Origin of the sequence: Lysobacter sp. H21R4 (assembly GCF_015277535.1) — a bacterium.
GTDB classification, from domain to species: domain Bacteria; phylum Pseudomonadota; class Gammaproteobacteria; order Xanthomonadales; family Xanthomonadaceae; genus Novilysobacter; species Novilysobacter ciconiae.
This window is the reverse complement of the sequence record NZ_CP063772.1, coordinates 1682275-1795473: the sequence shown is the minus strand read 5'-3', so window position 1 is coordinate 1795473 and position 113199 is coordinate 1682275. Positions and strand designations below refer to the sequence as shown.

At 67.0% G+C, this 113199-nt stretch carries 109 protein-coding genes, 6 tRNA genes and 2 pseudogenes (2 of these 117 cut by a window edge); 92 read left to right on the top strand and 25 right to left on the bottom strand.

Going from position 1 to position 113199, the window contains the following annotated elements; genetic code table 11:
- A pseudogene (locus INQ40_RS08190) lies at positions 1-83 on the top strand (transglycosylase SLT domain-containing protein) (its annotated part extends 1129 nt beyond the left edge of the window); the annotation flags it as partial.
- Positions 84-137: 54 nt separating this feature from the next.
- Here the strand turns inward: INQ40_RS08190 and asd are convergent.
- Entirely contained in the window at positions 138-998 is an 861-nt protein-coding gene (gene asd, locus INQ40_RS08185; RefSeq protein WP_194340041.1) for an archaetidylserine decarboxylase, read from the bottom strand.
- A gap of 7 nt (positions 999-1005) precedes the next feature.
- Positions 1006-1653: an SCO family protein gene (locus INQ40_RS08180; RefSeq protein WP_194340040.1), complete on the bottom strand. Its 648-nt coding sequence runs from the start codon at positions 1651-1653 to the stop codon at positions 1006-1008.
- An 86-nt stretch (positions 1654-1739) separates the two neighbouring features.
- Here INQ40_RS08180 and prmB point away from each other — a divergent pair, with 86 nt between their 5' ends.
- The 36 genes from prmB (at position 1740) to pnp (ending at position 39738) form a co-directional block, all read left to right on the top strand.
- Entirely contained in the window at positions 1740-2687 is a 948-nt protein-coding gene (prmB, locus tag INQ40_RS08175; protein ID WP_194340039.1) for a 50S ribosomal protein L3 N(5)-glutamine methyltransferase, read from the top strand.
- 52 nt (positions 2688-2739) lie between these two features.
- The gene (gene aroC / locus INQ40_RS08170; protein WP_194340038.1) at positions 2740-3843 is read left to right on the top strand and encodes a chorismate synthase; all 1104 of its coding nucleotides are present in this window, start codon (positions 2740-2742) and stop codon (positions 3841-3843) included.
- Between the two features lie 7 nt (positions 3844-3850).
- Positions 3851-4870 carry an aspartate-semialdehyde dehydrogenase gene (locus INQ40_RS08165; protein ID WP_194340037.1) on the top strand — a complete coding sequence of 340 codons (1020 nt, stop codon included), beginning with the start codon at positions 3851-3853 and terminating at the stop codon, positions 4868-4870.
- 67 nt (positions 4871-4937) lie between these two features.
- Positions 4938-6854: a FimV/HubP family polar landmark protein gene (locus INQ40_RS08160; RefSeq protein ID WP_228481964.1), complete on the top strand. Its 1917-nt coding sequence runs from the start codon at positions 4938-4940 to the stop codon at positions 6852-6854.
- A 96-nt stretch (positions 6855-6950) separates the two neighbouring features.
- On the top strand, positions 6951-7733 hold the full coding sequence (gene truA / locus INQ40_RS08155; protein WP_228482189.1) for a tRNA pseudouridine(38-40) synthase TruA: 783 nt from the start codon (positions 6951-6953) through the stop codon (positions 7731-7733).
- A gap of 102 nt (positions 7734-7835) precedes the next feature.
- Positions 7836-8495 carry a phosphoribosylanthranilate isomerase gene (locus INQ40_RS08150; protein WP_194340034.1) on the top strand — a complete coding sequence of 220 codons (660 nt, stop codon included), beginning with the start codon at positions 7836-7838 and terminating at the stop codon, positions 8493-8495.
- Positions 8496-8597: 102 nt separating this feature from the next.
- Positions 8598-9815, top strand: coding sequence for a tryptophan synthase subunit beta (gene trpB, locus INQ40_RS08145; RefSeq protein WP_194342487.1), 1218 nt, complete (start codon positions 8598-8600; stop codon positions 9813-9815).
- Positions 9812-10624: a tryptophan synthase subunit alpha gene (trpA, locus tag INQ40_RS08140; protein WP_194340033.1), complete on the top strand. Its 813-nt coding sequence runs from the start codon at positions 9812-9814 to the stop codon at positions 10622-10624. Before trpB ends, trpA begins: the two co-directional genes overlap by 4 nt.
- A 141-nt stretch (positions 10625-10765) precedes the next feature.
- Positions 10766-11656 (top strand): acetyl-CoA carboxylase, carboxyltransferase subunit beta, encoded by an 891-nt coding sequence (gene accD, locus INQ40_RS08135; RefSeq protein WP_194340032.1) that lies wholly within the window; start codon positions 10766-10768, stop codon positions 11654-11656.
- Positions 11656-13014 (top strand): phosphoglucosamine mutase, encoded by a 1359-nt coding sequence (gene glmM, locus INQ40_RS08130; RefSeq protein ID WP_194340031.1) that lies wholly within the window; start codon positions 11656-11658, stop codon positions 13012-13014. Before accD ends, glmM begins: the two co-directional genes overlap by 1 nt.
- Before the next feature lie 53 nt (positions 13015-13067).
- Positions 13068-14015, top strand: coding sequence for an isopenicillin N synthase family oxygenase (locus tag INQ40_RS08125; protein ID WP_194340030.1), 948 nt, complete (start codon positions 13068-13070; stop codon positions 14013-14015).
- Positions 14016-14077: 62 nt separating this feature from the next.
- Complete coding sequence (gene tpiA, locus INQ40_RS08120; RefSeq protein ID WP_194340029.1) at positions 14078-14827, top strand: triose-phosphate isomerase; 750 nt, start codon at positions 14078-14080, stop codon at positions 14825-14827.
- 44 nt (positions 14828-14871) lie between these two features.
- Positions 14872-15300, top strand: coding sequence for a preprotein translocase subunit SecG (secG, locus tag INQ40_RS08115; RefSeq protein WP_194340028.1), 429 nt, complete (start codon positions 14872-14874; stop codon positions 15298-15300).
- Between the two features lie 126 nt (positions 15301-15426).
- Positions 15427-15511: transfer RNA gene (locus INQ40_RS08110), tRNA-Leu, on the top strand.
- Positions 15512-15613: 102 nt separating this feature from the next.
- A complete protein-coding gene (locus INQ40_RS08105; protein WP_193983602.1) occupies positions 15614-15970 on the top strand; it encodes an NADH-quinone oxidoreductase subunit A in 357 nt (118 codons plus the stop codon).
- Positions 15961-16539 carry an NADH-quinone oxidoreductase subunit B gene (locus tag INQ40_RS08100; protein ID WP_193983599.1) on the top strand — a complete coding sequence of 193 codons (579 nt, stop codon included), beginning with the start codon at positions 15961-15963 and terminating at the stop codon, positions 16537-16539. The genes INQ40_RS08105 and INQ40_RS08100 overlap by 10 nt, the downstream gene beginning before the upstream one ends.
- A complete protein-coding gene (locus tag INQ40_RS08095; RefSeq protein ID WP_194340027.1) occupies positions 16532-17260 on the top strand; it encodes an NADH-quinone oxidoreductase subunit C in 729 nt (242 codons plus the stop codon). Before INQ40_RS08100 ends, INQ40_RS08095 begins: the two co-directional genes overlap by 8 nt.
- 17 nt (positions 17261-17277) lie before the next feature.
- Positions 17278-18582 (top strand): NADH-quinone oxidoreductase subunit D, encoded by a 1305-nt coding sequence (locus INQ40_RS08090; protein WP_194342486.1) that lies wholly within the window; start codon positions 17278-17280, stop codon positions 18580-18582.
- A gap of 27 nt (positions 18583-18609) precedes the next feature.
- Positions 18610-19137, top strand: coding sequence for an NADH-quinone oxidoreductase subunit NuoE (nuoE, locus tag INQ40_RS08085; RefSeq protein WP_193983595.1), 528 nt, complete (start codon positions 18610-18612; stop codon positions 19135-19137).
- An 8-nt stretch (positions 19138-19145) separates the two neighbouring features.
- Positions 19146-20504 carry an NADH-quinone oxidoreductase subunit NuoF gene (nuoF, locus tag INQ40_RS08080; RefSeq protein ID WP_194340026.1) on the top strand — a complete coding sequence of 453 codons (1359 nt, stop codon included), beginning with the start codon at positions 19146-19148 and terminating at the stop codon, positions 20502-20504.
- Entirely contained in the window at positions 20501-22753 is a 2253-nt protein-coding gene (nuoG, locus tag INQ40_RS08075; RefSeq protein WP_194340025.1) for an NADH-quinone oxidoreductase subunit NuoG, read from the top strand. The genes nuoF and nuoG overlap by 4 nt, the downstream gene beginning before the upstream one ends.
- Positions 22753-23814, top strand: a complete 1062-nt coding sequence (nuoH, locus tag INQ40_RS08070) for an NADH-quinone oxidoreductase subunit NuoH (protein ID WP_193987295.1) — start codon at positions 22753-22755, stop codon at positions 23812-23814. Before nuoG ends, nuoH begins: the two co-directional genes overlap by 1 nt.
- Before the next feature lie 9 nt (positions 23815-23823).
- On the top strand, positions 23824-24312 hold the full coding sequence (gene nuoI / locus INQ40_RS08065; RefSeq protein ID WP_193983589.1) for an NADH-quinone oxidoreductase subunit NuoI: 489 nt from the start codon (positions 23824-23826) through the stop codon (positions 24310-24312).
- Between the two features lie 9 nt (positions 24313-24321).
- Positions 24322-24978, top strand: coding sequence for an NADH-quinone oxidoreductase subunit J (locus INQ40_RS08060; protein WP_194340024.1), 657 nt, complete (start codon positions 24322-24324; stop codon positions 24976-24978).
- Between the two features lie 5 nt (positions 24979-24983).
- A complete protein-coding gene (gene nuoK, locus INQ40_RS08055) occupies positions 24984-25301 on the top strand; it encodes an NADH-quinone oxidoreductase subunit NuoK (RefSeq protein WP_193987294.1) in 318 nt (105 codons plus the stop codon).
- Between the two features lie 13 nt (positions 25302-25314).
- Positions 25315-27369, top strand: a complete 2055-nt coding sequence (gene nuoL / locus INQ40_RS08050; RefSeq protein WP_194340023.1) for an NADH-quinone oxidoreductase subunit L — start codon at positions 25315-25317, stop codon at positions 27367-27369.
- A 13-nt stretch (positions 27370-27382) separates the two neighbouring features.
- Positions 27383-28909: an NADH-quinone oxidoreductase subunit M gene (locus INQ40_RS08045; RefSeq protein ID WP_193983583.1), complete on the top strand. Its 1527-nt coding sequence runs from the start codon at positions 27383-27385 to the stop codon at positions 28907-28909.
- Between the two features lie 64 nt (positions 28910-28973).
- A complete protein-coding gene (gene nuoN / locus INQ40_RS08040) occupies positions 28974-30416 on the top strand; it encodes an NADH-quinone oxidoreductase subunit NuoN (protein WP_194340022.1) in 1443 nt (480 codons plus the stop codon).
- A gap of 235 nt (positions 30417-30651) precedes the next feature.
- Positions 30652-30728, top strand: a tRNA-Met gene (locus INQ40_RS08035).
- A gap of 219 nt (positions 30729-30947) precedes the next feature.
- Positions 30948-31562, top strand: coding sequence for a ribosome maturation factor RimP (gene rimP, locus INQ40_RS08030; RefSeq protein WP_194340021.1), 615 nt, complete (start codon positions 30948-30950; stop codon positions 31560-31562).
- Between the two features lie 4 nt (positions 31563-31566).
- Positions 31567-33057: a transcription termination factor NusA gene (nusA, locus tag INQ40_RS08025; protein WP_193983577.1), complete on the top strand. Its 1491-nt coding sequence runs from the start codon at positions 31567-31569 to the stop codon at positions 33055-33057.
- Positions 33058-33153: 96 nt separating this feature from the next.
- Positions 33154-35721 (top strand): translation initiation factor IF-2, encoded by a 2568-nt coding sequence (gene infB / locus INQ40_RS08020; RefSeq protein ID WP_194340020.1) that lies wholly within the window; start codon positions 33154-33156, stop codon positions 35719-35721.
- A 4-nt stretch (positions 35722-35725) separates the two neighbouring features.
- Positions 35726-36100: a 30S ribosome-binding factor RbfA gene (gene rbfA, locus INQ40_RS08015; protein ID WP_194340019.1), complete on the top strand. Its 375-nt coding sequence runs from the start codon at positions 35726-35728 to the stop codon at positions 36098-36100.
- Positions 36097-37044: a tRNA pseudouridine(55) synthase TruB gene (gene truB / locus INQ40_RS08010; RefSeq protein WP_194340018.1), complete on the top strand. Its 948-nt coding sequence runs from the start codon at positions 36097-36099 to the stop codon at positions 37042-37044. The genes rbfA and truB overlap by 4 nt, the downstream gene beginning before the upstream one ends.
- Before the next feature lie 176 nt (positions 37045-37220).
- The gene (rpsO, locus tag INQ40_RS08005) at positions 37221-37481 is read left to right on the top strand and encodes a 30S ribosomal protein S15 (RefSeq protein ID WP_043957234.1); all 261 of its coding nucleotides are present in this window, start codon (positions 37221-37223) and stop codon (positions 37479-37481) included.
- 148 nt (positions 37482-37629) lie between these two features.
- A complete protein-coding gene (pnp, locus tag INQ40_RS08000) occupies positions 37630-39738 on the top strand; it encodes a polyribonucleotide nucleotidyltransferase (protein WP_194340017.1) in 2109 nt (702 codons plus the stop codon).
- Positions 39739-39792: 54 nt separating this feature from the next.
- On the opposite strand, the gene INQ40_RS07995 is transcribed toward pnp, so the two are convergent.
- Genes INQ40_RS07995 through INQ40_RS07985 form a run of 3 tightly spaced genes read right to left on the bottom strand, consistent with a single transcriptional unit; the run spans position 39793 to position 41722 of the window.
- Positions 39793-40629 (bottom strand): SDR family NAD(P)-dependent oxidoreductase, encoded by an 837-nt coding sequence (locus INQ40_RS07995; protein ID WP_194340016.1) that lies wholly within the window; start codon positions 40627-40629, stop codon positions 39793-39795.
- A gap of 53 nt (positions 40630-40682) precedes the next feature.
- A complete protein-coding gene (locus INQ40_RS07990; RefSeq protein ID WP_194342485.1) occupies positions 40683-41459 on the bottom strand; it encodes a TatD family hydrolase in 777 nt (258 codons plus the stop codon).
- A gap of 44 nt (positions 41460-41503) precedes the next feature.
- Positions 41504-41722 carry a DUF6116 family protein gene (locus INQ40_RS07985; protein ID WP_194340015.1) on the bottom strand — a complete coding sequence of 73 codons (219 nt, stop codon included), beginning with the start codon at positions 41720-41722 and terminating at the stop codon, positions 41504-41506.
- Between the two features lie 173 nt (positions 41723-41895).
- Here INQ40_RS07985 and INQ40_RS07980 point away from each other — a divergent pair, with 173 nt between their 5' ends.
- From INQ40_RS07980 to INQ40_RS07970, 3 genes are all read left to right on the top strand, one after another.
- The gene (locus INQ40_RS07980) at positions 41896-42729 is read left to right on the top strand and encodes a glycine zipper 2TM domain-containing protein (RefSeq protein WP_305058770.1); all 834 of its coding nucleotides are present in this window, start codon (positions 41896-41898) and stop codon (positions 42727-42729) included.
- Positions 42730-42862: 133 nt separating this feature from the next.
- A complete protein-coding gene (locus tag INQ40_RS07975; RefSeq protein WP_194340014.1) occupies positions 42863-44026 on the top strand; it encodes an acyl-CoA dehydrogenase family protein in 1164 nt (387 codons plus the stop codon).
- A 92-nt stretch (positions 44027-44118) separates the two neighbouring features.
- Positions 44119-46437 carry a thiamine pyrophosphate-dependent enzyme gene (locus INQ40_RS07970; protein WP_194342483.1) on the top strand — a complete coding sequence of 773 codons (2319 nt, stop codon included), beginning with the start codon at positions 44119-44121 and terminating at the stop codon, positions 46435-46437.
- An 85-nt stretch (positions 46438-46522) separates the two neighbouring features.
- On the opposite strand, the gene INQ40_RS07965 is transcribed toward INQ40_RS07970, so the two are convergent.
- On the bottom strand, positions 46523-47407 hold the full coding sequence (locus INQ40_RS07965; protein ID WP_194340013.1) for a folate-binding protein YgfZ: 885 nt from the start codon (positions 47405-47407) through the stop codon (positions 46523-46525).
- Positions 47408-47436: 29 nt separating this feature from the next.
- On the opposite strand from INQ40_RS07965, the gene INQ40_RS07960 reads away from it, so the two are divergent.
- From INQ40_RS07960 to kdsB, 15 genes are all read left to right on the top strand, one after another.
- Entirely contained in the window at positions 47437-47613 is a 177-nt protein-coding gene (locus tag INQ40_RS07960; protein ID WP_194340012.1) for a DUF1674 domain-containing protein, read from the top strand.
- Between the two features lie 73 nt (positions 47614-47686).
- Positions 47687-48082, top strand: coding sequence for a succinate dehydrogenase, cytochrome b556 subunit (sdhC, locus tag INQ40_RS07955; protein ID WP_193983558.1), 396 nt, complete (start codon positions 47687-47689; stop codon positions 48080-48082).
- The gene (gene sdhD / locus INQ40_RS07950) at positions 48079-48480 is read left to right on the top strand and encodes a succinate dehydrogenase, hydrophobic membrane anchor protein (protein ID WP_193983556.1); all 402 of its coding nucleotides are present in this window, start codon (positions 48079-48081) and stop codon (positions 48478-48480) included. The genes sdhC and sdhD overlap by 4 nt, the downstream gene beginning before the upstream one ends.
- Positions 48481-48482: 2 nt before the next feature.
- The gene (gene sdhA, locus INQ40_RS07945) at positions 48483-50273 is read left to right on the top strand and encodes a succinate dehydrogenase flavoprotein subunit (protein ID WP_193983554.1); all 1791 of its coding nucleotides are present in this window, start codon (positions 48483-48485) and stop codon (positions 50271-50273) included.
- 79 nt (positions 50274-50352) lie between these two features.
- Positions 50353-51135 carry a succinate dehydrogenase iron-sulfur subunit gene (locus INQ40_RS07940; protein ID WP_194340011.1) on the top strand — a complete coding sequence of 261 codons (783 nt, stop codon included), beginning with the start codon at positions 50353-50355 and terminating at the stop codon, positions 51133-51135.
- 14 nt (positions 51136-51149) lie between these two features.
- Positions 51150-51410 carry a succinate dehydrogenase assembly factor 2 gene (locus INQ40_RS07935; RefSeq protein WP_194340010.1) on the top strand — a complete coding sequence of 87 codons (261 nt, stop codon included), beginning with the start codon at positions 51150-51152 and terminating at the stop codon, positions 51408-51410.
- Positions 51411-51432: 22 nt separating this feature from the next.
- Positions 51433-51807 (top strand): hypothetical protein, encoded by a 375-nt coding sequence (locus INQ40_RS07930; RefSeq protein ID WP_228481963.1) that lies wholly within the window; start codon positions 51433-51435, stop codon positions 51805-51807.
- A gap of 6 nt (positions 51808-51813) precedes the next feature.
- The gene (locus INQ40_RS07925; RefSeq protein WP_194340008.1) at positions 51814-53055 is read left to right on the top strand and encodes a lipoprotein-releasing ABC transporter permease subunit; all 1242 of its coding nucleotides are present in this window, start codon (positions 51814-51816) and stop codon (positions 53053-53055) included.
- A 52-nt stretch (positions 53056-53107) separates the two neighbouring features.
- Positions 53108-53767, top strand: coding sequence for a lipoprotein-releasing ABC transporter ATP-binding protein LolD (lolD, locus tag INQ40_RS07920; protein WP_255524314.1), 660 nt, complete (start codon positions 53108-53110; stop codon positions 53765-53767).
- Positions 53768-53924: 157 nt separating this feature from the next.
- The gene (locus INQ40_RS07915) at positions 53925-56312 is read left to right on the top strand and encodes a DNA internalization-related competence protein ComEC/Rec2 (protein ID WP_228482188.1); all 2388 of its coding nucleotides are present in this window, start codon (positions 53925-53927) and stop codon (positions 56310-56312) included.
- A 26-nt stretch (positions 56313-56338) separates the two neighbouring features.
- Complete coding sequence (locus tag INQ40_RS07910; protein WP_194340005.1) at positions 56339-56995, top strand: MotA/TolQ/ExbB proton channel family protein; 657 nt, start codon at positions 56339-56341, stop codon at positions 56993-56995.
- 6 nt (positions 56996-57001) lie between these two features.
- Positions 57002-57445 (top strand): biopolymer transporter ExbD, encoded by a 444-nt coding sequence (locus INQ40_RS07905; protein WP_194340004.1) that lies wholly within the window; start codon positions 57002-57004, stop codon positions 57443-57445.
- Positions 57442-59190 carry a lipid A export permease/ATP-binding protein MsbA gene (gene msbA, locus INQ40_RS07900; RefSeq protein ID WP_228481962.1) on the top strand — a complete coding sequence of 583 codons (1749 nt, stop codon included), beginning with the start codon at positions 57442-57444 and terminating at the stop codon, positions 59188-59190. Before INQ40_RS07905 ends, msbA begins: the two co-directional genes overlap by 4 nt.
- Positions 59187-60215 carry a tetraacyldisaccharide 4'-kinase gene (lpxK, locus tag INQ40_RS07895; RefSeq protein ID WP_194340003.1) on the top strand — a complete coding sequence of 343 codons (1029 nt, stop codon included), beginning with the start codon at positions 59187-59189 and terminating at the stop codon, positions 60213-60215. Before msbA ends, lpxK begins: the two co-directional genes overlap by 4 nt.
- Positions 60212-61018 (top strand): 3-deoxy-manno-octulosonate cytidylyltransferase, encoded by an 807-nt coding sequence (gene kdsB / locus INQ40_RS07890; RefSeq protein WP_194340002.1) that lies wholly within the window; start codon positions 60212-60214, stop codon positions 61016-61018. Before lpxK ends, kdsB begins: the two co-directional genes overlap by 4 nt.
- On the opposite strand, the gene kch is transcribed toward kdsB, so the two are convergent.
- The gene (kch, locus tag INQ40_RS07885) at positions 61015-62244 is read right to left on the bottom strand and encodes a voltage-gated potassium channel protein (protein WP_228481961.1); all 1230 of its coding nucleotides are present in this window, start codon (positions 62242-62244) and stop codon (positions 61015-61017) included. The two genes, kdsB and kch, sit on opposite strands and share 4 nt — an antisense overlap.
- Entirely contained in the window at positions 62241-63461 is a 1221-nt protein-coding gene (locus INQ40_RS07880) for a DUF445 domain-containing protein (RefSeq protein WP_194340001.1), read from the bottom strand. Before INQ40_RS07880 ends, kch begins: the two co-directional genes overlap by 4 nt.
- Before the next feature lie 315 nt (positions 63462-63776).
- Here INQ40_RS07880 and uvrC point away from each other — a divergent pair, with 315 nt between their 5' ends.
- From uvrC to INQ40_RS07860, 4 genes are all read left to right on the top strand, one after another.
- A complete protein-coding gene (gene uvrC / locus INQ40_RS07875) occupies positions 63777-65654 on the top strand; it encodes an excinuclease ABC subunit UvrC (RefSeq protein ID WP_194340000.1) in 1878 nt (625 codons plus the stop codon).
- On the top strand, positions 65651-66220 hold the full coding sequence (gene pgsA / locus INQ40_RS07870; protein WP_193983532.1) for a CDP-diacylglycerol--glycerol-3-phosphate 3-phosphatidyltransferase: 570 nt from the start codon (positions 65651-65653) through the stop codon (positions 66218-66220). The genes uvrC and pgsA overlap by 4 nt, the downstream gene beginning before the upstream one ends.
- Before the next feature lie 38 nt (positions 66221-66258).
- Positions 66259-66334 (top strand) — tRNA-Gly (locus tag INQ40_RS07865).
- 124 nt (positions 66335-66458) lie between these two features.
- Positions 66459-66532, top strand: a tRNA-Cys gene (locus tag INQ40_RS07860).
- A 53-nt stretch (positions 66533-66585) separates the two neighbouring features.
- Here the strand turns inward: INQ40_RS07860 and INQ40_RS07855 are convergent.
- From INQ40_RS07855 to INQ40_RS07830, 6 genes are all read right to left on the bottom strand, one after another.
- Positions 66586-68838 carry a heavy metal translocating P-type ATPase gene (locus INQ40_RS07855; RefSeq protein WP_255524313.1) on the bottom strand — a complete coding sequence of 751 codons (2253 nt, stop codon included), beginning with the start codon at positions 68836-68838 and terminating at the stop codon, positions 66586-66588.
- 132 nt (positions 68839-68970) lie between these two features.
- Positions 68971-69516 (bottom strand): DUF411 domain-containing protein, encoded by a 546-nt coding sequence (locus tag INQ40_RS07850; RefSeq protein WP_194339998.1) that lies wholly within the window; start codon positions 69514-69516, stop codon positions 68971-68973.
- 13 nt (positions 69517-69529) lie between these two features.
- A complete protein-coding gene (locus INQ40_RS07845) occupies positions 69530-70444 on the bottom strand; it encodes a copper resistance protein B (RefSeq protein ID WP_194339997.1) in 915 nt (304 codons plus the stop codon).
- Positions 70441-72249, bottom strand: a complete 1809-nt coding sequence (locus INQ40_RS07840; RefSeq protein ID WP_194339996.1) for a copper resistance system multicopper oxidase — start codon at positions 72247-72249, stop codon at positions 70441-70443. Before INQ40_RS07840 ends, INQ40_RS07845 begins: the two co-directional genes overlap by 4 nt.
- A 131-nt stretch (positions 72250-72380) precedes the next feature.
- Positions 72381-72773 (bottom strand): CopL family metal-binding regulatory protein, encoded by a 393-nt coding sequence (locus INQ40_RS07835; RefSeq protein ID WP_194339995.1) that lies wholly within the window; start codon positions 72771-72773, stop codon positions 72381-72383.
- A 42-nt stretch (positions 72774-72815) separates the two neighbouring features.
- Positions 72816-73310, bottom strand: coding sequence for a DUF305 domain-containing protein (locus tag INQ40_RS07830; RefSeq protein WP_194339994.1), 495 nt, complete (start codon positions 73308-73310; stop codon positions 72816-72818).
- A gap of 218 nt (positions 73311-73528) precedes the next feature.
- Between INQ40_RS07830 and INQ40_RS07825 the strand changes: the two genes are divergently transcribed.
- The 14 genes from INQ40_RS07825 (at position 73529) to INQ40_RS07760 (ending at position 82938) form a co-directional block, all read left to right on the top strand.
- Positions 73529-73615: transfer RNA gene (locus tag INQ40_RS07825), tRNA-Leu, on the top strand.
- Between the two features lie 85 nt (positions 73616-73700).
- A complete protein-coding gene (locus INQ40_RS07820) occupies positions 73701-74771 on the top strand; it encodes a site-specific integrase (protein WP_194339993.1) in 1071 nt (356 codons plus the stop codon).
- Complete coding sequence (locus tag INQ40_RS07815) at positions 74768-75202, top strand: hypothetical protein (protein ID WP_194339992.1); 435 nt, start codon at positions 74768-74770, stop codon at positions 75200-75202. The genes INQ40_RS07820 and INQ40_RS07815 overlap by 4 nt, the downstream gene beginning before the upstream one ends.
- 79 nt (positions 75203-75281) lie before the next feature.
- Positions 75282-75482, top strand: a complete 201-nt coding sequence (locus INQ40_RS07810) for a DNA-binding protein (protein WP_194339991.1) — start codon at positions 75282-75284, stop codon at positions 75480-75482.
- Positions 75479-75778 (top strand): phage gp6-like head-tail connector protein, encoded by a 300-nt coding sequence (locus tag INQ40_RS07805; protein ID WP_194339990.1) that lies wholly within the window; start codon positions 75479-75481, stop codon positions 75776-75778. The genes INQ40_RS07810 and INQ40_RS07805 overlap by 4 nt, the downstream gene beginning before the upstream one ends.
- The gene (locus tag INQ40_RS07800; protein WP_194339989.1) at positions 75775-76080 is read left to right on the top strand and encodes a hypothetical protein; all 306 of its coding nucleotides are present in this window, start codon (positions 75775-75777) and stop codon (positions 76078-76080) included. Before INQ40_RS07805 ends, INQ40_RS07800 begins: the two co-directional genes overlap by 4 nt.
- A 70-nt stretch (positions 76081-76150) precedes the next feature.
- Positions 76151-77260 (top strand): DUF3631 domain-containing protein, encoded by a 1110-nt coding sequence (locus tag INQ40_RS07795; RefSeq protein WP_228482187.1) that lies wholly within the window; start codon positions 76151-76153, stop codon positions 77258-77260.
- A 177-nt stretch (positions 77261-77437) separates the two neighbouring features.
- A complete protein-coding gene (locus tag INQ40_RS07790) occupies positions 77438-78652 on the top strand; it encodes a phage major capsid protein (RefSeq protein WP_194339987.1) in 1215 nt (404 codons plus the stop codon).
- Positions 78649-79170, top strand: coding sequence for an HK97 family phage prohead protease (locus INQ40_RS07785; protein WP_194339986.1), 522 nt, complete (start codon positions 78649-78651; stop codon positions 79168-79170). Before INQ40_RS07790 ends, INQ40_RS07785 begins: the two co-directional genes overlap by 4 nt.
- On the top strand, positions 79167-80330 hold the full coding sequence (locus INQ40_RS07780; RefSeq protein ID WP_194339985.1) for a phage portal protein: 1164 nt from the start codon (positions 79167-79169) through the stop codon (positions 80328-80330). The genes INQ40_RS07785 and INQ40_RS07780 overlap by 4 nt, the downstream gene beginning before the upstream one ends.
- Positions 80314-80622 (top strand): hypothetical protein, encoded by a 309-nt coding sequence (locus tag INQ40_RS13060; protein ID WP_228481960.1) that lies wholly within the window; start codon positions 80314-80316, stop codon positions 80620-80622. Before INQ40_RS07780 ends, INQ40_RS13060 begins: the two co-directional genes overlap by 17 nt.
- A gap of 70 nt (positions 80623-80692) precedes the next feature.
- Complete coding sequence (locus tag INQ40_RS07770) at positions 80693-81103, top strand: TerS protein (RefSeq protein ID WP_194342480.1); 411 nt, start codon at positions 80693-80695, stop codon at positions 81101-81103.
- Positions 81100-82605, top strand: a complete 1506-nt coding sequence (locus INQ40_RS07765) for a terminase TerL endonuclease subunit (protein WP_194339983.1) — start codon at positions 81100-81102, stop codon at positions 82603-82605. The genes INQ40_RS07770 and INQ40_RS07765 overlap by 4 nt, the downstream gene beginning before the upstream one ends.
- A 9-nt stretch (positions 82606-82614) precedes the next feature.
- Positions 82615-82938 carry a phage head closure protein gene (locus tag INQ40_RS07760; RefSeq protein ID WP_194339982.1) on the top strand — a complete coding sequence of 108 codons (324 nt, stop codon included), beginning with the start codon at positions 82615-82617 and terminating at the stop codon, positions 82936-82938.
- Between the two features lie 227 nt (positions 82939-83165).
- On the opposite strand, the gene INQ40_RS07755 is transcribed toward INQ40_RS07760, so the two are convergent.
- Positions 83166-83426, bottom strand: a complete 261-nt coding sequence (locus tag INQ40_RS07755; protein WP_194339981.1) for a hypothetical protein — start codon at positions 83424-83426, stop codon at positions 83166-83168.
- A gap of 466 nt (positions 83427-83892) precedes the next feature.
- Between INQ40_RS07755 and INQ40_RS07750 the strand changes: the two genes are divergently transcribed.
- Together INQ40_RS07750 and INQ40_RS07745 are read left to right on the top strand one after the other, a co-directional pair.
- Entirely contained in the window at positions 83893-85086 is a 1194-nt protein-coding gene (locus INQ40_RS07750) for a lytic murein transglycosylase (protein ID WP_228482186.1), read from the top strand.
- A gap of 87 nt (positions 85087-85173) precedes the next feature.
- Positions 85174-86799, top strand: coding sequence for an FMN-binding glutamate synthase family protein (locus tag INQ40_RS07745; protein WP_194339979.1), 1626 nt, complete (start codon positions 85174-85176; stop codon positions 86797-86799).
- A gap of 6 nt (positions 86800-86805) precedes the next feature.
- Here INQ40_RS07745 and arsC read toward each other — a convergent pair whose 3' ends face one another.
- On the bottom strand, positions 86806-87156 hold the full coding sequence (gene arsC / locus INQ40_RS07740) for an arsenate reductase (glutaredoxin) (protein ID WP_194339978.1): 351 nt from the start codon (positions 87154-87156) through the stop codon (positions 86806-86808).
- A gap of 158 nt (positions 87157-87314) precedes the next feature.
- A tRNA-Val gene (locus INQ40_RS07735) sits at positions 87315-87389 on the bottom strand.
- A 186-nt stretch (positions 87390-87575) separates the two neighbouring features.
- Between INQ40_RS07735 and INQ40_RS07730 the strand changes: the two genes are divergently transcribed.
- Together INQ40_RS07730 and INQ40_RS07725 are read left to right on the top strand one after the other, a co-directional pair.
- Positions 87576-88349, top strand: coding sequence for a DUF72 domain-containing protein (locus INQ40_RS07730; protein WP_194339977.1), 774 nt, complete (start codon positions 87576-87578; stop codon positions 88347-88349).
- Between the two features lie 12 nt (positions 88350-88361).
- Positions 88362-89084, top strand: a complete 723-nt coding sequence (locus INQ40_RS07725) for a glutathione S-transferase (RefSeq protein ID WP_194339976.1) — start codon at positions 88362-88364, stop codon at positions 89082-89084.
- Between the two features lie 44 nt (positions 89085-89128).
- Here INQ40_RS07725 and INQ40_RS07720 read toward each other — a convergent pair whose 3' ends face one another.
- On the bottom strand, positions 89129-89989 hold the full coding sequence (locus tag INQ40_RS07720; protein WP_194342479.1) for an EamA family transporter: 861 nt from the start codon (positions 89987-89989) through the stop codon (positions 89129-89131).
- Positions 89990-90253: 264 nt separating this feature from the next.
- Between INQ40_RS07720 and INQ40_RS07715 the strand changes: the two genes are divergently transcribed.
- The 5 genes from INQ40_RS07715 to INQ40_RS07695 all read left to right on the top strand — a co-directional run bounded on the left by INQ40_RS07715 (position 90254) and on the right by INQ40_RS07695 (position 94952).
- Positions 90254-91468, top strand: coding sequence for an amino acid aminotransferase (locus INQ40_RS07715; RefSeq protein ID WP_305059681.1), 1215 nt, complete (start codon positions 90254-90256; stop codon positions 91466-91468).
- Positions 91468-92244, top strand: a complete 777-nt coding sequence (speD, locus tag INQ40_RS07710) for an adenosylmethionine decarboxylase (RefSeq protein ID WP_194339974.1) — start codon at positions 91468-91470, stop codon at positions 92242-92244. The genes INQ40_RS07715 and speD overlap by 1 nt, the downstream gene beginning before the upstream one ends.
- Positions 92245-92308: 64 nt before the next feature.
- On the top strand, positions 92309-93793 hold the full coding sequence (locus INQ40_RS07705; protein ID WP_345776516.1) for a cytochrome ubiquinol oxidase subunit I: 1485 nt from the start codon (positions 92309-92311) through the stop codon (positions 93791-93793).
- Entirely contained in the window at positions 93793-94800 is a 1008-nt protein-coding gene (cydB, locus tag INQ40_RS07700) for a cytochrome d ubiquinol oxidase subunit II (protein ID WP_194339973.1), read from the top strand. The genes INQ40_RS07705 and cydB overlap by 1 nt, the downstream gene beginning before the upstream one ends.
- Positions 94800-94952 carry a DUF2474 family protein gene (locus INQ40_RS07695; protein WP_194339972.1) on the top strand — a complete coding sequence of 51 codons (153 nt, stop codon included), beginning with the start codon at positions 94800-94802 and terminating at the stop codon, positions 94950-94952. The genes cydB and INQ40_RS07695 overlap by 1 nt, the downstream gene beginning before the upstream one ends.
- A gap of 25 nt (positions 94953-94977) precedes the next feature.
- Here INQ40_RS07695 and INQ40_RS07690 read toward each other — a convergent pair whose 3' ends face one another.
- Together INQ40_RS07690 and INQ40_RS07685 are read right to left on the bottom strand one after the other, a co-directional pair.
- Positions 94978-95928, bottom strand: coding sequence for a restriction endonuclease (locus tag INQ40_RS07690; RefSeq protein WP_194339971.1), 951 nt, complete (start codon positions 95926-95928; stop codon positions 94978-94980).
- Between the two features lie 64 nt (positions 95929-95992).
- On the bottom strand, positions 95993-96268 hold the full coding sequence (locus INQ40_RS07685) for a polyhydroxyalkanoic acid system family protein (protein WP_194339970.1): 276 nt from the start codon (positions 96266-96268) through the stop codon (positions 95993-95995).
- Positions 96269-96373: 105 nt separating this feature from the next.
- Between INQ40_RS07685 and INQ40_RS07680 the strand changes: the two genes are divergently transcribed.
- The 5 genes from INQ40_RS07680 to INQ40_RS07660 all read left to right on the top strand — a co-directional run bounded on the left by INQ40_RS07680 (position 96374) and on the right by INQ40_RS07660 (position 104279).
- On the top strand, positions 96374-97168 hold the full coding sequence (locus INQ40_RS07680; protein ID WP_194339969.1) for an FHA domain-containing protein: 795 nt from the start codon (positions 96374-96376) through the stop codon (positions 97166-97168).
- Positions 97169-97246: 78 nt separating this feature from the next.
- Entirely contained in the window at positions 97247-98332 is a 1086-nt protein-coding gene (gene serC / locus INQ40_RS07675; protein ID WP_194339968.1) for a 3-phosphoserine/phosphohydroxythreonine transaminase, read from the top strand.
- Complete coding sequence (gene pheA, locus INQ40_RS07670; RefSeq protein WP_194339967.1) at positions 98332-99474, top strand: prephenate dehydratase; 1143 nt, start codon at positions 98332-98334, stop codon at positions 99472-99474. Before serC ends, pheA begins: the two co-directional genes overlap by 1 nt.
- Positions 99471-100805, top strand: coding sequence for a 3-phosphoshikimate 1-carboxyvinyltransferase (aroA, locus tag INQ40_RS07665; protein WP_194339966.1), 1335 nt, complete (start codon positions 99471-99473; stop codon positions 100803-100805). The genes pheA and aroA overlap by 4 nt, the downstream gene beginning before the upstream one ends.
- A 90-nt stretch (positions 100806-100895) precedes the next feature.
- Positions 100896-104279 carry a PAS-domain containing protein gene (locus INQ40_RS07660; protein WP_194339965.1) on the top strand — a complete coding sequence of 1128 codons (3384 nt, stop codon included), beginning with the start codon at positions 100896-100898 and terminating at the stop codon, positions 104277-104279.
- A gap of 11 nt (positions 104280-104290) precedes the next feature.
- Here INQ40_RS07660 and INQ40_RS07655 read toward each other — a convergent pair whose 3' ends face one another.
- Positions 104291-104956 (bottom strand): response regulator transcription factor, encoded by a 666-nt coding sequence (locus tag INQ40_RS07655; protein ID WP_194339964.1) that lies wholly within the window; start codon positions 104954-104956, stop codon positions 104291-104293.
- A 176-nt stretch (positions 104957-105132) separates the two neighbouring features.
- Between INQ40_RS07655 and INQ40_RS07650 the strand changes: the two genes are divergently transcribed.
- Positions 105133-106845 carry a 3-hydroxybutyrate oligomer hydrolase family protein gene (locus INQ40_RS07650; protein WP_194342477.1) on the top strand — a complete coding sequence of 571 codons (1713 nt, stop codon included), beginning with the start codon at positions 105133-105135 and terminating at the stop codon, positions 106843-106845.
- A gap of 19 nt (positions 106846-106864) precedes the next feature.
- Here the strand turns inward: INQ40_RS07650 and INQ40_RS07645 are convergent, their stop codons facing one another.
- Positions 106865-107002, bottom strand: coding sequence for a hypothetical protein (locus INQ40_RS07645; protein WP_194339963.1), 138 nt, complete (start codon positions 107000-107002; stop codon positions 106865-106867).
- Between the two features lie 280 nt (positions 107003-107282).
- Here INQ40_RS07645 and INQ40_RS07640 point away from each other — a divergent pair, with 280 nt between their 5' ends.
- On the top strand, positions 107283-107852 hold the full coding sequence (locus INQ40_RS07640) for a DUF2799 domain-containing protein (protein WP_194339962.1): 570 nt from the start codon (positions 107283-107285) through the stop codon (positions 107850-107852).
- 106 nt (positions 107853-107958) lie between these two features.
- On the opposite strand, the gene INQ40_RS07635 is transcribed toward INQ40_RS07640, so the two are convergent.
- The 3 genes and pseudogenes from INQ40_RS07635 to INQ40_RS07625 all read right to left on the bottom strand — a co-directional run bounded on the left by INQ40_RS07635 (position 107959) and on the right by INQ40_RS07625 (position 111254).
- Complete coding sequence (locus INQ40_RS07635) at positions 107959-109479, bottom strand: pseudouridine synthase (protein ID WP_194339961.1); 1521 nt, start codon at positions 109477-109479, stop codon at positions 107959-107961.
- A 131-nt stretch (positions 109480-109610) separates the two neighbouring features.
- Positions 109611-110255 (bottom strand): annotated as a pseudogene (scpB, locus tag INQ40_RS07630) (SMC-Scp complex subunit ScpB); the annotation flags it as partial.
- 33 nt (positions 110256-110288) lie between these two features.
- Positions 110289-111254 carry a ScpA family protein gene (locus INQ40_RS07625; protein ID WP_194339959.1) on the bottom strand — a complete coding sequence of 322 codons (966 nt, stop codon included), beginning with the start codon at positions 111252-111254 and terminating at the stop codon, positions 110289-110291.
- A 453-nt stretch (positions 111255-111707) separates the two neighbouring features.
- Here INQ40_RS07625 and INQ40_RS07620 point away from each other — a divergent pair, with 453 nt between their 5' ends.
- The 3 genes from INQ40_RS07620 to smc form a co-directional block, all read left to right on the top strand.
- Positions 111708-112007: a YciI family protein gene (locus tag INQ40_RS07620; RefSeq protein WP_194339958.1), complete on the top strand. Its 300-nt coding sequence runs from the start codon at positions 111708-111710 to the stop codon at positions 112005-112007.
- The gene (locus INQ40_RS07615) at positions 112004-112294 is read left to right on the top strand and encodes a BolA family protein (RefSeq protein ID WP_228481958.1); all 291 of its coding nucleotides are present in this window, start codon (positions 112004-112006) and stop codon (positions 112292-112294) included. The genes INQ40_RS07620 and INQ40_RS07615 overlap by 4 nt, the downstream gene beginning before the upstream one ends.
- Before the next feature lie 121 nt (positions 112295-112415).
- Positions 112416-113199, top strand: partial view of a chromosome segregation protein SMC gene (gene smc / locus INQ40_RS07610; protein ID WP_194339957.1) — the beginning only. Its footprint extends 2720 nt past the window's final position; the window shows 784 of its 3504 coding nt (coding positions 1-784); it begins with the start codon at positions 112416-112418; its stop codon lies off the right edge, out of view.

Sequence of the window (113199 nt, the reverse complement as noted above, 5' to 3'; positions counted from 1 at the left end):
CCACGCGGATTGCCGGCCTTTACAAGCGCCAGTGCATTCGCGGGCCGCGCGCGGACATGGCGCGCGAGCTGGTCGCCAGCGAGCCGGGAAGGGCGATCAGGTAAGGCCGCGCAGGCCCGGTTCGCCGGGCCGCACAGTCAGCGTCGCAGGGTGGCCAGGGCCTGACCCAGCTTGACCGGCGCCTCCGGGCCCAGGCTGGGCGCGAGGTCGGCCACGCCCGCGGGCAGCAGCACGATCACGGTCGAGCCGTAGTTGAAGCGGGCCATCTCCTCGAAGCGCTCCACCGTGATGTCATCGCCCCGGTAGTCCTTGACCGTGGTGGTCGTGCCGTAGGCCGGGATTTCCTCGCCGCTCCAGACGGTCTCCACGCCCGAGACCAGCAGCGCGCCGACCATCACCACCGCCATCGGGCCGAAATCGGTATCGAAGTGGCACACCAGGCGCTCGTTGCGGGCAAACAGCCGTGGCACGTGCTGCACGGCCGCCGGGCCGACGCTGAAGAGACGGCCCGGCACATGCACCGTCTCGCGCAGGCGCCCCGTCCAGGGCATGTGCACGCGGTGGTAGTCGCGTGGCGACAGATACACCGTGGCGAAGATTCCTTGGTCGAATGCGCGCGCCGCGTGGGCATCGCCCAGCAGTTCGGCGGTGGTGAACGACTGGCCCTTCGCCTGGAAGATCCGGCCGCTGCCATCGGCATCGGCGGTGATCGCGCCGCATTGGCTGACGCGTCCGTCCGCCGGCATCACCAGCACGCGCGGGTCCGGGTCGGCAACGCGCGCGCCGGGTTTCAGCGCCCGGGTAAAGAAGGCATTGAAGGTCGGGTAGTCGGCCGGATCGGACTTCGCCGCCTCCGACAGGTCAACGCCGAAACGCTGCGTGACCGTGTCGATCAGCCAGGCGCGCAGGCGCGGGTTGTCGGAGTAGGCGAGGCGGCGCGCCATCGACGAGAGCAGCCGGTGCGGCAGCACATAGGTGAGTCGGGTGGTGAGGCTCATGGGACTCTCAGGGCGCGCTGGCGGCGGTCAATGCGGCAAGGTCGGCGGCAAGCGCGGCCGGGTCGAAGGGCTGCTGGACCACGCCGGACATGCGGCCCTGCGGATCCAGCACGGCCATCGTCGCGCTGTGGTCGACCGAATACTGGTCCGCCGGTGCGCCGTCTTCCGGCGGCGCCTTGGCGAACACCAGGCTCAGCGAACGGGCGAACCGCTCCAGCGAGGGAATGTCCGCCGTCGCCGCCAGGGTGTCCTTGTGGAAGGCGTGGGCATACTCCCCGATGCGGTCAGGCGTGTCGCGCTCCGGGTCTACCGAGACGAACAGCACGCGCGGACGCACCGCGTCGGGAATCGATTCCCACTGCTGCTGCGCCTGGGCCATCTGCGAGAGCGTCAGCGGGCAGATGTCGGGGCAGTGGGTGAACCCCAGGAACACCAGCGTCCAGTGCCCGTTGAGCTCGCCCGGGACCAGCTGGGTGCCGTCGGACTGGCGCAGGCTGAAGTCCGGCAACGGCCGCGGCGGGTCGAACAGCTTGACCGCGCTCGTCTGCGGCCACGCCGATGGCGCCGACTGGCCGAAAAAATGCTTCGACGCGAGCAGTCCGAGCCCAGCGGCCAGGGCGATGAACAGGATGACGAGGGTGCTGCGGTTGAACATGGACAGCCTGGTGGTGGAGCGGATCAGCGGCCATGATAGCCGCCCGCTGCCGCTATAATCGCCGGTCTTCCGCAGAGCCTGCCGCCATGACCGTCGACCGCGCCGATTTAGGCTCCGCCCAGTTCGAGCAGATCTCGATCATCGACCTGATCCGTTTCGGCGGCAGCCGCCTGGCCGAGTCCGGCCTGGCCTTCGGCCACAGCTACGACAACGCGCTGGACGAGGCGACCCAGCTGGTCCTGCACGCCCTGTCGATGCCGCATGACCTCAGTCCGGTCTATGGCGCCTCGCGCGTCACCGCCGATGAGAAGCAGCGCGTGATGGGCTTGCTGGAGCGCCGCATCAACGAGCGCATCCCGGCCGCCTACCTGACCGGTGAGGCCTGGTTCGCCGGGCTGAGCTTCAAGTCCGATCCGCGTGCGCTGGTGCCGCGTTCGCCGATCGCCGAGCTGATCGAAGCCGGTTTCGAGCCGTGGCTGGGCGGGCGCGAGGTCAGCCGCGTCCTCGATCTGTGCACCGGCTCGGGCTGCATCGCCATCGCCACAGCCCACTACCACCCGCACTGGCAGGTCGACGGCGTGGACATCGACGACGACGCGCTGGCGCTGGCGGCGGAGAACCAGCAGCGCCTGCTGGCCGACAACGTGCGCCTGCGCAAATCCGACCTGTTCAACGATCTGCAGGGCGAGGTCTACGACCTGATCGTGACCAATCCGCCTTACGTCACCCACGACGAGACCGATGCGCTGCCGGCCGAATACGCCCACGAGCCCGAGCTCGGCCTGCGCGCCGGCGAGGATGGCCTGGACCTGGCCCTGAAGATCCTGCGCGACGCGCCGGAGCACCTGTCGACCGATGGCCTGCTGATCTGCGAGGTTGGCGAGGCGGAACGCGCGCTGGTCGAGCTGCTGCCCGAGCTGCCACTGGCGTGGGTGGAGTTCAAGGTGGGCCAGATGGGGATCTTCGTCGCCGAGCGCGCCGATCTGGTCGCCCATCATGCGAGGATCAAAGACCTGGCCGACGCTCGCGGCTGAATCAGTACCGGGTGCGGCCCCGGCCCGGCCGTCGCCCCGTGGAGGCACCAATTTGGCCAGCAACACGTACGGAAAGCTGTTTGCGGTAACCACCTTCGGCGAGAGCCACGGGCCGGCGATCGGCTGCGTGGTGGATGGCTGTCCTCCGGGCCTGCAGATCGATGCGGCGGACTTCCGCCACGACCTTGAGCGCCGCGCGACCGGCAAGTCGCGGCACACCTCGGCGCGCCACGAGAGCGACGAGGTCGAGATCCTTTCCGGCGTTTACGAGGGCCGCACCACCGGCACTCCGATCGCCCTGCTGATCCGCAATACCGACGCGCGCAGCCGCGACTACGTGAAGATTGCCGAGCAGTTCCGGCCGGGGCACGCCGACTACACCTACTGGCACAAGTACGGCATCCGCGACCCGCGTGGCGGCGGGCGCTCGAGCGCGCGCGAAACCACGATGCGCGTCGCCGCCGGGGTGATCGCCAGGAAGTGGCTGGCGCAGCGCCATGGTATCCGCATCCAGGGCTTCCTCTCCCAGCTCGGCGATATCCGCCCGGCCTCGATCGACCTGTCGGTGGTCGAGGACAACCCGTTCTTCTGGCCCGACGCGGCCCAGGTCCCGCAGCTGGAGGCGTACATGGACGCGCTGCGCAAGTCCGGCGACTCGGTGGGCGCACGCGTGGATGTCTGGGCCGACGGCGTTCCGCCCGGCTGGGGCGAGCCGGTCTACGGCAAGCTGGACGGCGAACTCGCCGGTGCGCTGATGAGCATCAACGCGGTCAAGGGCGTGGAGGTTGGTGCCGGTTTCGGCGCCGTCACCCAGAAGGGCAGCGAGCATCGCGACGGGCTGGGTCCGGATGGTTTCGCGTCCAACCATGCCGGCGGCATCCTGGGCGGCATCAGCAGTGGCCAGCGGGTCACCTGCTCGGTCGCCTTCAAGCCGACCTCCAGCCTGCGCCTGCCGGTCGACAGCCTGGACATCCATGGCAACACCGTTGAAGTGGTCACCACCGGTCGCCACGATCCCTGCGTCGGCATCCGCGCGACGCCGATCTGCGAGGCGATGGTGGCCGCGGTCCTGATGGATCAGGCGCTGCGGCACCGCGCCCAATGCGGTGATGTCGAGGCGCCAGCCCTCCCCACCCCCACAGCAATTCCCGGATAGCCCTGTCATGAGCAAGCCCGTCAACGTCGCGATCGTCGGTGCCACCGGCGCGGTCGGCGAAACCCTTCTGGCGATCCTCGCCGAACGCCAGTTCCCCATCGGAGAACTGCACCTGCTGGCCAGCGAGCGCTCGGCGGGTGAAAAGCTCGAGTACGGCGCGCGCAAGCTCGTGGTGCGCGATATCGCCGGGTTCGATCCCGGCGGCGTGGACATCGCCCTGTTTGCGGCCGGCAGCAGCGTGTCGCGCGAGTACGCTGCAAAATTCGCCGCGGCCGGAGCCGTCGTTATCGACAACTCCTCCGAATTCCGTGGCGATGCGGACGTGCCGCTGGTCGTCGCCGAGGTCAATCCCGAAGCGTTGCGCCAGCGCCCGCGCGGCATCATCGCCAACCCGAACTGCTCCACGATGCAGCTGATGGTGGCGCTGGCGCCGATCCACCGCCGCGCGACCATCGAGCGGATCAACATCGCCACCTACCAGTCCGTATCGGGCACCGGCCGCGCCGCGATGGACGAGCTCGGCAAGCAGACTGCCGACATGCTCAATTTCCGCAGCGTCGAGTCCAACGTCTATCCGGTCCAGATTGCGTTCAACGTGATCCCCCACGGCGGCGACTTCACCGACAACGGCTACACCACCGAGGAGATGAAGCTGGTCTGGGAGACGCGCCGGATCCTTGGCGATGACCGCATCGGGGTGAACGCCACGGTGGTCCGCGTGCCGGTCTTCTACGGCCACTCCGAGGCCGTGCACATCGAGACCAGGGACAAGCTCACCGCCGAAGAAGCACGCGAACTGTTGCGGGCGCAGCCGGGGCTGGAAGTGGTCGATGAGCACATCGATGGCGGCTATCCGACCGCGGTGACCCATGCCTCGGGCAATGACCCGGTCTATGTTGGCCGCATCCGCGAGGACATTTCTCATCCGCGTGGCCTGTCGCTGTGGGTGGTGGCTGACAACATCCGCAAGGGCGCGGCCCTGAACGCGGTACAGCTGGCCGAACTGGTCGTGGCGGAGCTTCAATGACGTTCCCGCGCGCGCATTGCTGCGCGCTGCCTGCGCCGTTAGAGTCCCCGGCAGGGGAATCGAGGGGGTGCCTGTGAATCCATTGATGCGCGCCGCGCTGGCGCTGGTCCTGATGCTTGCCAGTGGGGCCGCGGCGGCGCTGGGACTGGGCCAGATCCAGTTGAAGTCGAAGCTGGGCGAGCCGCTGCTGGCCGAGATCATGATCGTGTCCAGCGATCCCTCCGAGCTGGAAGGCCTGCGCGCCGGCCTCGCTTCGCCGGAGACGTTCGCCCGCATCGGTCTGGATCTTCCGCAGGGCGCGGTTGCGGACCTGCAGTTCACGCCGGCGCTCAACGATGCGGGTCGACCGGTGATACGGGTGACCAGCGTGGCGCCGATTGAACAGCCACTGCTGAGCTTCCTGGTCGAGGTCGACTGGGGCCAGGGCCGGCTGGTTCGCGAATACTCCACGCTGATGGACGCGCCGCGCACGCTGGCTGCGTCGGCGCAGCCGTCCATCCAGGCGCCGACCCAGGCGCCGAGCAATGCGATTGTCCGCGACGCGGTGGTGGAGCAAACCCGGCCGTCCGCGACCGCCGATGTCGATGCCGGCGACGAGCGCCCGGTGGCGGCGAACGATCCGGCGCCCGCCATCCCGACCCCTGCGCAATCGGCGTCACCACCGACCCGCTACGGCGCGGTGCAGAGCGGTGAACACCTGTCGAAGATCGCCGCCGGTCTGGAAATGGACGGCAACCTGCAGCAGCGGATGATCGCCCTGCTGCAGGCGAATCCGGAAGCGTTCATCGGCGGCAACATCCATATGCTCAAGCAGGGCGCGGTCTTGCGGATTCCCGCCGCCGATGAGGTCGCCGCGATCACTGCCGCGCAGGCAGCGGCGCAGGTGCGCGAGCAGACCAGCGCGTGGCGGGTCGCATCGCAGCCGGTTCCGCAGCCGCAGGTGGCGGACGCGGCTGGAGACGCCTCCCAGGATCCGGGCGATACCGTGGCCGCCGCGCCTGCGGTCGCGCCCGCCGACGGTGCGCGACTGGAAATTGTTCCGCCCGGCGCCAGTGATGCGACGCGCGCGGGTACCCAATCAGGCCTCAGTGCCGGAGGCGAGGGCGACATGGTGCGACAGGAATTGCAGACGACCACGGAAACCCTCGCGGCCCGGGATGCGGAGTTGGCCGACCTCAAGAGTCGCATCGATACCCTCGAGCAACTCCAGTCCGACCAGCAGAAGCTGCTCGCGATGAAGGACGCCGAGCTTGCATCCGCGCAGGAGCAATTGGCCCAGGCGCAGTCCGCCCAGTCGACCGTCCAGGCGAACGAGGCAGGTGGCTCCGCGGTGCCATGGCTGGTGGGCGGGACGCTCCTGGTGCTGGCACTCGTGGCTGTCTGGTGGTGGCGCCGACGCGTGGACTCGGTGCCGCGCTTCCGGGCGCCGGTGGCGCCCGCGTCCTCGACCCCGGCGCCGGGTTTTGCTGCCGGTTCCGCTGTCGGCGCTGCTGCGACTGCGGATCCGGAAGCCAATGTGCTGACTCCGAACGTGGCGCATCCGGCGGCGCCGATGGGCAAGCCAGCGGCCGCTGATCTCCCCGACGCAAATCCGGCCGTGGCATCGGGCCGGGAAGCAGCATCCCCATCCTTTGCTGAATCGCCCGTGCCGACGTCGGAGGACGCGGATTTGACCGCGGCCGCTGCTGCTACGGCCCCCGCGTGGCACGGGGCCGCCGCGACTGCGGCCGGCGACGAGCCCCCGCGTTCGGCCTCCGCGGCGATTGCCGATGCATCGCATGACGAGCCTCGCCCGCCGGCAGTCCGGCCGTCAGCGCCCCTCGGTGGCGACGATGCGCCGGGCATGGAACGCCTCGAACTGGCGCGTGCCTACCTCGACCTGGGCGATGAAGACAGCGCCCGGCAGTTGCTGGGCGAGCTGGAGGTCAGCGGCAGTCTGGAGGCGCGACAGCAGGCCACGCGCCTGTTGCGGGAGCTGGGATAAGCGGTGCCAACAGACAACGGCACGTTGCCGAACCCGGTCCCGCACGACCCGCGGGCTGACGCGGACGCGCAGACCCCGCCGGCAGAGCGTCGCTGGGTGCTCGGCGTGGAGTACGACGGCGGCAATTTCTCGGGCTGGCAGCGGCTGAACAGGCGCGACGAGCCGGGGCGACGCAGCGAACCCACCGTGCAGGCAGCGGTGGAGCATGCCGTCAGCATCGTCGCGGGCCGAAGCATTGGCGTGGTGTGCGCCGGTCGCACCGACGCCGGTGTGCATGCCGCGACCCAGGTGGTGCATTTTGATGGCCCGGCGCAGCGTGACCCGCGTGGCTGGGTACTGGGCACCACCAGCAACCTGCCGCCTTCGGTGTGCGTGAAATGGTGCGTGCCCACGACCGACGAGTTCCACGCCCGGTTTTCCGCCCGTGCGCGGCGTTACCGCTACACCATCCTCAATCGCGCGATCCGGCCTGCCCTGCAGCACCAGTACCTGAGCTGGGTGCGCAAACCGCTGGATGCCGACGCGATGCACCAGGCCGCGCAGGATCTGCTCGGCGAACATGATTTTTCCGCGTTCCGGACCGTGCACTGCCAGGCGCCGCACGCGCGCCGGGACTTGCACCACATCGCCGTATCGCGCGAGGGCGACCTGGTCACGGTGGAGGTCCAGGCGAACGCCTTCCTCCACCACATGGTGCGCAATATCGTCGGCAGCCTGCTGCTGGTGGGGCAGGGTGAGCGTACGGCCGGCTGGCTGCGCGAGGTGCTGGACGGGCGCGATCGCAGCCGGGCCGGGCCGACGGCGCCCTCGGCAGGACTGGTGTTCATCGGCCCGCGCTACCCCGCCCACTGGCAGCTGCCCGCTGAAGTCACCCTGTGAGCGGCGCGACGCGCGCATGCTTCCGGACTATATTCATGGGCCCGCCAAGCGCGGAGCGGCCGGAACGTCCGGCCATCAGGAGCAAGTGTTGAGGACGTTGTCTTGAAGCGGACCCTGTTTCGCACCCGGATCAAGTTCTGCGGTTTCACCCGGCCGGGCGACGTGCGGCTTGCCTGCGAGCTGGGCGCCGACGCGATCGGTTTCGTGTTCGCCCACGGCAGCAGCCGCCGGATCGCCCCGGCGGAGGCGCGCGCCATGCGCCAGGCGCTGTCGCCGATGGTGGATTCGGTCGCCCTGTTCAGCGACAACCCCGCCGAGGAAGTCCGCGAAGTGGTGCGCCAGATCCGTCCCAGTCTGCTCCAGTTCCACGGCAGCGAAGATGACGGGTTCTGCCGTGCATTCGGCGTGCCCTACCTCAAGGCGATCGCGATGGGCAGTCCCATTGCCCAGCAGCACCCCGCCGCCCTGCAGCAGCAGTACCCGGGCGCGGCCGGCTTCCTGTTCGACAGCCACGGCGACGGCGCCAGCGGCGGCAGCGGCAAGGTGTTTGACTGGTCGCGCATTCCGGCCGGCGTCCAGAAACCCTTCGTGCTCGCCGGCGGTCTGACCGCGGACAACGTGTTCGATGCGATCATCGCCACGATGCCTTGGGCGGTGGATGTCTCCAGCGGCATTGAAAGTGCGCCGGGGCTGAAGGACGGCGACCGGATGCGCCGTTTCGTCGAACAGGTGCGCCGCGCCGACTGCCACGTCCTGGACTGATACGTCCAACCCACCGCTCTGCCGATACGGCCCCGACACCGCGCGCGGCAACTGCCGCGGTCGCCAAACCTCCCCCGGTGAAACCGAGTCATGACTTCCCCATTGCCATCCGATACCCTCATCGATTACCACGCGTACCCCGATGAAAACGGGCACTTCGGGCGCTTCGGCGGCCGATTTGTTGCCGAGACCCTGGTCGGTCCGTTGCAGGAGCTGGCCGACGCCTATGACGCCGCGCGCGTCGATCCGGCGTTCATCGCCACCTTCGAGGACGACCTGGCCCATTACGTCGGCCGGCCGAGTCCGATCTACCACGCCCGCCGCCTGAGCGAGGAAGTGGGCGGCGCGCGCATCCTGCTCAAGCGCGAGGACCTCAACCACACCGGCGCGCACAAGATCAACAACACCATCGGTCAGGCTTTGCTGGCCAGCCGCATGGGCAAGACCCGGATCATCGCCGAGACCGGCGCCGGCCAGCACGGCGTCGCCAGCGCCACGGTTGCCGCGCGCCTGGGCCTGGAGTGCGTGGTGTACATGGGCGCGACCGACATAGAGCGCCAGAAGATCAACGTCTACCGCATGCAGTTGCTGGGCGCCCGCGTGGTGCCGGTGACCAGCGGCTCGGCCACCCTGAAGGATGCCCTGAACGAGGCGATGCGCGACTGGGTGACGAACATCGCCGACACCTTCTACATCATCGGCACCGTGGCCGGCCCGGACCCGTACCCGCGCATGGTGCGCGACTTCAACGCGGTGGTCGGCCGCGAGGCGCGCGCGCAGATGCTCGCTGAATACGGACGCCTGCCCGATGCGGTGACCGCCTGCGTCGGCGGCGGCAGCAACGCGATCGGCATCTTCCATGCCTTCCTCAATGATCCGGCGGTCCGCATCGTCGGCGCCGAAGCGGCGGGCGAGGGCATGGACAGCGGGCGCCACGCCGCCTCGCTGGCCGCGGGTCGGCCCGGGGTCCTGCACGGCAACCGCACCTACCTGCTGTGCGATGACGATGGCCAGGTCATCGAGACCCATTCGATATCCGCCGGTCTGGACTACCCGGGCGTCGGCCCGGAGCACGCGTTCCTGAAGGACACCGGGCGCGCCGAGTACGCGGGTATCACCGACGAGGAAGCGCTGGCGGCGTTCCACCAGTTGATCCGCACCGAAGGCATCCTGCCGGCGCTGGAGTCCAGCCACGCGGTGGCGCAGGCGGTGAAGCTTGCACGAGGGTTGCCGGCCGATGCGATCGTCCTGTGCAACCTCTCCGGTCGCGGCGACAAGGACGTGCACACGATCGCCCAACGCGAGGGGATGGTGCTGTGAGCCGCATCGCCGCCCGCTTCGCCGCACTGAAAGCACAAGGCCGCAAGGCGCTGGTGCCCTTCATCACCGCCGGTGATCCATCGCTGGAGGCAACGATGCCGGTGATGCACGCCCTGGTCGCCGCCGGCGCGGACGTGATCGAGATTGGCGTGCCGTTCTCGGATCCGATGGCCGATGGCGCCACCATCCAGCACAGCTCCGAGCGCGCGCTCGCCCGCGGCGCCGACATGGACTACGTGTTCGAGACCGTGCGCCAGTTCCGCGAGGACAACCAGGACACCCCGGTGGTGCTGATGGGCTACCTCAATCCGGTCGAGATCCGCGGTCCGGAAGCCTATGCGCAGCAGGCGGTTGCCGCCGGTATCGACGGTGCGCTGCTGGTCGACCTGCCGCCGGAGGAAGCGGTCGAGTACCGCGAGGCCTTCGACCGCCACGGCCTGGCGCTGATCCTGCTCGCCGCGCCGACCACCTCGACCGAGCGCATGCAGCGCCTGCTCGCGCTGGCCAGCGGCTACCTGTACTACGTGACCTACGCCGGGGTGACCGGCGGCGACCATCTGGACACCGGCGCCGCCGGCGAGCGCCTGCGCGCGATCCGCGCGCTCGACAAGGTGCCCGTCGTCGCGGGCTTCGGGATCAAGGACGCCGCCAGCGCCGCGGCCATGGCCGTGCACGCCGACGGGGTGGTGGTCGGCAGCGCGCTGGTCGCTGCCATGGCCGACGCGCTGGATCCCGCCGATGCCGCGCGCAACGCCGCGGCGTTTCTGTTGCCCCTGCGCGAAGCCCTCGACCGCCTGCCCCAGGCCTGAGGCACGGACCGGCGAACGCCTGCGGTAAACTGCCGCGTTCGCCGGCGCTACCGGCGCGGTCCGTTGCCATTGCATGGCCGCGGGCGGACACAGACACTTCCGGATCATTGCACCGGACCAATTACAGGGAATCCGCAACGCATGTCCTGGCTCAAGAAACTCATGCCTTCCGGCATCCGGACCGAGACGCCCGTCGCCAAGCGCCGCAGCGTGCCCGAAGGGCTCTGGGAAAAGTGCGACCGCTGCGGCGCGGTGCTCTACCGTCCCGAGCTCGAGGAAAACCTGGAGGTCTGCCCCAAGTGCAGCCACCACCGCGCCATCCGCGCGCGGGCCCGCCTTACCGCGTTGCTGGACGCCGGCAGCACGACGGAAATCGGCGCCGAGCTCGGTCCCACCGACGTGCTCAAGTTCCGCGACCAGAAGCGCTACTCGGACCGCATCAAGGCCGCGCAGAAAGCCACCGGCGAGCGCGACGCGCTGATCGCCATGAAGGGCGAGTTGAAGCAGCGCCCGCTGGTGGCGTGCGCGTTCGACTTCGCGTTCATGGGCGGATCGATGGGCTCGGTGGTCGGCGAGCGGTTTGCCCTGGCCGCCGAGGCGGCGCTCGAGGCAGGCTGCCCAATGGTGTGCTTCACCGCCACCGGCGGCGCGCGCATGCAGGAAAGCCTGTTCTCGCTGATGCAGATGGCCAAGACCTCCGCCGCGCTGGGCCGCCTGCGCGCCGCGGGCCTGCCCTACATCGCGGTGCTGACCCACCCCACGACCGGCGGCGTATCCGCGTCGCTGGCGATGCTGGGCGACATCAACATCGCCGAGCCCGAGGCGCTTATCGGCTTCGCCGGCCCGCGCGTGATCGAGCAGACCGTGCGCGAGACCTTGCCCGAAGGTTTCCAGCGCAGCGAGTTCCTGTTGGAGCACGGCGCCATCGACCAGATCTGCGACCGCCGCGAGATGCGTGACCGGCTGGCCGACCTGCTCGCCATGATGATGCGCCAGCCGCAACCAGCGGACGACGCCGGGGAGAACGGGTAATGGGACGTCGTTATTTCGGCACTGACGGCATCCGCGGGCGGGTAGGCGAGGGCGCCATTTCCGCGGACTTCCTGCTGCGGCTGGGCAATGCCTACGGCCACGCGCTCACGCGCTCGGTCGAGTCCGGGCGGGCGTGGCGCAAGCCTGTCGTGATCATCGGCAAGGACACGCGGATCTCAAACTACATGTTCGAGGCCGCGCTGGAAGCCGGCCTGGTCGCGGCCGGCGTGGACGTGCAACTGATGGGTCCGATGCCGACTCCGGCGGTCGCCCACCTGACCCGGTCCATGCGCGCCGACGGCGGCATCGTGATCTCCGCCTCGCACAATCCGCACTACGACAACGGCATCAAGTTCTTCTCCGCCGAAGGCGAGAAGCTCGACGACGCCACCGAGCTGGCGATCGAGGCCGCGCTGGACGAACCCTTCAGCACCGTGCCGTCCGCCGAGCTGGGCAAGACCGCGCGCACCCGCGACGCCATCGGCCGCTATGTCGAGGCCTGCAAGACCTCGGTACCCAAGGGCTTTGACCTGGGCGGCATGCACATCGTGCTCGACTGCGCGCACGGCGCGACCTACCAGCTCGGCCCGCTGGTGCTGCGCGAGCTGGGCGCCAGGCTGGACACGATTGGCGTGGATCCCAACGGCCTCAACATCAACGACGGCGTGGGCACGACCCATCCGGAGGCATTGGCCGAGCGCGTGCGCAGCACCGGCGCCGACCTGGGCATCGCCTTTGACGGCGACGGCGACCGGGTGATGTTCGTCGACGCCGACGGAACCGTCCACGACGGCGACGACCTGATCTACGTGCTCGCCAACGACTGGCGCGCGAGCGGTCGGCTGCAGGGCCCGGTGGTCGGCACCCTGATGACCAACTACGGCCTGGAGCGCGCCTTCGAGCAAAGTGGAATCGAATTCCTGCGCGCCAGGGTCGGCGACCGGCACGTGCACCAGAAGCTGGTCGAGCATGGCGGCGTGTTGGGCGGCGAGGCATCCGGCCATCTGCTGTGCGTGGACCGCACCAGCACCGGCGACGGCATCGTCAGTGCGCTGCAGGTGCTGGAAGTGCTGCGCCGCCGCGGCATCAGCCTGAAGCAGGCGCTGGCCGGCCTGGACCGCGTGCCGCAGAAAACCGTGAACGTGCGCTGCAGCGACGGCGTCAAGCCTGCCGAGATGCCCTCCGTGCAGGCCGCCCTGGCTGAAGCCCAGCAGGCCGTCCATGGACGCGGCCGCGCGTTCCTGCGCGCGTCGGGCACCGAGCCGGTGGTCCGCGTCACGGTGGAGGCCGATGACGATGCCCTGATGCAGTCGACCCTGGATCGCCTGGCAGGCGCGGTGCGCGAGACCGCCCAATAGGCCGAAGCCGGCCACGACCGGATCCCGCTACTTTTGATGAGGTTGCAGACGCCATGAGCACGACCCGTATCCCGATCTTCGACATCAGCCGCTTCGACGATCCCGCCCAGCGCGACGCGTTCGTGGCCGAACTGGGCGCCGCCTATCGGCAGTGGGGTTTCGCCGGCGTGCGCGGCCACGGCATCGGGCAGGCCCAGGTCGACCGCAGCTACGACGTCTTCCAGCGCCTGTTCGCCTTGCCCGAGGACGTCAAGCGGAAGTACCACGTCGCCGGCGGCGGCGGCGCCCGCGGTTACACCCCCTTTGGCATCGAGACCGCCAAGGGCGCGCAGCACTTCGATCTGAAGGAATTCTGGCACGTCGGCCGCGAGATCCCGCGCGACTCGCGCTACGCCGACTCCATGCCCCCCAACGTATGGCCCGAGGAACTGCCGGAGTTCCGCGAGGTCGCCTACGGCCTGTATCAGTCGCTGGACCGGCTCGGCGCCAAGGTGCTCAGCGCGCTGGCCCTGCACATCGGCCTGGACGAGCACTGGTTCGACGACAAGATCGACAGCGGCAACTCGATCCTGCGTCCCTTGCACTATCCGCCCATCACCAGCCTTGAAGTGCCCAACGAGCGCGCCGGCGCGCACGAGGACATCAACCTGATCACCCTGCTGGTCGGCGCCAGCGCGGAGGGCCTGGAGGTGCTTTCGCGCTCGGGCGAGTGGGTGCCTTTCACCGCCGACGCCGACACCATCGTGGTCAATATCGGCGACATGCTGCAGCGGCTGACCAACCACGTGTATCCGTCCACGACCCACCGCGTGGTCAATCCGAAGGGTGAGAAGGCGCGCCAGCCGCGTTACTCCACGCCGTTCTTCCTGCATCCAAACCCCGACTTCCTGATCGACGTGCTGCCGGGCACGGTGACCGCCGACAACCCGAGCCGGTACCCCGATCCGATCACCGCGCAGGGATACCTGGAAGAGCGGCTGCGCGAGATCAAGCTCAAATAGCCGTCCGGACCCCTCCCGGGCGCCGTGCGGTAGAATCCCGGCTTTCACACGCGGGGGTAGGCATGGCACGTCGCAGGATTGTCGCTGGTAACTGGAAGTTGCACGGGGATCGCCGATTCTCCGCCGAGCTGCTGGATGCGGTCGCCGCCGAAGCTGCCCCCGGCGTCCAGCGCATCATCATCCCGCCGGCGGTGTACCTGGCCGAGTTGATTGCCCGTTTCGCCGACAAGGGTCTGGAGTTTGGTGCCCAGGACGTCAGCGAGCATGCGAGCGGCGCCTACACCGGCGAGATCTCCGCGCAGATGCTCGCCGATGTTGGCGCTGGCTACTGCCTGGTCGGCCATTCCGAGCGCCGCCAGTACCATCACGAGACCAGCGAACTGGTTGCCGCCAAGTTCCGCGCCGCCAAGGCGGCAGGCATCGTTCCCATCCTGTGCGTGGGCGAAAGCCTGCAGGAGCGCGAGGACGGCCAGACCGAGGCGCGCCTGCAGGAGCAACTGGCGCCATTGCTGGTCGACGGCGCCAAGGCGCTGGACGGGGCCATCGTCGCCTACGAGCCGGTATGGGCGATCGGTACCGGCAAGACCGCCAGCCCCGAGCAGGTGCAGTCGGTGCACGCATTCATCCGTAGCGGAGTCGCTTCGCAGGATGATAGAATCGCTGGCTCGCTTCCGATCCTGTACGGCGGCAGCGTAAAGGCCGACAATGCCGCCGCCCTGTTCTCACAAGCGGATGTCGACGGCGGCCTGGTAGGCGGCGCGTCCCTGGTGGCCGCCGACTTCAACGCCATCGCAGCCGCGCTGGCATCCTGACCTGTTCCGGGCCTGGCCCGGGCAACTGACCAAAGAGTCTTCCGATGCTGTTGTTCCTCAACGTCATCTATGTGCTGATCGCCGCGTCCATGATCGTGCTGATCCTGATGCAGCGCGGTTCCGGCGCGCAAGCCGGCGCGGGCTTTGGCGGCGGCGCCTCCGCGACGGTGTTCGGCGCGCGCGGCGCTTCGAGTTTTCTGTCAAAGGCCACCAAGTGGCTTGCGATCTCCTTCTTCGTGATCGCCATGTTCATGGCCTGGCAGGCGACCCATCTGGCCGTTGGTCCGACGACTGCCGGTCAGGGTCTGGGTGTGATGTCGCAGGTGCCGGTCGATCCGGCGTCCAGCGCGCCGGCCGTCCCCGAAGCGGCTCCGGCGCAGCCAACCGCTCCGGCGGTGGCGCCCGAGGTCCCGGCGGCCCCGGCAGCGCCCGAGGCGACGGATTCGGCACCGTCCGATCCGGTCAAAAACTAGGTCGGTCGCGATAAGATAGTCAGTCACATCCTGCAGGGATGCGCGGGTGTCCGGTCGTCATGACCGGAAGCCGGGTCCACCGCACGCGGTTGGGTCCGGAGCAGGAGGCGTAGCGCTGGAGAATGTGCCCAGGTGGCGGAATTGGTAGACGCACTACCTTGAGGTGGTAGCGGCTTAGGTCGTGGGGGTTCGAGTCCCCCCTTGGGCACCACTCCACAGTTTTACCGACAACGGCATCGGCCGCTGCCCACGGCAGCGATGGTGCCGCCGAGCCAAGGCCACGCGAGAGCGTGGTGTAGCCGAGAGAACAGAAGTGCTGGGCGAATATCTGCCGACCTTGTTGTTTCTTATCGTCGCCAGCGGCATTGGCGTCGCCCTTCTGGTGGTGGGACACCTGCTGGGGCCCAAGCGCCCGAGCCTGGCAAAATTGTCCCCGTACGAATGCGGCTTCGAGGCTTTCGAAGACGCGCGCATGCAGTTCGACGTGCGCTATTACCTCGTGGCCATCCAGTTCATCATCTTTGATCTGGAAATCATCTTCCTCGTGCCCTGGGCAACGGTATTCCGCGACCTGGGCGTGGTCGGGCTGGTCGAGATGGGAATTTTCGTGAGCATGCTGCTGCTCGGCTTCATCTACGTGTGGAAGAAGGGAGCGCTGGAATGGGAGTGAGTGAGACCATCTCGGGCCTGATGCACAACCCGGTGCCGGAAGGGCGCCTGGATGACATCCTGCTTCCCGGCGATGACAACCCGCTGCTGCAGCAGGGCTTTGTGACCACCAGCCTGGACGCGCTGTGGAACTGGGCGCGCACCGGTTCGATGTGGCCGGTCTCGTTCGGCCTGGCCTGTTGCGCGGTGGAAATGATGCACGCCGGCGCGGCACGGCTCGACCTTGACCGCTACGGGGTCATATTCCGCCCCTCGCCGCGCCAGTCCGACGTGATGATCGTGGCCGGAACGCTGGTCAACAAGATGGCGCCCGCGCTGCGCAAGATCTACGACCAGATGCCCGAGCCCAAGTGGGTCATCTCGATGGGCAGCTGCGCCAATGGCGGCGGCTATTACCACTACTCGTATTCCGTGGTGCGCGGCTGCGATCGCATCGTGCCGGTCGACATCTACGTGCCCGGCTGTCCGCCCACGGCCGAGGCGCTGGTGTACGGCATCCTGCAGCTGCAGAAGAAGATCCGCCGCGGCACCAACTTTGGCGACAACAAGACCGGTGTCCGCGATGAGTGAGTCGATCACCGCGTACGCCGATCGCCTGCGCGCGCGCTTCACCGACTGCACGATCACCGTCGCCGAGCCGCGCGGCGAGGTCGGCATCGAGGTCGAGCCCGCGCAGTGGCTCGCCACCGCACGCGCCCTGCGCGACGAGTTCGGCTACGAGCAGTTGACCGACGTCAGCGGCGTCGACTACCTGACCTGGGGCAGCGACGAATGGAACACCGAGCCGTCCTCGGAGGGCTTCTCGCGTGGCGTGGAAGGCGCCGGTCCGGGCCGCTTCGCCTGGGGCCAGCTGCCCAGTGGAGTCGCCGATGCGCCCAGGCGCCGCTTCGCCGCGGTGGCCCACCTGTTGTCCTTCCAGCACAACCAGCGCCTGCGCGTACGCACCTTCGCCGCCGATGACGAGATGCCGATCGTGGACTCGCTCACCTCCGTGTGGGCCGGCGCCAACTGGTTCGAGCGCGAGGCGTTCGACCTGTTCGGCATCGTGTTCGAGGGCCACCCGGACCTGCGCCGCATCCTCACCGACTATGGTTTCATCGGCCACCCGTTCCGCAAGGATTTCCCGTTGATCGGCAACGTCGAAGTGCGATACGACGCCGAGCGCAAGCGCGTGATCTACGAGCCGGTCTCCATCGAGCCGCGGGTGCTGGTCCCGCGCGTGATCCGCGATGACTCGCGTTACCTGACCGCCGCCGATGAAACGGCCACGCGTCTGGGGTTGAAGCCATGAGCACGCCTGCCACCACCATGCCGCTGATCAACGAGACCACCGACAATCCGCACGGCGGCGTCACCGGTTCGGCGGAAATCCGCAACTACACCATGAACTTCGGCCCGCAGCATCCGGCCGCCCATGGCGTGCTGCGCCTGATCATGGAGATGGACGGCGAGGTCGTGCAGCGCGTCGACCCGCATGTCGGCCTGTTGCACCGCGGCACCGAGAAGCTCGCCGAATCCAAGCCGTTCAACCAGTCCATCGGTTACATGGACCGCCTCGATTACGTCTCGATGATGTGCAACGAGCACGCCTACGTGCGCGCCATCGAGAACCTGATGGGGCTGGAGGTGCCGGAGCGTGCGCAGTACATCCGCACCATGTTCGACGAGATCACCCGGCTGCTGAACCACCTGATGTGGCTGGGCTCCAACGCCCTCGATCTGGGCGCGATGGCGGTGATGCTGTACGCGTTCCGCGAGCGCGAAGAGTTGATGGACGTCTACGAGGCGGTGTCGGGCGCGCGCATGCACGCGACCTACTACCGTCCCGGCGGCGTCTACCGCGACCTGCCCGACGTCATGCCGCGTTACAAGGAGTCGCCGTGGCGCAAGGGCGGCAAGCTCAAGCGCTTCAACGCCTGGCGCGAAGGCTCGATGCTGGACTACCTGGACTCCTTCTGCGACGACTTCCCGCACCGCGTCGACGAGTACGAGACCCTGCTCACCGACAACCGGATCTGGAAGCAGCGCACCGTCGGCATCGGCGTGGTCAGCCCGGAACTGGCCAAGGCCTGGGGCATGTCCGGCGTGATGCTGCGCGGTTCGGGCATCGAATGGGACCTGCGCAAGAAGCAGCCCTACGCCAAGTATGCGGAGATGGATTTCGATATCCCGCTGGGCACCGAGGGCGACTGCTATGACCGCTACCTGGTCCGCATCGCCGAGATGCGCCAGTCGACCCGGATCATCAAGCAGTGCGTGGCCTGGCTGCGGGTCAATCCCGGCCCGGTGATGGTCGACAACTACAAGGTCCGGCCACCGGCGCGCGAGGAGATGAAGGAGTCGATGGAAGCGTTGATCCATCACTTCAAGTTCTTCACCGAAAGCTACTGCGTGCCGGCCGGCGAGACCTACTGCGCGGTCGAGGCGCCCAAGGGCGAGTTCGGTTGCTACCTGGTGTCCGACGGCGCGAACAAGCCGTTCCGGGTCAAGCTGCGCGCGCCGGGCTTTGCCCACCTGTCCTCGATGGACGCCGTGATCCGCGGGCACATGCTGGCCGACGCGGTGGCGATGATCGGTACCTATGACCTCGTGTTTGGCGAGGTGGATCGCTGAGAAGGCGATCGCTGAGGATCTGAACGAATGAAAGCGACTGGAAATTTCGAGGCGTGCCGCAACGTCGACCCGATGGTCGTGCTGTCCGATGCGACGCGCGCGTTCATTGACCACTGGGTGGCCAAGTTCCCGGCCGACCGCAAGCGCTCGGCGGTGATCCAGGGGCTGTTTGCGACCCAGGAGCAGAACGGCGGCTGGCTGAGCGACGAACTGATCGCCGCGGTCGCCCGCTACCTGGGCCTGCCGCCGGTGCTGGCCTACGAGGTGGCGACGTTCTACTCGATGTTCGTGCTCGAGCCGGTCGGCCGCAACAACGTCGCCTTCTGCACCAACATCAGCTGCTGGCTCAACGGCGCCGAAGAGCTGGTCGCCCATGCGGAGAAGACGCTGGGCTGCAAGCTGGGCGAGTCCAGCCCCGATGGACGGGTGTTCCTCAAGCGCGAGGAGGAGTGCGTCGCCGCCTGCTGCGGTGCCCCGGTGATGCTGGTCAACGGTCATTACCACGAGAAGCTCGACGCCGCTGCCGTCGACGCGATCTTCGCTGGTCTGGAGTGAGGCAGAACATGTCCCACCACGATTATTCCAAGAGCGCCGGCCCGGTGGGTCCGGCTCCGCAGGAGCACAACGTGGTCTACACCACGTTGCACTTCGACACGCCCTGGTCCTACGACAACTATGTCGAGATCGGCGGCTATGAGGCCTGGCGCAGGATCCTCGCCGAGAAGATCCCGCGCGCGGACATCATCGAGATGGTCAAGCAGTCGGGCCTGCGCGGCCGCGGCGGTGCGGGCTTCCCGACCGGCCTGAAGTGGAGCTTCATGCCCAAGGACGACGGGGTGCAGAAGTACATCCTGTGCAACTCCGACGAGTCCGAGCCGGGCACCTGCAAGGACCGCGACATCCTGCGCTACAACCCGCACGCGGTGCTCGAGGGCATCCTGATCGCCTGCTACGCGACGGGCTCCACGGTGGCCTACAACTACATGCGCGGCGAGTTCCACCACGAGCCTTTCGAGCGCATCGAGCAGGCGCTCAAGGACGCCTACGCCAACGGCCTGGTCGGCAGGAACGTGCTCGGCTCAGGCATCGACGTCGACATCTACAACGCGCTGGGCGCGGGCGCCTATATCTGCGGTGAGGAAACCGCGCTGATGGAGTCGCTGGAAGGCAAGAAGGGCCAGCCGCGCTACAAGCCGCCGTTCCCGGCCAACTTCGGCCTGTTCGGCAAGCCGACCACGATCAACAACACCGAGACCTATGCCTCGGTGCCGGCGATCATCCGCAACGGCGCGGAGTGGTTCCTCAACCTGGGCAAGCCCAACAACGGCGGCGCGAAGGCGTTCTCGGTGTCCGGCCACGTCAACAAGCCGGGCAATTACGAAGTCCGCCTGGGCACGCCGTTCGCCGAGCTGCTTGAAATCGCCGGTGGCGTGCGCAACGGCAACAGGATCAAGGGCGTGATCCCCGGCGGTTCCTCGATGCCGGTGTTGCCGGGCGAGACCATGATGGGCCTGACCATGGATTACGACGCGCTGCAGAAGGCCGGCTCCGGCCTGGGCTCCGGCGCGGTGATCGTGATGGACGAGACCACCTGCATGGTCCGCGCCTGCCAGCGCATCTCCCGGTTCTACTACCAGGAAAGCTGCGGCCAGTGCACCCCGTGCCGCGAGGGCACCGGCTGGATGTACCGCATGATCAGCCGAGTGGTCGACATGCGCGCCACGGTCGAGGACCTGCATGTGCTGCGCGAGTCGGCCGGGCAGATCGAAGGACACACCATCTGTGCCTTCGGCGAGGCTGCCGCGTGGCCGGTGCAGGGATTCCTGCGCCATTACTGGAACGAATTCGAGTACGCGATCGTGAACAAGCGCTTCCTGGTCGATGACCTGCGCGACGGCCGGGTAGTGGGGGCAGCGGCATGAGCACGACTCCGGACAAGCCGACCGAAGACGCGCCCGTCGTGCCCGAAGGCCACGTGTCGATCGAAATCGACGGCGTGGCCACCTTTGCGCCCAAGGGCTCGATGATCATCCAGGCCGCCGACAAGATCGGTATTCCGATCCCGCGTTTCTGCTACCACGACAAGCTGTCGATCGCGGCCAACTGCCGGATGTGCCTGGTCGATGTCGACAAGATGGGCAAGCCCGCACCGGCCTGCGCCACGCCGGTCATGGACAACATGAAGGTCCACACGCGCAGCGAAAAGGCGCTCAAGTCGCAGCGCAACGTGATGGAATTCCTGCTGATCAACCATCCGCTCGACTGCCCGGTCTGCGACCAGGGCGGCGAGTGCGAGTTGCAGGACCTGTCGCTGGGTTACGGGCGCTCGGTCAGCCGCTTCAACGAGCGCAAGCGGGTGGTGGCCGACGAGGACATCGGGCCGCTGGTCGCCACCGAGATGACCCGCTGCATCCACTGCACCCGCTGCGTCCGCTTTACCGCGGAGATTGCCGGCACCTATGAGCTGGGCGGCATGTACCGCGGCGAGGACCTGCAGATCGGCACCTACGACGGCAAACCGCTGACTACCGAGCTGTCAGGCAACGTGATCGATGTCTGCCCGGTGGGCGCGCTGACCAACAAGCCGTTCCAGTTCCGTGCCCGCGCGTGGGAGATGGTTGCCCGCGAGTCGCTGGGCTACCACGACGCGCTGGGCAGCAACCTGTTCCTGCACGTGCGCCGGGGCGAGGTCATGCGCACCGTGCCGCGCGACAACGAGATGGTCAACGAATGCTGGCTGTCGGATCGCGACCGCTACTCGCACCAGGGCCTGTACGCCGCCGATCGGGCGATTGCGCCGATGCTGAAGGAAGGCGGCCAGTGGCGCGAGGCGACCTGGGAGGAGGCACTTGCCGAGGCCATCCGCGTGCTTCGCGACAATGCCGGTGACAACCTCGGCGTGCTGGTCCATCCCGCCACCTCGAATGAAGAGGGCGCGTTGCTCGCGCGCCTGGCGGATGCGCTGGGCACCGGCAACCTCGACCACCGCCTCAGCCAGTCCGACCTGTCGGATGCGGCCGTGGCGCAGGTCTTCGCCGCCCGCGTTGCCGACATCGGGCAAGCGGACGCGATCGTGATCGTTGGTTGCAACCTGCGCCACGAGCTGCCGCTGGTGAATGCGCGCGTGCGCAAGGCGTGGCAGAACGGTGCGAAGGTCCATGTCGTCAATCCGGTCGATTTCGAGCAGACCTTTGACCTGACCAGCAAGCACATCGTCGCACCGTCGCAAATGGCTGCCGCCCTGGCGGACGCCGGCTTGCGCGAGGCCCTCAACGGCACGAAGAGCGCGCTTGTGTTTGTGGGCGCGCTGGCCGAGAACGGTCCGCATGCCGCCGCCATCCGCGCCGCGGTCGGCGACTTCGCTGCCGCAACCGGCGCGAGCGTGTGCCGCATCCCGCAGGGGGCCAATGCGGTCGGCCTGTCCGATCATGGCGTGCTCCCCACCTCGCGCGACGCGATGGGCATGCTCGCCGAGGCGCGCGCCGCGTACGTCCTGTACGGCGTCGAGCCCGGCCTCGATTTTGCCGACACCGCAACCGCGATGAAGGCGCTCTCCGGTGCGCAGGTCGTGGCGTTCAGCCATTTCGCCTGCGAATCCACGCTGGCGGTGGCGGACGTCATCCTGCCGATCGGCTTGCTGCCGGAGATCGACGCCACCCTGACCAATCTGGAAGGGCGCGAGCAGGTTGCCGTGGCCGGCGGCAAACTGCCGGGCCAGGCGCAGCCGGGCTGGCGGGTGCTGCGGGCACTGGCAGGCGATCTGGGGCTGGCGGACTTCGACTTCATTGATCTGGCCGGTTTGCGTGCCAGCATGGTCAAGCGTGAGGTCACGCCGGTCGCCGGAAAGTCGCCTGCGCCGGGTAGCGACGGGCTGGAGCTGGCAGTGGGAACGGCCATCTACCGCTGCGACGCGGTCGTGCGTCGCGCCGCCGCGCTGCAGGCCCATCCACTGAATGTCGGCCCGCATGTGCGCCTGCACCCGGAGGATGCTCGCGAGCTCGGCCTCCAGAATGGCGCGACGGGCAGCTTCGGTAGCGCAGCGGGTAACGCATCGCTGCCCGTGCTGGTCACCGACATGGTGGCGCGCGGCACGGCGTGGATCGAGAACGGCCACGGCGCGACCGCGCCGCTGGGTTCGGGCCGGGTCACGGTCGGGAGGGCGTCGGCATGATGAACAGCGTTATCGACCCGTTCCACGGCTGGCTGGTCTCGTTCGGCGCGGTGGGGACGATTGCGTGGCTGGTGCTGATGATCGTGGCGATCTGCGTGCCGCTGATCCTCGCGGTCGCGTTCTACGTGCTCTGGGAGCGCAAGCTGATCGGCTGGATGCACGTGCGCGTTGGGCCGAAATATGTCGGTTTCGGCGGCTTCCTGCAGACCTTTGCCGACGTCTTCAAGCTGCTGTTCAAGGAGATGCTGCAGCCGTCCGCCGCATCGCCGTTCCTGTACCGGCTCGCGCCGATGCTGGCACTGGTGCCGGCGCTGGCGACCTGGGCGGTCATCCCCTTCGATGCCAAGGTGGTGCTGTCCAACGCTAACGCCGGTCTGCTCTACATCCTGGCGATGACCTCGCTGGGCGTGTACGGCGTGATCCTGGCCGGTTGGGCGACCAACTCCAAGTACGCCCTGCTGGGCGCGATGCGCGGTGCAGCGCAGATGGTCGCCTACGAGATCGCGATGGGCTTCTCCCTGGTGGGCGTGATGCTCGCTGCCGGCAGCCTGAACCTGACCGAGATCGTGATGGCGCAGTCCGGCAACGCCGGTCTGTTCGAGTGGTTCTGGCTGCCGCTGCTGCCGCTGTTCGTGATCTATTTCGTGTCCGGTGTCGCCGAGACCAACCGCCTGCCCTTCGACATGGTCGAGGGCGAGTCGGAGATCACCGGTGGCCACCTGGTCGAGTACTCCGGCGCCGGGTTCGCGCTGTTCTTCCTGGCCGAATACGCCAACATGATCCTGATCAGCTTCTTGGTCTCGATCTTCTTCCTTGGCGGCTGGCTCAGCCCGTTGCAGGGCCTGGGCATCCCACTGCTGTCGGTGGACGGCTGGTGGTGGCTGATGGCCAAGGTGTTCTTCTTCGCCAGTTGCTTCATCTGGTTCCGCGCCTCTTTCCCGCGCTACCGCTATGACCAGATCATGCGGTTGGGCTGGAAGGTCTTCGTTCCGCTGGCGATCGCCTGGATCGCGGTGGTGGCGGTCATGGCGTATTTCGGCGTGTTCGAGCCGGGGCAATAGGGTAGAGGCATGAATCGCATCGTTTCCTTTTTCAAAAGCCTGCTGCTCATCGAGCTGGTGCGTGGCATGGGCCTGACGCTGAAATACGCGTTCAAGCCCAAGTACACGCTGATGTATCCGATGGAGAAGACGCCGCAGTCGGTGCGCTTTCGCGGTATCCACGCGCTGCGCCGCTACCCCAACGGCGAAGAGCGCTGCATCGCGTGCAAGCTGTGCGAGGCGGTGTGCCCGGCGCTGGCGATCACGATCGACTCGGAGCGCCGCGAGGACGGCACCCGCCGCACCACGCGCTACGACATCGACCTGTTCAAGTGCATCTATTGCGGCTTCTGCGAGGAGTCGTGCCCGGTGGACTCGATCGTCGAGACCCACATCCACGAGTACCACTTCGACCAGCGCGGACAGAACATCGTCACCAAGCCGCAGCTGCTGGCAATTGGCGACCGGCTCGAGGCCGAGATTGCCGAACGTCGCGCCTCCGACGCGCCCTACCGCTGAGTGCACCCCATGGATTTCGTCTTCATCGCGTTCATCACTTTTTCCATCGCCGCCGTCGCGGCGGCGGTCGCCGTCATCAGCGTGCGCAACCCGGTGCACTCGGCGCTGTCGCTGGTGCTCACCTTCTTCTCGGTCGCCTGTGTGTGGATCGTGGGGGGCGCGGAGTTCCTTGGCGTGGCCCTAGTCGTCATCTACGTCGGCGCGGTGATGGTGCTGTTCCTGTTCGTGGTCATGATGCTGGACATCGATATCGTCGGCATGCGCGAGGGCTACGTGCGCTACCTGCCGGTCGGTCTGGTGGTGGCGGTGGTGATGCTGGTCGAGATGCTGATGCTGATCGGCGCGCGCGCCAAGATGGCCCATCCGTTCCCGGCCGACCCCGCCCTGGCCGCCGGCGTGGGCAATACCGAGTGGGTCGCGACCGAGCTGTTCACGCGGTTCCTGCTGCCATTTGAAACCGCGGCGGTGATCCTTACCGTGGCGGTGATCGCGGCGGTGACCCTCACCCTGCGGCCGATCCGCGAGGGCGGCAAGAAGCAGAACCCCAGCCACCAGGTCAAGGTGCGCGTCGCCGACCGCCTGCGCGTCGTGCAGATGGGTTCGTCCACGCCCGCCAAGCTGCATGACCCTGTGGCACCCGACGTCAATCCGGAGGAGGGCGCGTAATGGAAATGGTCGCTTCCAGCCTGGCCCTGGGCCACTACCTCGCATTGGGTGCGGTGCTGTTCTGCATCTCCGTTGCGGGCATCTTCCTCAACCGCAAGAACGTCATCGTGCTGATCATGTCGATCGAGCTGATGCTGCTCGCGGTCAATATCAATTTCGTGGGTTTCTCGCGTCAGTTCGGCGACCCTTCCGGCCAGGTGTTCGTGTTCTTCATCCTGACCGTGGCTGCGGCTGAAGCCGCCATTGGCCTGGCGATCCTCGTCACGCTGTTCCGTAACAGGCGCACGATCAACGTCGCCGAAATCGATTTGATGAAGGGCTGATCCGATGTCGGGTATGGAATTCGTCGTTTCCAAGTCGGCGCTGCTGGCCATCGTCCTCGCGCCACTGGTGGGCACGATCATCGCGGGCTTCTTCGGTCGCCGGATCGGCCGCGCCGGGGCGCACCGCGTCACCATCCTGGGCGTGGCGATCAGCTGCGCGCTGTCGGGCTGGGTGCTGTGGCAGCTGGTGGGGCAGGGTGCTGCACCGTTCAACGAGAACCTCTACACCTGGTTCAAGGTCGGCGGCTTCGAGGCCCACATCGGCTTCATGGTGGACAAGCTCACCGCGATGATGATGGTGGTGGTGACCTTCGTCTCGCTGCTGGTGCACATCTACAGCATCGGTTACATGGCCGGCGACGACGGCTACCAGCGCTTCTTCAGCTACATCAGCCTGTTCACCTTCTCCATGCTGGCGCTGGTGATGAGCAACAACTTCCTGCAGCTGTTCTTTGGCTGGGAAGCGGTGGGTCTCGTCTCGTACCTGCTGATCGGGTTCTGGTTCAAGCGTCCGACCGCGGTGTTCGCCAACTTCAAGGCGTTCATGGTCAACCGCGTCGGGGATTTCGGCTTCATCCTGGGCATCGCCGCGGTGGCGTGGCACTTTGGCTCGCTGGACTACGCGACCGTGTTCGCCAATTCGACCAGCCTGGTCGGCCAGACGATGTCGGTGATCGACGGGCACGAGTGGTCGATCGCGACGGTGATCGGCATCTGCCTTTTCATCGGCGCGATGGGCAAGTCCGCGCAGGTGCCGCTTCACGTGTGGTTGCCCGATTCCATGGAAGGCCCGACGCCGATCTCCGCGTTGATCCATGCCGCGACCATGGTCACCGCCGGCATCTTCATGGTGGCGCGGATGTCGCCGCTGTTCGAGCTGTCGGATACCGCGCTGCAGTTCATCCTCTTCATCGGTGCGACCACTGCGTTCTTTACCGGCCTGATCGGCATCGTGCAGAACGACATCAAGCGGGTGATCGCGTATTCCACGCTGTCCCAGCTGGGCTACATGACCGTCGCGCTGGGCGTATCGGCGTACAGCGCGGGCGTCTTCCACCTGATGACCCACGCCTTCTTCAAGGCGCTGCTGTTCCTGGGCGCCGGCTCGGTGATCATCGGCATGCACCACGAGCAGGACATGCGCCGCATGGGCGGCCTGCGCAGGTACATGCCGGTCACCTACTGGACGATGCTGATCGGCACCCTGGCCCTGGTCGGCACGCCGTTCCTCAGCGGTTTCTATTCCAAGGACACCATCATCGAGGCGGCGCACCACGCCAGCGCCGGTGGCAGCTGGGTCCACCAGTACGCGTACTGGGCGGTGCTGCTGGGCGCGTTCGTGACCGCGTTCTACAGCTTCCGCCTGCTGTACCTGACCTTCCATGGCAAGGAGCGCTTCCGCGACGCGTCGGCCGCCGGCCACGCTGACGCCCTCCCGCACGCGCACCACGACGTCCACGAGCCACACGAGTCGCCGCTGTCGGTGACCGTGCCGCTGGTCCTGCTGGCGATCCCCTCGGTGCTGATCGGCTTCTTCACCGCCGGCCCGATGCTGTTTGGCACCAACTGGAGCGGCAATATCGAACAGGCGCCGTTCTTCCTCGGCTCCATCGATGTCAGCGCCGCGCGTGACGTGGTTGCCGCGCTCGCGGCCGAGGTCTGGCATGGCCCGGTCCAGTTCGCACTGCATGGCCTGACCGCACCGACGTTCTGGCTCGCCCTGGGCGGGTTCGCACTGGCCACGGTGATGTACGTCTGGAAGCCGGACTTGCCCGCCAAGGCGCGCGCGACACTGTCCGTGCCGGTTCGCATCCTCGAGGAGAAGTACGGTTTCGACACCCTGTGGATCAAGGGCCTGGCCGGTGGCAGCCTCAAGGTCGGCCAGGCATCCAGCGCGGTGGACAGCAAGTTGATCGACGGCCTGTTCGTCAACGGCAGCGTCCGGGTGGTCGAGCTGGTTGCCAACCTGAGCCGCCGGATCCAGTCCGGCTACCTGTACCACTACGCCTTTGTGATGATTGTCGGCCTGATCGTGATGCTGGCCGCGCTCATCCGTAACCTGATCTGACAAGGACCGCGACGTGACCCCCGAGCCCTTCCAGAGCGCGCTTCCTTTGCTGAGCCTGCTTGTTTGGCTGCCGATCATCGGCGGCCTGATCACCCTCGCCCTCGGCAACGAGCGCGCGGTTCCCGCCCGCTGGTTTGCCACCGGCGTGGCCGCCGTTACCTTCGTGCTCAGCCTGCTGCTGTTCACCGGATTCGACTACAGCACCGCGGCGATGCAGTTCGTCGAGAACAAGCCGTGGATCCCGGCCTTCGACATCCGCTATCACTTTGGCGTGGACGGATTCTCGGTGCCGCTGATCGGCCTGACCGCGCTGACCTCGGTGCTGGTGCTGATCGGCGCGTGGGGCGTGGACAAGCGCGTCAGCCAGTACTACGCGTCCTTCCTGATCCTGGAAGGGCTGATGATCGGCATCTTCTGTGCGCTCGACTCGATGCTGTTCTATGTGTTCTTCGAGTGCATGCTGATCCCGATGTTCATCATCATCGGCGTCTGGGGCGGTCCGCGTCGGGTCTACGCCGCGCTGAAGTTCTTCATCTACACCTTCCTCGGGTCGGTGTTCATGCTGGTGGCGCTGATCTACCTGTACATGAAGGGCGGCAGCTGGCAGATCGCCGACATGGTGCAGCTGTCGCTGTCGGCCACCGAGCAGACGTGGATATTCTTCGGCTTCCTGCTGGGCTTCGCGATCAAGATCCCGATGTTCCCGGTGCACACCTGGTTGCCGGACGCCCACGTCGAGGCGCCGACCGCCGGCTCGGTGATCCTGGCCGCGATCATGCTGAAGATCGGTGGCTACGGGTTCCTGCGTTTCGCGCTGCCGATCGTGCCTGACGCCGGCGCCGAATGGGCGTGGCTGCTGATCGCGCTGAGCCTGATCGCGGTGGTCTACGTGGGTCTGGTGGCGCTGGCGCAGTCGGACATGAAGCGGCTGATTGCCTACTCCTCGGTCGCGCATATGGGTTTTGTGACCCTGGGCACCTTCATCGCCTTCAGCCTGGTGCGCGACTTCGGCAACGTCGATGCGGCACGTCTCGGCCTGCAGGGTGCGATGGTGCAGATGGTCAGCCACGGCTTCATTTCCGCGGCGCTGTTCACCAGCATCGGCGTGCTCTATGACCGCCTGCACACGCGCCGGATCAGCGATTACGGCGGCGTGGCGAACCTGATGCCGGCGTTCGCCGTGTTCTACGTGTTGTTCGCGATGGCCAACTCCGGTCTGCCGGGCACGTCCGGCTTCGTGGGCGAGTTCATGGTCATCGTCGCCAGCTTCCAGAAGCATCCGCTGATCGCCTTGGTGGCGGCGCTGACCCTGATCATCAGCGCAGGTTACAGCCTGTGGCTGGTCAAGCGCGTGCTCTGGGGTCCGGTCGCCAATGACAAGGTCGCGGCGATGAAGGACCTCAACGGCCGCGAGATGTTCGTGCTGGGCGTGTTTGCCGTCTTTACCCTGGCGCTGGGCGTATGGCCCAAGCCGCTGACCGACATGATGGAACCCACCATCGCCAATCTGGCGATGCAGATCGCCGCATCCAAGTTCTAAGCAGGTTGCAACCCGTCCAGTCGGCCAATCGCGCGACCTGCGCCTGACCAATCAGAGATAGCCAATGATCCACGTACGTTCCGCCGCCGAATTGCTGCCGCTGTTGCCAGAGCTGGTCCTGGTCGGCGGCGCCTTCGCGCTGCTGATGCTCGACCTGTTCCTGGACGAGACCCGCCGCGCCGTCACCCATGTGCTGTCGATGGTCCTGTTGCTGGGCGTGGCGGCGATGATCGCCGCGGGCGCTGGAGGACACGGGGTCGTCTTCGACGGCATGTTCGTGCGCGACACGCTGGCCGACGTGCTGAAGATCGGCATCGCGCTGGCGTCGGCGTTGTCGATGGTCTACCTGTGGCCGTTCATGCGCGAGCGGGGCATCTACAAGGGCGAGATGTCCGTGCTGATGCTGTTCGCGACCCTGGGCATGATGCTGCTGGTATCGGCCGGCAACCTGGTGATGATCTACATCGGCCTGGAGATGCTCGCGCTGTGCTCGTACGCGCTTGTGGCCATCGATCGCGACAATTCCATGGCGTCCGAGGCCGGCATCAAGTACTTCGTGCTGGGCTCGCTCGCATCCGGCCTGCTGCTCTACGGCCTGTCGCTGATCTACGGCGCGACCGGCGCCCTGGACATCCAGGCGGTCGCACTGGCTGCGCAGGTCACCGAATCACCGACGCTGCTGGCCACGGGTCTGGTGTTCGTGGTCGCCGGCATCGCCTTCAAGTTCGGCGCCGCGCCTTTCCACATGTGGCTGCCCGACGTGTACCACGGCGCGCCCACCCCGATCACGCTGTTCATCGGTTCGGCGCCCAAGCTGGCGGCGTTCGGCCTGACCTACCGCCTGCTGGAGCAGGGGATGGGGCCGCTGGATGACCATTGGCGGCTGATGCTGGGCGTGCTGGTGGTGCTGTCGCTGGCGATCGGCAACCTCGGCGCGCTCATGCAGGTCAACCTGAAGCGGATGCTGGCGTACTCGACCATTTCCCACGTCGGCTTCCTGCTGATCGGTTTCGCCGCCGCCACGCCCGGCGGTTACGCGGCGGCGATGTTCTACGCGATCAGCTACGCGCTCATGGCGGCGGCCGCCTTCGGCGCCATCGTGGTGATGTCGCGCCGCGGCTTCGAGGCCGACGAGATCATCGACTACCGCGGCCTGAATTCGCGCAATCCGTGGATGGCCTTGATGATCCTGCTGGTGATGTTCTCGCTCGCCGGCGTGCCTCCCTTCATCGGCTTCTGGGCCAAGCTTGCGGTGCTGCAGGCCGCGGTGCAGGGCGACATGCTCTGGCTGGCGATCGTCGGTATCGTTTTCGCGGTGATCGGCGCGTTCTACTACCTGCGCGTGGTCAAGGTGATGTACTTCGATGAGCCGGTGGGCGCGGTGCATCCGCCGTCCAGCAACCGGCCGCTGCGGATCGTGTTCGGCGTGAACGCAATGATCCTGCTTGCCCTGGGCCTGGCCTGGAGCCCCGTGATGGAGTGGTGCCAGCGTTCCTTCGGCATCTGAGTCGGCGCGCCGGACGTCGCGCGCGACGTTCGATGCTCCGCGTGGCGACGCAAACCGATTGTTGTTCCCATTTGGACGGCGAGCGGTTATGATGCTCGGCCCGAGAGGGTGCGAAGGCCGGTAAAACGGGCTTCGGGCAACACCGGCGGACATCGTCCGTCGGGCAGGAAATCCCCCAGAGGTCTTGCCGGGCTCTTGCGAAGTTTCAAGTCCGCCGATACAATGGGCGGCCTGATGCGGGGTGGAGCAGTCTGGCAGCTCGTCGGGCTCATAACCCGAAGGTCGCAGGTTCAAATCCTGCCCCCGCTACCAGCTTCAGATCAGGATCGCCAGAGCAACGGCGTTCCGCGGACCAGCCTCCATGAGTCTCGTCCGTGATGATCGAAGCCTGGGCTTGGTGACACGCTCTGCTCGCGTGTCGCGCCGACATCCAGGTGTTTGGACAAGGGGCCCATCGGGTCCTTTGTTGTTTTTGCTGGAATGGTTTGCAGATACCCACGAGCCACTCGCCACCGCAGGAGTCAGCCACGCGTGACGGACAAAGCCGCCGAAATCAGCCGCCTTCTCGCCCCCACCGTGGCTTCGCTGGGAGTCGAGTTGCTTGGCATCGAGTACCTCCCTTCGCCAGGCGGTGCGGTCGTGCGGTTGTACATCGACGTGCCGGCCGACGAGGCTGCGCCCGCGGAGACCGGCAACGGTGACGAACTGCCGCGGTCGGTGTCGATCGAGGACTGCGAGGCGGTGAGCCGCGAGGTATCCGCCCAGCTCGACGTGGAAGACCCGATCTCCGGCAATTACACCCTCGAGGTGTCCTCCCCCGGGCTCGATCGACCGCTGTTCACGCAGGCGCAGTTCGCCCGCTTCATCGGCGAGACCGCCAAGGTCACCCTGCGCCTGCCGATGGATGGCCGGCGGCGGCTGACCGGCGTCATTACGCGGGTCGACGGGGAAGGCGTATCGTTCCTCGTGGACGGTGCCGACCTGCGGGTGGAGGCGGACAATATCGACAAGGCGCGCCTGGTCCCCGACTGGGCCGCGCTGGGTCTGGCGCCAAGCAAGCCCGGTGCCAAGCCGGGTGCTCGAAAGAATCCAACCGGAAAATCAACCAACAAGCCGACGGCGGACGAACCGCCCGCGGCGGAGTGACGAGATGAGCAAGGAACTGTTGCTGGTCGTGGACGCGGTCGCCCATGAGAAGGGCGTGCCGGAGTCGGTGATCCTCGATGCGATCGAGGCGGCGCTGGCCTCCGCGGCGAAGAAGCGCTACCTCGACGAAGACGTGCTGGTCCGGGTCAAAATCAATCCCGAGGACGGCAGCTACGAGACCTTCCGGCGCATGGAAGTCGTCGCCGATGACGTGGTCATGGAGTCGCCAGACCGCCAGATCCGCCTGATGGATGCCGTCGACGAGGTCGAGGGCGTCGAGGTCGGCGACTACATCGACGAGCAGATCGACAACCCGGAGTTCGGACGCATCGCCGCGCAGGCCGCCAAGCAGGTGATCGTGCAGCGCGTGCGCGAGGCCGAGCGCGCGCAGGTCATCGATGCCTGGAAGGACCGCGTCGGCGAGCTGGTCACCGGCATCGTCAAGCGTGTCGAACGCGGCAACATCTACGTCGACCTGGGCGGCAACGCCGAGGCGATCATCACCAAGGACAAGGGCATTCCCCGTGACGTCCTGCGTGCCGGCGACCGCGTGCGTGGGTACCTCTACGACGTGCGCAGCGAGCCGCGTGGGCCGCAGCTGTTCATCAGCCGCGCTGCCCCCGAGTTCATGATGGAATTGTTCAAGCTCGAGGTGCCCGAGGTCGGCCAGGGCCTGGTTTCGATCATGGGCTGCGCGCGCGATCCGGGCGACCGCGCCAAGATCGCGGTGCTGGCGCACGACAACCGGACCGATCCGATCGGTGCGTGCATCGGCATGCGCGGTTCGCGCGTGCAGGCGGTCACCAACGAGCTCAATGGCGAACGCGTGGATATCGTGCTGTGGTCCGACAATCCGGCCCAGTTCGTGATCAACGCGATGGCGCCCGCCGAGGTCCAGTCGATCATCGTCGACGAGGACAAGCACTCGATGGACCTGGCGGTGGCCGAAGACCGCCTCGCCCAGGCGATCGGCAAGGGCGGCCAGAACGTGCGCCTCGCCAGCCGTCTGTCGGGCTGGCAGCTCAACGTGATGACCCAGGACCAGGTCACCGAGAAGTCGGAGGCCGAGCAGTCCGCCGCGCGCCAGCTGTTCCAGGAGAAGCTGGAGGTCGACGAGGAAATCGCGTCGATCCTCGTCGCCGAAGGTTTCAACACGATCGAGGAGATCGCCTACGTTCCCGTGGGCGAGCTGCTGGCCGTGGAGGGCTTCGACGAGGACATCGTCGAGGAGCTGCGCACCCGCGCCCGCGACGCGCTGCTCGACGACGCGCTGGCCGCGGAAGAGGCGGTGGAGGACGAGGGCGCGCCCTCGCAGGACCTGCTCACCCTCGAGGGCATGGACGAGGATCTCGCCCTGGCGCTGGCGGCGCGGGGCATCGTCACCCGGGATGACCTGGCCGACCTTGCCACCGACGAGCTCGCCGACGTGGAAGGTCTGGACGAGGCACGCGCCTCGGCCCTGATCATGGAAGCGCGCAAGCACTGGTTCGAGTAACGCGGCGGGGTTTTTGACCGGGTTCAGGTAACCCAGCCGCTACAATGCATCATCACGCACGGGCACTGGTCCCGTGCCACAGGACACGGAAACCGAATGTCGCAGCAAACCACCATCCGCAAGTTGGCCCAACTGGTGAATACGCCGGTCGAGAAGTTGCTGGAGCAGTTGGCCGAGGCCGGCATGCCGTTCAGTGGCCCGGACCAGGCCGTCACCAGCACCGAGAAGGTCAAATTGCTCGGGTTCCTGCGTCGCACCCATGGCAAGCCGGAAACCGCGGACGCCAAGGGCGAGGCCCCGAAAAAGATCACCCTCAACCGCAGTCGTCGGCAGGAACTCACCGTCGGCGGTGGCAAGAGCCGGTCGACGGTGGATGTCGTCGTGCGCAAGAAGGTCACCGTGGTCCGGCCCGATGCCGGCGTGGTGGATCCGACCGATGAGCGCGCCGAGATCCTGCGCAAGCTGGAGGAGTCCCGTCAGCGCAACCTGGCCGAGCAGAAGGCACTGGCCGAGGCGGACAAGCGCCGCGCTGAAGAGGCCGAGCAGGCCAAGCGCGACGCCGAGGACGCCGCGCGCCGCAAGATCGAGGAAGCCAAGGCTGCCGAAGCCGCGCCCGTCGTGGATTCGCCTGACGAGGTGCCCGAGCCGGCGCCGACCCACGGCCACGGCCATCCCAAGCCACCCGCGCGCGGCGACGACCGTCCCGCCGCGCCGCGCAAGGGTCGCGGTGCTGCCGCCCCGGCGGGCCGCGACGAGGATCGCGGCGGCAAGCGATTCGCCGGCCAGATGCACCTGAGTGCATCCGACCGGGCGCGCCGCTCGACCAACACCCGTGGCCGCGCCAAGCCGCGCCGCCAGAGCGACCAGAGCCGTACCGGTACGGGCTTCACCCGGCCCACGGCGCCGATCGTGCGTGACGTGGCCATTGGCGAGACCATCACGGTTGCCGATCTGGCCCAGAAGATGTCGCTGAAGGGCGGCGAAGTGGTCAAGGCGCTGTTCAAGATGGGCGTCATGGCGACCATCACCCAGAGCATCGACCACGACACCGCCGCGCTGGTGACCGAGGAGCTGGGCCACAACGTGGTCCGCGCCGACGCCGCCGACGTGGAAAACGTCCTGCTCGCCCACGTCGAGAATCTCGACGCCGAGCAGAGCAGCCGTCCGCCGGTGGTGACCATCATGGGTCACGTCGACCACGGCAAGACCTCGTTGCTGGATTACATCCGCCGCACCAAGATCGCCACCGGCGAGGCGGGCGGCATCACCCAGCACATCGGCGCATATCACGTCGAAACCGACAAGGGCATCATCAGCTTCCTGGATACCCCGGGCCACGCGGCGTTCTCCTCGATGCGCTCGCGCGGTGCCAAGCTGACCGACATCATCGTGCTCGTGGTTGCCGCCGACGATGGCGTGAAGCCGCAGACGGTGGAAGCGGTGCAGCATGCCAAGGCCGCCGGCGTCCCGCTGATCGTGGCGATCAACAAGATCGACAAGTCCGAAGCCGACCCGCTGCGGGTCAAGAACGAGTTACTCGAGCACGAGGTCGTCGCCGAGGAGTTCGGTGGTGACACCCAGTTCGTCGAGCTCTCGGCCAAGACCGGCCAGAACATCGACGGCCTGCTGGATGCCATCACGCTGCAGGCCGAGTTCCTCGAGCTGTCGGCGGTGGCCGACGGCCGCGCCAGCGGCGTGGTGATCGAATCCGCGCTCGACAAGGGCCGCGGTGCCGTGGCCACCGTGCTGGTGCAGCAGGGCGAGCTGAAGAAGGGCGATTACCTGGTCTGTGGCGTGCAGTACGGCCGCGTCCGTGCCCTGTTCAACGAGGCCGGCGAGCAGGTCGAGTCGGCCGGGCCGTCCATTCCGGTCCAGGTGCTGGGCCTGTCGGGTGTACCTGATGCCGGCGACGATTTCGTCGTCGTCGAGGACGAGCGCCTGGCCAAGGACGTCGCCGAGCAGCGCGACGCCCAGCGCCGCGAGTCGCGCCTGGTCGCCCAGAGCGGCAACCGGATGGAAGACATCATGGCGCAGATCGGGCAGGGCGATCAGCTCAGCCTGCCCTTGATCGTCAAGGCCGACGTGCAGGGCTCGGTGCAGGCACTGCGCGAGGCCCTGACCGCGCTGTCGACCGACGATATCCGCATCAACGTCATCGGTTCCGGCGTGGGTGGCATCAACGAGTCCGACGCCCAGCTGGCGTCGACCTCCAAGGCCACCATCATCGGCTTCAACGTCCGTGCGGACGCATCGGCGCGCAAGGTCATCGAGACCAACGGCGTCGACCTGCGTTACTTCTCGATCATCTATGACGTGATCGACCAGGTGAAGCAGGTGGCGTCGGGCATCCTGGGCGTGGAGATCCGCGAGGAGATCATCGGCAACGCCGAGGTCCGCGACGTCTTCCGCAGCTCCAAGTTCGGCGCCGTGGCCGGCTGCATGGTCACCGAGGGCGTGGTCAAGCGCACCAAGCCGATCCGCGTCCTGCGCGACAGCGTGGTGATCTTCGAGGGCGAGCTGGAATCCCTGCGTCGCTTCAAGGACAACGTGGACGAAGTGCGCAGCGGCACCGAGTGCGGTATCGGCGTGAAGCAGTACAACGACGTGCAGCCGGGCGACGTCATCGAATGCTTCGAGCGCATCGAAGTCCAGCGCACGCTGTGATCGCATGAAGACCTTCCACCGATCCGACCGCGTTTCCGCCCAGCTCCGCCGTGAGCTGGGCACGCTCGTGCACGCCGCCGTGCGCGAGCATGGCCTGCCGTCGGTCAGCGTGTCCGATGTGGAGGTCACCCGCGACCTCGCCCACGCCAAGGTGTTCGTGACCGCGTTGCAGGCCGAGCGTTCCCAGGAGGCGATGGCCGGCCTGAAGGAACTCGTCAAGCCGTTGCGTTACGAGTTGGGCCGGGCGATGAAGCTGCGCCACGTACCCGAACTGCATTTCCACTACGACGACTCGGTCGACCGCGGCGAGCGTATCGACAACCTGCTGCGTGACAATCCGCCGCTGCCCGTGGACGACGGCGAAGACCAGCAGGAATGACCCACGCGGGTAAACGTCCGCGCACGCGGTTTCGTTCTCTCGACGGCCTGCTGCTGCTGGACAAGCCCTCCGGCCTGAGCTCCAACCAGGCGATGCAGCGTGCGCGTCATCTCTTTCGTGCCCGCAAGGCGGGCCACACCGGCAGCCTGGACCCGCTGGCGACCGGCCTGCTGCCCATCTGCTTTGGCGAGGCGACCAAGATCGCCGGCCTGCTGCTGGGGGCCGACAAGGCCTATCTGGCCACGGCGGTGCTTGGCGTCACCACCGATACCGACGATGCCGACGGCGCGGTACTTCGCGAGCGCCCCGTCCCTGCGCTGACCGATGCCGATATCGAGGCCGCACTGTCGCCGCTGCGCGGTGGGATCGAGCAGCGCGCACCGATCTATTCCGCGCTCAAGCAGGGCGGCGAACCGCTGTATGCCAAGGCCCGGCGCGGCGAGGCGATCGAGGCGCCGGTACGCGAGGTAACCGTGCACTCCCTGGACTTGCTCGGGCGCAGCACGCAGCGCCTCCAGCTCGGCGTGGAATGCGGTTCAGGTACGTACATCCGCAGCCTCGTGCGAGACCTGGGCGAGACGCTGGGGTGCGGGGCGCATGTGGAGCAGCTCCGGCGCACGTGGGTCGATCCCTTCCGGCAACCGCGGATGTTCACCCTCGAGGCGCTCGAAGCACTGGCCGCGCAGGGCGACGCGTTTCTGGACGCCGCGCTCCTGCCCATCGAGGCCGGGCTGGCGGACTTTGCGCGGGTCGATGTCGATGAGGCGCAGGCACGCGCCATGAGCTACGGGCAACCTGCCGTACCGATGACACCCTGCGTCGCGGAGGGCACGGTAGCGGTCCACGACCAGTGCGGGCGCGTGCTGGGCATCGGTCGCCTGGATGACGCCGGTCGGGTCCATCCGCAGCGGCTGTTTGCATGGGCGACAGCGCCACACGGCTGAGATGGCTCCCCGGCGCCTTGTTGTCATCTGGGCAGGGGGCTACAATTCCCCTTGCCTTACACAGGCTTCCTTCGTTCCAACAATTCCTACCATCCAGCGGCGGACCATTGTGGTGCGCCGGCGCTTTTTTCCAGTGCCGGCAGCGTTCTGCGGGTCGCGCGTCTACGAGGCAACACATGTCCATCGATACCCAGAAAGTCATTGAAGAGAACAAGCGCGGCGAAAACGACACCGGCTCCCCGGAAGTCCAGGTTGCCCTGCTTACCGCACGCATCGAGATGCTCCAGGGGCACTTCAAGGAGCACAAACAGGACCACCACAGCCGTCGCGGCCTGCTGATGATGGTCAACCGCCGTCGCAGCCTGCTGGATTATCTGCACCGCAAGGACGTGGCGCGTTACAAGGCGTTGATCGCGAAGCTCGGACTTCGCCGCTAAACCTTTTCCCATCGCGGCGCTCACGAGCGCCGCGATGCGTTTCCGCGGTCGGAAGATCGTGGTAGAACCAGCAACAGGTCGCCAGCCGGTGACCGACCGGGCCCGCCCGGCCGATCCCGCATCGCACCCGCACCGATAGGAATCAAACGTGTCAAAAATTACCAAGACCTTCCAGTACGGCAAGCACCAGGTCACCCTGGAAACCGGTGAGATCGCCCGCCAGGCCGGCGGCGCAGTAATCGTCCGCGTTGAAGACACCGTGCTGCTGGTCAGCGCGGTTGCCAACAAGACCGCGCGCGAGGGCCAGGATTTCTTCCCCCTGACCGTCGACTATCAGGAAAAGTTCTACGCCGGCGGCCGCATCCCCGGCGGCTTCTTCAAGCGCGAAGGGCGCCAGACCGAGAAGGAGACCCTGATCTCCCGCCTGATCGACCGTCCGATCCGCCCGCTGTTCCCCGATGGCTTCCGCAATGAAGTCCAGATCATCGCCACGGTGATGTCGCTGAACCCGGAGATCGACGGTGACATCCCCGCCCTGATCGGCGCCTCCGCCGCGCTCGCCCTATCGGGTGCGCCGTTTGATGGCCCGATCGCCGCCGCCAAGGTCGGCTACAAGGACGGTGAGTACATCCTCAACCCGACGGTCTCGGAGCTGGAGGATTCCAAGCTTGAGCTCGTCGTGGCCGGTACCGCCGATGCGGTGCTGATGGTCGAGTCCGAAGCCGATGTGCTGTCCGAGGACGTCATGCTGGGCGCGGTGATGTTCGGCCACCAGCAGATGCAGGTCGCGATCAACGCGATCAACGAGCTGGTTGCCGAAGCCGGCAGGCCCAAGTGGACCTGGTCCGCGCCGGCGGCCGACGAGTCGCTGGTCGCCGCGCTGAAGTCCGCGCTGGGCGATCGCCTGACCCAGGCGTTTGCGGTGAGTGACAAGCTCGAGCGCAAGGACGCCATCTCGGCGCTGAAGAAGGACGTGCTGGCCTCGATGGCCGAGCAAATGGAAGCCAACGGCTGGACCACCAGCGACGTATCCAAGCAGTTCTCGCAGCTGGAATACAGCACCCTGCGCGGCACTGTGCTCAGCACCAAGGTCCGCATCGACGGTCGTGCCCCCGATGCGGTGCGCGGGATCAGCTCCAAGGTGAGCATCCTGCCGCGCGTGCACGGCTCGGCGCTGTTCACCCGTGGCGAGACCCAGGCGATCGTTGCGGTCACCCTGGGTACCGCGCGCGATGGCCAGGTCATCGACGCGGTCGGTGGCGAGTACAAGGACCACTTCCTGTTCCACTACAACTTCCCTCCCTACTCGGTGGGCGAAGCCGGCCGCATGATGGGCCCGAAGCGCCGCGAGATTGGCCACGGCCGTCTGGCCAAGCGCGGCGTGCTCGCCGTGATGCCGACCATGGAAGCCTTCCCGTACACCATCCGCGTCGTCTCGGAGATCACCGAATCCAACGGTTCCTCCTCGATGGCGTCGGTCTGCGGCAGCTCGCTGGCGCTGATGGATGCCGGCGTGCCGATCAAGGCACCGGTGGCCGGTATCGCGATGGGCCTGGTCAAGGAGGGCAATGACTACGTCGTGCTGTCCGACATCCTCGGTGACGAGGATCACCTGGGCGACATGGACTTCAAGGTGGCCGGTACCAGCGAGGGCATTTCGGCCCTGCAGATGGACATCAAGATCCAGGGTATCACCGAGGAGATCATGAAGGCCGCGCTGCAGCAGGCCAAGGCCGGTCGCCTGCACATCCTGGGCGAGATGGCCAATGCGATGACCAGCCCGCGTGGCGAGCTGAGCGAGTTCGCGCCGCGCCTGATCACCATCAAGATCCATCCCGACAAGATCCGCGAAGTGATCGGCAAGGGTGGCTCCGTCATCCAGGCCATCACCAAGGAAACCGGCACCCAGATCGACATCCAGGACGACGGCACGATCACCATCGCCTCGGTCAACGCGATCGCCGGCCAGGCTGCCAAGGACCGGATCGAGCAGATCACCTCGGACGTCGAGCCGGGCCGCATCTACGAAGGCAAGGTCGCCAAGATCATGGACTTCGGTGCGTTCGTGACGATCTCCCCCGGGAAGGACGGTCTGGTCCACGTGTCGCAGATCTCCAACGACCGCGTCGAGAAGGTCAGCGACGTGCTCAAGGAAGGCGACATGGTCAAGGTCAAGGTGCTGGAAGTCGACAAGCAGGGCCGTATCCGCCTGTCGATGAAGGCCGTCGAGGAAGGCGAGGGCGCCGCGGCGGAGTAATCCGTCCGGGCACCCGCGCTTGATGGCAGAAAAGCGGGCTTCGGCCCGCTTTTTTCATGCGCCGGGTTTGGGTCCGCGTCCGGTGAAATGGTCCATCGAGGAGTAGACGCGGAACACCCTGTCGGCCAGCACGTCCCACAAGGGCAGCGGCAGCACGCCGCGCAGCGCGCCGCTGAGCCAGACCGACCACGGCATCATCAGGCGTGGCTTGCCGCGTTTCATCGCCCGCCAGGCGCGGTCGACGACATCCTCCGGCGCCATCAGCGGGGTCAGCAGCGGCGGCCGCGCGCCGGCGAACATGCCGGTGGTGATGTAACTGGGGATCAGGGTCGTGACGCGCACGTGGCCGTGGCCTGCGCGCAGCAGCTCCAGTCGCAGCGAATCGCTCCAGCCGATCACCGCCCATTTGGACGCGGCGTAGACGCTCATCCGCGGCACCGACAGCATCCCGGAGGCGGAGGCCACGTTGAGCAGCCGCGCGGGCCCGGGGTTGGCGATCATCGCCGGCAGGAACTCACGGGCGATGTGCATCAGCGCCAGCACGTTGATGTCCATCACCGCCGCGATGTCGTGGCTGTGGTCGTGCTCCCAGAACAGCTTGCTGCGCACGATGCCGGCGTTGTTGATGACCACATCCGGATCGCCGACCTCGCTGCGGACCCGCTCCGCGGCGGTGGTGATGTCGGACAGGGAGGCGACGTCGACAACATGGGCGTGCACCTGCGTGCCCGCCCGGCCGATCTCGTCCCGGGTGGCCGCCAGAGCCGGTCCGTCCAGGTCCCAGAGCACCACCGACCTGGCCCCCTCGGCGATGGCACGCTCGGCGTAGAGCCGGCCCATGCCCATCGCCGCGCCGGTGACCAGGACAATTTTTCCCGCTACTGACTGCATGCCCGCTCCCCTTGCATCGGCCGATTGTGCACGAGCGGCGGGCTGGTCGCGCCTCAGCCCGGTTGCAGGGACGACGGCAGGCCGAACAGTCGCTCGGCGTTGGCCGAGGTGGCGGCCGCCAGTTCCTGCGGGGCGATTTCGCGCAAACCGGCGATCGTGTCCAGCACGTGGGTGAGGCGCGCAGGTTCGTTGCGCTTGCCCCGATGGGCGGCATCGGGCTGGTCGGGGGCGTCGGTCTCCAGCAGCAGCCATTCCAGCGGCATGGTCGCGACGATCCGGCGCAGTCGCCTGGCTCGATTGTAGGTGACCGGCCCGCCGATTCCGAGCATGAAGCCGTGCTCCCAGAGGATCTCCGCCTGCTGCTGGCTGCCGGGAAAGCTGTGGACGACACCGCGAAGATTGCCGATCCGGCGGATCGCGGCGATGACCTGATCCACCGCGCGGCGCGCGTGCACGATCACGGGCAGGTCGAAGTCGCGGGCCAGTTTGAGCTGGGCATCGAAGTACCACTCCTGCTCATCCCGGTCCGGATCGGGGATGTAGAAGTCCAGCCCGCATTCGCCCACGGCTGCCGGCTTCTCACGCTCGATCCACTGCTCCAGCTGAGCCATGTGCTCGCGCCGGTGTGCGTCCAGGAACATCGGGTGCAGACCGTAGGCGGGGTGCAGCCCCTCACGGGAGGCACAGACATCGCGCAAGCCCGGCCAGCCGGCGGCAATCGTCGCCGGCACCACCTGCCGGGTCACGCCGGCGGCGAGGGCGCGCTCGATCACCGCAGTGCGGTCCTGGTCGAACTCGGGAGCGTCCAGGTGGCAATGGGTGTCTACCAGCACGGGGTGTCTACCAACACGGCGCGGCTACCGGGCGGGCCGGGTCAACGCCGCACCTTTGGCGGCGCGTCGATCACCTGCCCGCGCTGCTTCCATTGCGCAAACATCAGGGTGCCCAGCCCCAGCAGGATCTCGTCCACGAACGGCACGGGGTCGGGAATCAGTACCGATAGCAGGAACAGCGCTGCGGTGATCTTGAACAGGGTGGGGAAGCGCAGCTTCCGCGCCCAGCCCATGAAAGGTGAAACAAGGGGGTTGGCCATGGGTGTCCTCGTAGTGCGGGTGCGACCGTCATCAGTATCGCAACTGCCATGTTGCCGCTGTGCAGACGCATTTTGACAACTTGTGACGCAAAGTGCGGTTCCGTTCAGCCGGGTGATGGTGGAATGGGCCCAGTCGAAATCGCGGGCGGGTCCCGCACGGATGAGGTGGAGAGATGAACAAGAACATGCTTGCCGTTGCCGTTGCTGCCCTGATGGTCGGTGGCGTCGCGGTTGCCGCCTACAATTCGTTCGACAGATCGCCGGCCGATGCCCATGCCGCGGATCTTTCGCCTGTCTCAGGGAACTCGCTGATCGGGTTCTCCGGCGATTCGCGGGCCGACGGCTCGATCGCCGCGTTGGACCCCGCACCGGCGGGACAGCTTGCGTACGCGCAGGTGGTCGACGTGGAGGAAGTGACGGAAAAGGAACCCATGTACGCGGTCGTCACCGGGGTGGATCCGGTCCGTGAAACCAGCACGGTGTCCAATCCGCGCCAGGTGTGCAACGACGTGGTGGTGCAGGAGCGCCTGCCCGAACGCGATGGCAACGTCGGCGGGACGGTTGCCGGTGCGGTGATCGGCGGCGTCCTGGGCAACCAGATCGGCAAGGGCAACGGGCGCAAGGCAGCGACCGCGGCCGGCGCCGTCGCCGGTGGTTTTGTAGGCAACCGCGTCGACCGCAATCACGTCGGTGGTCGGGTCGTGGAGCGGGTGGACCGGCAGTGCCGCACCGTTGCCGACACCTCCCAGTCCAGCCGGGTGGTCGGCTACGACGTCTCGTTCCGCAATCCGGATGGCACGACGGGCAGCAAGCGCATGGGCAGCAAGCCCGGCGAGCGCATTTCGCTGGGCAGCCGGGATGAGGTGGTGGGCTACGACGTCACCTACCGCTTCGACGGCCAGGAGCGCACCGTGCGCATGAACGATCGCCCTGGTGACCGCCTGCCAGTGATCGATGGCGAGGTGGTGGTGCAGACGGCGTCCGTGGCTGGTACTCCACGCGGCTGATCGCGATCACAGCTGCCGGTAATACGCCCAAGGGGCCGGATATTCCGGCCCCTTCCCGTTTGGGCCGAGGCGAGCAGGGTGTGCTCCATCCGGCGTGCTGCTTACAATGGTCCTTTTCGCGCACGAGTCCGCCATGTCCCTCAATCCCTACGACCTGTACGACACCCGCTCCCTGCTGACCGAGGAGGAGCGCGCCGTGCAGGACACGGTGGCGCGGTTCACCGACGAGCGCGTGATCCCCATCATCGGCGACGCGTTCGATGAAGGCCGCTTTCCACGCGAGCTGATTCCCGAGATTGCCGAGCTGGGCCTGCTGGGCTCATCGCTGCCGGAGGAGTACGGCGGTGGCGGCCTGAACTCGGTCTCCTACGGCCTGATCTGCCAGGAGCTGGAGCGCGGCGACAGCGGCATCCGCAGCTTCGTCTCGGTGCAGTCCTCGCTGTGCATGTACCCGATCTTCGCCTATGGGACCGAGGAGCAGAAGCAGCGCTGGCTGCCCTCGATGGGGCGCGGCGAGACCATCGGCTGCTTCGGCCTGACCGAACCGCACGGCGGCTCCGACCCGGCCAACATGAAGACCAGCGCGAAAAAGGACGGCGGCGACTGGGTCCTCAACGGCAGCAAGATGTGGATCACCAACGGCAACCTGGCCGACATCGCGATCGTCTGGGCGCAGACGGATGACGGCATCCAGGGCTTCGTGGTCGAGAAGGGCATGAAGGGCTTCGCCGCCCAGGAGATCAAGCACAAGATGAGCCTGCGCGCCTCGGTCACCAGTGGCCTGTTTTTTGACAACGTGCGCGTGCCCGAAGCCAACCGCCTGCCCAACGTGAAAGGCCTGAAGGGCCCGCTGGGCTGCCTGACCCAGGCCCGCTACGGCATCACCTGGGGCCCGATCGGCGCGGCGATCGCCTGCCTGGACGAAGTGCTGGGCTACACCAAGGAGCGGATCCTGTTCGGCCGCCCGGTGGCGGCGACCCAGTCGGCGCAATTGAAGATGGCCGACATGGCGCGTCGCATCACCATGGCGCAGTTGCTGGTGGTCCAACTGGGCCGGATGAAGGACGCCGGCACCATGGCGCCGACCCAGGTCAGCCTGGCCAAGTGGAACAACTGCCGGATGGCGATCGACATCGCCCGCCAGTGCCGCGACCTGCTGGGCGGCGCCGGTATCACCACCGAGCACTGCGCGATCCGCCACGCGATGAACCTGGAGTCGGTGATCACCTACGAGGGCACCGAGACCATCCACCAGCTGGTGGTGGGCCGCGAGCTGACGGGGATCAACGCGTTCTGATCGCGCACCGCACGCCCGAGTTGCCCGCCTGACGAAACTCCAGACCTTCCTATTGCAGCCTCGCGCCGACCGGCCGAGGCGGAGCCCCGATGATGTCGAGCCTTCCCAGCCCCATTCCCGCGCGCATGCGGGGCCTCAACCGCGCCGAGATCTGCGATGTGAATTTCACCGAGTTCGTCCGGTCCTGGAACGGGCGGGCCGGTGCGGCTCCGGACGCCGATGCGCCGGTGCTGGAGGGCAGTGCACTGGATGCAAAGGGCTTTCTTGACCTGTTTGAATCGCAACTGGTCAGCCGGCACCTTGATCTCATGGCGCGGGTGCTGCGGGTGCAGAACAAGGTCTTCTATACGATCGGTTCGTCCGGGCACGAGGGCAACGCGATGGTCGCGCGCGCCACCCGGCATACCGATCCGGCCTTCCTGCATTACCGCAGCGGCGGCTTCATGGCCGAGCGTTTCCGCAAACTGCCCGGGATGGATCCGGCGATGGACTCCGCGCTGAGCTTTGCCGCCGGCAAGGACGACCCCGCCAGCGGCGGTCGCCACAAGGTCTGGGGCAGCAAGCCCTTGTGGGTGCTCCCGCAGACATCGACCATCGCCTCGCACCTGCCCAAGGCACTCGGCACGGCGATCGCGATCGAGGCCGGCCGGCGCCTTGGGCACCAGCTGCCGATTCCCGACGACAGCATCACCATCTGCTCCTTCGGTGATGCGTCCAGCAACCATGCGACCGCGCAGACCGCTTTCAACGCGGCCGCGTGGACGGCCTACCAGAAGCTGCCGGCGCCGGCGCTTTTCGTGTGCGAGGACAACGGCATCGGCATCTCGGTGAAGACGCCGTCAGGCTGGATCGCGCGCAATTTTTCCCAGCGCGCCGACCTGGACTACTTCGCCGCCGACGGCCTGGACCTGGCCAACGGCTATGCCGATGTCCAGCGCGCCGTCGAGCACTGTCGGACAACCCGCCGGCCGACCTTCCTGCACCTGCGCACGACGCGGATCATGGGTCACGCCGGGACCGACTTCGAGATCGAGTGGCGGTCGCTCGAGGAACTGTGCGCCGTCGAGGCGACCGATCCGCTGCTGCGGTCGGCATCAATCGCACTGGAATCCGGGCTCATGTCCAGGGATGAGGTGCTGGAGCTTTACGAACGCACGCGCAAGCGCTGTTTCGCCGCCGCCGAGGAAGCCGATCGCCGACCCAAACTTGAAACGCTGGCCGACGTCATCGCGCCGTTGGCTCCGTACTCTCCCGACAAGGTCATGGCCGAGGCCGGGCGCGCCGACTTCGATGCGCGTCGCCTGGAGGTCTTCGGCGGCGAGGCGAAGCTGCCGGAAAACCTGCCGCCGCGCCACATGGCCATCCAGATCAACCAGGCGCTGCACGAGACCTTCGCCAAGTACCCCGAGGCGCTGCTGTTCGGCGAGGACGTGGCCCAGAAGGGCGGCGTCTACACCGTCACCAAGGGGCTGCAGAAAGCTTTCGGGCCGCGCCGCGTGTTCAATACGCTGCTGGACGAGACCATGATCCTTGGCATGGCCCAGGGCTTTGCCAACGTCGGGATGCTGCCGATCCCGGAAATCCAGTACCTCGCCTATTTCCACAACGCCTGCGACCAGATCCGCGGCGAGGCGGCGAGCCTGCAGTTCTTCAGCAACAACCAGTACGCCAATCCGATGGTGGTGCGCATTGCCGGGCTGGGCTACCAGCGCGGTTTCGGGGGGCACTTCCACAACGACAATTCAATCACCGCGTTGCGCGACATCCCGGGCCTGGTGGTCGGGTGTCCGTCGCGCGGCGACGATGCGGTGACGATGCTGCGGACGCTGACCGCGCTGGCAAAGGTGGACGGGCGGGTCAGTGTGTTCCTGGAGCCCATCGCGCTGTACATGACCAAGGACCTGCACGAACCCGGCGACGGCGGCTGGCTTACCGGATACCCCGCGCCCGGGGAGGCCATGGTGATCGGCGAAGGCCGGGTCTACCCGCCTGAAAGCGACGCGGGCGCAGATGCCGATGTCGGCGACGGCGATGGGCGCGATGACCTTGTGGTGTTCACCTACGGCAACGGCGTGCCGATGAGCCTGCGCGCCGCCCGCAGCATCCGCGAGGCACACGGCTGGCGGACGCGGGTGGTGGATCTGCGCTGGCTGGTGCCGCTCAATGACGCCTGGATCGTCGAGCAGGCCCGCGCTGCGCGCCGGATCCTCATTGTCGACGAAGGCCGCCACAGCGCCGGCGTGGGCGAGGGCGTCATCACCGCGATAGCGGAGGGCGGGCTGGGCGGTATTCCGTTTGAACGGGTGGTGGGCGTGGACACCTACACGCCGCTGGCCGGCGCGGCGTTCCTGGTCATTCCCGGCGAAGAGGACATCGTCGAAGCGGCCGCGCGTCTGGCAGCAGGCGACTGAGCCCAGTCAGTCCGGCCAAAACCGGGCCGCAGCGGAGCGAGGCGACGCGCCAGCAAGGGACCGCGCGCAGTTACAACATGGTCGCTCAGCGCGCAAGACCATCCCGTAGCGGCGCCTCGACCACATTGGCGCCGTCCACCATCAGCTGGGACGGCGCCACGTCGGCCTGCGCTCGCTCCAGCGGCACCACGGCCAGCGCCACGTGCGCGTCGGACGTGCTGGCGGTCGACATCACCCGGCCCAGCGATTTCCCGTCGGACATGACATCGCTGCCGACGGCGATCGGCGAACCCGACTCCAACAGCGCCAGGCCGCGCTTGGCCTTGCCCAGGAAATGCGTGCGCGCAACAATTTCCTGGCCGGGATAGCAGCCTTTCTTCACGCTGAAGGCCTGCAGTCGCTCCAGCGACAACTGCTGCGGCGTCCACTGCTCGCGCTCTGTGTCCACCAGCCGCGGCAGGCCGTCCTTCAGGTCAGCCATGCGCCAGCGCGCGATGGCGCCGTCGTCGGGCAAGACGTCCAGATCGGTACTGATCACCAGGCTGCGCGCATGAGCACCCGTGCCGAGGCCCAGCTCCACGCTGCCGCCATCATCGGCAAAGGCGTTGCCCCGCGCTTGCGACGCCTCGGCGAAGCGGCCGCCCACTTTCAGCTCATCTTCGATGCCGATGGTGACCTTGCTGCGGAAGAGGTAGCCGCGCAGTCGCTGCGCGATCGCCTCCGCGACGCCATCGGGCAGCACCAGCCAAAGGGTTTCCGGATCCCGCCGCAGCAGCGCAAACAGCGCGATCACCCGTCCCTTGGGCGTCAACCAGCCACTCCAGTGCCACTGGCCGTCGGCGAGGGCGGCGACGTCGTTCATGAACTGGGCCTGCGAAAATGCGATCGCGTCGCGGCCCTGGAAGGTGATTACGGAGTGCCCGGGCAACGCAATCAGCGGGCCGGGGGCGGAGGATGACTTGTCAGACATGGGGGCGGCAACTAAGCTAGGACGCAGTGATGATAGGCCAAACCACCTCCGAGACCGATCCTGCCGCGCCTGCCGAGGCACCCGCGGACACGATTGTGAATCCGCCGGAGCAGACCTCCCAGATTCCCGAGCACGGTGGCCGTGATGGCCTGGACCCGACCCGGTACGGCGATTGGGAGAAGAACGGCCGCTGCATCGATTTCTGACGTCGCCTGACGTCCGGTCCCCAGCATGTTTCGCCACGCGGCCCCGCCGCCCAGCCCAGAGAGCGCCGTTGCCATGGCCAGTCGCCAACGTCCCATATCCCCGCATATCCAGGTCTACCGCTGGCAGGTCCAGATGGTCACCTCGATCCTCCACCGTGCGACCGGCATCGTCCTGGTCGCCGGCAGCCTGCTGTTCGTGTGGGGCCTGTGGGCGCTCGCGGCGGGTCCTTCGCAGTGGGCCGATTTCAGCCGGTGCGCGCGCTCGATTCCCGGCTTCCTGGTGCTGTTCGGCTGGAGCTGGGCGTTCGCGTACCACCTCGCCAACGGCATCCGCCACGTGCTCCAGGATGCGGGCTGGGGTTTCCGCATTCCCGACTTCGTCCGCAACAGCTGGACCACCATCATCGTGAGCCTGGTGATCACTGCGCTGGTCTGGCTCGCGGCAATGCAGCAGTGGGGTGCCGCATGAATAGCAACAACCTGCAGGGCGACCTGCGCAATCCGCTCAAGCGTGCTCGCGGGCTGGGTTCGGCGAAGGAAGGCACCGGGCACTTCATCGTCCAGCGCGTCACCGCGATCGCGCTGGTGTTCCTGTCTCTCTACGTGCTCTATCTGCTGCTGTCCGTGGTGGGTGGCGACTATGCCAGCGTCCGCGCGACGGTTGCCGCGCCGGTCAATGCCCTCCTGCTGATCGCGTTCCTGATTGCGTCCTTCTGGCACGCCAAGCTGGGCATGCAGGTCGTCATCGAGGATTACGTGCACACCGCCTGGTTGTCGGTCACGGCCCAGATGGCGGTCGTCTTCATCTGCGTACTCGCGGCACTTGCCAGCGTGTTCGCGGTCATTCGCATCGCGTTCGGGGGCTGATCGTGCCGGCTTACAAGATCCAGGAACACAAATTCGACATGGTCGTGGTCGGTGCCGGTGGCGCCGGACTGCGCGCGACCTTCGGTCTGGCCCAGAAGGGCCTCAAGACCGCATGCATCACCAAGGTCTTCCCGACCCGCTCGCACACCGTGGCCGCCCAGGGTGGCGTCGCCGCGGCGCTGGGCAACATGGGTGAGGACGACTGGCGCTACCATTTCTACGACACCGTGAAGGGCTCGGATTGGCTGGGCGACCAGGACGCGATCGAGTACATGTGCCGCGAGGCCATCCCGGCGATCATCGAGCTGGAGCACCAGGGTGTGCCGTTCTCGCGCACCCCCGAGGGCAAGATCTACCAGCGTCCCTTCGGTGGCATGACCACCAAATACGGCGAGGGCCCGCCGGCCCAGCGCACCTGCGCGGCCGCCGACCGCACCGGTCACGCGATCCTGCACACGCTGTACCAGCAGTCGCTGGCGCACCACGCTGAGTTCTTCATCGAGTACTTCGCGCTCGACCTGATCATGGACGCCGACGGCGTGTGTCGTGGCGTGCTCGCGCTGGACATGGCCGAGGGCACGCTGCACCTGTTCCGTTCGCAGGGCACGGTGCTGGCGACCGGCGGTTACGGGCGCGCGTACTTCTCGGCGACCTCCGCGCACACCTGTACCGGCGACGGCAACGGCATGGCGCTGCGGGCCGGACTGGCACTGCAGGACATGGAGTTCGTGCAGTTCCACCCGACCGGTATCTACGGCGCGGGCTGCCTGATCACCGAGGGCGTCCGCGGTGAAGGCGGCATCCTGCGCAACGCCGCCGGCGAGCGCTTCATGGAGCGCTACGCGCCATCGGCGAAGGACCTGGCCTCGCGTGACGTGGTCAGCCGCGCGATGACCATGGAAATCCGCGAAGGCCGCGGTGTCGGCGAGCACAAGGATCACATGCTGCTCGACCTGACCCACCTGGGCCCGGAAGTGATCCACGACAAGCTGCCCGGCATTGCCGAGTCGGCGCGCATCTTTGCCAACGTGGATGTGGAAAAGCAGCCGATCCCGGTCATCCCCACCGTGCACTACAACATGGGCGGCGTGCCGACCAACTACCACGGCGAAGTCGTGCAGCTGAAGAACGGTGATCCTGATGCCGTGGTTCCGGGCCTGTACGCGATCGGCGAGGCGGCCTGCGTATCCGTGCATGGCGCCAACCGGCTGGGTTCCAACTCGCTGCTCGACCTGGTGGTGTTCGGTCGCGCGGTGGCCAATCGCTGCGCCGAGACGCTCACCCCGGGCGCGAGCCATCCCGACCTTCCCGCCGATGCCTGCGATGCGTCGCTGGCGCACCTGGACAAGCTGCGCAACGCCAACGGCAGCACGCCGACCGCCGTGATCCGCGACCAGATGCAGCGCGCGATGCAGGCCGACGCAGCCGTGTTCCGCACCGAGGAAACCCTGGCCGAGGGCGTGAGCCGCATCCGCGAGATCCGCGCCTCCTTCGAGGACGTCAAGGTCACCGACCGCTCGCTGATCTGGAACTCCGACCTGGTTGAAACCTTCGAGCTGTCCAACCTGCTGGGCCAGGCGCTGTCGACGATCGTCTGCGCGGAGAACCGCACCGAATCCCGCGGCGCCCACGCTCGCGACGACTACCCCGAGCGCGATGACACGAACTGGCACAAGCACTCGCTGTGCTGGGTCGACGATGCGGGCAATACGAAGATCGACTACCGGCCGGTCCACATGTACACGCTGACTGACGACGTGGCCGTGGTCCCGCCTGCAAAGCGGGTCTACTGATCGTTTTCACCAATCACCCCGCGGGCCGCACACCGGTCCGCGGTGCCGGCTGAGACCGGCTTCCAGGGCGGAACCACCGATGGCCGATTTCAACCTTCCCAAAAACTCGACGATCCAGAAAGGCAAGCACTACGAGACGCCCGGGGCCAAGGAGCCGCGTACGTTCCGCGTCTACCGCTGGAATCCCGACGACGACCAGAACCCGCGCGTGGACACCTACGAGGTGGACATGGCGAGCTGCGGCCCGATGGTTCTGGACGCGCTGATCAAGATCAAGAACGAGATCGACCCGACGCTGACCTTCCGCCGCTCCTGCCGCGAGGGCATCTGCGGGTCGTGCGCGATGAACATCGACGGCACCAACACGCTTGCCTGCACCAAGGCGATCGAGGATTGCAGCGGTGGCGACGTGCCGATCTACCCGCTGCCGGCGATGGAAGTGGTCAAGGACCTGGTGCCGGACCTGACCCATTTCTACGCGCAGTACGCGTCGATCAAGCCCTGGATCCGCACCGCGAGCCCGGCCCCCAGCGACCGCGAGCGCCTGCAGTCGCCGGCGGACCGCAAGAAGCTCGACGGCCTGTACGAGTGCATCCTGTGCGCCTGCTGCACCGCCGGTTGCCCCAGTCACTGGTGGAACGGCGACCGCTATCTCGGCCCGGCCGTCCTGCTCCAGGCGTATCGCTGGATTTCTGACAGCCGCGACGAGGACACCGGCGCGCGCCTGGATGACCTGGAAGATCCGTTCAAGCTGTACCGCTGCCACACCATCCTCAACTGCACGCGCACCTGCCCCAAGGGCCTGAACCCCGCGCGTGCGATTGCCGAGATCAAGAAGCTGATGGTGGCGCGCCGGACCTGATCCGGGCCGCAGCCATGCAACTGAGCCCCGAGGATGAGGTCGAGCTGCGCCGTCTGCGCTGGAAGTGCCGGCGCGGCATGCGCGAGCTGGACCAGCTGTTTGGCCGTTATCTGGAGCGCGAATGGCGGCAGGCATCCGTAGCCGATCGGGCGGTTTTCCTACGCCTGCTGGGCTGCGAGGACGATAAGCTCTGGCACTGGTTCATGGGTCACGAGGTCGCCCCGGATGCCGAACTCGCAACGCTCGTCAGCGCCATCCGCCAGCTGCCGCCTTGAGTGGCGGCCATCGGCCTGGTTGATGGCCGCGCTGCCGGTCATGGCCGTGCTGGCAGCCCTCTCGCTGCTGGTCTCCGGTTTTCCCCGGGTAGTGACGTGGCCCGGCGCCGTCCTTGCTGTGGCATGGGGCATACGCGAGTGGCGCCGCGAAATGGCGACTCCGGTCGTCGAAATCGAGATTGACGGGCCCATCGTGCAGGTCGACGACGAACCGGTCACCGACTTCCAGGTGTTCTGGCGCGGGCCTCTGAGCTTCGCGCGCTGGCGCGATGCGGAGCGGCGCGTGCATCGTCTGGCATGGTGGCCCGACACGCTGGACGCAGCCGGCCGGCGCGAACTGCGGCTCGCATTGCCGGCACAAACTCCTGCTCGCGGGCGCCGTTCGGTGGCACCATAGCGGGCTATGTTCAAACCCATCCCAGTAGCCATCGGCCTGCGCTACCTGCGCGCCAAACGCCGCAATGGTTTCATCTCCTTTATTTCCCTGGCCTCCATCCTTGGCATCGCCCTGGGCGTGGCGGCCTTGATCACCACCCTGGCGGTGATGAGCGGCTTCCAGCAGGAAATCCGCGACCGCATGCTGCAGATGGCCGCGCACGCGACGGTCAGTGCCTTCGGCGAACCGCTGGACAACTGGCAGCAGGCGGTCGACCTTGCGCTGACCGATCCGCGGGTCGCCGGAGCGGCACCGTATGTGGAAAAAGAAGCCCTGCTCAACGGACCGCGCCAGCAACCGGCGATGGTCCGTGGCGTGGTCCCCGCGGACGAGCGCACCGTCTCGGTTCTGGGCGACAAGATGGTGTCGGGCACGCTGGAGTCGCTGGTGCCGGGTGAGTTCAACATCGTGCTGGGGCGCGAATTGGCCGCATGGCTGGGAGTTGGCGTCGGCGACAAGGTGGTCATGACGATCGCCGAGTTCAACAGCACGCCGGTCGGTGCGATGCCGCGGGTCAAGCGGTTCACCGTCAGCGGCATCTTCGAGGTCGGGTACAACGAATACGACCGCAGCATGGCGTTCACCAGCATGTCCGACATGCAGCGGTTGATGCGCCTGCAGGACGGGGTGACCGGCGTTCGCCTGCGCCTGGTCGACATGAATCAGGCCTGGGATGTCGCCCGCGACCTGGCGTCCAAGCTGGGCGGCCTGCAGGTCAGCGACTGGACCACCGACAACGCCAACATGTTCCGCGCGCTGAAGATGGAGAAGACGCTGATGGCGATCCTGCTGTCGCTGATCATCGCCATGGGCGCCTTCAACCTGGTCTCCTCCCAGGTGATGCTGGTCACCGACAAGCAGGCCGATATCGCGATCATGCGTACCTTCGGCCTGTCGCCCAAGGGAGTGATGCAGGTGTTCATGGTGCAGGGCAGCCTGATTGGCGTGATTGGCACCGTCCTGGGCGTGGTCGGCGGCATCGTGCTGACCCTGAACCTGGAGAACATCCTGTTTGCGATCGAGCGGGTGTTTGGCGTCAGCCTGCTGCCGGAGGATGTCTACTACATCACCGGGCTGCCGACCGACCTCAAGCCGGAGGATGTGCTCGCGATCACCGCGGTGGCGCTGGTGATGGCGTTCCTGGCCACCATCTATCCAGCCTGGCGTGCCGCGCGCACCCCTCCGGCAGAGGCGCTTCGCTATGAATGAGCCTGTCTGGCAGCCCGGCGATGACGTGGTCCTCGGATGCACCGGCCTGGGCATGGTCTATGCCGAAGGCAAGATGCGCACGCCGGTATTCGACGGCCTCGGGCTGGAGGTCCGCAGGGGCGAGACCGTCGCCATCGTCGGCGCGTCCGGGGCAGGCAAGAGCACCCTGTTGCATCTGCTTGGCGGGCTGGATACGCCGACCGCCGGCGACGTCTACGTCGACGGGCACTGGATGAGTGCACTGTCGGATACGGCGCGCGGGCAACTGCGCAACCGGGCACTGGGGTTCGTCTACCAGTTCCATCATCTGTTGCCGGAGTTCACCGCGCTGGAGAACGTGATGTTGCCGGTGCTGTTGGGTGGCGAGAAAGTGCCCACCGCGCGCGATCGTGCGCGAGGCCTGCTGGAGTCGGTTGGGTTGGGGCACCGCCTTGAGCACAAGCCAGGTGAACTCTCCGGTGGTGAGCGCCAGCGCGCGGCGGTGGCGCGCGCACTGGTCAATCGCCCCGCCTGCGTGCTGGGCGACGAGCCGACGGGCAACCTGGACGAGAAGACCGCAGCGCACGTTTTCGACCAGATGCTGGAACTCAACCGCGAGCACCGCACCAGCCTCGTCCTGGTGACCCACGACCGGCGTCTGGCCAGCCGGCTGGACCGGGTGCTGGAACTGCACCAGGGCCGCCTGCGCGAACTGGTGGCAAGCGACATGTAGGCACTCCGGCGCACCGTGTTGGTGCGCCGGCCCAGCGACAATCTTCACAACATGGAAGTACGCCATGAGCAATGCGGCAAGGACGCCGCCGTCGACTCCCACGATTGACGCCGACGCTGGGATAACCGCCGGCGCCGGGGCGATTGGCGGTGATCGCGTGGCGACGCAGCAAGCACATTCACGTCCACTTGGCGTGGCCGTGGCTGGCGGGTTGCTCGCGGGTGTTTCGCTGGCCTTGTGGCTGCCCTGGCTGGCGCCTCTCTGGCTCTTGCTGCTTGCCCTGAGCATTGGCATGCCAGCGTGGTGGCGATCCTGGCGAGGGCGTTGGCTGGGTGCGTGCCTCGTCGGTTTCGCCCTCGCAGGCCTACACGCCACCCATGCGTTGTCTGTCCAGCTTCCCGCGGATTGGGAGAAGCGCGACGTGGTGGTCTCCGGACGGATCATCGAGCTGCCGCAGCATCAGCCGCGGCGCACCGCATTCGCGCTCCGGGTGGATCGTGCGAGCGACCAGTCCGAGCCTTTGCGCGGCAGGCTGCTGCGACTGTCGTGGTTCGACGAACGCGACGGCACGGGCACCGGACGGGAGCGGGTCCAGGCGGGTCAGCGCTGGCAGATGACCGTGCGGCTACGCGCGCCGCGCGGCCTGCGCAATCCGGGCGGGTTCGACAGCGAGAAGCACGCCTTTGCCGGCCGGGTGACTGCCACCGGATATGTCCGCGACCCCGGGCAGGCGCACCTTCAGCAGGCAGGGAGAGGGATCAACGCCTGGCGTGGGGCCATGTCGCAGCGCATCGCGGCGTCCGTCGCCCCCGAGTCGGCGCGCTTCCTGTCCGCCTTTGCGCTCGGCGATACCCGCGGTCTGGACGATGGGGACTGGCACATCCTGCGTGCCAATGGCCTGAGCCATCTGGTGGCGATTTCCGGCATGCACGTCGGAATCGTCGCCGGATTCTTCGCGCTGGCGATGGCCGGGGTGTGGTGGCTGTTCCCTGGTCTGGGCCGACGCGTTCCGCGCCCAATGGCGGCCGCCATTGGCGGCCTTGTCGGAGCGGTTCTGTATGCAGCGGTGGCAGGGTTTGCGCTGCCGACAGTGCGGACCGTCCTGATGGTGGCCGTGGTCGCCGGCATGCGCATCCAGCGGCGACGCTCCACGACGCTGGAGGTGCTGGCTTTGGCGATGATCGCGGTGCTGATCGTCGACCCGTTGTCGGCGCTGACCGCGGGGTTCTGGCTGAGCTTTTTCGGTGTCGCCTGGCTGGTCTGGTGCCTGCCGGAGGCCGGTCGCCGTCCGCTGCACGACCTTGTATCGGCGCAGGGCGTGGCCACCATCGGCCTGCTACCCCTCACGGCCGTGCTTTTCGACCAGGCCTCGCTCGCAGGACCGCTGTCAAACCTCGTGGCGGTGCCGTGGTGGACCCTCGTGGTCGTGCCGCTGTCGCTGGTGGGTACATCGCTGGAATTGCTGCACGCCGGATGGGGGCTGTGGGCCTGGGACGCAGCCGCATGGTGCTTCCAGCTCAGCTGGCCGCTTTTCGACACGATGGCCGCGAGCGATAAAGCCCTGTGGTGGCTGCGCGAGTCGCGCTGGTATGCCCTGCCACTGGCCCTGGTCGGTGCGTTCTGGCTGCTGCTGCCCCGCGGCCTGCCCGGGCGTCCGCTGGCGTTGCTGCTGTGGCTGCCCCTGTTGTGGCCCGCGCGCGACCTGCCCGAGCCCGGGGAGGTGGACATCCAGGTGCTCGACGTGGGGCAGGGGTCCTCCGTGCTGGTCCGCACGAGCGCACACACGCTGCTGTACGACATGGGCCCGTCGACTCCGGACGGTTTCGACAGCGGCGAGCGCGTGGTCATTCCGGCCATGCGCGCGCTCGGGGTCGCGCGACTGGCCCGCGCGGTGGTCAGCCATGCCGACAACGATCACAGCGGCGGGTTCGAGGCGGTCCGCAGCCGTACCGGCATCGATATCGCCAACGCGCCGGAAGACTCCGGCATCGCCGATACGCTGCCGTGCGTCGCTTGCGAGCAGTGGGAGTGGGACGGGGTGTCGTTCCGTTTCATGCACCCGCCGCCGTACTTCCCCTACCTTGGCAACGACGCCAGTTGCGTGCTCCGGGTCACCGGAAAATACGGCACCGCGCTCCTGTTGGGCGACGTGGGAAAGGTCATCGAGCGCGATCTGGTCCGCCGCAGCCGGCTGGATGAGGCGTCGTCGATCAAGGCCGAAGTGGTACTCGTGTCCCACCACGGCGCCGCCAACGCGTCCGATCCGGCGCTGGTGGAGGCGAGCGGGGCAAAACTGGCGATCATGTCCAGCGGGCATGGCAACCGCTACGGCCACCCGCGCGCCGAGGTGACCCGACGCTGGCAGGACGCAGGCGCTGCCACGCCGGACACGGCGCAGGACGGGGCGATCCGCATTCGCATGGGAAAAGCCGGCATCGCCGTGGAAACGCGACGGGCCGCACGTCCACGGCTGTGGGATGCGGCCCGGCGCGAGAATAAGACCTTGGTGGAGGCTGCGGCTGGGCTATCCTATCGACCGGATTGAATCGGCCCCAGGCCGGAGGTTGGCGCGTGCTGGAACTGGTCAAGGCGGGTGGATGGCCGATGATTCCTATCCTGATGCTGTCGGCGCTGGCCGTGGCGCTGATCGTGGAGCGCGCCTGGACGCTGCGACGCGCGCATGTCCTGCCACCCGGTCTGGGCAACGAAGTCCGAACCTGGGCCAGTGGCGGCGCGCTCGACCCCGCCCACATCGAATCGCTGCGGGCGACGTCGCCCCTGGGCGAATTGCTGGCCGCCGCGCTGGACGTGCGTGAGCGCCCGCGCGAGCAGATCCGCGAGCGCATCGAGGATGTCGGCCGCCATCTGGTGCACAAGATGGAGCGCTACCTCAACACGCTCGGCTCGGTGGCATCCGCCGGCCCTCTGCTTGGTCTGTTCGGCACCGTGGTGGGCATGATCCAGCTGTTCCTGGGCATCCTTGATCACGGCATCGGCGACGTGAACCAGCTGGCCGGCGGCATCGGCAAGGCACTGGTCTGCACGGCCGCCGGCATGGTGGTCGCCATTCCGGCACTGATGGCGCATCGCTGGTACCGCGGCCGCATCGCCGGTTACATCGTCGAGATGGAGCACGAGGCGATCCAGTTGCTGGATACCCTGGAAAACGCGCGCCCCGCCGCGCCGGCGGTGAAAGCGCAGCTGCGCACGCCCGCCTTGGTGGACTGACCGTCCATGCGCATCCGCGACCATCGGGCCGATGACGAGCCAGAGATCAGCCTTGTTCCGCTGATCGACGTGATCCTGGTGATGATCATCTTCTTCGTGGTCACCGCCACGTTCGACGCGCGCTCGGTCATCCAGCTGGAGCTGCCGCGCGCGGCCGGCGAGCAGATCGAGGCGACCCAGCCGCTGGTGGTGCTGGTCAATGCGGACGGGCGCTACTTCGTCGATGACCGCGAGGTGCTGCGCAACGACGTTGATTCGTTGAAAGCCATAATCTCGGAAGTCGCCGGCGCGGAGCGCGAGCGCCCGGTGATGCTGCGGGCCGATGCGCGCACGCCCTACCAGGCCGTGGTGACGGTGTATGACGCGCTGGGCCAGCTGGGCTTCCGCCGGATCATGACCGCCACCGCCTCGCCGGAAGCGGATGCTGCGGCCCAGGATCCGATCCAGTGACCGAAGCCACCTCGCCCTGGCAGATCTACCGCCGGTTGCTGACCCTGTCCAGGCCCTATCGCGCCCTGCTCGGGGTCGGCCTGGTGGGCATGGTGATCGAGGCGCTGGCCGGCGGCGGTTTTACCTGGCTGATGCGTCCCATCATCAACCAGACCTTTATCGCACGGGACGCCGCGGCCAGTCTGGTGCTGCCGCTCGCCATCGTCGGCCTGTTCGTGGCCCGCGGCATTGCCGGCTACCTGACCGACGTCAGCATGGCGCGGGCGGGCCGCAGCATCGCCCGCGACCTGCGCGTGCAGGTGCTCGGCAAGTACCTGCGCTTGCCCGGCCAGCGCTTCGATGCCGAGCCGGTCCCCTCGATGCTGGTCAAGCTCAGTTCCGACAGTGACCAGGTCGCGCAGGCGGCCATCGATGCGATGAAGGTCATGCTGCAGCAGTCCCTCCAGGCCATCGTGATGGTCGGGGTGATGCTGTGGACGAGCTGGCAGGTCACGATCCTGATCCTGATCCTCGCGCCGCCGCTGGGGTGGGTGATGGACAAGGTCGGCCGGCGCTATCGGCGGGTCAGCCACCGCATCCAGGAAAGCGGCGCGCAGCTGCTGCAGTCGGCCGACCAGGCGCTGGCGAACCAGCAGGAGGTCAAGGTCTACGGCGCGCAGGGCGTCGAGCTGGAGCGCTACACCGAACAGGCCAACCACCATCTGAAGCTGAGCATGAAGGTGGAGTCGACCCGCAGCATCTCCTCGGCGCTGGTGCAGCTGATGGGCGCGGTGGGCCTGGCGATGCTGCTGTTCTTTGCCGGCCGCGAAGCGCAGGCGGGCCGGATGGACGCGGGCAGCTTCGTGGTCCTGATGACCTCGATGATGGCCATCATCCCGGCGCTGAAGCAGCTCACCAACGTGCAGGGCATGCTCCAGCGCGGGGTGGCATCCGCGCAGCGCCTGTTTGACGTCATCGACGCCGACGACGAGCCCGACGCGGGCACCCAGCCCCTGCAGCGCGCCCGCGGCAAGATCGAATTCCGCGACGTGTCTGCGCGCTATCCCGGCCAGGCCCGCAACGCACTCAGCGATGTCAGTTTCATCGCCAGGCCGGGCACGGTCACGGCGATCGTCGGCCGCTCCGGAAGCGGCAAGTCGACCCTGATCAAGCTGATCCCTCGCTTCTATGAGGTGGAGTCCGGCCAGATCCTGGTGGACGACCAGCCGCTGGACGCCTACCGGCTGGCGGACCTCCGCCGGCAGATCGCGCTGGTCGGCCAGCACGTGATGCTGTTCGACGGCACCATCGCCGCCAACGTGGCCTACGGCGAGCTCGAGCAGCCGCCGGCGGACCGCCTGGAGGCAGCCATCCGCGGTGCCAACGCGACCGAGTTCGTCGAGCGGCTGCCGGGCGGCGTCAACAGCCCGATCGGTGCCAAGGGCAGCAGCCTTTCGGGCGGCCAGCGGCAGCGCCTGGCGATTGCCAGGGCGATGCTGAAGGACGCGCCGATCCTGATCCTTGACGAGGCAACCGCGGCCCTGGATACCGAGTCGGAACGACTGGTGCAGGACGCTTTGGAGCGACTGATGCCCGACCGCACCACGCTGGTGATCGCCCACCGCCTGTCGACCATCGAACACGCCGACCAGGTGCTGGTGCTGGACGAGGGCCGGATCGTCGAGCGCGGCACCCACCACGAACTGCTGGCGCGCGATGGTCTGTACGCCCACTTGCACCGCATGCAGTTCCGGGAGCCGCAATGAGTACCGGCCCCGCGCGGCGGCGCGAGCATCAGCCGGCGTACTGGTACAGCGACCTGCCGGTGCCGCTGTTCGCGCGCGCCCTGGCGTGGCTGTACGGCATCCTGACCGGGCTGCGGCGCTGGTTCTATCGCGTCGGCCTGTTGCGGCGTCGCCATCCGGGCGTTCCGGTGCTGGTGGTGGGCAACATCACCGCCGGCGGGGCCGGCAAGACCCCGTTGACCATCGCGCTGGCAAACCGGCTGCAGCAGGAGGGCTGGACACCGGGCATCGCCAGCCGCGGCTACGGCCGCACCGACGCGGGATCGCCGGTGTGGGTGGAGGCGAGCACCGCGCCGACCGTCGGCGGCGACGAGCCGGTGCTGATGGCGCGCCGCACCGGCGTCAAGCTGCGCGCCGACCGGGACCGCGCGGCAGCGGCGGCGGCGCTGGCAAAGGCCGGCTGCGACATCATCCTGTGCGACGACGGCCTGCAGCACTACCGGCTCAAACGCGACATCGAGATCGAGGTGGTCGATGGCGCACGCCGTTACGGCAACGGCCGCCTGCTTCCGGCCGGGCCGCTGCGCGAGTTGCCGCCGCGTGGCGATGCCTGCGACTTCCGCGTTATCAACGTCGCCAATGCGCCGGTCAGCGACGTCAACGGCACCGGGTTCGGCGAGTGGCCGATGCGGCTGGCCAGCCACGATGCCGTCCCCGTGCTGGGGGGCAGGCCGCGTCCGCTGGCCGCTTTTGCCGGCCACCGCGTGCACGCCGTCGCGGGAATCGGCAATCCCGAGCGTTTCTTCGCGATGCTGCGGGCGCTGGACATCGCGGTCGTGCCGCATGCCTTCGCCGACCACCACCGCTATCGCGCCGAGGACTTCCAGTTCGGCAGTCCCCTGCCCGTCCTGATGACCGAGAAGGACGCGGTCAAGTGCGCGGGCTTCGCGACCGACGCGTTCTTCAGCGTGCCGGTCAGCGCGGAGCTGCCGGAAGGGTTCTGGGTGTCGCTGCTGGACCGGATCGGGCAGGTCGGCAAGGCATGAATCAAGCGACCGGTACGCGAGCGGATAGCGCTCTCGACTTTGTTGTCGCGATCCCGGCACGGCATGACGCGACCCGGCTGCCCGGCAAACCACTGCGCCTCATCGCCGGCGAGCCGATGGTGCTGCATGTCGCCCGTCGCGCGCTGGCGGCGGGAGCACGCGACGTCTGGGTCGCGGCCGATGACCTGCGCATTGCCGAGGCGCTGGAGGGTGCCGGCGTGCAGGTGGCGATGACTTCCGCCGCGCACGCTTCCGGCACCGACCGCCTCGCAGAGTGCGCGCGCATCGCCCGCTGGAGCGAGGACACCATCGTGGTGAACCTGCAGGGCGACGAGCCGTTCGCACCCGCGGCGGGGATTCGCGCGGTGGCTGCATTGCTTGCCAGCAGCGGCGCGGAAATGGCGACCCTGGCGGCGCCGATTGATGAGGTCGGGACGCTGCTGGACCCGAACGCGGTCAAGCTGGTGCGTGCCACCAACGGCGACGCGCTCTACTTCAGCCGCGCGCCGGTGCCGTGGCCGCGCCAGGCCTTTGCCGCTGATCGCACGCGGATGCCTGAAGGCGGTCCGTGGCTGCGACACATCGGAATCTACGCGTACCGGGCCGGATTCCTGCAGCGTTTCGCGGCGATGCGACCGGGTCGCCTGGAGCAGATCGAGCTGCTGGAGCAGTTGCGCGTGCTGGAGGCCGGGCACCGCATCGCGGTGGCGCTGACGCCCGAGCCCTTCCCGCCCGGCGTGGATACGGCCGAGGACCTTGCCCGGGCCGAAACCCTGATGCGGTCCGCGAGTGGAACGCGCTAGAAGCCCGCAGCTTCGTCCTTGCGCTGGAACACGTGCTTCATCACGAAATCCGGGGTCACTTCCTCGCCGCTGAGCAGCATCGCGGTCAGTTCACCGCCCAGCACCTGCGGTGAGATCACCACGTCGGGCTGGGCCAGCTTGACCCGGCTCAGATGCTTCGCATCGTTGACGGCGGCCACGGTGCGCGCCGTGCCGCCCAGCTCTTTCACCGCAAGGATCACGAAGGCGTTCTCCGAGTCGTCCACCAGCATCGCCAGCACCGCCTCGGCGCGGTCTGCGCCGGCCTCGCGCAACACGTCGGTACTGCTCGGATCGCCGATGACGATATCCATCTCGCGGCTGTCGCTGTCCTCGGGCGGCGCGCGCAGCAGGCGGGTCACCTTGTTGCCGCGGCGCGCCAGTTCGCGCGCGGTGTTGATCGCCAGCGAGCCGCTGCCGATGACGACGAAATGGTCTTCGCGTTTCATGCGTGTCCCCTTTTGCGTAACGATGCGTTTCAGGCTGTTGCTGACCATCGGCGCGATGACGGCGGTCAGGGAGGTCGCGAACACAGCGACGCCCAGCACGATCACCGAGATCGTGAACAGTTTGGTTTCCGACGTCTGAGGCGTGATGTCGCCGAAGCCGACGGTGCTCATCGTGACCATGGCGTAGTAGAGCGCGCTGACCAGATCGGTGATCGGCGGGTCGAAATCGCCGCCCAGGTAGTAGGCGCCGAACGTCGCGTACATCAGCAGCATGACCACGGAGGTCACGGCGAACAGGGTGCTGGCGGCAACGCTGCTGCGGTCGAACTGCCGCCAGGCGATGAACAGTGCCAGCAGCATCACCACGAAGTAGGCCAGCAGCATGTGCGAACGGGCCTGTCCCAGCAGCAGGCTGGTGACGCCGGTGAGGGCAAACAACAACGCCATGCTCCAGGCCAACCGGGAGCGCGACAGCAGGCCTCCGGCCATGATCAGCATGCCACCGCCGATCAACAGTCCCGGCAGCCGCTGGGGGCGGACGGCGAAGTGGCCGTCCAGCATTCCGTACAGGTAGGTCCGCCAGTCCGCGCCGAAGTCCAGGCGCAGCAGCAGCACTCCGCCGATGGCCAAGGCAAGGGCGAGTGGAACGTGCGGAAACCAGCGCTCGCCGTGCAGCACCGAGTACCAGCGGCGCATGAGTGCCCGCATACGTGCGACCGGTCGCACCGCGATCCTGCCGGCGGGGTCACCGGCGATCATGCGAGCCACTCGATCAGGCGCACCGTCGCGTACAGCAGTCCGCCAATCAGCGCGCCGATCGCGGTGCCGTTGTAGCGGATGTACTGCAGGTCGCTGCCGACGCTCAATTCCAGTTCGCGCACCAGCTCGCGGGTGTCCCAGCGCTCCACGCGTTCGACGATGAAGTCGCGGATATTGCCGCGATACTTTTCGATCAGCGGGCCGAGGGTGTCCAGCACCCACTGGTTCAGCCAGGCCTGCACGGCTGGATCGCTGGCCAGCTTGTCGCCGACCGCACGCGACGCGTCAGCGACCTTGCCCGCGATCGCCGAGTCGTGGCGCTGCAGGTCATCGCGCACCCAGTCCAGCACCTGGGTCCAGGACTCGCGCAGATAGCGCGCCAGCGCCGGATCATCCAGTACCCGGTCGCGCAGCGCCGAAACCTTGTCCTGCAGCGACGGATCCGTGCGCAGGCGATCGATGAATGCGTCCACGTAGTTGTCAAAGCGCTGGCGCAGCTCGTGTTCCTGGTCCTCGGCCATGTCGGTGATCAGGTCGCTGACACCGGCGATGATTTTAGCCGCAAGCTTTTCCGCGACGGCGTCATCGAGGCGAGTCAGCCGCAGCACCGACCACAAGCGCGGCGAGATCTTGCCGGCGATCAGGTGCTGGGTGTCTTCGTTGGCGAGCAGGTCGCCGACATCGCGCAGGACGCTGTCCAGCAGCGCCTGGTGGCGGCGGTCCTGGGTCATCACCTCAAGAAGCTGGCTGCCCAGCTCGGCGACATCGGCGCGCTGCAACTGCTCGCGGACCAGTCCCAGCAGGAACCGATGCAGGCGCTCGCTGTCCATCAGCTGCAGCAGGTGGGGCGCGACGCTGACCACGAACGCGCCGATCCGGTCCGCGTGCACCGGATTGGCCAGCGCGATTGCCAAGCGTTGGCCCGGGTTGAACTCCTCCACCCGCCGCAGCACCTCGCCGCTTTCCAGGAAGTGGTCGCTGATGAAGTTCGCCAGCGAGCGGCCCAGCGCCACCTTCTTGTTGGGAATGATGGCGGTGTGCGGAATCCAGCGCTGTCCCAGCGGGTGCCGGAACAGCGCCACCACCGCGAACCAGTCCGCCAGGCCGCCGACCATCGCCGCCTCGGCCATGGCCACCAGCAGGTCGAAACCCCAATGCGGGTGGGTGATCCGCAGCCAGGTGCCGATGCCGAACACCGCCGCAGCGACGGCAAGCATGCTGACCGCGATGCGTTTGCGCCGTGCCAGCGCCGCTGCGCGGGGGTCGCCGGCAAGCCTGGCCGGCGGCGGAGGCGGGGGGTCTGGTGCGGGCGGTGGCGGATCGGGTTCGGCTGTCATCGTCGGGCGGGTTGTCCTGGTTTTGAGTGCTGACGGGCCTGCCGGGGCTTGCCCTGACGCATAATCTGCCCCATCCATGGAGTGCATGCTTACCCCTTCATCCTTTGCCCTTTGCAATGACCCGCGCGAGCTCGTGGACAGCATCCACACGTGTGTCGGGACTGGATTGCCCTCCAGCACGAGGGGCCCGGTGGCATGAAACTGGCAACTCCCGCGTTCGATGGCAAGGCGTTCGCCAGGACATTGAGCACTGCGCCGGGTGTGTACCGGATGATCAGTGCCGATGACAAGGCGCTGTACGTGGGCAAGGCGAGCGCATTGCGAAGCCGTGTCTCGAGCTACTTCAACGCGACGCCGAAGTCGGCGCGGATCATGTCCATGCTCGCCCAGACCGCGCGCATGGAAGTCACCGTCACCCGCACCGAGACGGAGGCGCTGATCCTCGAGAACGAGCTGATCAAGTCGTTGAAACCGCGTTACAACGTGCTGCTGCGCGACGACAAAAGCTACCCCTATGTGCTGCTGACCAACGAGGAATGGCCGCGCATCGCGATGCATCGCGGGCCGCGCTCGGTGCCGGGTCGGTATTTCGGTCCCTACGCCAGCGTCGGCGCCGTCCGCGACACGCTCAACCTGGTGCACAAGCTGTTCAAGCTGCGCAGCTGCGAGGACAGCGTGTTCGCCAACCGCACCCGACCGTGCCTGCAGTACCAGATCGGGCGCTGCAGCGGCCCCTGCGTCGGCCTGGTCGACGCGGACGCCTACGCCGAAAGCGTGCGCCGCGCCGTGCTGATGCTGGAAGGCCGCAGCGACGAGCTGACCGACGAGGTGGGCCGCGCCATGGAGGCCGCCAGCGCTCGCCTGGCCTTCGAGGAGGCGGCGCGCCTGCGTGACCTGCTCGGCTCCATCCGCACGCTGCAGGCACGCCAGTACGTCGACGGGCGTGCGGCCGACCTGGACGTGCTGGCCGTGGCGATGCAGGGCAGCGCGGCCTGCGTGATGCTGCTGGCCTTCCGCGATGGTCGCAATCTGGGCACCCGCTCGTTCTTCCCGCGGACCAACGGCAGCGAGAGCGCGGAGGAAGTGCTGGCGGCATTCGTCTCCCAGTACTACGGCGAGCATCTGCCGCCGGGGGAGATCGTGCTGGACCGCGATATCCCCGATCGCGAGTTGATCGAGGCCGCGCTGTCGCACGCCGGGGATCGGCGCGTGCAGCTGCGCTGGAACGTGCGCGGCGACCGCGCCGGCTACCTGGGCCTGGCACGTCGCAACGCCCAGATCACCCTCGCCAGCGAGCGTACCAGCCACGCCGCCCAGCTCGCGCGTGCACAGGATCTGCAGAAGATGCTCGGCATGGACGAACTCCCCGGGCGCATCGAGTGTTTCGATATCAGCCACACCATGGGCGAGGCGGCGGTCGCCTCGTGCGTGGTGTTCGACGCCGAAGGGCCGGTACGTGGCCAGTACCGGCGCTTCAACATCGCCGGCATCGAGCCGGGCGATGACTACGCCGCCATGCACCAGGCGCTGAGCCGGCGCTTCAAGCGCGCGGTGGCCGCGCAGGGCAAGCCGGCCGGCGTGCTGCCCGACATCCTGTTGATCGACGGCGGGGCCGGGCAGGTCGCGCAGGCGCGGGCAGTGCTGGACGAGTTGGACATCCACAGCGTCGTGCTGGTGGGCGTGGCCAAGGGTCCGGCCCGGCGTCCGGGCGATGAGGACCTGCTGCTGCCCGACGGGCGCACGCTGCACCCGGGCGCCGACTCGCCGGCATTGCAGCTGGTCCAGCAGGTGCGCGACGAGGCGCACCGCTTCGCGATCACCGGTCACCGCGGCCGCCGCCAGAAAGCACGCAGTTCGAGCCGGCTGGAGGACATTCCCGGTATTGGCCCGCGCCGACGCGGTAACCTGTTGCGGCACTTCGGCGGCCTGGGTGGACTCAAGGCGGCGGGGGTGGAGGAAATTTCGCGGGTCGACGGCATCAACGCCGCGTTGGCCGAGCGTATCTACGCAAGCTTGCACGGGCTTGAAGAGGCGGGCGGCGCGCCGGATGACGGCACACGGAGCAACGGATGAAGTTGACGGTACCCACCATGCTGACCCTGCTGCGGATCGCGCTGATCCCGGTGCTGGTGGTCGTTTTCTACCTGCCGTTCAAGTGGACGAGCCTGGCGGCGGCGGCGATCTTCGCGTTTGCCTCGTTCACCGATTGGGCGGATGGCTGGATCGCGCGGCGCTACAACCAGTTCTCCGCGTTTGGCGCCTTCCTCGATCCCGTAGCCGACAAGTTGATGGTCGCGGTGGCCCTGATGCTGACGGTGCAGAAGCACCCCACCGTCTGGATGACCCTGTGGGCAGCGGTGATCATCGGGCGCGAGATCGCGGTCTCCGCGCTGCGCGAGTGGATGGCCGAGCTCGGGCAGCGGGCGAAGGTGAAGGTCGCCACGCTGGGCAAGATCAAGACGGTCGTGCAGATGCTGGCGTTGGTGTTCCTGCTCTACCAGAAGCCCCTGTTCGGTCTGCCCATTTTCACCATCGGAGAGTGGTTGCTCGCGGCCGCGGCATTGCTTACGCTCTGGTCCGGTTTTGCGTATCTGCGAGCCGCGTGGCCGTCGATGAAAGAAGATTCACGAGGCAGTTGACAGTTCTGTCTGCATGCCTACAATAGTCGGCTCAGTCAGCGGGAATAGCTCAGTTGGTAGAGCACGACCTTGCCAAGGTCGGGGTCGCGAGTTCGAGTCTCGTTTCCCGCTCCAAACATGGCACCACGGTTCGCCGGGGTGGCACCGAACAAGGCCCCGGTTTCGGGGTTTTGTTTTTTCAGGGGATTGTCCAGTGCAACTCCCGCCGCAGGGGTTATCCTTGTGGCACACGTCATCCGGCCGGGTGGCAGAGTGGTCATGCAGCGGACTGCAAATCCGCGTACGCCGGTTCGATTCCGACCTCGGCCTCCATTTGAAACCCCTGACTCGTCAGGGGTTTTTTATTGGCCGCATGAAGCGGTCGATCAGGCCTTCTTCGCGCCCAGACGCAGCGCGTTGGCCACCACCGACACCGAGCTCAGGCTCATCGCCAGCGCGGCGATCATCGGGCTCAGCAGCAGTCCGGTGAACGGGTACAGCACGCCCGCGGCGATCGGCACACCCATCGCGTTGTACAGAAACGCAAAGCCCAGGTTCTGCTTCATGTTGGCGACGGTGTGCCTGGAGATCGCCAGCGCCCGCGTGATGCCGCGCAGGTCGCCTTTCACCAGTGTCACTTGCGCGCTGGACATCGCCACGTCGGTTCCGGTGCCCATCGCGATGCCGACGTCGGCGCCGGCGAGGGCAGGGGCGTCGTTGATGCCATCACCGGCCATCGCGACCTTGCGGCCTTCGGCTTGCAGCTTCTGCACCAGTTCAATCTTGTCCTGCGGGCGGACCTCCCCGTGTACCTCGTCGATGCCGAGTGTTTCCGCGACTGCCTTGGCGGTGGTGACGCCGTCGCCAGTGGCCATCACGATCTTCAGGCCCGCCTCGTGCAGCGACTTGATGGCATCGCCGGTGGTCGCCTTGATCGGGTCGGAAACCGCCAGCAGGCCAGCCAGGGCACCGTCGACCGCCAGGTACATGACGCTGGCGCCCTCACGGCGTAGCGCTTCGGCCGGTTTAGCGAGTACCGACGCATCCACGCCGACCTCGTCCATCAGCGCGGTGTTGCCGATCGCCAGGGTGGCGCCGCCGACCTTGCCGCGTACGCCGATGCCGGTGGAGGACTCGAACGCCTCCGGGGTTTCCAGCGTCATCTCGCGCCGCCGCGCCTCGGCGACGATGGCATCCGCCAAAGGATGCTCGCTACCCTGGTCGAGACTGGCGGCCAGACGCAGCACTTCGTCCCCGCTGAAGCCTTCGGCCGCCAGGGTGGAGTGGAACGCGGGGCGTCCCTCGGTGAGGGTCCCGGTCTTGTCGACAATGAGGACGTCGATCTTGCGCAGGTTCTCGATGGCTTCCGCGTCGCGGAACAGCACGCCTTCGCCGGCGGCGCGGCCCGTCGCCACCATGATCGACATCGGCGTCGCCAGCCCGAGCGCGCAGGGGCAGGCGATGATCAACACCGAGATCGAGTTGACGATGGCAAAGGTCCACGACGGCTCGGGGCCGAAAAGTCCCCAGACGACGAAGGTCGCAATGGCGATCGCAATGACCGCCAGAACGAACCAGAACGAGACCTTGTCGGCCATGCGCTGCATCGGCGCCCGCGAGCGTTGCGCCTGAGAGACCAGCTGCACGATCTGCGAAAGGACCGTCTCCGAGCCCACTTTTTCCGCGCGGATCACCAGCGCACCACTTTCGTTGAGGGTGGCGCCGATGACCTTGGAACCGGGGCTCTTCTCGATCGGGATGGGCTCGCCGGTGAGCATCGACTCGTCGACGTTGGAGCTGCCCTCGATCACCTCGCCATCCACCGGCACCTTTTCGCCCGGACGGACACGCAGGCGATCGCCGACGTGGACGTGGCTGAGCTCGACATCCTCTTCCGTGCCGTCATCGTTCAGCCGGCGCGCGGTCTTCGGGGCGAGTCCCAGCAGTGCCTTCAGCGCCGTGGAGGTCTTGGACCGGGCGCGCAGCTCGAGCATCTGGCCAAGCAGGGTCAGCGAGATGATCATCGAGGCGGCTTCGAAGTAAACCCCGACCCGGCCGTGCTCATGGAACGATTCCGGGAACAGGTCGGGTGCGAGCGTCGCCACCACGCTGTAGCCGAACGCGGCGCCCACGCCCATGCTGATCAGCGTCCACATGTTGGGGCTGCGGTTGCGGACCGACTGCACGCCGCGCACGAAGAACGGCGCGCCCGCCCACAGCACCACCGGCAGGGTGAGTGCGAATTCCATCCAGGTGCGCGCCGCCACCGCAAGCGCCGGGAAGCGGTGGCCGAACATCGCCAGCACCATCACGACGACCGAAAGCGGCAGGGTCCACCAGAAGCGGCGGCTGAAATCACGCAGCTCCGGATTTTCCTCATCGTCCAGGCCCGGCATTTCCGGTTCCAGCGCCATGCCGCAGATCGGGCACGTGCCCGGGCCTTCCTGCCGGATCTCGGGATGCATGGGGCAGGTGTAGATCGCCGCTTCCACAGCCGGCGGAGCCGCGTCTGCGGCTTGCGGGTCAAGGTAGCGTGCCGGATCAGCGACGAAGCGCTCCTGGCAGCGGGCCGAGCAGAAGTGGTGGGTCGTGCCTTCGTGCTCGGCGTGGTGTGCGGTCGTCTCAGGATCCACCTGCATGCCACAGACCGGATCGGTGACCGCGCTCCCTTCAGCGGAGTCCTTGTGGTGATGGGGGTTGTTCATGGGTCCCTCCCGGGGGCGGCGATGGCGATGGCAGGATCTGCGGCGGCTGGGTGTGTGCGGGGCGGCTCAATTCCCGTGGCGGGCGAACTCCGATGTGGTGCCGTCGTTGGCGACCAGCTCGACGACATACGGCTGCACGCGTCCGTCGGGGAGCTCCATGCCCGGCGAGCCGGCCGGCATGCCGGGCACAACCAGGCCCTTGGCATCGGGACGCTCGGCGAGCAGGCGCTTGATGTCGTCGGCGGGTAAATGGCCCTCGACGAAATAGCCGCCGACTTCCGCGGTGTGGCACGAGCCCTTGCCGTAGGGCACGCCAACGCGCTCCTTGATGGGATTGAGGTCTTCGGTATTCACAACCTCCACCGTGAAGCCGGCCTTTTCCATGTGCTCCACCCACAGGTGGCAGCAGCCGCAGCTCGCGCTCTTGCTGACGACCATCATCGGCAGCGCCGATTCGTTCGGGACCGGAGTGTGGACGGCGGTTTGCGATGGGCTTGCGGGTGTCGCTGCAGTAGCCATCGCGGGATTGTGGTCCGGCGCTGCGGCACACGCGGTGAGCGCATGTGCGGAGGCGAGGGCGAGGGTCAGGAAGACGAGACGATTGCGTTGCATGGTTGGTGCTCCGTTAGAACCAGATGCGCACGCCCGCCACCAGGCGGGTGTCACGGGTGTTTTCGCCATCGGCGCGGCGGAAGTCGGCGGTGTTGCCAAAAACACGTTCGTGGGACACGCCCACATAGGGGGCGAAACGGCGGTTGATCTCGTAGCGCAGGCGCGCTCCGGCTTCCATCGAGCTCAATCCGGAACCGACGCCGCGCTGTGGATCGTCCTTGCCGAACGCGGTGATCTCGAGCAGCGGCTGCAGGATCAACCGGTTGGTCAGCAGCAGTTCGTATTCCGCCTCCAGGTTGGCTGCGGTCTGGCCGGAATCGCCGACGTAGGCGGTGGCCGAGACGTCGAATTTCATCGGGGCCAGACCCTGCACGCCGAAGGCGGCCCAGGTCTGTGATTCGCCCGGATTGAAGTCGTGCTTGATGCCCGCCAGGACATCCCACCACGTCGAAACGCTGCGACCGTAGAAGACCTCCAGTTCCGCCGCATCGGTCCTGCCGCCGATCCGCTCGCCGTCGGTGCGCAGCCAGAGGCGATTGATGTCGCTGCCAATCCAGGCTTCTCCCTCCCAGGCCTGGCCGGTTCCCGGGTCAGCGTCCCACGCCTCGAGCCGGTTGAAAACGACGTAGCTGTTGATCTCCGGGGCGTGTTGCATGGGGCGGTGCAGGACCGGGAATGCGGCCGTGCGATCAGCGTCGGTCACTGTGGGAATCGGCGTGATCGGCTCGCTGGGTGGCGTGCCTTGTCCCACTGAGTGATCCATCGCGCCGTGGTTTGTCGCGTCGTGTCCCTCATGGCCGGAGGGGTCCTGTGCGACAGGTGCCGGCGTCGAGGCGGCGTGGCCGTGATGGTGCTGCGCAACGGCGGTGCCATGCAGTGCCAGACCCAGCGCGAGTGCCAACGCGGCGGGAATATTTACGCGGCTCATTCCTCGACCCTCACTTCGCGCATCATTCCGGCTTCCATGTGGTAAAGCAGGTGGCAGTGGAAGGCCCAGCGGCCCAGTGCGTCGGCGCGGACGCGATAGCTGCGCTTGGTGCCCGGCGGGATATCCACGGTGTGCTTGCGCAGGTGGAAATTGCCGTTCTCGTCCTCCAGATCGCTCCACATGCCGTGCAGGTGGATGGGGTGGCCCATCATCGTGTCGTTGACCAGCACGATGCGCAGACGCTCGCCGTAGTTGAGCCGCAGGGGTTCAACATCGGCGAACTTGAGGCCGTCGAACGACCAGGCGAACTTCTCCATATGCCCGGTCAGGTGCAGCTCGACCTCGCGGCTGGGCTCGCGGCCGTCGGGATCGTCGAACAGGCTCTTCATGACGCCGTAGGTCAGCACCTTGCGGCCGTTGTCACGCAGGCCCATGCCCGGATCGTCCAGCTTCGGAGCCAGGGACATCGCCTGCATGTCGACCAGCGGGTTGCCGGTCTCGCTGGCAGGATGCTGCTGCATGCCGTCGGCCGAGTGGTCCATGCCGGCCATTGCACTCATGTTGTGGCCGGAGTGGTCCATGCCGGCGTGTCCTGCCGCACTCCCTCCTGCACTCTGGGCGCCACTGCGGGGGTCCATGCCGCCGTGATCCATCCCGCCATGCCCCATGTCGTCCATGGTCAACAGCGGCCGGGGATCCAGCGGTGGCACCGGCGGCTGCAGGCCCTGGCGCACGGCCAGCGTGCCGCGCGCGTAGCCGGTACGGCCCATGTCCTGGGCGAAGATCGCAAACGCGTCCGCTCCCGCCGGCTCGACCAGCACGTCGAACGTCTCAGCCACGGCAATGCGGAACTCGTCGACGGAAACCGGGTGGATGTACTGCCCGTCGGCGGCGACCACGGTCATTTTCAGGCCGGGAATGCGCACGTCGAAATAGGTCATCGCCGAGCCGTTGATGAAGCGTAGCAGGACTTTTTCGCCGGGCTTGAACAGGCCGGTCCAGTTGCCCGACGGCGCCGTGCCATTCATCAGGAAGGTGTAGGTGTGGCCGTTGATGTCGGAGATGTCGGACGGCGTCATGCGCATCTGCCCCCACATCTTCCGGTCCTGCAACGTCGCCGACAGGCCGTCCTCGCGTGTGTCGCGAACAAAATCGCCGACGGTGCGCTGGTAGTAGTTGTCGAAGCTGGAGTCCTTTTTCATGCGCCGGAACAGCGCGGTGGGATCCATGTCGGTCCAGTCCGACAGCAGCACCACATGCTCGCGGTCGTAGTGGTAGGGCGCCGGAGCACGCGGTTCAACGATGATCGGGCCGTACAGGCCCGCCTGCTCCTGGAACATCGAGTGGCTGTGGTACCAGTAGGTGCCGGACTGCTGCAGCTGGAATTTGTAGGTGTAGGTCTCGCCGGGAGCGATGCCGTCGAAGCTCAGGCCCGGGACACCGTCCATGTTGGCCGGCAGCAGGATGCCGTGCCAGTGGATGGACGAATACGCATCGCGCAGCCGGTTGGCCACGCGCACCGTCACCGTGTCGCCTTCGCGCCAGCGCAGAAGCGGTGCGGGCAGCGAGCCATTGACCGTGATCGCCGGCCGCGCGCGGCCGGTGAAATCGACCATCGAGCCGCCGATGGACAGGTCGAAATCGGTGCCGCTGAGGATCTGCAGCGCCGGGGTCTGGCCCGCGGCGGCGAACGCCGGCAGCCGCCAGAGGCCCATGCCCGCAGCGAGGCCGCCAGCGGCCAGGCCCGTGACGAAACGTCGTCGGGAAGGCGCCGCCGGAGGGCGGTCGGAAGAGTCGGTAGACATGGATCACTCCGTGAATTCGGATAAGTCGTCGTCCGCGCAAAGGCGGAATCGCTCGACACTTGCCGCCACCGCGTCGAGCACGCGCGTATGGAAGGCAAATGGAAACGGCCGCCCGTGGCGGGCGACCGGACTTAACCGATCGGAGGTCGGTATCGACCCTGCAGCACCGGCGCCGCGTGGTCGGAGATCGTTTGGTGGTCGACCAGCACCTGCGGCGGGAGCGTCCAGGCCTGCGCCGGCACGGTGACGGTCCACAGCATCCCTGCCGGGCAGGCCGCGTCACACGACGAGCCCTCACAGCAATCCGCGGCCAGGGAATGGCTGTCGCAGGATGCACCGGAGCTGTCATGCACTGCCCGCTGCGCGTGACCAGCGCAGTCCTCGTGGTCATCCGTGGCGGACACCGCATCGGCCATGCCGACGTGCTGCACATGCATCTGCGTGGCAGCCACGGCGAGACCCGATCCATTGAGGATCAGCGCCAGGCAAAGCAGGACACGCAGTAGCAGGTGTGGGATTGGCATCGCTGTCTACTTTAAAGCAAAGAAATGACGCCGGCGCCGCCGCTATTCAGGCTGAACCGGCGGCAGGTCCGGCGCACCCTTGGGCACCGGGTTGGCCTCCAGGTCCTTGATGAGCGTCTTCATCTCGTCGATCTCGCGGACCTGCGCCTCGATGATGCCGTCGGCAAGTTCGCGCACACGCGGATCGCGGATGTGGGCGCGGCCGCTGGTGAGGATGGCGATCGAGTGATGCGGAATCATCGCCCGCATGTAGGAGACGTCGTCCACGGTCTCCTGGCTGCGGACCAGCCACAAGGCAAGCGCGAAAACGGCCACGCTGCCGACCAGAATGGCGACGTTGGTTGCGGCGCTCTCATACATCTTGAGCATGAAAAGAAGCATCACGATGGCCATGGATGCGCCCATGACGATCGCCATGTAAACGCGGGTCTCGCTGAAGAAGATGTGGTCGGTCGCGTAGGTGTTGAGGTACATCAGGATGAACATCACCACCGTGGACGTGGCGATCATGGCGCCGAACTTGATGTATTTGGACATGGATGATTCCCTCCGGGTGTGGGCGGGTTTGGTGCTGGCGGGCGTCAACCCATGCGGCAGGTTGAAATGCCCGTATCACGGACAGTGTCTCGCCCCAATCGGTTCGCATCCCGTGAAACCCCGCTGTAGCGAAACCGGCAAACCGCCGCATGAGTGGCCGAAAGTTCTCTGAGCCGGGCCGCGTCCGTACAATGGCCGTGCTGCAGCGCGCCTCCTCAGCCCGGATGGCGGAACTGGTAGACGCAACGGACTTAAAATCCGTCAGCCGCAAGGCTATCCGGGTTCGATTCCCGGTCCGGGCACCAACAAAATCAATGGCTTAGCGTTTTAGAGTTGCAATCCTGATTGTCCCGTGGGACAAATGCGGGACACAACCACCAACAGAAGCCAATGGCGACCATTGAAAAGCGCACTACCGGAACGGGCGGGACAAGCTACCGCGTCAAGGTGCGACTGAAGGGCGAGAAGCCCAGGACGCGAACGTTCAAGCGGCTGACCGACGCCAGGGCGTGGGCCGCGAAGGTGGAGTCTGACCTAGGCCACGGCGTGTTCGTGCCGACCACCGCAGATCGGCGGATCACCTTTGCCGACCTGATAGACAGGTTCATCGCAGAATACCTGCCGACGAAGAAGAACAACCGCGACAAAGCCGGGACGGTCGCGCTGCTGGCATGGTGGCGTGAGCAGTACGGCCACACGACGCTAGACCGGCTGAAGGCGCGCGTATTTTCAGAAGCTAAGGTGGAGCTGGCGAAGCGAACGAACCGTTACGGGGATCCCATCAGCGGGGCGACCATCAACCGCTACCTAGCCGCCGCCAGCGCCGTCTGCAAATGGGCGTGGAAGGTGGAAGGGCTGTTGCCGGCCAATCCCGTCCTGAGTGCTCCCAAAGCTGCCGAGAGTAACGGCGTGATCCGCTTCCTTTCCGATGATGAGCGTAAGGCGCTGTTCAAGGCGTGCCGGGAGTCTGCTGACCCGAACGTGCACCTGCTGGTCACGCTGGCGCTGGCGACCGGCGCGCGCTACTCCAACCTGCGATTCCTGCGCTGGGAAGATGTTGATCTAGTCGAGTGGGAGTTGGTGATTGAGCGGACCAAGAATGGCGAACCGCGACGCATCCCGGTAGTCGGCGGGGCGCAGGCGGCGCTACAGGCGCAACTGGAGCGCGACCCCACGGGAGATGGATGGGTGTTCAAGGGCCGCACCGACGCCGCCCCTGCGAACATGGACAAGCCATGGCGATTTGTTCGCGATGCTGCCGGACTGGAGGACTTCCGCTTTCACGATCTACGGCACACGACGGCCACCTATCTGACCGACTGTGGTGCGACTCTGGCGCAAGTCGCGGCTGCGCTTGGGCAGAGCACGCTGGTCATGGCGTTGCGTTACAGCCACCAGAACACCGATCACGTCCGGGCGACGCTTGCCGGCATCGCGGACAAGCTGGGGGATGAGGCATGAGCACCAAAGACGCAGGGCTTGAGTTTCCGATGCCAGACGACGAATACCGAGAGGTCGCTGCAAGCCAGAGGCAGTGGGTGCGGGAAATGGCGGACACGCTTGAGCGCGGAGAAACGCTGAGCAAGTTGGATCTGAAAGTTGCAACTGCAATCCTGCGCGGATGGGCGGATAACTTGCCCGACAAGCAAAGGCGCAAGGCCGGGCAGGCTCCGAGGATCAACCCGAGCGATATCGCACTGGAGTTTGAGGCGATGACGAGAAACCCGAATATCCCCACAAGTGCGAACGCAGCAAAAGAGCATTTGGCGGAGAAATATGGAGTAAGCGTAGAGGCAATCCGCGCCGCGCTGGCGAAGAAGGGTAAAGCCGCGACCGAGTTCATGGAGTTCTTTGAAGCCCACGGCGCCGTGAGTTACAAGCAAAAAAAATAATAGGTTCCTAGAGGCGTTTCCCGTAAACGCCCAACCTGACCACACCGCCCAATAGTGGGCATAAGTGAGGCAGGTAGAAATGAAGCGCAATCTGAAATCCGTTACAGACTTCGCGGCTGCATCGCCGTTCTCCGAGAACCAACTGCGCTGGTATATCTTCAATGAGCGCGAAAATGGTCTAGCTGACCACGGCGCGATTGTGCGAGTTTGCCGGCGCGTCTATATCGACACCGAGGCATTCGAGCGCTGGATTGACTCGCAGCAGGCGGTGGCGGCATGAGCTGGCTGTCACTTGCCGAGTATCGCGCTCTGCTGCGCGAGGTTCCAGATGCCGGCCTGGACATTGTGTTGCAGAGCCATCTGGATAGTGCCGAGGCTGAGGTCGCGGGCTTTATCGGGTTCGACCCCGAGACCGAGTTCGGCAGCGCACTGGAGATCCCCGCAGACCTGCGGACGGCGGCCTATCTGATCGCCCAATGCCACTCCGACCAACTGCCGGTTCCCGAGGCTGAATACCGCCGGGGCGCGGCTGATCGGATCCTGCGCCGGCACCGCCGGGAGGTGGGCATCGCATGAATCCACAAAAGCAAAATCCGCCGATCATGGCGGACTTCGCGGGCGTCGTTTCTGGCGAGAGCCGACACCCAGATCATGCCAGCCCCTACAACCAACTGCAATGGCGTCTTTCCGCCTTCGCGCTCGCGCTGGACGCGGTACTGCCCGACCTGACGTATCTGCAACACGTAGTCGAGTTGGCCGCGCGCGGTGGGCCGATGCCGGGCGATTGCCCGCAGCGACTGTATCGGCTCGCGTTGAAGATGTTCGACCTGCGGCAGGTGCTGGAAACCCCGTTGCCGGAGGTGATGAGTGGACGGTGACCGCCTGAGCTTGGAGGAACGCGCCCGGAAGGAATCTGGCGCTATCAGTGGAGCGGACCTGTTGCGCGACGTGTTCGATTACATCGGGCGTTTCGTCGCGTACCCGGACAACGAGGCGCAAGTCGCGCACACGCTGTGGATCGCGCACACGCATCTAATGGACGCATGGGATTCAACGCCCCGTCTGGCGGTGCTGTCGCCCGAGCCTGGCAGCGGTAAAAGTCGCGTGTTGGAAGTGACTGAGCTGCTCGTCCCGCGCGCCGTGGAATCCGTCAACGTCACGCCCGCCTATCTGTTCCGCAAAGTGGGAGATGAAGATGGTCGCCCGACCATTCTGTATGACGAGATCGACACCGTGTTCGGACCCAAGGCGAAGGACAACGAAGAAATCCGGGGACTTCTGAACTCCGGCCATCGGAAGCATTCGACCGCTGGGCGCTGTGTCGTGCGAGGCAAGGAGGTGTTCACGGAGGAAATCCCCGCGTACTGCGCCGTCGCGCTGGCGGGCTTGGGCGGACTGCCTGACACGATCATGACCCGCAGTGTTGTCATTCGAATGAGGCGACGCGCACCACACGAGGTTGTCGAGCCGTACCGGCGAAGGATCAACGGGCCGGAAGCCGAGCGCATCGGCGCAAAGCTGGCGAAGTGGTCACGGCAGATCGAGGGCGACGTGACAGACGTGTTTCCCGAGATGCCGCCCGAAGTCCAGGACCGGGACGCGGACGTGTGGGAGCCATTGATTGCCGTGGCCGATGCGGCCGGAGAGGAGTGGCCGGAGCTGGCGCGTGTAACGGCTGTAACGGCTGTAACGGCAAAATCCGAAGGCGGAGGGAGCTTGGGAATCCAGCTACTCCGAGACCTGCAAAGGATATTCGGAAGCGCGGAAGCCATGTCGAGTCACGATATCGTCAACCGATTGAACAGCTTGGACGAATCGCCGTGGGGAGATCTACGTGGGAAGCCGCTTGATACCCGGAGCCTGTCCTATCGTCTAAAGCAGTATCAAATCAGCCCGACAACTGTACGGATAGGGGGAGAGCCGATGAAGGGATACAAGCGCGAGAGCTTGCACGATGCGTGGAGTCGCTACCTGTCTCCGTCCCCGGATTCTGCCGTTACATCCGTTACAAGCGTTACACCGTTGGACGAATACCGGAAGGTATCGGGCGGATTCTGAAATGGATAGCGGTGGAACAAGAGGTTCCATCGCTATTTCCGCGCAAATCGGCGCAATCCAGCAACAGCATCAATAGTCGCCAAGTGTCGCCATATATCGCCAGTAATGTTGTTTGCCAGCACGTGTTTACAGTTGTAATTGATACGACGGGAATCCCAAATTCAACCCGGAGTTTCAATGCAAATCCAGACCATCCGCGAGCAGAAGTCTGCCGCCGTATCCGAAGCCCGCGCCATCGTGGCCGGTGCTGAGAAAGAGAACCGCGCGCTCACTGCTGACGAGTCCGCCAAGTTCGACACCATCAAGACCCGCATCACCGAGCTGGAGGCCGCAGAGAGCCGCGCCAGCTTCCTGAGCGAGCAGGAACGCAACATGACGGGCGAGCCGGTACACGGCGACAACCGGGGCGGCCTGGAGTCGCGCGTATCGCTGCTGAACGTCCTGCGCGCCGGGATGGAGGGCCGCGCGATTGCCGGTGCCGAGGCTGAGATGCACGCCGAGCTGGAGCGCCGTCACGGGCCTGCCAAGCATGGCGGCATCCTTGTGCCGCTGTCTGCACTGGAGAGCCGCGCAACCACAACCACGTCTGCCGGTGACCTGGTGGGCACCGATCACCGCGATGACCTGTTTATCGGGCCGCTTCGTAATTCACTGCTGGTCAAAAACCTGGGCGTTCGCACTCTGAGCGGGCTGGTCGGCAATGTCTCGATTCCGAAAGCCGGGGCCGGTCTGTCGGTTGGCTGGGTGACTGAGGGGCAGGCGCTGCCGGAATCCGACCTGGACTTCGACGCCGTGACCCTTACGCCGCACTTCGTCGGCGGCATCACGGAAATGAGCCGCGCTTTGATCTTGCAATCTAGTCCTGCGATCGAGCGGCTGGTACGTGATGACCTGAGCTTCGCGATTGCCCAAGCCGTGGACAAGGCGATCATTGCCGGAACCGGAACCGGCGGCGAGCCGCTGGGCGTGATGAACCACCCCGGGGTCCAGACTGCCGACCTTCCGACGAGTTGGGCGGACATTCTGGACATGGAACAGATGCTCGCGGCGGTCAATATCGATCCTTCCGGCTGGTACACGTCACCGGGCGTGCTGACTGAGCTGCGCAAGGTCCTGAAGGCGACCACCGCCGGCAGTGACTACATCGCCACCGCGCGCACCATCGGTGAGCTGCCGGTTGCATCCAGCAACGCGGCACCGGCTGCAACGGCCATCCTGGGCGACTGGAGCCAAGTCCTGCTGGGCCAGTGGGGAAGTGTCGAGATTTTGGTCAACGCTTTCGCCGAGGGTCCATACCGCCGAGGCGGCGTACTGGTCCGGGCATTCAACGCCGTGGACGTGGCAGTACGTCACGAAGAAGCGTTCGTGGTCGCACCTGACCCGACCCCGTGAAGAAGGAAGTCCGAGCCGCCGCTGGTGTGACCGCCAGCGGTCGGCGTCTAGTCGGATACGTTGCGCGCTGGGATTCCCCGGCGCGTATCGGCACGTTCACCGAGACGATCAAGCGGGGCGCATTCGCGTCAACGCTGGCATCCGGTGATGACGTGCTGGCGCTGGCTGACCACGACGCCGCCGCCGTGCTGGGCCGCACGAAGTCCGGGACGCTGACGCTGCGAGAGGACGAACAAGGTCTGGCGTTCGACTTGGCAATTCCCGACACCCAGAAGGGCCGCGACCTGCTGGCACTGGCAGAGCGGGGCGACCTGGGCGGCTGTTCCTTTGGCTTCACCGTGAACGAAGGCGGGGACCACTGGAGCGGCGACACGCGCGAGCTGCGCAGCGTTCGATTGCACGAGGTGAGCATTGTCCAGAGCTGGCCGGCCTACGGACAGACGAGCGTGGAAGCCCGCAGCCTGCGACCCGATGACCAACTGGCGCTGTTGCGCTACTGGCTGGAGACCGTCCAATGAAGTGGCCGTTCCGCAAGGCTGAGACCCGAGCCGATAACGACCCGGCGGACCCGAGCTGGCAGGCGCTCATCAACCCCGGCAGTCTGAGCGGGTCCGGGCAGTTCGTGGATGCGCGGTCTGCCGAGGGCATCAGCACCGTATTCGCTGCCGTGAACCTGATTGCTGGGACTGTGGCGAGTCTGCCGGTGCACGTGTTCCAACGCCTGGACAACGGCGACCGGGAACGCGCAACGGACCATCCACTGACCCGGCTGTTGGCATCGATGCCCAACGGCACCCAGACCGCGTTCGAGATGCGAGAGCAGATGACCGCGCAATGCCTGCTGTCGGGCAACGCCTATGCCGAGATCCGATGGAACCGGGCCGGCGAGGTCACGGAGCTGCTGCCGATCGCACCGGCAGACGTGACCGTGGTGAAGCTGCCCAATAACCGGCACCGCTATGACGTGAACACCGATGGCCGGATGCGCTCGCTGCTGGCTGAGGAAGTGCTGCACCTGCGCGACCGCACCGAAGACGGACTGGTGGGCCGCAGCCGCGTCCAGGTAGCCCGCGAGATGCTGGGCGGGGCACTGGCGCAGCAAGCCTACGGCAACCGTTCCTGGGCCAATGGAGCGCGCCTGTCTGGCGTGTTGCAGACCCCGCATCAGATGACTGACGAGGGCATCAAGCGGCTGGGTCTGTCATGGCGTGAGCAGTTCAGCGGAAGCGACAACGCGGGCAAGACCGCCATTCTCGAAAACGGTCTGGAGTTCACGCCGCTGAGCATGAGCAATGAGGATGCCCAGTTCCTGCAATCACGGCAGTTCACCGTCGAGGAAGTCGCGCGGCTGTTCAACATTCCGCCCGTACTGCTGGCCGACCTGCGCCACGCCAACTTCAGCAACAGCGTGGAGATGATGCGGCACTTCGTGACCGTGACCCTGCGCCCGTGGCTGACCCGATGGGAGCAGGCATGGCATCGCTCGCTGCTGGGTCCGGTGGGGCGTGGCCGGTACTACATCGAGCATTCCGCCGAAGGGCTGTTGCGTGGCGACTCCAAGCACCGCGCTGAGTTCTACAAGTCCGGCATCGAGGCGGGATGGATGCTGCCGAGTGAGGCACGACGCCTGGAGAACCTGCCAGCTATCGAGGGGATCGACGATGCGCCCGACGTATGACCGACAGAGCACCCGCTACCTGCACACGGGCAGCAAGCAATGGCGAGCTATCCGCCGCGCACAACTGGAACGCTTCCCGCTGTGTGAGGACTGCAACGAGCCGGCCAACGAGGTCGACCACAACACCGACGACACGAGCCGCAACGAGATAGGCGTCGACCTGTCGAGCATGTGCAAGCCCTGTCACTCGCGACGCACCGCAGCAAGGGAGCGTGGCTATGTGCCGCGCATCGTGGGCTGTGACGTGGACGGCTGGCCGTTGGACCCGAATCACCCGTGGAACAACGAATAAAAATCGCCAGAGGGATGAGCCTGTTGGCACGCCGCCCAAGAGTCACGTAATCGCTATGGCCGAGGATGAAATGAGACAACTCCGAAGTGACAGCGCATCAGTAGCGGTCCAAGCCGCCCAGAACGCCGCACAAGGCACGCTGAGCCCGCCTGACCACGTGACCCTGCCCGTTGACGCGCTGCCCTTCTGGGAGGCGCTGATACGCAACCGTCCACGGCACAAGTGGAACGATGCTGACCTCGCAACCGCTGCACTTCTGGCGGTCTCGCAGATGCAGGCGGTCGCCATGATGACGGACCTGGAGCAGTTGGCCGTGGTGGACAAGCTGGGCCGGCGCATTGCGATGCTGTCCCGGCTGCTACACGTTCACCCCGAGGCCACCCAAGGCCGCGCCCGTGAGCAGGGGAACGGGCTGGAAGTCGAGCGAGAGGCAGAGACCGCACACGACCCGCTGATACCGACCTTGCGCGCCGTATCGTGAGCCGTGCTGCCCGCATCATCGAGTTCGTGGAGCGTTACTGCCTTGTGCCATCCGGCGCCGGCGTAGGTTCCCCGATGGTGCTGGCTGAGTTCCAGCAAGAGTTCATCCGCGACGTTTACAACAATCCGCATGGCACGCGCCGCGCATACCTGTCGGTCGGTCGCAAGAATGGAAAGACCGGGCTGATTGCCGCGCTACTGCTGGCGCATCTGGTCGGTCCCGAGGCAAAGCAGAACAGCCAGATCGTCTCCGGTGCGATGAGCAGGGAGCAAGCCGCGCTGGTGTTCGACCTTGCCAGCAAGATGGTGCAGCTATCCCCGCGCTTGTCCCAGATCATCCGCATCGTGCCGAGCGGCAAGCGCCTGCTGGGTCTGCCGCTGAATACCGAGTTCCGGGCACTGGCTGCTGAGGGTCGCACCGCGCACGGTCTGTCCCCGGTGCTGGCGATCCTGGACGAAGTAGGGCAGGTACGCGGTCCCCGGTCGGACTTCGTGGACGCGATCACGACGAGCCAAGGCGCACACGCCGAACCGCTGCTGCTGGTCATCAGCACCCAAGCCGCCAGCGACGCCGACCTGCTGAGCGTCTGGCTGGATGACGCCATCGCCAGTGACGACCCGCGCATCGTCTGCCATTTGCACGCCGCCCCGGAAGATTGCGAGCTGACCGACGAGGCCGCATGGCAGGCCGCCAATCCGGCGCTGGGGATCTTCCGCAGCCGTGACGACCTGGCCGAACAGATGAGGCAGGCGCAGCGGATGCCGAGTGCTGAGAACGCCGCCCGCAACCTGCTATTGAATCAGCGTGTATCGACCGATAGCCCGTTCGTCTCGCCCGAGGTCTGGAAGTCATGCGGAGCCGAGCCGCTGCCCTTCACGGGGCCGGTGTATGGCGGTCTGGACTTGTCGGCGCGCACCGACCTGACCGCCCTGGTACTGGTGGGCAAGGTCAACGGCGTCTGGCAGGTCCGCAGCTACTTCTGGACGCCCGAACAAGGGCTGGTGGAACGCGCCCGCAAGGATCGCGCGCCCTATGACCAATGGGTGAGCGAGGGCTATCTGAGGACGACCCCCGGCGCGTCTGTGGACTACGGCCACGTAGCCGCCCAGATAGCCGAGATCGTGGAAGGTCTGGACCTGCACGCCATTGCGTATGACCGCTGGCGCATCGACCTGCTGAACAAGGAGTTCGACAAGATCGGTATCGAGCTGCCGATGCTGCCGTGGGGTCAAGGGTTCAAGGATATGGGGCCGGCGCTGGACGTACTGGAAGCGGAGCTGTTGAACGCTCGCATCGCACACGGGATGCACCCGGTCCTGACCCTAAACGCCGCCAACGCCACGGTCACGAAAGACCCGGCAGGCAGTCGCAAGTTGGACAAGAGCCGCACCACGGGCCGCATAGACGGGATGGTGAGCCTTGCCATGGCGATGGGTGTCGCCCAGACCGCAGACGCGCCCGCTGTGGACCCCTACGCCGAACGCGGCCTGATTTTCATCTGAGGAACGAACATGGCATTCACCGCGCAACAGTTGAACCACAAAATCACGTTCGAACGGCTGGAAACGGTCATCGACCCGGTGACGGGCTACCGCACCGAGGATTGGGTCGAGGTCGCCAGCGCGTTTGCCCGAGTCGATCCAATGCTGGGACGCGAGCGGCTGGCATCCCAGCAGATCACCGCGCAAGAGGTGACAAAGTTCACGACCCGCTACCTGTCCAGCGTCACCCCGGCAGACCGCCTGATCTACAACGGCGAGGAATGGAACATGCAGTCGATTGTCAACGTAGGCGGTCGCAACCGCGAGACGCTGATCTACGCAACAAAGAATTAGCGGGTATAGGCCGGATGGGGTCCCGCGTGATCGTCTTAGCCCCCCGGTGACGGATTAGCTGCGAGTGCCGTCTCATGCAAAACCGCAGCAGCAAGGGCGCTGTGACATCCGCGTTGCGGACCGGGGCAGTTCGACCGGAATCCACACGGCGTGACCTTGCAACCGGACTCCTCTGCTGGAGACCACAACGCCCCGGCACGGGTGATCCTGCCGGGGCGTTTCTTTGCTTAGCCGCCCACCGGGTACTTGGGCGCGCCGGTCGACTGATAGTCGTCGTGAGCTGTTAAAACCTCGTCCGCCCAAGCAAACGCATTTTCTACAATGCGTCGGCGATTTTCGTCGCCGATCATCGGGCTGGTCTGGTCTTTGATCAATGCGGGCAAAATTGCCACAGCTATCTGTAAGCGATCCATGCGATCTTCCGATTTGAACGAAGTCTCGAGCGTATCGCATCCGGTTCCAGGCAGTGAGGAGAGGCAGATCGTCATCCCTGACGACCCCGCGTGCGTGGATTACCGAGGGGAACGGCGTCACGCGTTGCCTTGGATGACAGCATCGCATCGGGCGCGGGGCAGGGGAGTAGGCCGGTTCCTCGTGACGCTGTAGGAAGTCTCTGAATCGAGTGTGGGACAAATTTGGGACACTGCCGCCAATATCCGGCCACAATCCAGCACAACCACCAACACCTAAACCATTGCTATCAATAGGTTCCCACACTTGGCAATGATGCCCGTTTGGGACTTAAAATCCGTCAGCCGCAAGGCTATCCGGGTTCGATTCCCGGTCCGGGCACCACGTGGCAGCGTCGGATGCGGCTTGCTGAACCGATGCCGGTGCCCAGGCAGCTGGACGATGCGAACATGGGCGCCATCCCCGACTCTCGCGATGCTGCCCATGTCCCGTTCCCGGTCTGTTTCCTGTGTGCTGGCTGCGCTCGGCGCGCTCGCGCTTCCGTTGCAGGCGTCTGCCTCACCTGCCGATGAGTCCTATGACGGCGCTGCTTTCGATCGCTGCGTCGCCGGGGTGCGGACGCAGGCGCTCGGGGCCGGCATAAGCGCGGCGGTGTTCGACCAGCACGTTGCTACCGTGACCCCAGACGTATCGGTGCTGCCGCTGCTGGACAGCCAGCCCGAGTTCAAGACGCCGATCTGGGACTATCTGGCGGGTCTTGTCGATGTGGAGCGCGTCCAGGACGGGCAGGCGATGCTGCGCGAGCACGCCGCCACGCTGAAAGGGGTCGAGAGCCAGTACGGCGTGGATCCGGCGACGGTGGTGGCGGTCTGGGGCGTGGAAAGCAACTTCGGCAAGACCTTCGGCAAGCGGCCATTGCTGACGTCACTGACTACGCTCTCGTGCATGGGCCGCCGGCAGCCGTTCTTCCGCGGCGAGCTGATTGCGACGCTGCAGATCGTCCAGGCCGGCGACGTGGCGGCGGACAAATTGGTTGGCTCCTGGGCGGGCGCCTTCGGCCACACCCAGTTCATGCCGTCCACCTACCGGCGCATCGCGGTGGACTTTGACGGCGACGGCCGCCGCGACCTGGTCGGCAGCGTTCCCGATGCGCTGGCGTCCACGGCCAACTACCTGAAGCGCTCGGGCTGGCGCACCGGTGAGCCCTGGGGCCACGAGGTGCGGTTGCCGGCCAATTTTGACGCGTCGGTTGCCGGGCGCACCTCGCGCAAGCCGCTCTCGTTCTGGACCGGGCGTGGCGTCACCCGCGTGGATGGAGCGCCGTTGATCGCATCGGACAAGGCGACGGCGCTCATGTTGCCGGCGGGCAAGTCGGGGCCGGCGTTCCTGGTGTTCAAGAACTTCGACGCGATCTACTCCTACAACGCGGCGGAGAGCTACGCGTTCGCGATCGCGCTGCTGAGTGACCGCCTGCGCGGGCAGGGTGGACTGGTCACTGCATGGCCGACCGATGATCCGGGGCTGTCGCGCCTCGAGCGCCGCGAGTTGCAGGCCTTGCTGCTGCAACGCGGCCACGATATCGGCGAGGTCGACGGCATGATCGGCAGCGCCAGTCGCGCCGCGATCAAGCTTGAGCAGGAGCGCCTGGGCATGAGCGCCGACGGACGCGCGGGGCAGAAGATCCTCCGCGCGCTGCAACGGGCGACCGGCGGCCCTGAGGTCGGCGCGCAGGGTTAAGCGCACCAAGGCATCAACCGGGTCTCCACCGCTGCCGGTTATCCTCGTGGCCTGACCTGAACCATCCGACCTGACCGGACCACCCGCATGCTGCGTTACCTGCCGTATTTCCTGAGCATCCTGTTGACCGTGCTGACCGGCCTGCTCGCCGTGCTGGTGGCACCGGGATGGGGCTGGGCGGCGCTGGTGTTTGGTTGCATCGCTGCATTGGGTACCGCTGACGTCCTGCAGCGGACCAGCGCGTTGCGGCAGAACTATCCGGTGATCGCGCACTTCCGCTACGGCCTGGAATCCATCGGTCCGGAGATGCGCCAGTACTTCATCCAGGCCGATACCGCCGAGGTGCCGTTCTCGCGCCTGCAGCGTGCACTGGTCTACCAGCGGGCGAAGTCGGTCAACGACACCCGCCCGTTTGGCACCATGCAGGACGTCTACGCCAACGACTACGAGTGGATCAACCACTCGATGGCGCCCGTGCCCCATGGCGATCCGAACTTCCGCGTGCTGATCGGCCCCAATACCGCGCAACCGTACCTGGCCAGCGTGTTCAACATCTCGGCGATGAGCTTCGGCTCGCTGTCGGCCAATGCCATCCGCGCCCTCAACAAGGGAGCGATGATGGGCGGCTTCTACCACGACACCGGCGAGGGCTCGATCTCGCCATACCACCGCGAACACGGCGGCGACCTGGTCTGGGAAATCGGGTCGGGCTACTTCGGCTGCCGCAATCCGGATGGCACGTTCAATGCCGAGCGCTTTGCTGCCAACGCGACCGAGCCGCAGGTCAAGATGATCGAGATCAAGCTGTCGCAAGGCGCCAAGCCCGGCCACGGCGGGGTGCTGCCGGCGGCGAAGGTCACGCCCGAGATTGCCGTCACCCGCGGTGTCGAGGCGGGGGTTGAGTGCGTGTCACCCGCGCGCCACAGCGCGTTCTCGACCCCGGTGGAACTGCTGCAGTTCGTGGCGAGGCTGCGCGAGTTGTCCGGCGGCAAGCCGACCGGATTCAAGCTCGCCATCGGCCATCCGTGGGAGTGGTTCGCGATCGCCAAGGCGATGCACGAAACCGGGTTGCTGCCAGACTTCATCGTCGTGGATGGCGCGGAGGGCGGCACCGGCGCGGCGCCCGCGGAGTTCATGAACCACGTCGGCGTGCCGATGCACGAGGCGCTGATGCTGGTCCACAACACCCTGGTCGGGCTGAACTTGCGCGACGACATCCGCCTGGGTGGGGCGGGGCGGATCATCAGTGCGTTCGACATCGTGCGCACGCTGGCGATGGGCGCGGACTGGTGCAACTCGGGGCGCGGCTTCATGTTCGCGGTGGGCTGCATCCAGGCCCAGAGTTGCCATACCGATCGCTGCCCGACCGGCGTGGCCACCCAGGATCCGGCGCGCTGGAAGGGCCTGGACGTGACCGACAAATCGATCCGCGTGCAGGGATTCCACCGCAACACGCTCAATGCCCTGCGTGACCTGCTGTGCGCGGCCGGCCTGAGCGATCCCAGCGAGGTCGGCCCCGAACACATCCTGCGGCGGGTTTCGCCCACCGAGGTGCGATCGCTGGCGGCGCTGTACAACTTCCTCGAGCCCGGCCAATTGCTGTCCGGCATCCCCGACCACGCCGTGTTCCAGTCCTACTGGGCGAGCGCGCGCAGCGACTCTTTCGACGCGCCGCAGCAGGTGATGTCGATGCGCGAAAGCAAGGCGCGCTGAGCGCCGTCAGAGGATCTGCAGCACGTTCTCCGGCGGCCGGCCAATCACGGCGCGCCCGTTGTGGACGAAGATCGGGCGCTCGATCAGGCGCGGGTGGGTTGTCATCGCCTCGATGATCTCGTCATCGGACTTGCCCGGATCGGCCAGGCCAAGCTCGGCGTACTCGATCTCCCCGGTGCGCAGCAACGCGCGCGGCGGCATGTCGAGCATCTCCAGCAGCGAGCGCAGCGCCCCGGCATCGGGCGGGTTGTCCAGATAGAGGACGACTTCTGGCTGGATGCCTTTTTCCTGCAGCAGCTCGAGGGTGCCGCGCGACTTTGAGCAGCGCGGGTTGTGGTAGAGGCGGGTGTTTTTCATGACATGGCTCTTTGAGACGATCGGAGGATCATCCTAGCGTCGCAGTCGTTGCGCCGACACCGGCTTACGTTCAATCCGTCCTTGCCCCCAACACCCGACGCCAGCGGAGGATCGGGCACAAAAAAGGCCACCCGGCAGGTGGCCTCTTGTACAAAATCTGGTGGGCGGTGCAGGGATCGAACCTGCGACCCTTGCCGTGTGAAGGCAATGCTCTACCGCTGAGCTAACCGCCCGAAATCCGTTGTCCGGATCATCCGGCCGATTATACGGCAGCCCTGAATCCGCGCAACCGTTGTGTTGCGCCGGGGATGCAGGCCGCGCTCCGCCGCGGTTTTCACATACCTCAGCGGGCAGGTGCGGCCATGACGCGCTCTTGCAGGCAACCCGCCGAACATGGGCCCTGCAGACCGGAGTGGCCGATGAGTGATGCCCCTGCGCCGAAGCCCACCTCGTCCGTCCGCATCGGCTGCGCGGGCTGGTCGATCCCAACGCGTGCGGCGCACCTGTTCGGTGCCGGGGACAGTCATCTTGAGCGCTACGCGACCCGCTTCGACGTGGTCGAGATCAACTCCTCGTTCTACCGGCCACATCAGGCGAAAACCTGGTCCCGCTGGGCGGACACGGTGCCATCGGGGTTCCGGTTTTCAGTGAAGCTGCCGCGGCAGATCACCCACGGGGCGCGGTTGGTTGGTGCGAACGCGTTGCTGGCGGCCTTTCTGGATCAGGTCTCGGGGCTGGGCACGAAGCTCGGCGGGTTCCTCGTGCAGCTGCCGCCGAGCCTTGTCCTCGACATGGGAGTGGCGGAGGCATTCTTCGGCTTGATGCGACAACGCGTAGAGGTGCCCATTGCGTGCGAGCCACGCCACCCGAGCTGGTTTGACGCCGAGGCCACGGACCTGTGGGAGGGTTTTTCGCTCACCCGCGTGGGCGCAGACCCGGCACGCGTGTCCGGAGCGGAGTCGCCCGCCGGCCCAAAGTCCGCGCGCTGGAGCTACTGGCGCCTGCACGGCTCGCCGCGCATGTATTACAGCAGATACGAAGACCCGGTGCTCGAGCGACTGGCGCCGCAGCTTCTGCAGCGCGGCAAGGCGACAGCGCCGACATGGTGCATTTTTGACAACACTGCTGGCGGCCACGCGGTGGAGGACGCGGCAAGGCTGCAAGAGCTGGTTTCCGGTGACTCCACCCGCTGACAGGAGAGGCCCATGCGTTACGAACTCTATTACTGGCCGCAGATACAGGGACGGGGCGAGTTCGTGCGCCTGTCCCTCGAGGAAGGCGGCGCGGACTACGTGGATGTCGGCAATGACGAGTCCGCGGGCGGCGTGGAAGCGGTGCAAGGCTGGCTGGAAGACGCTGCCGCGGTGCATCCACCGTTCGCGCCTCCCTTCCTCAAGGTCGGCGCCACCGTGGTCGCCCAGGTCGCCAACATCCTGCAATTCCTCGGCCCGCGTCTTGGGCTGGTCGGGGATAGCCCGGAGGATGCGTTGTGGACGCATCAACTGGAGCTGACGATTACCGACATCGTCGTCGAGGCGCATGATGCGCACCATCCGCTGGGCGCCGGCAGGTACTACGAGGACCAGAAGGCCGAAGCGGCGAAGCGGGCGCGTGAATTCCGCGAGCAGCGCATTCCCAGGTACCTGGGCTACTTCGAGCGCGTGCTCGCCAACAATCCGCAAGGCCCGGGGCACCTGGTCGGCGCGCAGCGGTCCTACGTTGACCTGTCACTGTTCCAGCTGGTCGCCGGCCTGCGCTACGCGTTTCCACGGGCGATGAAGCGGATCCAGAAAGACGTGCCGAAGGTGGTTGCGCTTGCCGACGCAGTCGCCGCGCGGCCCCGGATAGCTGTCTACCTGGAATCCGAACGGCGATTGCCCTTCAGCGAGGACGGCATTTTCCGCCACTACCCTGAGCTGGACGGCTGACGGGAACGCACGTGCGGCGACGGATCTAGTCCGTGGCCGCACCTTCACCCCCGAGGGGCGTAGGCGATCAGTGCGATGGCCACAATCGCCAGCGCAATCGCCAGGCGGTTCCAGCGGCTGGTCGGCTCGCGGAACACCGCGACACCCACCAGCGTTCCCAGCACCACCACGCCGATGTTCATCGCCGCGAACACCACCGCCGGGCTCTCGGGCAACGCCTGGTGCGCGCGCACGTAGAAGACGATGTTGCCGAAGTTGAGCAGTCCCAGCAGCAGGCCGGCGGCGAAGCTGGACCGGTCCAACCGCGCGGTTCCACGCGCATGGCGGGTTACCTGCCAGCCGGCCATCACCACGAAGGCCAGCACGAAGGCGACCTGCAGCGAGGCCATCGACGGCGTGCCCGACTGGGCGACAAGTTTTAGCAGCACGTCCACGCAGGCGAACCCCACCCACACGGTAAGAAGCGGCATCCACACCATCCGCCCGTTGCCGGCTGACGCGGGCCGCGCAAGGATGCCGGCCACGGCGACCAGTCCCAGCGCGAGCCCCACCAGTTTGACGACGCTGGCGGTTTCCCCGAACACGGTGAACGCGGCAACCAGCGAGAGCAGCAGGGAAAGGCGCTGGGCGACGTCGGTCCGCACGATGCCGGCCTGGCGCACGGCGCTGGCAAGCACCAAGAACAGCGACGGCAGCAAAACCCCCAGTCCCAGCAACACCCACCAGTGGCCGCCGGCGCTGCGCAGGCTGCCCAGGTCCGGGCGCAGCAGCAGCGCGCACAGCACCGCGGCAACCAGGTAGTTCCAGGTCACCATCTGGGCGACATCCAGACGCTTGCGCGGAGCAATTTTCAGCAGGACCGAGACGAGGACGCTGCACAGGACGCTGAGGCCGATCAGGTGCATGCGTGCGTCCGGTCCGAGCAGGAGACAGGGGATTTCATCGGCGACATTGTCGGTTCGGGCCGCCATTTCCGCCAGCACGCGCGTGCGCGGGTGGCGCTGGTGGTCCTGGCCGCCGCGCCTTCCGAACGCGCGTCGTGCCACCGGCTGCTATTCGCGCCAACCTGCGCGACAATAGGCGCTCGAGGCGACGCGCGTCTGCGCCCCGATCTCGCCATGCATCCCACGTGCCGCGCTGCGGCCGTCAAACCCCTTCCTCCACAGGAGCTGGACATGTTCAGCCATTTGCCGCTTTACGCGGGCGACCCGATCCTTTCGCTGCAGCAGGCGTACCTGGCCGAGACGCGCGCAGACAAGGTCAACCTCGGCATTGGCGCCTACCAGGACGCGAACGGTGCGATTCCCACGCTGCGCTCCGTGGCGGCGGTTCGTCCGCAGATCGCGGCCGATCTGGGCGCAACCCCGTACCTCCCGATTGCCGGATCAAAGACCTATCGCGACGCGGTGACCGAGCTGGTGCTGGGCAGTGATCGCTACGAAAAAGTGGCCGAGCGCGCGGTGGCCATCCAGTCGCTGGGTGGCTCGGGTGCGCTGAAGGTTGGCTGCGACATGCTCAAGCGCCACTTTCCCGATTCCGAGGTTTTCATCAGCGCGCCGTCGTGGCCGAATCACCAGGCCATCTTCGAGACGGCGGGGTTCAAGGTCGGCAGCTACCGCTATTTCGACGCGGCGACCAACGGCGTGGATTTCGACGGCATGCTGGCCGACCTGGAGCAGATGCCGGCTCGCAGCATCGTCATCCTGCATCCGGCCTGCCACAACCCGACCGGCGCGGACCTGACCCGCGCGCAGTGGGATGCGGTGGTCACGGTGGTCGCCGAGCGCGGCCTGCTGCCGTTCCTCGACATGGCCTACCAGGGCTTCGCCGAAGGCATCGACGCCGACGCCTACGCCGTGCACGCGATGGTCGATGCCGGCATCGCGCTGCTGCTGAGCGTGTCCTTCTCCAAGACCTTTTCGCTGTACGGCGAGCGGGTCGGTGCGCTGGTGGCGGTGTGCGATGACGCCGATGTGGCGCGCCGCGTGCTGAGCCAGATGGAGATGTCCATCCGCGCCAACTACTCCAGTCCGCCGACGTTCGGTGGCCGCATTGTCACCAGCGTCCTCACCGATGCCGGGCTGCGCAAGGACTGGAAGAACGAGGTCGAGGAGATGCGCTCCCGAATGCTGCAGATGCGCGAGCGGCTGCATGCCGGCATGAAGGCGCGCGTGCCGTCGCTCGATGTCGACTACCTGCTGACCCAGCGCGGCATGTTCAGCTACACCGGCCTCAATCCGGCCCAGGTCGAGCGCCTGCGCGCCGAGCACGCCATCTATGCGGTCGGGTCCGGGCGCATCTGCGTCGCCGGCCTGCGCGATGAGAACGTGGACCGGGTCGCCGATGCGTTCGCGCAGGTGATGGACGACCCGGGGGCGGGCTGATGGGCAAGCCGCGCGGACAACTCAAACTCGACGGGTTCAACCACCTCACCAAGTCGCTGAGCTTCAACATCTACGACATCTCCTACGCGGTGTCGGAGACCCAGCGCCAGCGCTACATCGAGTACATCGACGAGGAGTACGACGCCGACCGGCTGACCGAGATCCTGCTCAAGGTCGCCGACATCATCGGTGGCACCGTGCTGGACGTCGCGCGCCAGGATTACGATCCGCAGGGCGCATCGGTGACGATCCTGATGTCGGACCGTCCCGCCGCCGTGCCTCCGCCGGGGCGCGGCAGCACCGTGGGCCACATGGACAAGAGCCATATCACCGTCCACACCTATCCGGAGATGCACCCCGACAACGGCATCGCGACGTTCCGGGTCGACATCGACGTGGCCACCTGCGGGCTGACCTCGCCGCTGGAAGCGCTGGACTACCTGATCAAGCAGTTCGACTCGGACGTGGTGATCTGCGACTACCGGGTGCGTGGGTTCACCCGCAACGCCAAGGGCAAGAAGCACTTCATCGACCACAAGATCAACTCGATCCAGGAGTCGATCCACAAGCGCCTGCTGGACAAGTACGAGTGCCGCGACGTCAACGTGTACCAGGAGAACATCTTCCACACCAAGATGCACCTGAAGAATTTCAACCTGGACGACTACCTTTTCAGCGAGATGGCCCAGCAATTGTCGTTCCGTGAGCGCATGCGCATCGAGCATCTGCTGCGCAAGGAGATCATCGAGCTCTACCAGAGCTCGCCGGTCGAGTAGGGGTGCATACGCAGGCGTAACCGGGCAGGCGGCATCCTGAGCGGGAAATTCCTGCAGAGTGCCGTTGACCATGGACCTTGATGCGCTGCTGCTGTCGCGGATCCAGTTCGCCTTCACCATCTCGTTCCACATCATCTTCCCGGCCATCACCATCGGCCTGGCGAGTTACCTGACGGTCCTGGAAGGCGCCTGGCTGTACACCAAGCGCCGCGTCTACCTGGACCTGTACCAGTTCTGGATCAAGATATTCGCCGTCGCTTTCGGCATGGGCGTGGTGTCCGGGGTGGTGATGGCCTACCAGTTCGGCACCAACTGGAGCGAGTTCTCGCGCTTTGCCGGTGGCATCACCGGCCCGCTGCTGGCCTACGAGGTGTTGACAGCGTTCTTCCTGGAGGCCGGCTTCCTGGGCGTGATGCTGTTCGGGATGAAGCGCGTCGGCCCCGGCCTGCACATGTTCTCCACCGCCGCCGTGGCGGTGGGCACGTTGATCTCCTCGACCTGGATCATCGCCTCCAACAGCTGGATGCACACGCCGCAGGGCCACGAAATCATCGACGGCATCGTGGTGCCGGTGGACTGGGTGGCGGTGATCCTCAATCCGTCGTTCCCCTACCGGCTGACCCACATGGTGATCGCCGCCTTCCTGGCCACCGCGCTGCTGGTCGGTGCCAGCGCGGCCTGGCAGATGCTGCGCAGGCACGACAACCCGGCGGTGCGGACGATGTGGTCGATGGCCCTGTGGATGGTGCTGGCGACGGCGCCGCTGCAGGCGATCGTAGGCGACTTCCACGGCTTGAACACGCTTGAGCACCAGCCGGCAAAAATTGCCGCAATGGAGGGCCATTGGGAGAACACGCCGGGCGAAGGCGTGCCGCTGACCCTGTTCGCCATCCCGGACATGGAGCAGGAGCGCAACCGCTACGCGGTGAACATCCCGAACCTGGGCAGCCTGATCCTCACCCACAGCTGGGACGGGCAGTTCGCGGGGCTCAAGGAGTTCGTGCCCGAGGACCGGCCCAATTCGACGATCGTGTTCTGGACCTTCCGCGTCATGGTGGGATTGGGCCTGCTGATGATCGCGCTGGGCCTGTGGGGCGCGTGGAGCCGGCTTCGCGGCAAGCTGCACAGCTCGCGCGGCTTGATGCGTTTCGCACTCCTGATGGGTCCGGCCGGACTGGTCGCCATCCTCGCCGGCTGGTTCACCACCGAGATCGGCCGCCAGCCCTGGATCGTGCAGGGCCTGATGCGCACCTCCGAGGCGGTGTCGGAGCACGCCGCCGGGCAGGTGGGCCTCTCGCTGGCGATCTTCGTAGTGGTGTACTTCCTGCTGTTCGGAGCGGGTACCGTCTACATCCTGCGCATTATTGACAGGGGCCCGGAGCCCGGTGACGGCGACGCGCCGCCGGAAGGCGGTCCGGGCCTGCACAACCAACCGGGACGGCCGATGTCCGCCGCCAGCGGGCGCAGCGCAGACGGCGGTGACGCTGGCACCGGCGGGCGAACGCCCGAGCTGCAGCCGGTCGCCGCCAACCGTGGAGGGATGGCGTGATGGGTATCGACCTGCCGCTGATCTGGGGCGTGATCATCATCTTCTCGATCATGATGTACGTGGTCATGGACGGCTTCGACCTCGGCATCGGGATGCTGTTTCCGTTTTTTCCGCACAAGCATGACCGCGACGTCATGATGAACACCGTCGCGCCGATCTGGGACGGCAACGAGACCTGGCTGGTGATGGGCGGCGCCGGCCTGCTCGCCGCGTTCCCCTTGGCCTACGCGGTGGTTCTCAGCGCGCTCTACCTGCCGCTGATCTTCATGCTGGTGGCGCTGATTTTCCGCGGCGTGGCCTTCGAGTTCCGCTTCAAGGCAGAGGCCGGCAAGGAGCGCGCGTGGGACTGGGCGTTCATCGCCGGATCCTACGGCGCGACGTTCTTCCAAGGGGTCGTGCTGGGCGCGTTCATCAACGGGTTCGCGATGGATGGTGACCGCTTCGTCGGCGGGGCGTTCGACTGGTTCACCCCGTTCGCGATGTTCACCGGCGTGGGCCTGGTGGTCGCCTACATGCTGCTGGGCAGCACCTGGTTGCTGATCAAGACCGAAGGCGAGTTGCACGACGACCTGCGCCTGCGTACGCGGCACTGGGTCTGGGCACTGCTGGGCGCGATCGTCGTGGTGAGCATCTGGACCGCAATGTCGCAGCCGGCCATTGCCGAGCGCTGGTTCAGCATGCCCAATCTCCTGTTCTTCGCGCCGGTGCCGCTGCTGGTCGCGGCCGTGATGTTCTGGCTGATGCGGTCGCTGAGCGGCGAGTCGCATACCTCGCCGTTCCTGCTGACGCTTGCGCTGGTGTTCCTGGGCTACAGCGGGCTGGGCATCAGCATCTGGCCGAACATCCTGCCGCCCGACATCAGCTTCTGGGAGGCCGCCGGCCCGCCGCAGAGCCTGGGCTTCACCCTCGTGGGGGCCCTGCTGATCATTCCGATCATCCTGGGCTACACCGGGCTGGCGTACTGGGTATTCCGCGGCAAGGTGCGCGCCGGAGAGGGTTACCACTGATGATCGGCGGCGGCGACGATGCGTCGCGACGCCGCCAATGGGGCAAGCGGCTCGCGTGGCTGGTGCTGATCTGGTCGGCGAGCGTCGCGGCCCTGGCGCTGGTGGCGCTGCTGATCAAGCTGGTCATGCGCGCGGTCGGCATGACGACCTGAGGCAATCAGGCGCGGCGTTTGCCGGTCAGTTCCAGGTGCACTGCAGGAACCGCACCGGCGGCTCACTGCCCGGCGGTGGTTGCAGTTGCACGCGCGAATAGCGCAGGTCGCCATACGGCGACAGGACCTTGCAGATGCCATCGATCTGGCGGTCACTGGCACCGGCATCCAGCAGGGCGACCAGCGTGGACCGCGTCGCCCAGGATGCGCGCGCAATCCCCGGCAACCGCGCGACGGAGGCAGCGATGTCGCGGCGCTGCTCGTCCTCGGTGCCGGCGATCGCAGGCACTTCCGCCGGTGCGGGCGCGGGGGTGTTGCTCTCACTGTCGCCTGGCGCGAGCACTTCGGTCGGAATGGCGGCGCTGTCGCGCGCCGGGTCAACCACCGCCTCGGGGATCAGCTGCGACGCCAGTAACCCCACCAGCAGGGCGAGGATCCACGCCACGCCGGTGGCGCGAACCGTGCGGCGCCGCGAGCGCGCCAGGATGTCCTCGTGCAGGCTGGGTGGCAGCAGCGGACTGATCAACGGCCACAGGGTGGCCCCATCGATCAGCTCGATCCCTTGCGGGTGCTTGCGCACCTCGGGGTTGATCGTGCCCAGCGTGGCGACGATGCCGCCGCTGGCATTGCTGTCGCGCACCGCCGCTGCGAGCTGGCTGACGATGCCCGGTTCGACGCGGTAATCCACGCCCTGCTTGAAACTGAGCAGCCAGGTCTGTTCGCCGCGGTTGAGCAGGAGGTCGGCGTTCTGGCCGCGGTCGGCGTCGGGGGCCAGGCGGCTCGCGCTGAAGCCCTGGCTTTCCAGCGCCTCGATGACGAAGCGGGACGATTCGCGCCAGCGCATCGCGGCCAGCGCCTTCAGGCCCAGCGCGATGACCGTCGCCCGGTTGTGGACCAGCCAGAGCCACGCGCTGCCGGCCGTGCCCAGAATCAGCGCAATCAACAATGCGGTGGTCATCGGTGAAGCAGTCAGCATGGCGGATCTTCGGGCGCGAGCCGGAGCAGGTCGACCGGTCAATATACCCGGGGCAGACTTTGTCTCAGCTGAATCGCTTGTCCAGCACGCGGCGCAGTTCGGACTCGATCGGGGCCTTCATCGCGGCGAACAGGAACCCCAGAGCGGCGGTGACATGCAGCGCGGTGGGCAGTAGCTGGATTTTGCCCTCGATGCCCGAGCGGTCGAAATGCAGCGAGTCGCTGTCCCAGCGGCAGGTCACTCCGAAACGCTCGGTCAACTTGTCGGCGATCTCCTGCACGGCCGCGCGCGCCTGTTGCGGCTCCATGGTGTGCGGGTGACGGATATCGATATCGGGCATGCGGATCTCCATTGGCAGGTCCCAGTGTTGGGGACGGAAACGCCAGCCTCAAGTCGATGGCGTCCAGTGCCCAAGCGCGGGGCGCGCATGCTAGATTCCGCCGCAGTGAATATCCTACGACTGCGATTCGCCAAGGGTGAGCGGGACGACCTGGTGCTCGGCGCCGGCGTGCATGCTGTGGGCCAGGACGAGGAAGGGCGCCCCTGCCTGGTGGAGGACGCCCACGACGCCCGGTTGCAGGTATCGGTGGATCGCCGCGGGATCTGGTTGCAGTTGCGCGAGCACGCGCAAAGCATGCATGTAAACGGCCGTCCGGTGCGACGGATGGCGATGCTGCGCCCCGGCGACACGCTGCACATGGACGGGGTGGACCTGGTGCTGGTCGGCTCGCGGCCGGGCGCGGTGCCGTCCCGGCATGAGCCCAACCCGCCCAAGGCACGCGCGGTCCTGCGCGCACTCGGCGGCACCCATCATGGCCGGTGCTTCGACGTCGACCGCCCGTGCTCCGTGGGCAGCCAGGCCGACGCAGGAGTGCATATCGCCGAGCCGGGCATGCCGGCCGAGCATTCCGTGCTCGAACCGCACGCCGACGGCGTCAGCATCCGGACCGTGGATCCGGCGGCAACCATCGAGGTCAACGGGCACCGGCTTACCGAGGGGCTTCTCCTGGCCGGGGACCAGGTGGTGTTCAACGCCAGCCACCGCTTCGCGCTGGAGGCGCCGCGTGTGCCAACCGGCCCGGCACAGCCGCTGCCGGAAGTGCTGGTTGCGCCGCCAGTGGCACACACACCGCGTCGATCACCGCTGGTGCATTCGCTGCGGCGGATCCCGTGGCTGCTGCTCGCGGCGCTGCTGATGGCCGGCGCGCTGGCGTTGCTGCTGCTTTACGGGGCGCGCTGAGCAACCGCCAGCCGGCGGTCTTTACATCGTGCTGCAGTGCGGCATACCGTGGGGGTCACGCCCCACTGGATCGCCCCCATGTCCCGTCCGTACAACTTCAGCGCCGGCCCTGCAGCCCTTCCCGAAGCCGTCCTCGAGCAAGCCCGCGAGGAGTTGCTGGACTGGAACGGCGCCGGCGCATCGGTGCTGGAGCTGAGCCATCGGGGTCCGGAATTCATGCGTGCCGCGGAGAAGGCCGAGGCGGACCTGCGCACATTGCTGTCGGTGCCCGATGACTACGCGGTCCTGTTCCTGCAGGGCGGGGCAACCACCCAGCAGGCGCTGATACCGCTCAATTTCGCCGCAGCCGGGCAGCCCGCCGACTACGTGCTGACCGGCCACTGGGGCGCGACCGCCATCAAGCAGGCCCAAGCCTGTGTCGACGCCCGCGTGGCGGCCGATACCGCCGATGGCGGCTATCGGGGTTTGCCCGCGCGCGCGGACTGGTCGCTGTCGAAAGATGCGGCGTACGTGCACTACACCGCCAACGAGACGATCCACGGCGTCGAGTTCGACCACATTCCCGAGGTCGGCGAGGTGCCGCTGATCGGTGATTTCAGTTCCAGCATCGCGTCCGGCCCGCTGGATGTCTCCCGCTTCGGGGTCATCTACGCCGGCGCGCAGAAAAACCTCGGGCCGGTCGGCCTGACGGTGGTGATCATCCGCCGCGACCTGCTGACGCGCGCCGGCCAGGCGCGCGCGCCGATCCTGGATTACGCGGCGCACGAGCGCGCCGGCTCCATGCTCAACACGCCGCCCACCTTCAATTGGTACCTGGCCGGACTGATGTTCCAGTGGATGCTGGAAGAGGGCGGGGTGCAGGAATTTGCCCGGCGCAGCGCGGTCAAGTCGCAATTGCTGTACGCGGCGATCGACGGGTCCGGCGGGTTCTATCGCAACACCGTCGAGCGCAGTGCGCGTTCGCGGATGAACGTCGTGTTCTCCTTGCACGACGACAACCTGGATGCGCGTTTTCTCGAACAGGCCCGCGCGGCGGGGCTGATCTCGCTGAAGGGCCACCGCGTGCTGGGCGGCATGCGCGCATCGATCTACAACGCGATGCCGGTCTCCGGTGCGCAGGCATTGGCCGAGTTCATGGCTGACTTCCAGCAGAGGAACGGCTGATGGCCGCGAAGGGCAAGCCGCCTGCGAAGAACGCGGGCCGGGACGTGGTGCCCAAAAAGCCGCCCGCCCCGAAACTTGCCGAACTGCGCGAGCGCGTCGACGGCATCGATCGCAGCATCCAGGACCTGATCGCCGAGCGCGCGCGCTTCGCCAGCCAGATCGGCAAGGCCAAGGGCCCGCTGGCGGCGGCCATCGACTACTACCGCCCCGAGCGTGAGGCCCAGGTGCTGCGGCGGGTGGTCGACCGCAACGAGGGCCCGCTGGAGGGCGAGGTGCTGGTGCGCGTGTTCCGCGAGATCATGTCGGCCTGCCTGGCCCAGCAGGAGCCGCTGAAGATCGGCTTCCTCGGTCCGGCCGGCACCCATTCGGAGCAGGCGGCGTACAAGCACTTCGGTCACTCCGTCCTCGGCTTGCCACTGGGCAGCATCGAGGAGGTGTTCGGCGAGGTGGAATCCGGCGCAGCCGACTTCGGCGTGGTGCCGGTGGAGAACTCCACCCAGGGCACGATCCAGTCCACCCTGGACACCTTCCTGGGCACCGACGTCAAGATCTGTGGCGAGGTGGAGCTGCGCGTACACCAGCACCTGCTCTCGCGCAGCGGCCGCTTCGAGGACATCGAGCGTGTGTACTCGCATCCGCAGTCCTTCGCCCAGTGCAAAGCCTGGTTGCGCCAGCACCTGCCCGACGCCGAGAAGATTCCCTTGGCGAGCAATGCCGAGGCGGCCCGTCGCGCCCGCAACGCCGACGACGCCGCGGCGATCGCCGGACTCAGCGCGGCGAATGTCTATGGCCTGAAATCGGTGGCCGGCCCGATCGAGGACCGGCCCGACAACACCACCCGCTTCCTGGTGCTCGGGCGCGAGCTGTTCCCGGCCTCGGGCAATGACCGCACCTCGCTGCTGATCTTCATCAAGGACCAGCCGGGCGCACTTTTCCAGGTGCTGGCGCCGTTCGCGCGCCACGGCTTGAGCATGAACCGGATCGAATCGCGGCCCGGCCACGGCGGACGCTGGCAGTACGCGTTCTTCGTCGATGTCGGCGGGCACATCGAGCAGGAAGCGATGCGCCTGGCGCTGGCGGAGGTCGATGAGTTCGCCGAACAGGTGCGCGTGCTGGGTTCCTACCCGGTCGCGATCGTATGAGTGAGGCGGTGCGGCAGGACTGGCTCGCGGGCAAGGGGACAGCGCTGCATGGCAACCTGCGCGTGCCCGGCGACAAGTCCATTTCCCATCGCGCGGTGATGCTGGGGGCGCTGGCGGAAGGCATCACGCAGATCCACGGTTTTCTCGAGGGCGAGGACACCCGGGCCACGGCGCGGATATTCACCCAACTCGGCGTCCGCATCGATACCCCGGCGCCGACGGTCTGCGTGGTCCACGGCGTCGGCCTGCATGGCCTGCGCGGCACCGATGAAATGCTTGATTGCGGCAACGCCGGCACCGGCATGCGGCTCTTGGCGGGCGTGCTGGCCGGGCAGGCGTTCGACAGCGTCCTCGTGGGCGATGCGTCGCTGACAAAGCGTCCGATGCGCCGTGTCACCGATCCGCTCACGGCAATGGGCGCGCGGATCGACACCGGCGAGGGCGGCACGCCGCCGCTGCGTGTGCACGCCAGTACAGGTCTGCAGGGCATCGACTATGCGTTGCCCGTTGCCAGCGCGCAGGTGAAATCCGCCGTGCTGCTGGCGGGCCTGTACGCCGAGGGCGAGACCGTCGTGCGCGAGCCGCACCCGACGCGTGACTACACCGAGCGGATGCTGGCCACCTTCGGCTGGCCGGTGGAGACCGCACCTGGCGTCGTCCGCCTAAGCGGCGGGCACCGCCTGCGCGCGGCCCGCGTCGACGTACCCGCCGATTTTTCCTCGGCAGCCTTCTTCATTGTTGCCGCAACGATCATTCCGGGGTCCGAGCTGCGACTGGAGGCGGTCGGCATCAATCCGCGCCGTACCGGCCTGCTGCAGGTCCTGCGCCTGATGGGCGCCGACATCCGCGAAGCGAACCGCCGCGACGACGGCGGCGAGCCGGTTGCTGACCTGCTGGTCCGCCACGCGCCGCTGCACGGCATCGAAGTGCCGTCTGCGCTGGTGGCGGACATGATCGACGAGTTCCCGATCCTGTTCGTCGCCGCCGCCTGCGCCAGCGGGCGCACGGTGGTCCGCGACGCCGCCGAGCTGCGGGTCAAGGAGTCCGACCGCATTGCGACCATGGCGACCGGCCTGCGCACGCTCGGCATCAGCGTTCAGGAGACGCCCGACGGCGCCGTCATTGAAGGCGGGCGACTGGGCGGCGGCAGCATCGACACCCACGATGACCACCGCATCGCGATGAGCTTTGCGGTCGCCGCGCAGCGCGCTTCGGGGGAGGTCCGCATTAACGACATCGCGACCGTCGCGACGTCATTCCCGGGATTTGTCGAACTGGCGCGGGGCGCGGGAATGACCATCGACGCGATTGCCGGGCCGCCCGCGCTGTAGTGCCCACACCGTCCTGCCGGATCGACCGACACCCGCATCGCTGTCTTTGAGCAGGACGGCAAAACCCTTGCCTCGCGCTATGCTCCGGCGATGCTGAGCTTCACTCCCGTCGCCCTCGCGAGCCTTGCCTGGCTTGGACTGATGTTCGGCGCCGCGCTGTATGCCGAGCGGCGTCCGGCGCTGTTTGCCGGTCACTGGCGACACGTCTATGCACTGTCTCTGGCGGTGCACTGCACCTCGTGGACCTTCTACGGCACGGTCACCCAGGCGGCGCGCTACGGCTGGCCGCTGCCGCCGACCTTCCTCGGCGCGATCCTGCTCTACGTGCTGGCCGTGGGCTTCATGATCAAGCTGGTGCGGCTCGCCCGCGAGACCAACGCGACCTCCATCGCCGACCTGATCGCCACGCGCCTGGGCAAGGACGCGTGGCTGGCCGCCACCGTCACGCTGGTCGCTGCGCTCGGACTGATCCCCTATATCGCGCTGCAGCTGAAAGCGGTGGCGATGAGTTTCGCGATGCTGACCGCGCGCGATGCGGGGCTGGCGACGCCGCCGTGGCAGGACAGCGCCCTGTACGTCGCACTGGCGATGGCGGTGTTTGCGATGCTGTTCGGCACCCGGCGTGCGAGCGCGACCGAGCACAACCGCGGCCTGGTGCTCGCGATGGCATTCGAGTCGGTATTCAAGCTGGGCGCGATGCTCGCCATCGGCGCGTTTGTCTGGCTGGGTCTGGACACGAACGCGGGCGTCTCGCTGCAGGCCCCGTTGCAGTCGATACCGACCTTGCCTGCGGCGCCGTCCGCCGGATTCCTCCCGCTGGTCCTGCTGGGCGCGCTGGCGATGTTCATCATGCCGCACCAGTTCCATATCGGAGTGGTCGAGTGCCGCGACGAGCGCGACGTGCGCACCGCGCGCTGGCAGTTTCCGCTGTACCTGGTCCTGATCGCGTTGCCGGTCCTGCCACTGGCCACCGCCGGTGCGGCCTTGCTCGGCGACTCGGTGCCCTCCGACATGTATGTGTTGGCGCTGCCCTTGTCGCAGGGCCACGAGGGCCTGGCGCTGTTCGCGTTCCTCGGCGGCTTGAGCGCCGCCACCGGCATGGTCGTGGTCAGCACCCTGACGCTGGGACTGATGATCGGCAACCACTGGTTCGCGCCAGGGCTGCTGCGTGGCGCCTGGTCGCGCAACGACGGCAGCGACCTGCGCGGCAGCGTGTTGATGCTGAGGCGGTTCGGCATCGTCGCCATCATGCTGCTGGCCTGGGCATACAGCCGCTTGGTCGGCGGCAATGAGGCGCTGGCTGACGTCGGCGCGGTGTCGTTCTCGGCGCTGGCGACGCTTGCGCCCGCGCTGGGTTTCGCGGTGTGGCGGCCGCAGACGCCGCCGCGGGCAGCCGTGATCGGCGTGGTCGTCGGGTTTGCGGCGTGGGCTTGGGTGCTGTTGCTGCCGATGGTGTTCGAGGTGGTCGGGCATGGCCCCGCATGGCTGGAGTCGGGGCCGCTGGGCCTGCGCATGCTGTCGCCGGACGGCCTGTTAGGCCTGACCGGCTGGAGCCGGCTGGGACGCGCGGTCGGTGTCAGTCTTTTCCTTGGCACGCTGGCCACGGTGCTCGGCTGGACCTGGAGCTGGCGTCGCGACACGCCAAGGCGCAGTTACCGCGGCATGGATGCGCAAAGCCTGCGCGACGCGGGCATGCGGTTCCTGCCGCGCAACCGTGTCCAGCAACTGCTGCAGAAGGCCGCTGCCACGGGCCCGGTGCCAGCGGCGGTGGAGGCGGGCATCGAGCGCGAGTTGGCGGCGGTACTCGGCTCCGCATCGGCGCGCGTGCTGCTGGATGCCGCGCGCAGCGAGAGCGGGCGCGGGCTGGACACCGTGGCGGCGATCGTGGGCGAGGCGTCGGCGGACCTGCGCTTCAACCAGCGTGTCTTGGAAGCCGCGCTGCACAACATGAGCCAGGGCATCAGCGTGGTGGATGCGCAGCTTCGGCTGGTGGCCTGGAACCGGCGCTACGCCGAGTTGTTCCAGTATCCCGCCGAGTTGCTGCAGGTGGGCCGACCGATCGCGGACCTGTCGCGCTGGGCGATGATGCAGGGCGCACCTCCTGCAGGCGGGCTGGAGCGCGCGCTGGAGCGGCGGCTCGCGTTCATGCGCGCCGGTTCACCGCACCTCACCGAACGCATCCTCGCCGACGGCAGCATCCTGGAGATCCGTGGCAACCCCATGCCCGGTGGCGGCTTCGTGGCGACCTTCACCGACGTCACTGATTTCCGCCGGGCGGAGGCCGCGTTGCTGCAGGCCAACGAGACCCTGGAGCAGCGCGTCATCGAGCGCACCGCCGACCTGCAGATCGCCACGCGGGAGGCCGAGCGCGCGAATGACGCGAAGAGCCGGTTCCTTGCCGCGATCGGCCACGACCTGATGCAACCGCTGCACGCCGCGCAGCTGTTCACCGATGCGATGTCGGTGCAGGCCGCCGACGATGCACAGCGCGCGATGCTCGCCCAGATCGGCGGCGCCCTGGACTCGACCGGCGACCTGCTCACCGGCCTGCTGGAGATGTCGCGCCTGGAGGCGGGCGGCCTGGTGCCGGAGCCGCGGGCCTTTGCACTGGCCGAAGTGCTCGAGCCGCTGGCTTCGGAATTCAGTGCCATCGCCGCTGCGCGCGGACTTGGATTCCGTTTCGTGCCGACCCGGGCGTGGGTGCACAGCGACCCACAACTGCTGCGGCGCGCACTGCAGAACTTCCTTGCCAACGCGGTGCGTTACACCACCAGCGGTCGAGTGTTGTTGGGCGTACGCCGCCGCGGCGACCGCCTGCGTATCGAGGTCCATGACACCGGCCCCGGCATCGAAGCAGGCATGCAGCAGGCCATTTTCGAGGAATTCCGGCGCGGCATCGACGCACCCGGGCAGGGCCTCGGGCTGGGGCTGTCGATCGCCGATCGCATTGCCCACCTGCTCGAGGCTCCGCTGACCCTGCGCAGCCGCCCGGGGCAGGGCACGATGTTCGCGATGCAGGTTGAGCGCGTTGAGGCGCGGCTGCCGGCCGTCGCCAGCGCGCCGCGCGGTCTTGCCGGCCTGCGCGTGCTGCTGGTCGACAACGATGCGCAGGCGCTCGCGGCACTGGCCGCTATCCTGCGCGGATGGGGTTGCGAGGTGTTGACGGCGGCGAACCGCGAGGGTGCGCGCCGACACCTCGCGCGCGAACCGGCCGCACTGTGGCTGTTCGATTACCACCTCGACGACGGCGACACAGGGGTGGCGCTGGCCGAAGCGCTGGCCGTCGAACACGGCGCCCGGCCGACCCTGATCCTCAGTGCCGATACCGGCCACGTGGTCCGACGCGCCGTGCTCGACGCGGGGCAGTCGTTGCTGTCCAAGCCGCTCAAGCCACTCGCGCTGAAGTCCGTGCTGGACCGGATGCTGGCCGCGAGTGCGCTGCGCGGGGAGGTGGTGGCTGTCGAGGACGACTGAGCGCGATCCGCTCAGTCTGCGACTACCCGGGCCGGATCGACGAGTTCCAGGCTCCTCAGGATCACCCCCGCCTGGGTGCGGTTGCGCACGCCCAGACGCTCGAAGATGGCCGACAGGTGCGCCTTGACCGTGCGTTCCTGGACCGCGAGGCGGTCGGCGATCTGCTTGTTCAACAGACCTTCGGCAACGAAGCTGAGCACGCGGAACTGCTGTGGCGACAGGCTGGCAAGCCGCGCCGCCAACTCGGCATCGCTCGGCGAGCTGCGGGTGTGGGAGACCGAGGCGCGCAGCGCCGGCGGCAACCACTGCTCGCACGCCAGCACGGCGCGGATGGCGTCGCGAAGCTCGTCCAGTCCCGAGCTCTTGGGCAGATAACCGGCCGCGCCGTGGTCCAGCGCCCGCCGGATCACGCGCGGGTCATCGTTGGCCGACACGACCACCACCGCGACACCCGGGTACTGCGCGCGGATCGCCGCCAGGCCGGCGAGGCCGTGATTGCCGGGCATGTGCAGGTCCAGCAGGATCAGGTCGATGTCCGGCTCCGTCTCCAGCAGCGCCAGCACGGTCGGCAGCGAGTCGGCTTCGTGCACGGTCAGGTCGGCCACCGCATCCGCCGCGGCGCCGCGCAATGCGGCCCGGAACAGCGGGTGGTCGTCGGCGATCAGGAGGGAAGGCATCCGCGCCAGATTAGCAACTGCGCGGGCCGGGGGCGTGGTACGAAAGTACGATGAGCGGGCTGCTCCGGTCTTGCTACTGTCGGTGCATGAAAACTTCCCTGCTTGCCGTCGCCCTGTCTGCCGTCCTGTCCGTCGCCGCCGGCTGCGCGACCACGCCCAATCCAGGAGACACCGCCATGGCAGCGACCGCTTTCGGCCCGGTGCGTGTCACCGAGCACCGCGGCAACGATGACCTGCTCACCGCCGGCCTGGGTCTGGACGGCTTGCGCGCCATGACCGCACCGGCGTTCGCCGACCCGGAAAGCCCCACGGCCGCGGAAGTGCGCCGGCGCGCCGTCTGGAGCAACTGGCGCGGCATCGCGGATCTCGCGCCGGGAGGCGGCTATGCGGAGCTTTACGGCAGCGTCGCGCCATCGCCCGGCCGGGAGTTCCAGACGCTTGCGCGGCTGCCGGGCGCGAAGCAACCACACCGCGTGCTGGTGCAGGTGCCCGACAACTTTGACCAGCAGGCGCGCTGCGTCGTGCTGGCGCCCGCCTCCGGGTCGCGCGGTGTCCTCGGCGCGATTGCCGTCGCCGGTCCGTGGGCGCTGCCCAGGGGCTGCGCGATCGCGTACACCGACAAGGGCGCCGGTAGCGATTACTACGACCTTGACGCCGGGCTCGGGCTGCAACTGGACGGCACCATCGGTGGGCCGGACGCCGCTCTGGCATTCCAGCCGGAGCAGGCGCCGGCCACGGGCGTCGCCTTCAAACATGCGCATTCCGGCGACAACCCGGAGGCGCACTGGGGCGAGCACGTGCGCCAGTCAGCTGAATTCGCGTTGCAGGTGCTTACCGAAGCGTTCCCGGACGCCGCCCCCTACCGCTTCGACAACACCCGCGTTATAGCGGTCGGCATCTCCAATGGCGGCGGCGCCGTGTTGCAGGCGGCCCAGTCGGCGTCCGCGGGCGACTGGCTGGATGCGGTCGTCGCGGCGGAACCGAATGTGACGGTCGCCGGCGCGCGCCCCATCTACGACTACACCACCGAGGCGGCGCTGCTGATGCCGTGTGCACTACCCGCGCTGGGAATCCCGGCGATGCCGACCGCCGACGCGCAGTGTGCGGCGATGGCAACGGCGGGGGTGATCCAGGGCGACACCCTGGGCGAGCAGCAGCAGTCCGCCTATCAGGCCCTGCGTGCCAACGGCTGGACCGACGAGGCGCTTCGCGCGGGCTCGATCAGCGTTGCCTTCGACCTGTGGCGTTCGGTCGCGGTGACCTACGCCTCGGCCTACGGCCGCTTCCCGGCCGGAGCACATCCGTGCGGCTACTCCTTCTCGGCGGTGACCAAAGACGGAGCGCCCCGTCCGGCGACCGCGACCGAGCGCGCCGCGTGGTCATCGGAGGCGGCAGGGATACCGCCGGGCGCGGGTGTTGGCATCGTCGCACCAGCGATCGACCCGGCCAATCCGACGGCAGGCCTGCAGTGTCTGCGTGCGCTGTGGGACGGGCAGGGTGCGGATGCCGATCGCGTGCGCCATGGCATCAGTGAATTGCAGGTTGCCCCGCCTGCCGCCGGACTGCCGGTGATGGTGATCCACGGCCTCGACGATGGACTGATTCCGCCCGCGTTTACCAGCACGCCGTATGTCGCGGCCGCCCGAAGCGCCGGCGCGGACGTGCACCACTGGCAGGTGCGGAACGTGCAGCACTTCGACGCCTTCCTTGGCGTGCCCGTGTACGCCGGGATCTACCTGCCGCTGTTGCCCTATGTGTACGAGGCGCTGGACCTCACGTGGGCGCACCTGGAGAACGGTGCGCCGATGCCGGCCGATGCGGTCATCGCGACCACGCCGCGCGGTGCGGACAAGCCCCTGCAGGCCGGGCACCTGGCGATCCCGCGCTGAGCGACGGGATCGACGACCATCAGTTCAACACCTGCAGGCCAACAATGGTCGCCAGTACCGCAGCGATGATCGCGACGCTGCCGTCGCTGCGGCGGTAGCCGTAGTCGTAGCGGTTGCCATAGCCGCCCTGGTATCCGCGCTGGAGAAGGTTCGACACGCGATCTCTGCGCGCGAGCCTGGGATTCCGCCCGCGCGCTCTGCCGCGGGCGGGATGTTTCGGAGACGTCCTCCGGGACGTGTCCGGTTCGACACCAGGACGTCGTATCAGGGAGAGCGCATCAGCCCGATGCCGGCGCACGCCTGCGTCGCCGATGGCCGCATGCGGCAGCGGGACCCAGTGATTACCCGGGCGGGACGCCCGACAGGGGAGTGCAATGAAAGCAACACGTTTACTGTTTATCGCCTTGCTAGCGCTGCTTCACAGCGGTTGCGCAACCGTGAGCCAGGGCGACTGCCTGAGCGGCAACTGGTCGCGTATCGGCTATGACGACGGTGTCGCCGGTTATCCGTCATCCCGCCTGGGCAACCACGAGCAGGCGTGCGCGGCGTACGGGGTGGGCGTGGATGCCCGCACCTACCTGGAGGCGCGCGAGCGTGGGCTGGAGGTCTACTGCACGCCTTATCGCGGCTTCACTGCGGCGGCCAACGGCCGCAACTACGCCGGCGTATGCCCGGGCCACCTGGAACCCGGCTTCCTGGCCGGGTTTGGCGACGGCCGCTTCGTCCACGACGCCAAGCAGCGCCTCGATGATGTGAGTTCGGACGTGGGCTCGATCGAATACCGCATCCGCAAGGCCGACAAGGACATCGGCAAAGCGCAGAAGCGACTCGACCGCGCCGAAAGCGATGATGAGCGGAAACGCCTGCGCAGGGAAATCAGCGATCTGCGCGCCGACATCCGGCGTGCCGACGAGGATTTGAGGCACGCCCGTCGCCGCGAGGATATGGCCCGGCGCGACCTGGACCATGTCAGCCGTCGCTTCGCCCCGATCTACGGGCACTGGTAAGACGCCGGACGGACTGATAGCGCCGCGCCCGCGCAGGAAAAAAGGTCGCGACGCAAAAGAAAAAGGCACCCGTCAGGGTGCCTTTTTCTGTCAACGTTCCGGCAACTCAGCTGCCGCTGCGCGACCCACCCCGGCCACTGCCGGGACGGCCGCCGCCGCGCGGCCCACCGGGTCGCGGGCCACCTGGACCGGCGCGGCGGCCGGCCGGTTTGCCGGCGCCGGGCTTGCCGGCCGGCCGGTTGCCGCCGGGTCCGCGCGGCTTGTCGCCGTAGGGGTTGAAGCCGCCCGGGTTGGCGTGGTCGGACGGAAAGCTGGGTGCGCCGTCGGGGTGCCCGTACGGCGGGCGCGGTCCACGCGCCTGGCCGCCCGCAGGCGCCCGGCCCTTGTAGCCCCCGGCCGGCTTGTTGCCGTAGGGCTTTTTCGGGCCACGGCTGTCGGCGTTGCGATGCCCGCTGGGGCCGGTATTGACGCCATCGGGCACGTACCAGGTGCGGAACGCCGCGGGATTGCCGTCGGGCAGCGGCTGCTGTCCCTTGGGTGCGCGCTGCTTGTAGGGCCGCTGCGACTGCTTGGCGGCGGCCTCGCCGCTCACGGTCAGTCCGCCGTGGCGCTTGGGCGCGCCGCGGCCGCGGCCGCGATCCTCGCGCACGTTGTCGAAGCGACGCAGTTCGCGCCCCTCATCAGCGCTGGTGACGTGGCCACCGACATAGCCCGGGCTCTGCGCCCGACCGGTCAGGTTGATGGTGGAACGGGCCGCCTTGCGCTGGCCGATCACCGGCAGCAGGGTCAGCGCGGACGGCGTGCCGTCCTCCAGACCCAACTCCTTGCGCAGGGCGTCCACCCGCTCGGTCGGCATTTCGATGGACTGGCCGCGGAGCAGTTCGCGCGGCAGGTCGACCGAGCCGTACTTGATCCGCTTCAGGCGGCTGACCTGGCAGCCCTGGGACTCCCACAAGCGGCGTACTTCGCGGTTGCGGCCTTCCTTGACCACCACCCGGAACCAGTCGTGCGAGTCCGCACCGCCGATCCGCTCGACATCGTCAAATCTGGCCGGGCCGTCCTCCAGCGACACCCCGCGCTTGAGCCGCGAGACGACCGCATCCTCCACCCGCTCCTCGCCTTCGGGCGCCCGCACCCGGCACACGTACTCGCGCGACACTTCGTGCGAGGGGTGCATCAGGGTGTTGGCCAACTCACCGTCGGTGGTCAGCATCAGCAGGCCGGTGGTGTTGATGTCCAGCCGGCCCACGGCAATCCAGCGCGAGCCTTTCAGGGCGGGCAGGGCGTCGAAAATGGTCGGGCGACCCTCGGGATCCTCCCGCGTGGTGACCTCGCCTTCGGGCTTGTTGTACAACAGCACGCGCGACGGCTCGGTCAGGGCGCTGGCAACAAATTGCCGGCCATCCAGTTCCACCTTGTCGCCGCTGCCGATGGAGACGCCGACCTGGGCCACCTCGCCGTTGACCTTGACCAGGCCGTCGGCGATGCGCTGCTCCAGCGCCCGGCGCGAGCCCAGCCCGGCCTGGGCCAGGACCTTGTGCAGGCGCTCCTGCAGGCGCGGGGTCGCGGTGCCGGCGTCGTCCTTGCCGTGCTTGAGGGAAAGCTTGCTGCGTGTTTCTTCAGTCATTTGGGTAACTCCGACGAGGCCTCTTCGGCATCGTCATCTTCGAGTGATCCGCGGCGTTCCATCGTCTCGATGGCGTCGTCCGCGGTGTTGGAATCGTCGGCCGGCTGTTCCCGTGCGGGAACGTCGACGGCGTCGGCATCGTTCTGGTCCAGCGCCGGGTCGGTGGCAATGCCACCGGCAGCGATGGATCCGGGTGCTTCAGGGGTATCGCGAGGTTCGAACTGCAGTTGCGGTTCCAGCTCGCCGATTTCCCCCAGTTCCGCCAATGGCGGCAGTTCATCCAGGCGTTTCAGGCCGAAATAGTCGAGGAACGTGCGGGTCGTGCCCAGCAGCGCGGGCTTGCCCGGCACATCGCGGTGCCCGACCACGCGGATCCACTCGCGCTCCTCCAGCGAACGGATGATATTGCTGCTGACCGACACGCCGCGGACCTGCTCGATCTCCCCCCGGGTGATCGGCTGGCGGTAGGCGATCAGCGCCAGCGTTTCCAGGGTGGCGCGGGTGTAGCGCGTCTGGCGTTCGGTCCACAGGCGGGCGACCCAGGGATGCACGTCGGCGCGGACCTGGTAGCGGTATCCCGATGCCAGCTCCACCAGTTCGACGCCGCGTCCTTCGCAGTCATCCTGCAGGGCCTGCAGCGCCCGCGCAACGTCGCCGGCGGGCATCGGCTGCTCGTCGTCGCCGGCGAGCAAATCGCCCAGTTGGGCAGCGCTCACCGGCTGGTGGGCGGCCAGCAGGATGGCTTCGATGATGCGTTTGGTCAGGGTCTGGTCCATGCAGCGTGTCGTTGTGTGGTTGGTGCCGTGCGCTCAGGGCGCGTCGTCGTTGGCGGCGTCGTCGAATTCGCTGCTGAGCTGGATCTCTTCGGGCGCGGTGCCAATGGCCAGTGATCTGATGTAGATCGGTGCCAGCGGCGCCTCCTGCACGATGTCCACCAGTTGTTCCTTGGCCAGGGTGAGGATGCCCAGGAAGCTCACCACCACCCCGATCCGCCCCTCGCTGGCCTCGAACAGCGACTCGAAGGGGTGGAACTCGCCGTCATCGAGCCGGGCCAGCAGTTCGCCCATGCGCTGGCGGACACTGAGGGCATCGCGCTTGATCGCGTGCTGGGTATACAGCTCGGCGCGCTTGAACACGTCGTGCAGCGCCAACAGCATCTCGCGCAGATCGACCTCGGGCGGAAGCCTCACCGCGGCGCGATCCGGGACGAAGGCCTGCGCCGGAACCGTGTCGCGATCCTGCCGGGGCAGCGCATCGATGTCCTGCGCGGCTTTCTTGAAGCGTTCGTACTCCTGCAATCGACGGACCAGCTCCGCGCGTGGATCCTCCTCGTCGTCCTCTTCCGACACCGACCGCGGCAGCAGCATCCGCGACTTGATCTCGGCCAGGATCGCGGCCATCACCAGGTATTCGGCTGCCAGTTCGAAGCGCAGGTGATGCATGGCCTGGATGTAATCGACGTACTGGCGGGTGATCTCCGCGACCGGGATGTCGAGGATCTCCAGGTTCTGCCGGCGGATCAGGTAGAGCAGCAGGTCCAGCGGGCCTTCGAATGCATCCAGGATGACTTCCAGCGCATCGGGCGGAATGTAGAGGTCCTGCGGAATCTGCAGCACCGGTTGCCCGTGCACCATCGCCAGTGGCATTTCCTGCTGTCGCGGCGACAGCCGTGCCGGGATCTCCCCGTGCAGTGGCGGAGTGGCCTGGCCTGGATCGGACACGTTGTCATCGGACGCGTTGTCATCGGTCGCGACGGGCGCGTAAACGTTTGTCATGCGGTGCCGGCCCCTCCGGGCCGTGGCGCTGCGTTGTTGCGGTTGCGTCGGAACATCACGACTCGATCAGGGGCGCGCTGGACACGGAAGGCGTCAGAGGCCCGGCACCGGACCGGACTACTGCCTGGCGGCGGCAGGAATACGGCCCAGCCATCGTCGGGTTGCGACGATGATCACGCGATGTTGGACATGCAGCAGTAAAACCCGATCTGCTGACAGTTGAATCGATCTGGGATGAACACCGCTGTGGCAGACGCGGCCATGGCATCGCGAAGATCGTTACGGCGGCAGGGCCGTAAGAGACGCGACGTCTTTATCCAACTCAGGTTCCGAACAGGTTACGGGCTGCACCGGGCGCTGTCCAGCGTTGCGCCGCGAGGACGTGCGGAGCGTGGGGCGCGTGTAGGGGTTGGCCTACAATCGTTGATTGGCTTGTCGGCTGGAAATGAAACCATGCTCTACGTGATCGAGGGATACGACGGCGAGGACGTGCTGGCATTGCGCGGCAAGGCGCGGCCGGCGCACCTGGCCAGGCTGGAGGCATTGCGCGACGCCGGCCGGTTGCTGCTGGCTGGCCCATGCCCTGCGATTGACGCCGAGGACCCGGGCCCGGCCGGCTTCAGTGGCAGCCTGGTGGTGGCCGAATTCGAGTCCCTCGAAGCCGCGCGCGAGTGGGCCGATGCCGACCCCTACGTGGACGCGGGCGTGTACGAGCGCACCGAGGTCCGGCCATTCCGCCGGGTCCTGCCGTGACCGGCGGCCTGCCGCGCGAGCAGCGCGTGCCGGCGATCCGCGCGGCCATCGAAGCTGCGTTGGCGCCGGTCTCCGTGTCCGTCGAGGATGACAGCGCCCGCCATGCCGGCCATGCCGGCGCCCGCGACGGACGCGGCCACTTCAATGTCGAGGTCGTCAGCGACGCGTTCCGCGGGCTCGCTCCGCTGGCGCGGCACCGGCTGGTGTACGAGGCCGTCGGCGCGATGATGGAAACCGACATCCACGCGCTGTCGATTGTCGCCCGCACGCCGGACGAAGCGGGCTAGCCCGGCCGGCCCTGCGGGCACCGTCCAGCGACCGCTATACTCGCGGGCGGCTGCTGGTTTGCCGGCTTCCTGACATCCACCGCAGCGCCGCATGCGGCGCGCAATGAGGCTCCCGCGACGCATGCGTCTGTCAACGATCAAGCTGTCGGGCTTCAAGTCCTTCGTCGATCCCACCACCCTGCATCTGCCGACCAACATGACCGCGGTCGTGGGGCCGAACGGCTGTGGCAAGTCGAACATCATCGACGCGGTGCGCTGGGTGATGGGCGAGAGTTCGGCCAGCCGCCTGCGCGGTGACTCGCTGACCGACGTGATCTTCGCCGGATCGTCGACCCGAAAGCCGGTCTCCCAGGCCACCGTCGAGCTGGTGTTCGACAACTCCGACCACACCATCACCGGCGAGTACGGCGCATTCGACGAGATCTCGGTCAAGCGGCTGGTCAGTCGCGACGGAGCCAGCCAGTATTACCTCAATGGCGCCAAATGCCGTCGCCGGGACATCACCGACCTGTTCCTGGGGACCGGCCTGGGACCGCGCAGCTACTCGATCATCGAGCAGGGGATGATCAGCCAGATCATCGAGGCGCGGCCGGAGGACCTGCGGGTCTATCTGGAAGAGGCGGCCGGCATCTCCAAGTACAAGGAGCGCCGCAGGGAGACGGAGACCCGCATCCGCCATACCCGCGAGAACCTCGACCGGCTCAGCGACCTGCGTGACGAAGTCGGCAAGCAGCTCGGCCACCTGAACCGCCAGGCGCGGCAGGCCGAGCAGTACCAGGCCATCCAGGAGGATCGCCGGATCCGCGACGCGGAATGGAAGGCGCTGGAGCACCGTGCGCTGGATCGCAAGCTGACCGGCCAGCGCGAAAAGCTGGCGCAGCAGGAGACCCGCCTGCAGCAATTGA

Coding starts and splice junctions, on each gene's coding strand:
- asd (WP_194340041.1), bottom strand. CDS start 998: ATGAGCCTCACCACCCGACTCACCTATGTGCTGCCGCACCGGCTGCTC.
- INQ40_RS08180 (WP_194340040.1), bottom strand. CDS start 1,653: ATGTTCAACCGCAGCACCCTCGTCATCCTGTTCATCGCCCTGGCCGCT.
- prmB (WP_194340039.1), top strand. CDS start 1,740: ATGACCGTCGACCGCGCCGATTTAGGCTCCGCCCAGTTCGAGCAGATC.
- INQ40_RS08165 (WP_194340037.1), top strand. CDS start 3,851: ATGAGCAAGCCCGTCAACGTCGCGATCGTCGGTGCCACCGGCGCGGTC.
- accD (WP_194340032.1), top strand. CDS start 10,766: ATGTCCTGGCTCAAGAAACTCATGCCTTCCGGCATCCGGACCGAGACG.
- glmM (WP_194340031.1), top strand. CDS start 11,656: ATGGGACGTCGTTATTTCGGCACTGACGGCATCCGCGGGCGGGTAGGC.
- INQ40_RS08125 (WP_194340030.1), top strand. CDS start 13,068: ATGAGCACGACCCGTATCCCGATCTTCGACATCAGCCGCTTCGACGAT.
- tpiA (WP_194340029.1), top strand. CDS start 14,078: ATGGCACGTCGCAGGATTGTCGCTGGTAACTGGAAGTTGCACGGGGAT.
- secG (WP_194340028.1), top strand. CDS start 14,872: ATGCTGTTGTTCCTCAACGTCATCTATGTGCTGATCGCCGCGTCCATG.
- INQ40_RS08100 (WP_193983599.1), top strand. CDS start 15,961: ATGGGAGTGAGTGAGACCATCTCGGGCCTGATGCACAACCCGGTGCCG.
- INQ40_RS08095 (WP_194340027.1), top strand. CDS start 16,532: ATGAGTGAGTCGATCACCGCGTACGCCGATCGCCTGCGCGCGCGCTTC.
- INQ40_RS08090 (WP_194342486.1), top strand. CDS start 17,278: ATGCCGCTGATCAACGAGACCACCGACAATCCGCACGGCGGCGTCACC.
- nuoE (WP_193983595.1), top strand. CDS start 18,610: ATGAAAGCGACTGGAAATTTCGAGGCGTGCCGCAACGTCGACCCGATG.
- nuoF (WP_194340026.1), top strand. CDS start 19,146: ATGTCCCACCACGATTATTCCAAGAGCGCCGGCCCGGTGGGTCCGGCT.
- nuoG (WP_194340025.1), top strand. CDS start 20,501: ATGAGCACGACTCCGGACAAGCCGACCGAAGACGCGCCCGTCGTGCCC.
- nuoH (WP_193987295.1), top strand. CDS start 22,753: ATGAACAGCGTTATCGACCCGTTCCACGGCTGGCTGGTCTCGTTCGGC.
- nuoI (WP_193983589.1), top strand. CDS start 23,824: ATGAATCGCATCGTTTCCTTTTTCAAAAGCCTGCTGCTCATCGAGCTG.
- INQ40_RS08060 (WP_194340024.1), top strand. CDS start 24,322: ATGGATTTCGTCTTCATCGCGTTCATCACTTTTTCCATCGCCGCCGTC.
- nuoK (WP_193987294.1), top strand. CDS start 24,984: ATGGTCGCTTCCAGCCTGGCCCTGGGCCACTACCTCGCATTGGGTGCG.
- nuoL (WP_194340023.1), top strand. CDS start 25,315: ATGGAATTCGTCGTTTCCAAGTCGGCGCTGCTGGCCATCGTCCTCGCG.
- nuoN (WP_194340022.1), top strand. CDS start 28,974: ATGATCCACGTACGTTCCGCCGCCGAATTGCTGCCGCTGTTGCCAGAG.
- nusA (WP_193983577.1), top strand. CDS start 31,567: ATGAGCAAGGAACTGTTGCTGGTCGTGGACGCGGTCGCCCATGAGAAG.
- infB (WP_194340020.1), top strand. CDS start 33,154: ATGTCGCAGCAAACCACCATCCGCAAGTTGGCCCAACTGGTGAATACG.
- rbfA (WP_194340019.1), top strand. CDS start 35,726: ATGAAGACCTTCCACCGATCCGACCGCGTTTCCGCCCAGCTCCGCCGT.
- truB (WP_194340018.1), top strand. CDS start 36,097: ATGACCCACGCGGGTAAACGTCCGCGCACGCGGTTTCGTTCTCTCGAC.
- rpsO (WP_043957234.1), top strand. CDS start 37,221: ATGTCCATCGATACCCAGAAAGTCATTGAAGAGAACAAGCGCGGCGAA.
- INQ40_RS07995 (WP_194340016.1), bottom strand. CDS start 40,629: ATGCAGTCAGTAGCGGGAAAAATTGTCCTGGTCACCGGCGCGGCGATG.
- INQ40_RS07985 (WP_194340015.1), bottom strand. CDS start 41,722: ATGGCCAACCCCCTTGTTTCACCTTTCATGGGCTGGGCGCGGAAGCTG.
- INQ40_RS07980 (WP_305058770.1), top strand. CDS start 41,896: ATGAACAAGAACATGCTTGCCGTTGCCGTTGCTGCCCTGATGGTCGGT.
- INQ40_RS07975 (WP_194340014.1), top strand. CDS start 42,863: ATGTCCCTCAATCCCTACGACCTGTACGACACCCGCTCCCTGCTGACC.
- INQ40_RS07970 (WP_194342483.1), top strand. CDS start 44,119: ATGTCGAGCCTTCCCAGCCCCATTCCCGCGCGCATGCGGGGCCTCAAC.
- INQ40_RS07965 (WP_194340013.1), bottom strand. CDS start 47,407: ATGTCTGACAAGTCATCCTCCGCCCCCGGCCCGCTGATTGCGTTGCCC.
- INQ40_RS07960 (WP_194340012.1), top strand. CDS start 47,437: ATGATAGGCCAAACCACCTCCGAGACCGATCCTGCCGCGCCTGCCGAG.
- sdhC (WP_193983558.1), top strand. CDS start 47,687: ATGGCCAGTCGCCAACGTCCCATATCCCCGCATATCCAGGTCTACCGC.
- sdhD (WP_193983556.1), top strand. CDS start 48,079: ATGAATAGCAACAACCTGCAGGGCGACCTGCGCAATCCGCTCAAGCGT.
- INQ40_RS07940 (WP_194340011.1), top strand. CDS start 50,353: ATGGCCGATTTCAACCTTCCCAAAAACTCGACGATCCAGAAAGGCAAG.
- INQ40_RS07935 (WP_194340010.1), top strand. CDS start 51,150: ATGCAACTGAGCCCCGAGGATGAGGTCGAGCTGCGCCGTCTGCGCTGG.
- INQ40_RS07930 (WP_228481963.1), top strand. CDS start 51,433: ATGGCCGCGCTGCCGGTCATGGCCGTGCTGGCAGCCCTCTCGCTGCTG.
- INQ40_RS07925 (WP_194340008.1), top strand. CDS start 51,814: ATGTTCAAACCCATCCCAGTAGCCATCGGCCTGCGCTACCTGCGCGCC.
- lolD (WP_255524314.1), top strand. CDS start 53,108: ATGGTCTATGCCGAAGGCAAGATGCGCACGCCGGTATTCGACGGCCTC.
- INQ40_RS07905 (WP_194340004.1), top strand. CDS start 57,002: ATGCGCATCCGCGACCATCGGGCCGATGACGAGCCAGAGATCAGCCTT.
- lpxK (WP_194340003.1), top strand. CDS start 59,187: ATGAGTACCGGCCCCGCGCGGCGGCGCGAGCATCAGCCGGCGTACTGG.
- kdsB (WP_194340002.1), top strand. CDS start 60,212: ATGAATCAAGCGACCGGTACGCGAGCGGATAGCGCTCTCGACTTTGTT.
- kch (WP_228481961.1), bottom strand. CDS start 62,244: ATGATCGCCGGTGACCCCGCCGGCAGGATCGCGGTGCGACCGGTCGCA.
- INQ40_RS07880 (WP_194340001.1), bottom strand. CDS start 63,461: ATGCTTGCCGTCGCTGCGGCGGTGTTCGGCATCGGCACCTGGCTGCGG.
- uvrC (WP_194340000.1), top strand. CDS start 63,777: ATGAAACTGGCAACTCCCGCGTTCGATGGCAAGGCGTTCGCCAGGACA.
- pgsA (WP_193983532.1), top strand. CDS start 65,651: ATGAAGTTGACGGTACCCACCATGCTGACCCTGCTGCGGATCGCGCTG.
- INQ40_RS07855 (WP_255524313.1), bottom strand. CDS start 68,838: ATGCAGGTGGATCCTGAGACGACCGCACACCACGCCGAGCACGAAGGC.
- INQ40_RS07850 (WP_194339998.1), bottom strand. CDS start 69,516: ATGCAACGCAATCGTCTCGTCTTCCTGACCCTCGCCCTCGCCTCCGCA.
- INQ40_RS07845 (WP_194339997.1), bottom strand. CDS start 70,444: ATGAGCCGCGTAAATATTCCCGCCGCGTTGGCACTCGCGCTGGGTCTG.
- INQ40_RS07840 (WP_194339996.1), bottom strand. CDS start 72,249: ATGTCTACCGACTCTTCCGACCGCCCTCCGGCGGCGCCTTCCCGACGA.
- INQ40_RS07835 (WP_194339995.1), bottom strand. CDS start 72,773: ATGCCAATCCCACACCTGCTACTGCGTGTCCTGCTTTGCCTGGCGCTG.
- INQ40_RS07830 (WP_194339994.1), bottom strand. CDS start 73,310: ATGTCCAAATACATCAAGTTCGGCGCCATGATCGCCACGTCCACGGTG.
- INQ40_RS07820 (WP_194339993.1), top strand. CDS start 73,701: ATGGCGACCATTGAAAAGCGCACTACCGGAACGGGCGGGACAAGCTAC.
- INQ40_RS07815 (WP_194339992.1), top strand. CDS start 74,768: ATGAGCACCAAAGACGCAGGGCTTGAGTTTCCGATGCCAGACGACGAA.
- INQ40_RS07810 (WP_194339991.1), top strand. CDS start 75,282: ATGAAGCGCAATCTGAAATCCGTTACAGACTTCGCGGCTGCATCGCCG.
- INQ40_RS07805 (WP_194339990.1), top strand. CDS start 75,479: ATGAGCTGGCTGTCACTTGCCGAGTATCGCGCTCTGCTGCGCGAGGTT.
- INQ40_RS07800 (WP_194339989.1), top strand. CDS start 75,775: ATGAATCCACAAAAGCAAAATCCGCCGATCATGGCGGACTTCGCGGGC.
- INQ40_RS07790 (WP_194339987.1), top strand. CDS start 77,438: ATGCAAATCCAGACCATCCGCGAGCAGAAGTCTGCCGCCGTATCCGAA.
- INQ40_RS07780 (WP_194339985.1), top strand. CDS start 79,167: ATGAAGTGGCCGTTCCGCAAGGCTGAGACCCGAGCCGATAACGACCCG.
- INQ40_RS13060 (WP_228481960.1), top strand. CDS start 80,314: ATGCGCCCGACGTATGACCGACAGAGCACCCGCTACCTGCACACGGGC.
- INQ40_RS07770 (WP_194342480.1), top strand. CDS start 80,693: ATGAGACAACTCCGAAGTGACAGCGCATCAGTAGCGGTCCAAGCCGCC.
- INQ40_RS07760 (WP_194339982.1), top strand. CDS start 82,615: ATGGCATTCACCGCGCAACAGTTGAACCACAAAATCACGTTCGAACGG.
- INQ40_RS07755 (WP_194339981.1), bottom strand. CDS start 83,426: ATGACGATCTGCCTCTCCTCACTGCCTGGAACCGGATGCGATACGCTC.
- INQ40_RS07745 (WP_194339979.1), top strand. CDS start 85,174: ATGCTGCGTTACCTGCCGTATTTCCTGAGCATCCTGTTGACCGTGCTG.
- arsC (WP_194339978.1), bottom strand. CDS start 87,156: ATGAAAAACACCCGCCTCTACCACAACCCGCGCTGCTCAAAGTCGCGC.
- INQ40_RS07730 (WP_194339977.1), top strand. CDS start 87,576: ATGAGTGATGCCCCTGCGCCGAAGCCCACCTCGTCCGTCCGCATCGGC.
- INQ40_RS07725 (WP_194339976.1), top strand. CDS start 88,362: ATGCGTTACGAACTCTATTACTGGCCGCAGATACAGGGACGGGGCGAG.
- INQ40_RS07720 (WP_194342479.1), bottom strand. CDS start 89,989: ATGCACCTGATCGGCCTCAGCGTCCTGTGCAGCGTCCTCGTCTCGGTC.
- speD (WP_194339974.1), top strand. CDS start 91,468: ATGGGCAAGCCGCGCGGACAACTCAAACTCGACGGGTTCAACCACCTC.
- cydB (WP_194339973.1), top strand. CDS start 93,793: ATGGGTATCGACCTGCCGCTGATCTGGGGCGTGATCATCATCTTCTCG.
- INQ40_RS07695 (WP_194339972.1), top strand. CDS start 94,800: ATGATCGGCGGCGGCGACGATGCGTCGCGACGCCGCCAATGGGGCAAG.
- INQ40_RS07690 (WP_194339971.1), bottom strand. CDS start 95,928: ATGCTGACTGCTTCACCGATGACCACCGCATTGTTGATTGCGCTGATT.
- INQ40_RS07685 (WP_194339970.1), bottom strand. CDS start 96,268: ATGCCCGATATCGATATCCGTCACCCGCACACCATGGAGCCGCAACAG.
- serC (WP_194339968.1), top strand. CDS start 97,247: ATGTCCCGTCCGTACAACTTCAGCGCCGGCCCTGCAGCCCTTCCCGAA.
- pheA (WP_194339967.1), top strand. CDS start 98,332: ATGGCCGCGAAGGGCAAGCCGCCTGCGAAGAACGCGGGCCGGGACGTG.
- aroA (WP_194339966.1), top strand. CDS start 99,471: ATGAGTGAGGCGGTGCGGCAGGACTGGCTCGCGGGCAAGGGGACAGCG.
- INQ40_RS07660 (WP_194339965.1), top strand. CDS start 100,896: ATGCTGAGCTTCACTCCCGTCGCCCTCGCGAGCCTTGCCTGGCTTGGA.
- INQ40_RS07655 (WP_194339964.1), bottom strand. CDS start 104,956: ATGCCTTCCCTCCTGATCGCCGACGACCACCCGCTGTTCCGGGCCGCA.
- INQ40_RS07650 (WP_194342477.1), top strand. CDS start 105,133: ATGGCAGCGACCGCTTTCGGCCCGGTGCGTGTCACCGAGCACCGCGGC.
- INQ40_RS07635 (WP_194339961.1), bottom strand. CDS start 109,479: ATGACTGAAGAAACACGCAGCAAGCTTTCCCTCAAGCACGGCAAGGAC.
- INQ40_RS07625 (WP_194339959.1), bottom strand. CDS start 111,254: ATGACAAACGTTTACGCGCCCGTCGCGACCGATGACAACGCGTCCGAT.
- INQ40_RS07620 (WP_194339958.1), top strand. CDS start 111,708: ATGCTCTACGTGATCGAGGGATACGACGGCGAGGACGTGCTGGCATTG.